At 41.5% G+C, this 92,780-nt stretch carries 81 protein-coding genes and 2 riboswitches (1 of these 83 only partly in view); of the genes, 66 read left to right on the top strand and 15 right to left on the bottom strand.

All coding sequences use genetic code 11. From position 1 onward, the window contains the following. Positions 1-528: 528 nt before the first annotated feature. On the bottom strand, positions 529-2,679 hold the full coding sequence (locus BUQ87_RS01710; protein ID WP_052635821.1) for a bacteriohemerythrin: 2,151 nt from the start codon (positions 2,677-2,679) through the stop codon (positions 529-531). Between the two features lie 178 nt (positions 2,680-2,857). On the opposite strand from BUQ87_RS01710, the gene BUQ87_RS15705 reads away from it, so the two are divergent. Further along, complete coding sequence (locus tag BUQ87_RS15705) at positions 2,858-3,694, top strand: RNA-guided endonuclease TnpB family protein (RefSeq protein WP_330391180.1); 837 nt, start codon at positions 2,858-2,860, stop codon at positions 3,692-3,694. Between the two features lie 216 nt (positions 3,695-3,910). Next, complete coding sequence (locus BUQ87_RS01700; protein WP_052635822.1) at positions 3,911-5,062, top strand: WG repeat-containing protein; 1,152 nt, start codon at positions 3,911-3,913, stop codon at positions 5,060-5,062. Positions 5,063-5,166: 104 nt separating this feature from the next. Here BUQ87_RS01700 and BUQ87_RS01695 read toward each other — a convergent pair whose 3' ends face one another. Next, positions 5,167-5,688 (bottom strand): nucleoside-triphosphatase, encoded by a 522-nt coding sequence (locus BUQ87_RS01695; RefSeq protein ID WP_038260760.1) that lies wholly within the window; start codon positions 5,686-5,688, stop codon positions 5,167-5,169. A 334-nt stretch (positions 5,689-6,022) separates the two neighbouring features. Between BUQ87_RS01695 and BUQ87_RS01690 the strand changes: the two genes are divergently transcribed. Further along, the gene (locus BUQ87_RS01690) at positions 6,023-9,037 is read left to right on the top strand and encodes a diguanylate cyclase domain-containing protein (protein ID WP_038260763.1); all 3,015 of its coding nucleotides are present in this window, start codon (positions 6,023-6,025) and stop codon (positions 9,035-9,037) included. A gap of 173 nt (positions 9,038-9,210) precedes the next feature. On the opposite strand, the gene BUQ87_RS01685 is transcribed toward BUQ87_RS01690, so the two are convergent. Further along, entirely contained in the window at positions 9,211-11,145 is a 1,935-nt protein-coding gene (locus BUQ87_RS01685; RefSeq protein WP_207647162.1) for a GGDEF domain-containing protein, read from the bottom strand. A gap of 69 nt (positions 11,146-11,214) precedes the next feature. Next, complete coding sequence (locus tag BUQ87_RS01680; RefSeq protein ID WP_038260766.1) at positions 11,215-11,625, bottom strand: hypothetical protein; 411 nt, start codon at positions 11,623-11,625, stop codon at positions 11,215-11,217. Positions 11,626-11,938: 313 nt separating this feature from the next. On the opposite strand from BUQ87_RS01680, the gene BUQ87_RS01675 reads away from it, so the two are divergent. The 14 genes from BUQ87_RS01675 (at position 11,939) to BUQ87_RS01610 (ending at position 27,620) form a co-directional block, all read left to right on the top strand. After that, on the top strand, positions 11,939-12,124 hold the full coding sequence (locus BUQ87_RS01675; protein WP_038260770.1) for a hypothetical protein: 186 nt from the start codon (positions 11,939-11,941) through the stop codon (positions 12,122-12,124). Between the two features lie 107 nt (positions 12,125-12,231). After that, a complete protein-coding gene (locus BUQ87_RS01670; RefSeq protein WP_052635824.1) occupies positions 12,232-13,173 on the top strand; it encodes a sigma 54-interacting transcriptional regulator in 942 nt (313 codons plus the stop codon). Positions 13,174-13,206: 33 nt separating this feature from the next. After that, a complete protein-coding gene (locus BUQ87_RS01665; protein WP_038260772.1) occupies positions 13,207-13,542 on the top strand; it encodes a UxaA family hydrolase in 336 nt (111 codons plus the stop codon). 32 nt (positions 13,543-13,574) lie between these two features. Next, complete coding sequence (locus BUQ87_RS01660; RefSeq protein ID WP_038260774.1) at positions 13,575-14,123, top strand: UxaA family hydrolase; 549 nt, start codon at positions 13,575-13,577, stop codon at positions 14,121-14,123. 13 nt (positions 14,124-14,136) lie between these two features. Continuing rightward, positions 14,137-15,948 (top strand): choline/carnitine O-acyltransferase, encoded by a 1,812-nt coding sequence (locus BUQ87_RS01655; protein ID WP_038260776.1) that lies wholly within the window; start codon positions 14,137-14,139, stop codon positions 15,946-15,948. Further along, entirely contained in the window at positions 15,935-16,906 is a 972-nt protein-coding gene (locus tag BUQ87_RS01650; protein ID WP_038261500.1) for a BCCT family transporter, read from the top strand. Before BUQ87_RS01655 ends, BUQ87_RS01650 begins: the two co-directional genes overlap by 14 nt. Positions 16,907-17,160: 254 nt before the next feature. Continuing rightward, positions 17,161-19,014 carry a DUF4153 domain-containing protein gene (locus BUQ87_RS01645; RefSeq protein ID WP_038260778.1) on the top strand — a complete coding sequence of 618 codons (1,854 nt, stop codon included), beginning with the start codon at positions 17,161-17,163 and terminating at the stop codon, positions 19,012-19,014. 227 nt (positions 19,015-19,241) lie between these two features. Then, a complete protein-coding gene (locus BUQ87_RS01640; protein WP_242943755.1) occupies positions 19,242-20,246 on the top strand; it encodes a UbiA family prenyltransferase in 1,005 nt (334 codons plus the stop codon). 9 nt (positions 20,247-20,255) lie between these two features. Beyond that, a complete protein-coding gene (locus BUQ87_RS01635; protein WP_038260779.1) occupies positions 20,256-20,633 on the top strand; it encodes a hypothetical protein in 378 nt (125 codons plus the stop codon). Between the two features lie 258 nt (positions 20,634-20,891). Then, a complete protein-coding gene (gene bioA, locus BUQ87_RS01630; RefSeq protein ID WP_038260783.1) occupies positions 20,892-22,085 on the top strand; it encodes an adenosylmethionine--8-amino-7-oxononanoate transaminase in 1,194 nt (397 codons plus the stop codon). 148 nt (positions 22,086-22,233) lie between these two features. Then, the gene (locus tag BUQ87_RS01625) at positions 22,234-23,151 is read left to right on the top strand and encodes a helix-turn-helix transcriptional regulator (RefSeq protein ID WP_038260786.1); all 918 of its coding nucleotides are present in this window, start codon (positions 22,234-22,236) and stop codon (positions 23,149-23,151) included. A 173-nt stretch (positions 23,152-23,324) separates the two neighbouring features. Continuing rightward, on the top strand, positions 23,325-25,223 hold the full coding sequence (locus tag BUQ87_RS01620) for a sigma-54-dependent Fis family transcriptional regulator (protein ID WP_038260789.1): 1,899 nt from the start codon (positions 23,325-23,327) through the stop codon (positions 25,221-25,223). A 341-nt stretch (positions 25,224-25,564) separates the two neighbouring features. Beyond that, positions 25,565-26,638, top strand: coding sequence for a 2,3-butanediol dehydrogenase (locus BUQ87_RS01615; RefSeq protein ID WP_038260793.1), 1,074 nt, complete (start codon positions 25,565-25,567; stop codon positions 26,636-26,638). Positions 26,639-26,915: 277 nt separating this feature from the next. Then, a complete protein-coding gene (locus BUQ87_RS01610) occupies positions 26,916-27,620 on the top strand; it encodes a DUF6930 domain-containing protein (protein WP_038260796.1) in 705 nt (234 codons plus the stop codon). A gap of 108 nt (positions 27,621-27,728) precedes the next feature. Here the strand turns inward: BUQ87_RS01610 and BUQ87_RS01605 are convergent, their stop codons facing one another. Then, positions 27,729-28,616, bottom strand: a complete 888-nt coding sequence (locus tag BUQ87_RS01605) for a DMT family transporter (protein WP_038260799.1) — start codon at positions 28,614-28,616, stop codon at positions 27,729-27,731. Positions 28,617-28,907: 291 nt separating this feature from the next. Between BUQ87_RS01605 and BUQ87_RS01600 the strand changes: the two genes are divergently transcribed. Genes BUQ87_RS01600 through BUQ87_RS01590 form a run of 4 tightly spaced genes read left to right on the top strand, consistent with a single transcriptional unit; the run spans position 28,908 to position 31,172 of the window. Then, complete coding sequence (locus tag BUQ87_RS01600; protein WP_038260802.1) at positions 28,908-30,551, top strand: S-layer homology domain-containing protein; 1,644 nt, start codon at positions 28,908-28,910, stop codon at positions 30,549-30,551. After that, positions 30,517-30,843, top strand: coding sequence for a hypothetical protein (locus BUQ87_RS01595; RefSeq protein ID WP_143182368.1), 327 nt, complete (start codon positions 30,517-30,519; stop codon positions 30,841-30,843). The genes BUQ87_RS01600 and BUQ87_RS01595 overlap by 35 nt, the downstream gene beginning before the upstream one ends. Before the next feature lie 25 nt (positions 30,844-30,868). Beyond that, entirely contained in the window at positions 30,869-31,003 is a 135-nt protein-coding gene (locus BUQ87_RS15645) for a hypothetical protein (RefSeq protein ID WP_278309026.1), read from the top strand. Further along, positions 30,987-31,172, top strand: a complete 186-nt coding sequence (locus BUQ87_RS01590) for a hypothetical protein (protein ID WP_038260809.1) — start codon at positions 30,987-30,989, stop codon at positions 31,170-31,172. The genes BUQ87_RS15645 and BUQ87_RS01590 overlap by 17 nt, the downstream gene beginning before the upstream one ends. Positions 31,173-31,327: 155 nt before the next feature. Here BUQ87_RS01590 and BUQ87_RS01585 read toward each other — a convergent pair whose 3' ends face one another. After that, entirely contained in the window at positions 31,328-31,675 is a 348-nt protein-coding gene (locus tag BUQ87_RS01585) for a cupin domain-containing protein (protein ID WP_038260811.1), read from the bottom strand. Positions 31,676-32,108: 433 nt separating this feature from the next. On the opposite strand from BUQ87_RS01585, the gene yjeM reads away from it, so the two are divergent. Beyond that, complete coding sequence (yjeM, locus tag BUQ87_RS01580; RefSeq protein ID WP_038261506.1) at positions 32,109-33,620, top strand: glutamate/gamma-aminobutyrate family transporter YjeM; 1,512 nt, start codon at positions 32,109-32,111, stop codon at positions 33,618-33,620. 86 nt (positions 33,621-33,706) lie between these two features. Here yjeM and BUQ87_RS01575 read toward each other — a convergent pair whose 3' ends face one another. Continuing rightward, positions 33,707-34,843 (bottom strand): DEAD/DEAH box helicase, encoded by a 1,137-nt coding sequence (locus BUQ87_RS01575; RefSeq protein ID WP_038260815.1) that lies wholly within the window; start codon positions 34,841-34,843, stop codon positions 33,707-33,709. A gap of 255 nt (positions 34,844-35,098) precedes the next feature. Then, positions 35,099-35,290 (bottom strand): hypothetical protein, encoded by a 192-nt coding sequence (locus BUQ87_RS01570; protein WP_038260818.1) that lies wholly within the window; start codon positions 35,288-35,290, stop codon positions 35,099-35,101. A 196-nt stretch (positions 35,291-35,486) separates the two neighbouring features. Beyond that, positions 35,487-35,571, bottom strand: a riboswitch (cyclic di-GMP riboswitch). A 357-nt stretch (positions 35,572-35,928) separates the two neighbouring features. Between BUQ87_RS01570 and BUQ87_RS15805 the strand changes: the two genes are divergently transcribed. The 3 genes from BUQ87_RS15805 to BUQ87_RS01555 all read left to right on the top strand — a co-directional run bounded on the left by BUQ87_RS15805 (position 35,929) and on the right by BUQ87_RS01555 (position 39,946). Beyond that, positions 35,929-36,108 carry a stalk domain-containing protein gene (locus BUQ87_RS15805; protein WP_074210006.1) on the top strand — a complete coding sequence of 60 codons (180 nt, stop codon included), beginning with the start codon at positions 35,929-35,931 and terminating at the stop codon, positions 36,106-36,108. Next, positions 36,047-37,213 (top strand): HD-GYP domain-containing protein, encoded by a 1,167-nt coding sequence (locus BUQ87_RS01560; protein WP_052635826.1) that lies wholly within the window; start codon positions 36,047-36,049, stop codon positions 37,211-37,213. The genes BUQ87_RS15805 and BUQ87_RS01560 overlap by 62 nt, the downstream gene beginning before the upstream one ends. A 468-nt stretch (positions 37,214-37,681) precedes the next feature. Beyond that, positions 37,682-39,946 carry an EAL domain-containing protein gene (locus BUQ87_RS01555; protein WP_052635827.1) on the top strand — a complete coding sequence of 755 codons (2,265 nt, stop codon included), beginning with the start codon at positions 37,682-37,684 and terminating at the stop codon, positions 39,944-39,946. Positions 39,947-40,011: 65 nt separating this feature from the next. Here the strand turns inward: BUQ87_RS01555 and BUQ87_RS01550 are convergent, their stop codons facing one another. Further along, positions 40,012-41,913 carry an ABC-F family ATP-binding cassette domain-containing protein gene (locus BUQ87_RS01550; protein WP_038260821.1) on the bottom strand — a complete coding sequence of 634 codons (1,902 nt, stop codon included), beginning with the start codon at positions 41,911-41,913 and terminating at the stop codon, positions 40,012-40,014. Between the two features lie 347 nt (positions 41,914-42,260). Here BUQ87_RS01550 and BUQ87_RS01545 point away from each other — a divergent pair, with 347 nt between their 5' ends. After that, positions 42,261-42,698 (top strand): C-GCAxxG-C-C family protein, encoded by a 438-nt coding sequence (locus BUQ87_RS01545; RefSeq protein WP_038260824.1) that lies wholly within the window; start codon positions 42,261-42,263, stop codon positions 42,696-42,698. Positions 42,699-42,799: 101 nt separating this feature from the next. Then, complete coding sequence (locus BUQ87_RS01540; protein ID WP_052635828.1) at positions 42,800-43,867, top strand: sensor domain-containing diguanylate cyclase; 1,068 nt, start codon at positions 42,800-42,802, stop codon at positions 43,865-43,867. A gap of 191 nt (positions 43,868-44,058) precedes the next feature. Here the strand turns inward: BUQ87_RS01540 and abc-f are convergent, their stop codons facing one another. Beyond that, positions 44,059-45,615 carry a ribosomal protection-like ABC-F family protein gene (abc-f, locus tag BUQ87_RS01535; protein WP_038260827.1) on the bottom strand — a complete coding sequence of 519 codons (1,557 nt, stop codon included), beginning with the start codon at positions 45,613-45,615 and terminating at the stop codon, positions 44,059-44,061. A 342-nt stretch (positions 45,616-45,957) separates the two neighbouring features. Between abc-f and BUQ87_RS01530 the strand changes: the two genes are divergently transcribed. The 6 genes from BUQ87_RS01530 (at position 45,958) to BUQ87_RS01505 (ending at position 51,812) form a co-directional block, all read left to right on the top strand. Then, entirely contained in the window at positions 45,958-46,467 is a 510-nt protein-coding gene (locus BUQ87_RS01530) for a flavodoxin family protein (protein WP_038260830.1), read from the top strand. A 113-nt stretch (positions 46,468-46,580) separates the two neighbouring features. Beyond that, positions 46,581-47,012: a hypothetical protein gene (locus BUQ87_RS01525; RefSeq protein WP_038260833.1), complete on the top strand. Its 432-nt coding sequence runs from the start codon at positions 46,581-46,583 to the stop codon at positions 47,010-47,012. 83 nt (positions 47,013-47,095) lie between these two features. Then, positions 47,096-47,902: a metallophosphoesterase gene (locus tag BUQ87_RS01520; RefSeq protein ID WP_038260836.1), complete on the top strand. Its 807-nt coding sequence runs from the start codon at positions 47,096-47,098 to the stop codon at positions 47,900-47,902. Positions 47,903-47,981: 79 nt separating this feature from the next. Continuing rightward, entirely contained in the window at positions 47,982-48,785 is an 804-nt protein-coding gene (locus BUQ87_RS01515) for an alpha/beta fold hydrolase (protein WP_038260838.1), read from the top strand. A gap of 65 nt (positions 48,786-48,850) precedes the next feature. After that, positions 48,851-49,327, top strand: a complete 477-nt coding sequence (locus BUQ87_RS01510) for a GyrI-like domain-containing protein (protein WP_052635829.1) — start codon at positions 48,851-48,853, stop codon at positions 49,325-49,327. Positions 49,328-49,787: 460 nt separating this feature from the next. Further along, positions 49,788-51,812: a methyl-accepting chemotaxis protein gene (locus BUQ87_RS01505; protein WP_038260841.1), complete on the top strand. Its 2,025-nt coding sequence runs from the start codon at positions 49,788-49,790 to the stop codon at positions 51,810-51,812. Positions 51,813-51,975: 163 nt separating this feature from the next. Here BUQ87_RS01505 and BUQ87_RS01500 read toward each other — a convergent pair whose 3' ends face one another. Beyond that, positions 51,976-53,883 carry a sigma-54-dependent Fis family transcriptional regulator gene (locus tag BUQ87_RS01500; protein ID WP_038260843.1) on the bottom strand — a complete coding sequence of 636 codons (1,908 nt, stop codon included), beginning with the start codon at positions 53,881-53,883 and terminating at the stop codon, positions 51,976-51,978. A gap of 583 nt (positions 53,884-54,466) precedes the next feature. On the opposite strand from BUQ87_RS01500, the gene BUQ87_RS01495 reads away from it, so the two are divergent. The 9 genes from BUQ87_RS01495 to pflA all read left to right on the top strand — a co-directional run bounded on the left by BUQ87_RS01495 (position 54,467) and on the right by pflA (position 64,338). Continuing rightward, a complete protein-coding gene (locus tag BUQ87_RS01495; protein WP_038260845.1) occupies positions 54,467-55,660 on the top strand; it encodes an iron-containing alcohol dehydrogenase in 1,194 nt (397 codons plus the stop codon). Positions 55,661-55,994: 334 nt separating this feature from the next. Continuing rightward, a complete protein-coding gene (locus tag BUQ87_RS01490; RefSeq protein ID WP_038260848.1) occupies positions 55,995-56,717 on the top strand; it encodes a hypothetical protein in 723 nt (240 codons plus the stop codon). A 5-nt stretch (positions 56,718-56,722) separates the two neighbouring features. After that, positions 56,723-57,421, top strand: coding sequence for an alpha/beta hydrolase (locus BUQ87_RS01485; protein ID WP_038260851.1), 699 nt, complete (start codon positions 56,723-56,725; stop codon positions 57,419-57,421). A 62-nt stretch (positions 57,422-57,483) separates the two neighbouring features. Then, on the top strand, positions 57,484-58,068 hold the full coding sequence (locus tag BUQ87_RS01480; RefSeq protein WP_038260854.1) for an HD domain-containing protein: 585 nt from the start codon (positions 57,484-57,486) through the stop codon (positions 58,066-58,068). Between the two features lie 49 nt (positions 58,069-58,117). Continuing rightward, on the top strand, positions 58,118-59,239 hold the full coding sequence (locus tag BUQ87_RS01475; RefSeq protein ID WP_038260857.1) for a YecA family protein: 1,122 nt from the start codon (positions 58,118-58,120) through the stop codon (positions 59,237-59,239). A gap of 382 nt (positions 59,240-59,621) precedes the next feature. Further along, the gene (locus tag BUQ87_RS01470; RefSeq protein ID WP_143182367.1) at positions 59,622-60,695 is read left to right on the top strand and encodes an FIST C-terminal domain-containing protein; all 1,074 of its coding nucleotides are present in this window, start codon (positions 59,622-59,624) and stop codon (positions 60,693-60,695) included. Positions 60,696-60,743: 48 nt separating this feature from the next. Beyond that, entirely contained in the window at positions 60,744-60,923 is a 180-nt protein-coding gene (locus BUQ87_RS01465) for a hypothetical protein (RefSeq protein ID WP_038260859.1), read from the top strand. 246 nt (positions 60,924-61,169) lie between these two features. Continuing rightward, positions 61,170-61,255: riboswitch (ZMP/ZTP riboswitch) on the top strand. A gap of 69 nt (positions 61,256-61,324) precedes the next feature. After that, positions 61,325-63,547, top strand: coding sequence for a formate C-acetyltransferase (gene pflB / locus BUQ87_RS01460; protein WP_143182372.1), 2,223 nt, complete (start codon positions 61,325-61,327; stop codon positions 63,545-63,547). A gap of 83 nt (positions 63,548-63,630) precedes the next feature. Next, entirely contained in the window at positions 63,631-64,338 is a 708-nt protein-coding gene (gene pflA / locus BUQ87_RS01455) for a pyruvate formate-lyase-activating protein (RefSeq protein WP_074210004.1), read from the top strand. A gap of 110 nt (positions 64,339-64,448) precedes the next feature. On the opposite strand, the gene BUQ87_RS01450 is transcribed toward pflA, so the two are convergent. Together BUQ87_RS01450 and BUQ87_RS01445 are read right to left on the bottom strand one after the other, a co-directional pair. Beyond that, positions 64,449-64,772, bottom strand: a complete 324-nt coding sequence (locus tag BUQ87_RS01450; RefSeq protein ID WP_038260864.1) for a cupin domain-containing protein — start codon at positions 64,770-64,772, stop codon at positions 64,449-64,451. A 136-nt stretch (positions 64,773-64,908) separates the two neighbouring features. After that, positions 64,909-65,487, bottom strand: a complete 579-nt coding sequence (locus tag BUQ87_RS01445) for a helix-turn-helix domain-containing protein (RefSeq protein ID WP_038260867.1) — start codon at positions 65,485-65,487, stop codon at positions 64,909-64,911. Between the two features lie 221 nt (positions 65,488-65,708). On the opposite strand from BUQ87_RS01445, the gene BUQ87_RS01440 reads away from it, so the two are divergent. From BUQ87_RS01440 to BUQ87_RS01395, 10 genes are all read left to right on the top strand, one after another. Continuing rightward, the gene (locus BUQ87_RS01440) at positions 65,709-66,959 is read left to right on the top strand and encodes an efflux RND transporter periplasmic adaptor subunit (protein WP_038260870.1); all 1,251 of its coding nucleotides are present in this window, start codon (positions 65,709-65,711) and stop codon (positions 66,957-66,959) included. Next, positions 66,946-67,641, top strand: a complete 696-nt coding sequence (locus BUQ87_RS01435) for an ABC transporter ATP-binding protein (protein ID WP_456299550.1) — start codon at positions 66,946-66,948, stop codon at positions 67,639-67,641. Before BUQ87_RS01440 ends, BUQ87_RS01435 begins: the two co-directional genes overlap by 14 nt. Then, on the top strand, positions 67,641-68,873 hold the full coding sequence (locus BUQ87_RS01430; RefSeq protein ID WP_038260875.1) for an ABC transporter permease: 1,233 nt from the start codon (positions 67,641-67,643) through the stop codon (positions 68,871-68,873). Before BUQ87_RS01435 ends, BUQ87_RS01430 begins: the two co-directional genes overlap by 1 nt. Positions 68,874-69,237: 364 nt before the next feature. Next, positions 69,238-71,067 (top strand): aldehyde ferredoxin oxidoreductase family protein, encoded by a 1,830-nt coding sequence (locus BUQ87_RS01425; protein WP_038261523.1) that lies wholly within the window; start codon positions 69,238-69,240, stop codon positions 71,065-71,067. Positions 71,068-71,306: 239 nt separating this feature from the next. Further along, positions 71,307-71,531, top strand: a complete 225-nt coding sequence (locus tag BUQ87_RS01420; protein WP_038260878.1) for a MoaD/ThiS family protein — start codon at positions 71,307-71,309, stop codon at positions 71,529-71,531. An 80-nt stretch (positions 71,532-71,611) separates the two neighbouring features. After that, complete coding sequence (locus BUQ87_RS01415) at positions 71,612-72,295, top strand: HesA/MoeB/ThiF family protein (protein ID WP_330391175.1); 684 nt, start codon at positions 71,612-71,614, stop codon at positions 72,293-72,295. 181 nt (positions 72,296-72,476) lie between these two features. Next, positions 72,477-74,099 (top strand): biosynthetic-type acetolactate synthase large subunit, encoded by a 1,623-nt coding sequence (gene ilvB / locus BUQ87_RS01410; RefSeq protein WP_038260881.1) that lies wholly within the window; start codon positions 72,477-72,479, stop codon positions 74,097-74,099. Positions 74,100-74,111: 12 nt separating this feature from the next. After that, positions 74,112-74,600, top strand: a complete 489-nt coding sequence (ilvN, locus tag BUQ87_RS01405; protein ID WP_038260883.1) for an acetolactate synthase small subunit — start codon at positions 74,112-74,114, stop codon at positions 74,598-74,600. Positions 74,601-74,764: 164 nt separating this feature from the next. Further along, positions 74,765-75,544: a hypothetical protein gene (locus BUQ87_RS01400; RefSeq protein WP_038261529.1), complete on the top strand. Its 780-nt coding sequence runs from the start codon at positions 74,765-74,767 to the stop codon at positions 75,542-75,544. A 176-nt stretch (positions 75,545-75,720) separates the two neighbouring features. Next, positions 75,721-76,608, top strand: coding sequence for a YitT family protein (locus BUQ87_RS01395; protein ID WP_242943754.1), 888 nt, complete (start codon positions 75,721-75,723; stop codon positions 76,606-76,608). Between the two features lie 121 nt (positions 76,609-76,729). On the opposite strand, the gene BUQ87_RS01390 is transcribed toward BUQ87_RS01395, so the two are convergent. Next, positions 76,730-76,987 carry a hypothetical protein gene (locus tag BUQ87_RS01390; RefSeq protein ID WP_159434249.1) on the bottom strand — a complete coding sequence of 86 codons (258 nt, stop codon included), beginning with the start codon at positions 76,985-76,987 and terminating at the stop codon, positions 76,730-76,732. Positions 76,988-76,994: 7 nt separating this feature from the next. Continuing rightward, positions 76,995-78,497, bottom strand: a complete 1,503-nt coding sequence (gene hydG, locus BUQ87_RS01385; RefSeq protein WP_038260888.1) for a [FeFe] hydrogenase H-cluster radical SAM maturase HydG — start codon at positions 78,495-78,497, stop codon at positions 76,995-76,997. Between the two features lie 499 nt (positions 78,498-78,996). On the opposite strand from hydG, the gene BUQ87_RS01380 reads away from it, so the two are divergent. The 14 genes from BUQ87_RS01380 to BUQ87_RS01315 form a co-directional block, all read left to right on the top strand. Continuing rightward, entirely contained in the window at positions 78,997-81,912 is a 2,916-nt protein-coding gene (locus BUQ87_RS01380) for an EAL domain-containing protein (protein ID WP_052635831.1), read from the top strand. A gap of 85 nt (positions 81,913-81,997) precedes the next feature. Continuing rightward, positions 81,998-82,285 (top strand): putative quinol monooxygenase, encoded by a 288-nt coding sequence (locus tag BUQ87_RS01375; RefSeq protein ID WP_038260890.1) that lies wholly within the window; start codon positions 81,998-82,000, stop codon positions 82,283-82,285. A gap of 179 nt (positions 82,286-82,464) precedes the next feature. Beyond that, positions 82,465-83,256, top strand: coding sequence for a hypothetical protein (locus BUQ87_RS01370; protein WP_038260893.1), 792 nt, complete (start codon positions 82,465-82,467; stop codon positions 83,254-83,256). Further along, positions 83,253-84,548 (top strand): B12-binding domain-containing radical SAM protein, encoded by a 1,296-nt coding sequence (locus BUQ87_RS01365; RefSeq protein ID WP_038260895.1) that lies wholly within the window; start codon positions 83,253-83,255, stop codon positions 84,546-84,548. Before BUQ87_RS01370 ends, BUQ87_RS01365 begins: the two co-directional genes overlap by 4 nt. Positions 84,549-84,566: 18 nt before the next feature. Further along, the gene (locus BUQ87_RS01360; protein ID WP_038260898.1) at positions 84,567-85,178 is read left to right on the top strand and encodes a hypothetical protein; all 612 of its coding nucleotides are present in this window, start codon (positions 84,567-84,569) and stop codon (positions 85,176-85,178) included. A gap of 409 nt (positions 85,179-85,587) precedes the next feature. Beyond that, a complete protein-coding gene (locus tag BUQ87_RS01355) occupies positions 85,588-85,788 on the top strand; it encodes a 4Fe-4S binding protein (protein WP_038260901.1) in 201 nt (66 codons plus the stop codon). Between the two features lie 25 nt (positions 85,789-85,813). After that, a complete protein-coding gene (locus BUQ87_RS01350) occupies positions 85,814-86,872 on the top strand; it encodes a 2-ketoisovalerate ferredoxin oxidoreductase (protein WP_038260904.1) in 1,059 nt (352 codons plus the stop codon). Positions 86,873-86,874: 2 nt separating this feature from the next. Beyond that, a complete protein-coding gene (locus BUQ87_RS01345) occupies positions 86,875-87,615 on the top strand; it encodes a thiamine pyrophosphate-dependent enzyme (RefSeq protein WP_038260908.1) in 741 nt (246 codons plus the stop codon). Positions 87,616-87,617: 2 nt separating this feature from the next. Then, a complete protein-coding gene (locus BUQ87_RS01340) occupies positions 87,618-88,154 on the top strand; it encodes a 2-oxoacid:acceptor oxidoreductase family protein (RefSeq protein WP_038260911.1) in 537 nt (178 codons plus the stop codon). Between the two features lie 538 nt (positions 88,155-88,692). After that, positions 88,693-89,754 (top strand): butyrate kinase, encoded by a 1,062-nt coding sequence (gene buk, locus BUQ87_RS01335; protein WP_038260914.1) that lies wholly within the window; start codon positions 88,693-88,695, stop codon positions 89,752-89,754. 66 nt (positions 89,755-89,820) lie between these two features. Further along, entirely contained in the window at positions 89,821-91,107 is a 1,287-nt protein-coding gene (locus BUQ87_RS01330) for an MFS transporter (RefSeq protein ID WP_038260917.1), read from the top strand. Positions 91,108-91,214: 107 nt separating this feature from the next. Beyond that, complete coding sequence (locus BUQ87_RS01325) at positions 91,215-91,532, top strand: hypothetical protein (RefSeq protein WP_038260918.1); 318 nt, start codon at positions 91,215-91,217, stop codon at positions 91,530-91,532. Next, positions 91,510-92,073 (top strand): PDC sensor domain-containing protein, encoded by a 564-nt coding sequence (locus tag BUQ87_RS01320; RefSeq protein ID WP_038260920.1) that lies wholly within the window; start codon positions 91,510-91,512, stop codon positions 92,071-92,073. The genes BUQ87_RS01325 and BUQ87_RS01320 overlap by 23 nt, the downstream gene beginning before the upstream one ends. Positions 92,074-92,077: 4 nt before the next feature. Next, a protein-coding gene (locus tag BUQ87_RS01315; protein WP_159434248.1) for a methyl-accepting chemotaxis protein crosses the window boundary here: on the top strand, positions 92,078-92,780 show its 5' portion. 374 nt of this gene lie beyond the right edge of the window; 703 of the gene's 1,077 nt are visible here — the first part of the coding sequence; it begins with the start codon at positions 92,078-92,080; the stop codon falls past the right edge of the window.

The raw sequence follows: 92,780 nt of genomic DNA, 5'->3' as shown, positions 1-92,780 counted from the left end.
TATTCCTATAACAGAATCAATTTGTCTTGGCCTACCTCTTTTGTCATCGCTATTTTTTTCAATTTTTTCATTAAAATCATTTTTTTCAAGGTATTTAACTACAGTCCTATAGTTATGGCCTGTTAACTTACATATTTCACTTACATTTTTTCATTTAAAAGTGTACAGTTTTTTGATATGCTTAATTCGAGTCATTGTTAACATTCCTTTCTACCCCCTTTTAGATTCGACACCTAAAGGGTAGTATATTTTGTGGATGTTGACAATGACTTTTTCCATTTTTGAATTGTATTTTATTTTTGCAATTGTTTGTATTTTAATTTTACACTATACATGCTGTGGAGCTAGTAAAGAAATAGTTGTTGATTACTTGAATAGATCAAGATATATTTGAATAATAAAAAGTTCTGCCAAATCCAATCTGGCAGAACTTTTTTATTTATTATTACTGTTCAAGTGGGATTTTTCTGTATAATCAATTACGAAGTGCAAAAAATTAATTTTACTTTGCTCTCTTTCGGTTATTTATCATGGATTCATTTCTATGAATACTGCACCATATGAATTCTCCATAAAAGGGAAGAATTCACTATCTTCTGCAAGCATATGTTCCTTTATCACATCGATAGCCAGAAACTGGAAAATTTCTCCGGTAGATGTCGTGTTCGCTTTGAATTTCCGTGATAATTCTTTTCCTTTCAATAGCAGTTCTTCATGCACATTGATGTGGTGTTTGATATCCGGATAATTAATTTCATCAAGGAACTTTTCCTCGTCTTGGAAATGCTGTTTCGTATGATTCAAAAGACTCGAGATGATTGTGGCAATTTTGGGTGTCGGTTGCTCTGTAAGAATTGCTTCAAGGAGTTCATTTGCAATGAAGAACAAGTTCTGATGCTGTTCATCAATGAGTTTATGACCACAATTGAATGATTCTTGCCATATCAGTTTGGCAAAAATGTTTGTAGTTCTTTTAGAATCGCCTAACACTGCAAATTCCACTCGATTTCTACCCGAAGATTTGGACTTATATAACAGATTATCAGCTTGCTCAACGATTTTATACACTTGTTCACTGCTAACCGCATTTGATTCGAAAATAGTATTATAAACGGTCACAACACCAAGGCTCACTGTAACAACATCAGCAACAAGAGACTCTTTATGAGGAATGGCTAGATTGAAAATGCTTTGGCGGATTTTCTCAGCAATCTGAACTGCTCCTTTATTATTTGTCTCTGGTAGAATACAGGCAAATTCTTCACCTCCATAACGTGCAGCTAGATCAGCAGGGCGAAGAATACAGCCAGCAATCACACCAGCAACCTTTTGTAAACATTTGTCGCCATTGACATGGCCATAATTATCATTAAACAACTTAAAATAGTCTAGGTCTAGAAGAATCACTGACAGTGGTTCTTCGGAACGGGAGTGTCGATTATACTCATGTAAAAGTACCTCGTCAAAACGCCTCCGATTAGCAACGCCTGTCAGTCCATCGGTAACACTCAGGATTTCAAATTTTTTCTTTTCTTCTTCCATCTTTTTTCGTTGGTCGATATTTCGGATTACTGCAAGGACATGCCCTTTACCACCGATTGTTGTATTACTTAAACTCACCTCAATCCAGAAGCATTCACCGTTTTTTCGTTGTGCAAACCATTCAAACAACTGTGGCCCTTCTTCAACGGTCTTTTTTACTTTCTTTAATGCTTCTTCTTGGGTGAACTGTTGCCTTCTGGAACTTATATCTCCAATATTGAGCTGCAAAAATTCTTGATTTTCATAACCGAACATTTTCAGTGTTGTCTGGTTAACATCAACAATTTTTCCTGTATTTGCATCATGAATAAAGATTGCTTCACTTGTTGAATTGAAAATCTCTCGATAATTTCTTTCGCTTGCAACTAATTTCATTTCAGCATATTGTTCCTCTGTGATGTCTTTTCCCTCAGAGAGAATATATTCAAGATCTACATTATCATCATGAACAGGTGTGAGAGAAAAAAAAATATATATAATGTCTCCCTTCTTATCCATATGGGTTGTTTCAAAATTAATTGATTTTCCTTTTTTGACTTCTTGAACAGCATCTTTAATCTCAAGTTGCAGTTTCTTAGAATGAGACCAGTGTGGTAATTGCCAGAGGTATTTTCCTGTTAACTCACTTGGTTCACCATCTACCATATCATATGCATTTTTATTCGCGATGATTAATCGGCCATCACGATCAAGTAGCTCAGTTAATTGAAACCGGTGATTTATAATGGCATCAAGCTTCTTTTCTGTTTGAAGCTTATCATTTTCTATCTTTTTTCGTGTGGTAATATCATTCAAAATAACCAATATAGTATGGTGGTTATTCTCTAAAATGACGGAAAGCGAAACTTCAGCAGTAAAAGTTTTTCTGTCAGCTCTCATATAAAGCCATTCAAAATTATGAGAACCTATGTCTATTGCGGTTGCTAATATTTCGTTAGCTTTTTCGTAAGATAAGCGACCATCTGGTTGATACTTCGGGGATAATTCAGATGGGTGTTTATTTATGATGTTTTGTTTGTTTTTGAAATGAAACAGTTTAATTGCTGATGCGTTGCAGTCAACAATTTTATCCTCCACCATAACGAGGATAGGACTAGCAGACTTTTCAAAAAGTTCATGTAAACAGTGTTTTTCCAATTTAATCATCCTCCATAATAATTGTTGGAAATGAATTAGTCATAAAATCAAAACTTTGCTCCTTTTCGGATTAGTCAACCAGTATTTATGAAAAGTGGCCGAGAAGAAATCTTACTCACAAAATAATTACCCTATGGTTCAGTAGTATAAACAGTCGGAGTCGAGTCTAGGCAAGCGTATGTGTAGCATCAGACAGCATAGAATTTTCGATGGCTTGATTAAGTCCTGTACTATATCAAGAACGCCATCTGGAAAATACTTTGTGTCTGTACTGGTCGAAACTGAAACTGAAAAACTCCAGCAAACAGATGTCAAAGTAGGCATAGATGTAGGACTCAAGGAATTTGCGGTGCTATCAGATGGCACAGCATATAAGAATCCGAAGCATCTGAGAAAATCAGAAAAGCGACTTGCCAAGCTCCAGCGAGAACTTTCGCGCAAGCAAAAGGGTAGCAGCAATCGTAACAAAGCCAGACTCAAGGTTGCTAAACTGCATGAGAAGATAGCAAATCAAAGAAACGACTTTCTTCACAAGACAAGTACGAAGATTATTAGCGAAAACCAAGCAATAGTAATCGAGGATTTGAAAGTGAAAAATCTAATGCAAAATCATAAGCTTGCCAAAGCCATCTTTGAAGTATCCTGGAGCATGTTCAGGGCAATGCTAGATTCTGCCCGCTTACGCAAATTAGTAGCCGATACTTATCAAATTGATCCTAAATCTGTTACTGGGTATATGTTGGGCGAATACGGCAGTACTGCTTTCCTTGTTTTGAGTCATGTCAATGTTTCTGGCATTCCATTTATAGAATTAAACAAATATTTCGAAGCAACAGCAGACATTAAGGATTCTGAAGTAGTAAAAACTTCGATTGTTGGTGCCGCCTATAAAGTGTTGAATGGTAAAGGTTGGAACAATGCGGGTGTTTCTCAAGCTGCAATTACAATGGCAAAAGCAGTTCTATTGGATGAAAAGAGTGTCTACCCTGTTTGTGCTACTTTGCGCTGTCAATAACACGATTATCTGCCTTGGTACGGCATATACGGCATAAAAAGGATGTAAGCTTTGTGGGCTATGTCAGGTAGGGCGAGATCATTTTGCCTGCAAAGGAGATAAGGGACAAATATGTTTATCGAACCATTTGAAAAACCGGAAGACTTTTTTAGATTTGTGATATAATGTAAATTGATTTACTATACTCAATGACTTTAGTTAATAGGGGGACTTGAAATGAAAAAAATTAGAATGATTTTATTGATGTGTACGATAATTTTTTCTATAGGAGGCATAGCTTATGCTGATGATGACGCAGCTAAAATAGTTGAAATCACTAGCAATGATTCAATAAACAATGAGAATTCATTATATCTGATTAAGCGCGCTGTTAAATGTGGCTACATAAACAATAAAGGTGAAATTGTCATACAGCCGCAATTCGAAGAAGCATACGATTTTTCAGAGGGATCAGCTATAATATTTGATAAAACTTCCCGTAGGTATGCATATATTGACAACACAGGCAAGCAAATAACGGAATTCAAATTTGCAGACGCGATGGATTTTAGTGACGGGATGGCATTGGTTTCTGTCATGGAGGGCGATCAAAAAAAGTGGGGGTATATTAATAGAAGTGGTGAAATGGTAATAAAGTTAGATAAGCCTTTTGGTGGGTATTTGCATTCGTTTTCAGAAGGGCTGGCTGCAGTACCGGTGTCTGTTGGAGAAGGCAATAAGATGGAAACTAAATATGGATTTATAGATAAACAGGGTAATATGGTCATAGAAGCAAAATATGCTTTTGCCGCCAAATTTACTGAAGGGCTGGCACCTGTTAGAATGGATACATATGGAAAATACAGGTATATAAATAAACAGGGAGAGACTGTTATAGAGGATAAGTTTAACATAGCATATGACTTTTCGGAAGGAATAGCAAAGGTAGCGGTAATGGAGTCAGGCCTATTCAAATATGGGTATATAAATAAACAAGGTGAAACAATAATTGAACCTAAGTACAGCAAGGCAGGAAATTTTAGTGAAGGTGTTGCAATAGTTTCAATGGATGCTTGGGGTGATGATTTATCAATAATTGATAGTACGGGAAAAACTATTGCAAATACAAAATACAAAATATTTGATGATGGACAACATTTTTCAGAAGGACTTTTAGGGGTGTCGTGGCAAGAAAGTTTCGAAACTCCGCCATATATGAAGTATCATGTAGGCTATATAGATAAAAATGGACAATTTAAAATAAAATATACTGATACTAGTACAGTTGGCTTTGGAGATGCAAGGGATTTCAAAGATGGAGTAGCCCTTTTCAATAGTTACTATATAGACAAGCAGGGCAATAAAATAGCAGATTACATTAAATACTAGAGATACAGAGAGCGAAAGATAAAGTGTGTATTTTCCTTGGAACTGGTAGAGCCGATTATCAGTCAAGTAGGTACACACTTTTTTTATGCTAATGATGGCGGAAGCTATTTAATTCCCAATTTAGTTAATACTATGCTTGGGATATCATTTCTATTTTCTAAGTTTAGTTCAATCACCTCGATCTCTTTTGATCTTTTGAATTCATCTATCCAGGGAAAGTTGCGGTAGCATATGCTTCCGATTACTATGGATGGTCTTTTTATGATGATTTTTAGAAGAGTTTTGAACTTTTCCGAATGCATTTCCATAGGTCCAACTTCGTCTATAACAATTACTTTGTCATCATCAATACCACTTTCTATACTGGACAAGCACAACTCTTCAAAAGTTTCTATATCCAAGCCATACTTACCATGCCTCAGCCCGCTTTTTGAATCTGTCGAGGCCAGTATTCCTTCTCTTCCATCTAGCGTTTTAATTTTAAATCCGGCTCTTTTTTGGTTTTTTCTTATTTCTTCCGTATAGAAGCCCTTGCATTTCTCAATGCCAATTTGAGATACTATTTCCTTTATTGCAGTTGTCTTGCCGCTTCCTGGTTTTGCAGTTATGAATATTTTATTTTTCATATATTGTACCCCCTATAATATGCGCAGGTGCAGCCCATGTTTCGCTCAATATGATTTGCAATTGAATTATGTAATATATACAATAACCAATATATTGTGCACCTAAACACAGTTTGGATATGGAAGCTGGAAACAAACAGGCAATTAAAACGGATTAAATAGGTGTGATGGCTGTTTTAAGTGCGTGGGCAAGAATAAAATCTTAAGTGAATTAATATATTATAGTATAATATAAAATATAAGAGAATTAGATTATCGGTTATCATTATTTGGTGATGGACACGGAGTTAATGGTTAAAGTCTTTTGGATTGGATATGGATTAAGGAGAATTTGATGATAAAGAAAATACTTGTAATGCTCATAATTACAGTCATTGTACACGTAGGTGCCCATGCTGATGAAACGGTGAAATTTACCAAGTCGACAAATTTCACGTTTAAATCGCTGACATTGGGAGATGGTTTGTCAAACGGTTCAGTCTATACAATCGGGCAGGACAGTAGAGGCGCAATGTGGCTCGGCACTGACGATAGATTGAACATGTATGACGGGATAGACTTTACAAATTTCGAGAATGATCCAGAAAACATAAATTCAATCGCTTCAAATTCAGCCAGTAATATTTTTATCGACAGTGGGGATAATATCTGGATAGGAACATGGGGCGCTGGTTTGGATAAGTACGACTATGCTCAGAAGCAATTTACCCACTATGCAAATGACCAAAATGACCTGAACTCACTGGGCGACAACAGGGTTCAAACTGTTTTCCAGGATTCGTCTGGAACGGTATGGGCAGGAACCTATGCGGGTGGATTAAACAAGCTGAATGAGGCTGAAGGGACATTTGTCCGCTATATGAACGATCCGCAAGATCCAACCAGCATAAGCAACAACCGTATATGGGGAATATGTGAAGCAGATGATGGAAATCTGGTGATTGCAACAAGTGACGGATTAAACTATTTTGACGTTAAAAACGGCATATTTGAGAGCTATAAAAATAATCCGGAGATGCAGGGCACTATCGCCTCGTCAAGGACGAGAGCTGTGCATAAAGGGGCCGACGGTGAAATTTGGGTCGGAACTGAGAGTGGAGTCAGCCTATTTGACTCTGAGAGCAAGACGTTTCAAAATTTTAAGCCTGAGCTGAGCAGGTCAGGCATGACGAGCAGCGTTGTAAACGTACTTCTCTTAGATGACAAGGGAACGCTGTGGGTTGGCGGAAGCGATGGGTTGCTTGAATTTGATGTGAAAGAAAAGAAATTCGTCAATTATTACCGCCACTCCGAACAGGATGCAGGCAGTCTGGTCAATAATAACGTCAGGGCGCTCTATCAGGACCGATCCGGACTTATTTGGGTGGGCACTCGAGGCGGAGGTGTAAGCATATTCAATCCGGATATTTCGTTTTCACATATAGAAAACAATACGGACAATATAGAAATCGAAACACTTATGATTGATAAATCAGGGAGCCTGTTGATCGGTAAAAGTGACGGATTATTTAAATACACTCCATCAGACGGGCAAACGCAATTGATATTCGACTTGAAACCCAACACTGTATGTGAAGACAGCCAAGGCAATATTTGGGCAGGTTTTACTGATGGGTTGATATATAAATTTGAACACAGTACTTTTACGAGTAAAGAAATAAAAGTGCCATTCGATGACGAGCATGTCTCTGTCATGGGATTATTTGCAGACGGAGATGATCTTTGGGTTGCGACTTACGGAAGCGGCCTGTATCTTATTGATACAAAATCAGAAGATGTTAAAGAGGTTTATGTGAATGATGAAAATAATCAGTCAAGCATAAGTGGAAACGAAATTTGGTCGATTTTTAAAGATTCCAATGGCAGGCTGTGGTTTGGCACACAAAGTGGAGTGAGCTTACTCAATAGGGATGCAAATACGTTCTCTTCATACATTACAAATTTTGTCTATTCCATTCATGAGGACATAGACGGTACAATGTGGCTGGGTTCGAGAGATGGCCTTCATAGCATTGGAATCGATCCGACTTCAGATCTTACGGATGAAACTGTTGAAATCAAAAGATATGATCAAAGTGATGGGCTCCCAAACAATATGGTCTATTGCATACAGGAGGATTACAAAGGAAACCTCTGGGTAAGCACCGAGTATGGAATATCCAAATTTGATAAAACGAATTCAAGTTTTAAGAACTACAGCAAGAAAAACGGACTTAGGTATGAAAAGTTTAAACCTCATGCTTCAGCCAAATCTGCAGATGGTGAAATATTTTTTGGAGGCACTAACGGAATCACCAGCTTTTTTCCTGAAGATATCAAGGAAAGCAAGACCGTGCCAAATGTAATCATCACTAAAATTGAGATTAACGGAAATCCTCTTGAATTCGACCAGTCGATTGATCGGGTAGAGGCAATAAATTTGAATTACAAGGACGTTTTATTTTCGTTCGAATTTGCAGCGCTCGATTTTACGGACATCAGAAGCAATCAGTATGCATACATGCTCGAGGGGTTTGACAGTGACTGGATATATGTGAAAAATAGAAATTACGTCAGTTACACAAGTATTAAACCCGGAGAATACACATTTAGGGTGAAAGCATCCAATAGTGACGGACACTGGAATGAAGAGGGAAAAGAGATCAAGATAATTATTACGCCGCCGTGGTGGAATACTGTGAAAATCAAAGCGACTGGTTCGATTTTTGTGATTATACTGCTTATGGGCAGTTACTATATCAGAGTCACGAGCCTTAAAAGGCGCAATGCAATGCTTGAAAAGAGGGTGGATGAAAGAACAAGGGAACTGGCAGTCCTTAATGAAGAATTGATTAAACGGGCTTCAGTAGACGGCCTGACGCAGTTAACCAATAGAAGATACGGTGATATTCATCTGGAGACGGAATGGAAAAGGGCTCAAAGGGGCCAATTTGAGCTGTCGATTATTTTTATAGATATCGACTACTTCAAGCCTTACAATGACTTTTATGGACACCCTAAAGGTGACGAGTGCTTGAAATTGTTTAGCGCTTTGTTGAGCAAAACGTTAAAGAGACCTTCAGATCGGGCATGCCGCTATGGCGGTGAAGAGTTTTTGCTGATTTTGCCCGATACACCTTTAGAAGGCGCCGTTAAGGTCGCGGAGACCATACAAAAAGAATTAGGGGATCTTGAAATCCCACATGAAATGTCAAAAATAAGTGAATTTGTAACGTGCAGTATGGGCATAGCTTCAATCATTCCTCAGAATGAATTTGGCATGGCGGATTTGGTTAAAAGTGCAGACATTGCACTTTATAAAGCGAAGGAACAAGGGCGGAATCGGATTGTAGTAGGTGATGCAGTATAATCAAACTCACCTTTGGTGATTGGCAGCTTGATATAATATTGTAAATCTGTGCTGGAAACGCAATGCAATCAAAAAAAGCCCTGCAAAATAGCAAACTAAAATGGGCAGTTGCAGAATGACTTAGGTCTAAAATACATTCTGCAACTGCCCAATGATTTGTGAAAATTATCATGTTAACGCAAACGAGGGTTCTCTTCAAGCACACTCATCTTTGGCTCATAATATTTGTGATTGCCTTTTCCTGAATACTTCATATTATACATGGCAATATCCGCTTTTTTCAAAAGGGTGACGTAATCGTTGCCGTCATCTGGTGCCTTGCTGATTCCAATGCTCACACCGATGTTAAATTCATGGTCTTCAATATGGTATGGTCTGCAGACATCATTTTTAACTTGGCTGAGAATGCCTTCCAGCTCATTTTGTGAATGCACGTCTTTGAAGAGTACGGCAAACTCGTCTCCGCCCATGCGGGCCGCGAAGCTTTTATTGTTGAGAGTTCCAGCCAATCTGTGGGCCACCCCAACAAGAAGCTTATCGCCGACGTCATGACCAGCAGTATCGTTTATGTTTTTAAAGCCGTCCAAATCAAGGAATGCCAGATAAAGCGGCTCGTTGCAATCTTTAAGATACGACTCCACCGTCTCTTTGAAATAATGTCGGTTTGGAAGTCCTGTCAGGTGGTCGTGATAAGCCATAAATCGGGCATTGTCCTCGGAACGCCGAAGTTCCGTAATATCATTCCAGAGTATGATCACTTCACTCGGGTTGGATGGCTTATCAAGCGATCTATCATCCACGTGGTCGCATATCCATTCAATCTTGTTTTCGAAGATACGATCACCAAATTTATATTCAAAGCGACTGCTTTGCCCTTTTTGGATATCCCTCAAATGATTGCTGATCAGAGATATATAATCAGATGGCATAAAGTTATCGAGCTGTTTGCCCTGACTGGATTGAGCATCTACGCCGATCAGCTGCAAAGCTTTGCCCTCGCAGTGCCGCACTATGAACCGATTCTCAACGATACTTAGCCTCAACACCACACTTGGCAGTATCTGCACCGTCTGCCTGTAGATTTCAGCCACTTCAAGCCTTTCTTTTTTCAATTGGAGCAGCCTGTTGAATTTTTTATTGTTGTACAGCATTATCAGATAGCCCAGAAGCCAGACTGACATAAGCCCGCATATAGCCGTCAGGACAACACGAATGCGAACTGCATTCTGCTTGTTTTTGTTCAGCGCAAAAACAAGCACTTCATTATCATTCAGCTTTGTGTACCTTTTACACTTTTTTTGATTGTCCATAGTGAATTCCAGTCTCAGTGAATCTTGAACCTCAAGTTCAACTGCTTTGTTGAGATAGTACGTGTCTTCTGCTGAAAAAGAGTTGTATGAGCCATACTCGATTGTAAAGTCCTGTAATTTAGACCGGTTTTCATGTTGAAACCTGTTGTTCCATGCGTCCACATTGATTATTGCGATTTCATCAATGAAATCGGCACCATCTGCAAGCTTCGCGAATACTTTATTTGTGTCATGGTCATTAACCATATTGAATGCCTTTTTATCGTTTATGAAGAGGTTTAGCAAGTATGGCTGTCCAGGCACTTTCAAATATGAGAATATGAATATCCCTTCTTGCTCATACGCCTTCGACCTTGGCCCGATCCAGAAGGACTCCCTTGAAGTCCCTTTATCCAAAGTTACACGGCCGTCGTCAAAAAGTTGCCTGAACGCAGTGTACCAAAATCCCCACTTTTTTGTCGAAAGCCCAACTTCCGCCTTGGAGGTAGACTTTTCGATAATGACATCGTCACCTGTATCTTTGAAGAGTGCAATTCCGGAAATTTGATATTCAGACAAGAGACGATTCAGTTCTTCCGTTGTAATCTCAGAAAAATCCCGTCCGTTGAAAAAAGTGAGGATATCCCTGGAAAAGGCTTCTAGAATCTCGGTCTGATAGGATTCGACAAGAACGTTTACATCCACGGTTCTATTAACTTCATATGTAATGCCTTGCGTCAACTGCTCAATTTGTGACTCCTGTTGATTTGAAATTGTGTTTTCAAGCGCGCTGATTGTTATAAACATTATAAAAACCATCACAATCCCGACAAGAAGTCTAATTGATTGTTCCAATATTGTTCTATTAGACAATGTAACTCACCTCGATTAAAATTGCTTGGCACTAAACTCGATGTTCACCCAATTTGAAATGACAATATTTCTGACTCTAAGTGATTCTACATCATCCAGCTCGAATGTCATATAAAGTATGATGCCAGACTCCCCTTCGAAACGCGGCTTTACAATGAGCATAAGATATACGATATTCTCATCGTCTGGCTGAAACGATTCAACTCTATACTGTGAAAAGTCCTCTTCGAGGAACTTCTCTCTAAAATCCTCTAGTTTTTTCAGCTGCTCAGCTGTAAAGATATCTTCAACCTTCTCTCCGCCAAGCATGTCCTGTACAGCTTCAGATATTCTAACAGAGTTATTTTCAAGTCCGCTGTTAACATGTAGAAAATAACCAGTGATCATTAGCACTGCAAGTATTCCGGCAAATATCTTCATTTTCATTGTAGAACCTCCACGGGCACTGCGTCCTGATTGAATATATAACAATAATATCATCTTTCATACACCTTATACAAATTAGTTTTCCATTTAGTTTTCCATTATTTTTTTCTGGCTATAACATGGGTTGATGAGGAGCGAACAGTCGAGATTTCTATTTCCGCAAAACTAGGGCTGTATCAATGGTGTTCACGGGCCCTGTCTATGGATATGTCATGTCCGCCTTGATAAGCAACAGCACTTGACATTCGCCTTGGGCGAAGGTTTAAGCTGTTTTTGTGAAGCGTATAGAGCATGTAATTCGATGGAGATATATATGGAGAATATCAAAATAAAATTAAGAAAATTGGAACTGAAAGATTTGGAGAGCTATTACGACTTGAATCATCCTTCCAGAGAGTTTCACAAATACAATGGTCCGTACTTTGGAAAAGAAACCGAAAAAGAGCTGGGAATTCGGATTGAGAAGTGGAGAGAATGGCAGAAAAAGCATTGGGCATAAAAGAAGTGTCAAGCTGTATAACATCAGTGAAAACAAGCTGAGATTGCCCTGCCTTGAAAGTGCATTTGTCACATGTGATATAATGCATACAAAGCGAGGTGTTTATTTTGAATGCGGATAACTTTAGGTTTTTGGACTATGAAAAATTGAAGAGAATAGTGGAAAATGCCTACGACGAGATATTTGTGTATGATAATGACTATAAAGTTGTCTATGTAAATAAGGCCTGCGAGAGGCATTATGGAATGAAGGCAAAGGAGCTCATAGGAAACAACTTTTTCGATCTTCTATCAGACGACAAATGGTATCCTTCAGTACTGCCCATTGTATACAAGGAAAAGAAGCAGTTCACCATAGAACAGACCTCATACCTCGGGAAAAAGCTTATAACGACAGCAGTGCCCCTGTTTGACGAAAACGGTGATATTGAGTATGTCGTGATGACCGTATACGATGCATCCTGCGACCTGGTCAATCAGCGCATGCTCATGGAAGAGGAACAGAAAAAGAGGGGCGGCGAAGAGGGAGACCAGAGTAAAAAATCAGATAATGAAAAAGCAGATAGCATAAGCGATATATTTTTCAGCAGCGCCAAAATGGAGAAGGTCATAAAGTTTTCGCAGACCATAGCAAAATTCGACTCTACAGTGCTGATCCACGGGGAATCGGGAACTGGAAAAACTATGCTGGCGAGGTATATCCATGAAAGCAGCGGCCGGAAAAAAGGTTCATTCCTGTCTATAAACTGCTCTGCGATACCGGAGCAGCTGCTGGAATCAGAACTCTTTGGATACGTGGCAGGAGCCTTTACAGGAGCTAAAAAAGGCGGGAAGACAGGACTTATAGAACTTGCATCGTTCTGGAGGCTCAATGTAATAGATATTGAGATACCGGCGCTGAGAGAGCGAGTTGAAGACGACACTAACGAGTCGGAAGTGACTCGCTTTTTTTATGCAAAAATGCAGCAGGTCAAAGCAAATGGCCCACAAACCTTGAAAATAGCGGAAAGTCAAAGTTGGCACGATACTTGCTCTATAGTAAATGTGTAACAGGCCATTACTAGAATATGTGAGGTGTAAAGAGTGAAAAGAGCAATTATCAAGGGCAAAGAAGACAATGTAGCCGTTCTTCTTGAAGATGCAAAGAAAGGTGAGCTGGTAAGTATATATTCACCGGAGCAGAAGTTGGTTCTTGAAACTAAGGCCAAAACGGATGTCCCATACGGCAACAAAATCGCCATAACTATGATTAATAAAAGAGATCAAATTTTAAAAGGGGACTACAAAATAGGCAGCGCGGTTAAGGACATTTCTGTTGGAGAACTGGTGCATGTTCACAATGTAAAGAGCAATACAATCAATTTCCCAAGTTCTATAATTGATGAAATACTAAAAAAAATGAACATTGACGGTATTTAGCACAAAAATTAATTTGACTAGGAGGGAAAAAAGTGTATTTTAAGGGATATAAGAGGTCGAATGGAACTGTAGGCATAAGAAACAAGATGCTCATCATATCAGTCGATGAATGCCTGGAAGGGATTTCAAGGAAAATAGCCGATGAATTTGAAGATGTGATAATAGTGACAAATTACAACACATGTATGCTTGGGGGGAATGAAGAGACTCTGAGCAATTTAATAAACATAGGCTGCAATCCGAATGTGGCAGGGGTGCTTGTAATGGCAATGCACTTTGCAGCGGTTGGCGCACAGCTTATACTCTGGACAAGCGGAGGGGCCGGCTTCAACAACCAGCTGATACCTGTCATAAGGGTCAGCGGAAACGAAAACCTGATCAACGAGGACATAGACATAGATGCAAGCAAAATCATGAGAAATGAGGACACTGTTGAAGATGTGGGCTCAAGGATATTTGACAAGATAATAAAAGTGGCTGGTGGAGAAAAGACAAGCATAGAAGACGTGGGGTATTCGTACTGCACGTTGTATCAGAAGGACACGAGGCTTGAATACTGCATCAAGAAGTGCGAGTTGTAGGGGAGGGAGTAAATTGAACAAAAACATCAAAAACAGCGTGCCCATATTGAACCTGGACAATCTGCCAAAGTACCCGATACCTTCTCTTGAGGAGACATTGGAGAGGTATATCGAGTGGGCTGAAACCCTGGTGGATGAAAAAGAGCACGATGCTGCAAAAAAATCAGTGGAGGATTTTCTAAACTCCAAAAGCTCGAAATTGCTTGAGAAAAAACTGAGGGAGCTGGGGGAAAGGGAAAATGACAGCTGGATATTCGACTACTGGGTGAAATGCCATCTTGACGTGAGAGCGCCGCTGTCGCCGCATACGAACGTACCCATAATATATGAAAATGAGAGATTAAGAGGCTATGAAACCCTAGAAAAAATTGCAATAATAATCCATGCGATAAGCAAGGTATATCTGGACTACAGAAAGGAAGGGGCCAGATCGTATACTCTGAATGGAAAACTATACTCGTCGGACCAGCTGCTGGGGCTGCTGGCGTCCATAAACCACATAAAAGAGGTATCGGACGAGTACTATATAAGTGAAGAGGTATCGGATTTTGTGGTTTTCACGTACAAGAACAGGTTTTTCAATATAAGGACAATCAAGGACGATTCGGTGATTGGCGCCAATGATATATACAGGTCGCTTGAGAAAATCACAAGAAGCACAGGCAGCGCCGCTATCCCGGGTGCAAACTATGTGACCATAGGAACAGACAGGGACAGGGCGGGCGTGGTGCTGGCGGAAATATTGAAGGACGAGGGCAACAGGTCCTCATACGAAGAGATTAAAAACTCGATTTTCATATTCAATTTGGACGGCGTAAATTCAAATTCGATAGTGGAGAATCTGGACAATGCAAGCTACGACCCGGAGCTGGTAAACAGGTGGCATGGAAAGGGCCTTCAGTTCTCATGCTCGTCAAACGGCGTGCTTTCATTCATTGCCGACCACAGCTATGTGGATGGTGGAACTGAGCTTTTGATGGTCGAGAGGGTAAAAAGCGTTATTGACGGGCTGGACATCAAGTTCGAAGATTCCAGTGATAGAGAAACCGAACAAAAAGAAATAGATGAAATCATATTTAATCTGGGCGAGAATGTCAAAGGCGAGCTCAACGGGTTTAAAAGCGGTTTTGACGAGTGCATGAAGTCGTTTGAGACAAGAGTTGTTGAATTTGAAGGCCTGAGCAGAGACATACTGCGTGAAAACGGAGTTCTCTCTGCAGACGGCTTTATGCACATGGCCTTCCAGGCAGCCCAGTATATGACCTTTGGGGAAGTATACAATACTTATATTTCAGTGGATGCAAGAAAGTTTTTCAGAGGCAGGACTGAGTGCAACAGGCCGGTTTCAAAAGAAAGCATAGAGTTTGCAAAGTCGCTTTTCAACAAGGACCTGGCGGACGAAGAGTTTAGAAAGCTTTTAAATGACGGGCTTAATGAGCATCATAGAAGAACAAAGCTTTGCCAAAGCGGAAATGGGGTCAACAGGTATCTATTTGTGCTAGAATCAATATATAAGGACTTTAAAGCAGAGCTGGGCATAAGCGAGGAAATAGAGCTTTTTGGGACAAAGGCCTATCAGGTTATGGGAAACAACAGACTTTCAACAACTTCATTCACCCATGAAAACATGAAGTACCTGTACTTTCCGCCTGTGGTGGAAAATGGATTAGGAATATACTATCTGGTAGACCAGAAGTCGTTTATTATAATTACAGCATTTAATGAGCATAGCGATGACCTTTCAAGGTTCAATGAAAACTTAAAAGAATGTGTTGAAGAGATGCTTAGGAGAATAGCAAAGGAGGATAAAAATGCAAAAGCTTAATAAAAAAGGAGAGAATTCCATCATAGACAAGGGCGTGTTTTGGGGTTCTATGATAGCGCTGCTGTCACTTGCACTGCCGATCATATTCTTTCCGGAGTTCAGTCAGAAAGTGGTAGGCACGCTAAACGACCTCATTATCACAAATCTCGGGTCTGCATATTTATGGTACGGTCTGTTTTGCACAGGGTTTTGCATTTGGGTGGCATATGGCCGATATGGAAAGATAAAACTGGGCGATGAGAAAGAAAAACCCGAGTTTTCAACGTTTTCGTGGGCATCAATGCTGTTTTGCTGCGGTGTCGGCGTGGGCGTGGTCTACTGGGGGATTATAGAGTGGGTATACTACTACACGGCGCCACCGCTGGGAGTGGAAGCTGGAACGTGGCAGGCGGCAGAAATAGCGGCATCATATGGAATTTTCCACTGGGGACCAATAGCATGGTCGATATACTCGGTTACGGCATGCGCCATAGGATATCTGCTTTTTGTCAGGAAAAGTGATGTACTCAAAGCAAGCGAGTCCTGCAGAGGCGTGCTGGGCGACAAGGTGGACGGAGTAATTGGAAGGCTTCTAGATGTATTCTTCATATTTGGCATAGTAGGTGCGGTTGCAACGAGTTTAGGGCTTGGATCTCCACTTATTTCAGCATCTATCGGCTATGTGTTTGGCATTGAAGTCACGCCTGCCATTGACGTGATGGTTTTAATATCCATAACACTGCTGTTTGGAGTCAGCGCATACTCGGGTCTTAAGAAAGGAATTAAGATTTTGAGTGACGTCAATGCAATTGTGGCAATAGGACTGGTGGTATTCGTATTCATAGTTGGAAATACGAGATTTATGCTTGACATGACCACAACGTCAATTGGTTTTGTTGCAAACAACATATTCAGGCTTGCCACGTGGCTAGACCCTGCAGGTGAGTCTATGTTCCCTCAAAGCTGGACGGTATTCTAGGAGGACATAAAATCGGGCAGACTAAATCAAAAGATGATTTTAAAAGAGTTTCCAGAACTTGAAGAAGAAATGGAGGGCGAAATAGAAAGCAGCGCAGTATAGGTGGAGTTTGCAAATAAAAATAGGTAGTGTAGTAGGCCGGCCGGTAAGTTATTTATCAGCCGGCCTTTTTATGTTTATTGACAGGCATTGAGAGGTAAAAATAGAGCATACAAGTTATAATGGAGGATTAGGTTGTTTAGGAGGTGTATGCCATGAACTTTTTTACCAAGGCGATCCCGCAAATATCAAAAGGTGCAGTAAAGGCTTTCAAGACATTCCCTGCTGCGATAGCCAGCGCGCTGGGATTTGCGATCGTGACTATGGTCAGAATACAGCTTGACTGGCCTGAGCAGGAAACATACAATTTCATGTTCAACTGCCTGCATTGGGCTTTCGCGCTGGGCGCTGTTTTCAGCCTGGCTGCGATTACGGCGGTACAAAGCCGCTATGGCGAGACCAGGGCATTCACGACTGCAAACCTTCTCGGCGCCGCGGTCGTGGTTGCGACATTCATCATGCTCTATTTTTTTGGCGGGACCGATCCGGGACTGGACGCATCTCGATTTGCCAGGGTTTCAGGTCTGGCTGCATCCCGTGTTAGCGTTGCAATTCAGGTCAGTTTCATTGCATTTATAATACTGGCCGGCTATCCAAAAGACCAGTCGGACTTCGCCCGATCCCTTTTCATGACTCAAAAGGCTTTCTTCATAGCCTTAATTTATGGCACAGTGCTCATGGGGGGGACCTCAGGAGTCGCAGGCGCTGTTCAAGCGCTGATTTACCGCGACATGAGCTGGAAGGTCTATGCGTATATCGGGACGCTGGTCGGCTTTTTGACATTTACAATTTTTGTTGGCTATTTTCCGGATTTTTGCAAGGGGCGGATTGACCCAAAACGTGAAGTAGCTCAAAAACAGCCACAGTTTGTCGATATTCTATTCGAATACATTATGATTCCAATAGCGCTGGCATTGACTGCAGTTCTGCTGGTCTGGGCGGGCAAAACCGTTGCGAGTGGAATGGAGGCGTCATTCATTAGGCTTTCAAGCATTGCAACAAGTTATGCGATTTGTGGAATATGGCTTCACATCATGGTCACCCACAAGGAGTCGGGACTGACTAAATTCTATCGCAGGATTTATCCGTTTGCCGCGCTGGTGATACTCGCGTTTGAGGCATGGGCCCTGCTGGTCCAGCTGGGCAAGTCAGGTCTCAAAACGACCGAATACTCCTTCATACTGATATGGATCATTGCCGTGGTGGCGGCTATTTTGCTTATAATGCTAAAGGCTAGGGCACATACGGCGATTGCCATACTGGCCTGCGCATTGGCCGTTTTCTCGGTCATGCCGGCAGTCGGCTACCATGCACTGCCGGTAAAATCACAAGTTGACAGACTGGAAAAGCTGCTGGTCAGCCAGGGCATGCTTGAAGGCGATAAGCTGGTTCCCGCAGCCAGCGAACCGGAAAGGGAAGTGCGCGAATCGATTACCGATGCGGTCATTTACCTGGCAGGAGCTGAGGACACGAAGCTGCCGGCTTGGTTTGACAGGCGATTGAGAGAAAGATCGGTATTCAAAGAAAAACTTGGCTTCGAGCAGACCTGGCCTGAGCCCGAATACGACCCTGGACGCGGAGAGTACATGAGGACTCACCTGACGCTGCAGCCAGGGGCGGTCGACATAAGCGATTATAGCTGGGCTGTCAATTTGCAGGAGGAAAAAGGGGCGGACTTTGTCACGATAGAAGGGGACAAGGGCCTATACAGGATCGATTGGATGACTAACTTTCAGACTGGAATACCGACATTGAAGATCGAGCTGGATGATAGCGTGATACTCGAGGAGGATATGAATGCTTATATCGACCAGATTGCCGCAGCGTTCCCGCCAGGCCAGCCAGAAACCATAGAGGCGGCGCTAGATGACATGAGCCTGCAGCTAGAAACCCCAGAAGTAGCTGTTTTGCTCGTGTTCAGCACTATTCAAATTAGCGTTGATCCCCGCCGGGATACTATCAACTATTGGCTCGACTTGAGAGCGCTGTATTTGAAAGAGAAGCCATGATGCCGCAAATGCCGGCACTCGAAAGCTCTATTCGACCCGGATACGAATATTTTCATCAAGAACTGTGGGAAAATTCCATAGTTCTTTTTTCATATATAACGACAAAAAACCATAAAGCGCCATGCTTTATGGTTTTCTTAATTTTATCTGAATTTTGCATGGCTTCTCTTTTTTTATGTTCAGAACAATAGTACACTAGAATTAATTTGAAAAAAGGTGTGATTACAGTGGAAGATTCAATATCACAGCATCAGTTGGTGCGATTTATAAAGGCTTATGTCAAATCCATGTGGCCTTACTACGCTTTTGTTACTGGGATTCCCGGCTGGGTGGGCGTAGCTTTTTATGAACATATAGCAACGGATTTTGGGACTGTTGAAATAATGCCGTCAGTCGAACGAAAATTTGCCACGCTGCTTCTGCTTTTTTTGAGCTGGGGCATTAACCAGATTATAAATGACTTTTTAGGGCGCGCAGAGGATAGAATCAATGCGCCCCATCGTCCCATGGTCTCGGGAGAGCTCCATGTTGGGGGCGCCATGGCACTGTCGGCTGTACTCATTCTGGCGACGGGATTTATAACGTGGTTTTACCTTGAACCTGTTGCCCTTATTCCCCTGATCATCGGCGTATTCCTTAATATACTCTATGAATATGCCAAGGGTCATGGCATATGGGGCAATATCATATTCGGGCTTATGATAAGCATGTGTCCGGTATTTGGCTATCTGGCTTCAGGGCCGGTTCATTCCCCGTATTTCACATCCAGTCGCCTGGCCATTTGGGGGCTAATATGGCTTATAAACAGCCTTATGACCTATTACACTTATTTTAAGGACTACAAGGGGGATAAGCGCGCCGGAAAACGTACGGTAATCGTAAAATATGGCTTGAGAAAAGCCAGGACAATAGGTGTGGCGGGTGCTCTTTTGCCCCTCATTTACTTTGTGTCGGTATACAAGGCAGGCTTCATAGTAGCCGAGGCCAACAGGATATTCATCATACTGGGTATGCTTTCAGTGTTCTTGGAGATTTGGACGGCCGTATTGTACTATGTAAGTCCCGTTGGGAAAAGGACTTACTATTCGCTGGCCACCAATTTCAGGGCATGCATTTGCGCTCAGGCGAGCCTCATAGCCCTTTTCAATACAGAGCTGGCGCTGATACTGTTTATTGTATCTTATGTTTTCGTGGGCTTTTTGTTTGACTTGTACCCCGATGCCAAGGCTTAGGAGGTTTTTATGAAGGTGTTTGAACCAGTTGTTCTGGGCAGGGAAAAACTGCAAAACCGCATAATAAGGTCGGCGACATATGAGGGCATGGCCGATGAAAAGGGCGTGCCCATGCAAAGCTATGTTGATTACTATGAATCTCTGGCTAAGCAGCAGATAGGGGGCATAATAACCATTGCAAAGAGGCCTTTCAAACCCATTTATGAAGACATGCGAAAGGATTTTTACCCGCCGGGGACATGCTGGCTGTGTGAAGCCAACTCCAAAAGGATAGCAGAGATTTATGAAGAGCATGAACTTAAAACATTGCCCCTGCTGCAGAGCTTTCGAAGGAAGTCGCTGACGAGTGGGACAGGGGAGAGGAGACGGAACTATACAGGAAAATAAGGGGAATTTAAAATATATGCGGCAGAATTCCTGCCGCATATATTTTGGGGATGAAAAATGCTTTTGGGAGAGTTGCAGCATCATTTTTTATTTCGGGACATTGTAAACTGAATTATACCGCTGGGTTGACAATTGGAATTTAAAGCTATAATATTGAGTTATCAATAAATTTATAGAGGCTGCAGAATTAATCTGACATAAAATATGGTCCGCCGCAAAGGGTGCTTTTGGATCAACAGCAGCCGTTAGGAGGACGAAATGATCTGGTTTCCGTACACGCAGATGAAGACCATGGCAGAGCCCATTGAAATTACAGGTGCACAGGGCATCTATCTATATACAAAGGACAAAAAACTCATAGACACAACTACGTCATGGTGGAGCGTAATTCACGGCTACAACAATGCTGAAATAAATGATGCGCTTAAAAAACAGGTGGACGAGTTTTCCCACGTCATGCTGGGAGGTCTTGTGCATGAACCTGTAAAGGCGCTTTCCAAAAAGCTAACAGAGATTTTGCCGGGAGATTTGAACCATTGCTTCTATTCGGACTCGGGTAGCGTTGGCGTTGAAGTTGCCCTTAAAATGGCCGTCCAGTATTTCTTCAACCAGGAAAAGCCCCATAAGAATGGATTTGTCGCACTAAAACATTCCTATCACGGGGATACATTCAAGACAATGGCCGTGGGGGACGATGAAGACTACCATCTGGCATTCCCTGAAAAAGAGGGTATATACCACATCTCGCCCGATGCAGATGAGCTGGAGCTACTGCTAAAGGATAGGCATGAAGAGATTGCGGCATTCATAGTGGAGCCTCTGCTTCAGGGCGCCGGAGGCATGCGCATGTACGACGTTTCATTTTTGGAAGATGCTAGAAGGATATGCGACGACTATGACGTACTGCTCATATTCGACGAAGTGGCTACTGGTTTTGGCCGTACGGGAAACATGTTTGTAAGCGACTTGGTTTGCCCTGACATTGTCGTACTTGGGAAGGCGCTTACGGTAGGCTACATAGGCCATGCGGTGACTGTGGCTAGCAACAGGGTGTTTGACGGATTTTATTCAGACAATCCTGAGCATGCATTCATGCACGGCCCGACTTTTATGGGCAATCCCCTGGCCTGCACAGTGGCGCTAAAGTCAATTGAAATATTCGAGCGCGAAGACTACATGTCAAAGATAAAGTGGATAGAGTCGAGGCTAAGGGACATATTCAAGGATTTTTATTCAGACAGGGTAAAAGAGGTGCGAATACTCGGTGCATGCCTTTGCATCGAGGTATATGATTCTGCAGACCTTAGGGGGTTCAAGGAGTTTGCACTGGAACACGGAATACACAGCAGGCCTTTCATAAAATACATGTATGGAATGTTCCCGTATATCATAGGGGAAGAGGAACTTTTGAGGGTTTGCAGTGTCTACAAGAAGTGGTTTGATCAGAAATAATAGATTTACAGTCGGTGCATATTACGGATTTGGAATTACAATCCGGAGAGGCACCGTTTTTTGTATGGGTATATAAATACAATATAAGCAATCAGTGTCAAGAAAAATCACTTCAAAGCCAGTATACTTATATTCAGGAGGTGCGGGCATGGAAAATTTGGAGGCGGTAAAGGCCGTGCAGAGGATGCAGGACTATATAGAAAGCCATCTGGAAAGCAAGATAACTCTAAGCGACCTTGCAAGAGCGGCGGGCTATTCGCAGTGGCACTGTGCGAGGATATTCAAGGCGCTTATGGGCAAAACTCCTTTTGAATATATAAGGGCGCTTCGCCTTTCAAAAGCTGCAATACTTTTAAGGGACGAAAAGCCCAAGATAATAGATGTGGCTTTTGACTTTGTGTTCGATTCGCACGAGGGATTCACAAGGGCATTTTCAAAGCAGTTCGGTATACCGCCGAAAAAATACAGCTGCAACCCGGAGCCCATAGAACTTTTTATGCCTCAGAGGATTCTGGAATATTACAATATGCTGAAAAGGGGAGATATTAAAATGAGCGAAAATACAAATGCTAAAAATACGAGAACGGTATTTGTCCAGGTTGTTCAAAGGCCCAAAAGAAAGATACTGCTAAAGAGGGCGGTAAGTGCAAAGGACTACTTCGAATACTGCAACGAGGTGGGCTGTGACATGTGGGGAATACTTTGCAGCGTAAAGGAGGCCATACACGAGCCTGCTGGGATGTGGCTTCCGAAGGGGCTTATAACGCCTGGGACATCTGAATATGCTCAGGGAGTAGAAGTGCCTGCGGACTATTCGGGAAAGGTACCTGAAGGATTCGACATAATAGAGCTTGAGCCGTGCAAGATGATGGTATTCCAGGGAGAGCCTTTCGAAGATGAGGATTTCATGGACGCCATAGAAGAGCTGAGGGATGTAATCGCAAAATACGATCCGAAGATATACGGATTCGAGTGGGCCGACGACGAGGCTCCAAGATACCAGCTTGAGCCTCAGGGATACAGAGGATATATAGAAGCCAGGCCGGTAAGGGAAATAAACAGATAATTTCATATTTAGACAATAAAATCTAAAGGGCGAATTCCTCGGAAGTTCGCCCTTTGTCTATTTTTATGCAAAACGTAGCCTTAAAAAATGAATTTGAGGGGTGGCGTCCTATTGGTGTATAATTATTCGTATAGAGTGAATATCCCGTGTAAAACTTCATGGAGGTGCACAAGATGGATTACGGCGAAGAATTGTATTATAAAGATGGTGAAATTAAAAAGATTATACTGGATTCATGGAGAAGGTGCGAAGAGTATGGCGTGGACAGGGAACATGGCAGAGGGAAAAGGGCGAGTGAATTTGACATAAAAAATATAAGGGACAGAAATATTCAACTTATAAATGTTGCAATTCCAATAATGAAAAAAATGTATCAGGTGGTCAAGGGTTCAGGATTCAGCGTCATGCTAACGGATGGGAACGGGTACCTGCTTGAGGCCATAGGAGACGAGGAAATAATGAAAAAGGCGCAAGAGCTCAATTTTGTAAAGGGGGCTTTATGGACGGAAGAGGCCGTGGGAACAAATGCCATAGGAACGGCTCTTCAAATTGACCAGCCGCTGCAGACGATAGGAAATGAGCATTACTGTAAAAATCAGCATTCATGGACATGCTCAGCAGCGCCAATACATGATGATGAAGGAAATATAATAGGTTGCATAGACATGTCGGGAGAATGTAAAAAGGCTCATACACATACTTTGGGAATGGTAATAACAGTGGCATACTCTATTGAAAGCCAGATAGAGCTTATAAAGTCAAATAATCTAATAAATGCAACATTCAGCTCGATAAGAGATGGAATGATAATATTTGATGATAACATGAATATAAAAAAGGCGAATGAAAAGGCAGCAGAAATACTTGGGTACTCAAATAGAGATATTATTGGCAAAAGTATGGATGTCATAGCAAATGAAACCGATTTTTTATCAGGCGCAGTGAATGGTGACAAATGCTATGAGAATTTGGATTGTGATTTTCACACAAGCGGGGGCGGCGTGATAAAGTGCAGTGTGAAGTCTGTACCGGTTTTGTTGGCTGACAAAACCATAGGAACAGTTGTGACGTTTAAAAAATCAAGCCATGTCCACAAAATGGCAAACAAGGTGGCAGGTTACAAGGCGGTATACAAATTTTGTGACATAGTGACTCAGGATGAAAAAATGAATAAGATAATAGAGCATGCAAAGAAGGTATCGCTTACAGACTGCAGCGTATTGATAACAGGCCAAAGCGGAACGGGAAAAGAGCTTTTTGCGCAGTCAATACATAATCACAGTAAAAGGGCTGAAGAGCCCTTCATAGCAATCAACTGCGCATCCATTCCGAGGGATCTAATGGAAAGTGAGCTTTTCGGATATGAAAAGGGGGCATTTACCGGAGCAGCCAAGACAGGTCGTCCGGGCAAATTTGAAATTGCAGACGGGGGCACTATATTTTTGGACGAAATCGGAGAAATGCCTCTTGAAATGCAATCGAAGCTTTTGAGATTTCTCGACAACAAAAAGATAAGCAGGATAGGTGGAAGCTATGAAAAAATACTCGACGTCAGAATAATAGCGGCTACAAACAGGGATCTTGTACAGGAGATATCGAAAAAGAATTTCAGGCAGGATCTTTACTACAGGTTGAATGTCATGAACATAAATATTATGAGTCTGGCTGAAAGAATCGAAGATGTGGAACTGCTTGCGAAATATTTTGTGGAAAGGCTCAATATTAGCCAAAACAACAAAAAAATTATTTCCAGCGATTATATTGAAAAGCTCAAAAGCAGAAGTTGGAAAGGCAACGTGCGTGAGCTCCAAAATGCTGTCGCAAGAGTGTATTACCTTTGCGAGGAGGAAATTATAAATGACGGGTATGACTATGAAAAGGCATTACGGCAAAAGGTAGATGAGATAAAAATGGAGCATTCAGGAATTGTCCACATAGAGAGCGTGGAAATGCAAAACATAAAGAATGCTCTGGCAAGATGTGGAGGCAATGTACAAAAGGCTTCAAGTATACTCAAAATGAGCAGGGCGACAATATACAGAAAGATAAAAAAATATGCTATTCAAACTTAATTTAAAGCCGTCTCAAAAATGAGATTTTTTGATTGAATCTCACTTTTGAGACGGCTTTTTTATCATTTTTGAGAAGAATGAATATTTGTTAAATAAGATTCGAAGAAATAGGAGTGCTCATATCGCCTCTCAAAGAATATGCGAATTCGCACAGCAAAATATATTTCACGAAAAAGGTCCAATTGACAGTGGTTACGGAGCATACAAAGGGATTGATTGAAGACATGTTTGAGAAATGAAAAAATACATATTTGATTTTTTTATTTTGGCATGGGAATTGCTTTTATTGATATCGAGATTATTGATAATTAATAATTAAACGACATAAAGGAGGATATGATATGAAAGCGGCATTATGGTATGGGAGAGAGGACGTAAGGGTTGAAGAGGTTGATGAGCCAAAGGTTGTTGAAGGGAGCGTGAAAATCAGGGTCAAATGGTGCGGAATATGCGGTTCAGACCTGCATGAGTACCTTGGAGGGCCAATATTCATACCACAGGATAGTCCACACCCAATAAGCGGAGACAAGGCACCAGTTATACTTGGACATGAATTTTCAGGAGAAGTTGTGGAAGTAGGAAAAGGGGTTTCGGACATTGAGGTTGGAGACAGGGTTGCAGTGGAGCCGATAGTCGCATGTGGAGAATGCGATGCCTGTAAGGAAGGGAAGTATAATCTTTGCAGCAGCCTTGGATTCCACGGACTTTGTGGAGGCGGGGGAGGATTTGCTGAATACACAGTATTTCCAGCCAAATTTGTTCACAGGATTCCAGATTCGCTTTCTTTCGAAAAGGCGGCGCTCATAGAACCAATAGCTGTTGCAATCCATTCTTTGAGGATAGGCAAATTCATGACAGGACAGACTGCCCTTGTTCTTGGAGCAGGACCTATAGGCCTTGCGACCATAGAGGCGCTTAAAGCTGCAGGCGCGAGCCTTGTGGTTGTAATGCAAAGAAAGTCCATAAGGCAGGATTACGCGGTAAGGGCCGGAGCGGATGTCGTGATTGACCCTAATGAGGTGGACGTGGCTAAAGAAGTCAAAAGGCTTACGGGTGGTAACGGCGTGGATGTATCATTCGAGACTACAGGTGCTAAGATAGGATTTGATGCAGGAATAGAAAGCATAAAATACAATGGGACAATGGTTGTTACAAGCATATGGGAAAATGAAATAAATATAAATCCGAATGTACTAGTTTTCACGGAAAAAAATGTCATCGGAACTATTGCATACAGAAATGAGTTTCCTGCAACAATTTCACAAATGAGCGATGAAAGGATAAAAGCGCAGGGATACATAACGAAAAAGATAGTTCTTGATGATATTGTTGAAGAAGGATTTGGAACGCTGACGGGGCCTCAAAAGAAACAGCATGTTAAAATTATAGTAACGCCTCAAAAGGAACTTTTATAATCAGGTGAAATATAAGCAAAGTATGAAGCCCCTGGACTTATTCAATTAAGTTCAGGGGCTTCGTGCAGAAATAATAATGCATGTATAGATTCAAGCATCTATTTTGTGTGAAGCAAGTACTCCTTTTTAGGCCACAAAAAAGAATATTTTTATAAAAATTTCCAATTACATTGGAGTTTCGGGTGCGATGGTGTTATAATTAAGCTTATATCAATTTCGTTTTGGGGTTGGATATATAACAAATTTGAATGTAAAATTATTCGAAAGGAGGAGGAATATGGATTCTAAAAGATGTCTATATGCAAGCATACAAAAAAATGAGGGGATGTTAAGTTATTTTAGCATCAAAAGTAAAAAAAGATACAAAAAATTATCAGAATTATCAGAATCTACAATCAATTCTTTTTGTAATGCAGAAAAATGCAGTGATGACAAAGCCTCCCCTGTTAAAAAGGGCAGGGCTTTCATCGAAAGCGCAGCCTTTAGCGAAAGAGCAGATGATGCGCAGTCAAGGCGCAGTGATTTTATAAATGCTGAAGACAGTGTAAAGGGTTTTTCAATATACAATGATGAACTGAGGCTGAGAAAGCTTAAAAAGATATGCACAAGGACCAAGGAGTCATGGGAGATAGACAGCTTCTACCACAATGCTCCAGTTGCAATGGACAAAGATGGAAAGTCATTTTTTCCAGCTGTAATGCTCATAGCGGATGTGGACTTGGGAATGACCATAGGGGATTCCGCCGTTCATATAATGAACCATGAGGAGGAGTTTTTAAGCTTCATTATGGAATTCATGGGCAAAATGCGTACCATTCCGAAAAGGGTGATTATGAAAGACCAAAAATTGGCCCTATATATGTCGCCGCTTTTAGAGCGTTTGGGAGTAAAGGTGGAGACAAGGGCAAGGCTCAATCTCATTCCGCAGGCGAAACGTGATTATCTTGAGGATTCCAACCAGAGCGGAACTTGGATATTTTAAATACAGGGCCGGCCGGATGATGTAAACAACTTGTTTATATCATCCGGCCGTTTTTTGTTTTTGAAAATATTATGGGGTGCATTTGCATTTATATTTTTGGACAGTATATCAGCTCCTGTCAAGCTGCACAATGAGAACTGAAGCCATCACCAGAGCTATTCCCGCCAGCTTGGCCGGAGAAAGGTCTTCCGAAAAGAACATTAGCGATATGAATACTGACACTACAAGCTCCAGCGTACATATTATTCCAACCCTTGAAGACTCTATGGGCTTTGAAAGCCCCGCCGTATATACCGCATATGCTATGGCGGTCGGGAAAAGGCCCAGGCATGCAAGCAGCACAATGAGCTTTGGGCTCATCCCGGAGGATATCACATCGACTGGATTTGATACGGGTATCAAAAAAAGTGATGTAAAGGCAAACACATACATGTTTGTTGTAAGTGGATTATAGCTGCAAAGGAAAGCCTTTGTCATTATTGTTATCATGGCGTATGAAAATCCTGCGCCAAGTCCCATGAGCACGCCGGACATGTTCAGGCTTAGGGAAGCCAAAGACCCTCCGGTCGCGGTCAAAAAAGCGCCAGAAAGGCAAACGGCTAAGGCTGCGAGCTTTAAAGAGGTCAGCTTTTCCCTGAAAAATATGCTAGACATCAGTATCACGAATGCGGGAGCCGTGTAAAGCAGAACTGCCGCTGTGGCTATGCTCGTCTTTTGGATGGAGCCCATATAAAATATATTGAAGACGGTATGGCAGAAAAGCCCTGTTATCCCGCACATAACAAGTCCCTTTGCATCTATTTTGTACAGGCCTTTGTTTTTTGAAAGTATATATAGGAACAGGAACAAAAATCCGAAGAACATCCTCCAAAATGCAGTTTGAGAAGGAGCCAGCCCCATTGAAAAAATGAGCGTGGTAAAAAGCCCTAGTGTGCCCCAAAACACACTTGCAGAGGCGACCATTAAATATCCTTTTTTTTGATTCGATGCTAACATAAAAACCTCCATGGATCAAAAATAACAGGCATTGACTGTTGTAAAAACCGACAATGCCATAGAATCATTATACAACAACTGTCCGATATGTAATAGGTTGAAAATATGCATTTATGCGGAATTTGAAATTTAATTTTGGTTATGGGGCATTCGGGATTAATCGGTATCATGGGGCGCAAATATGCACATGGGAAATAGCGGTGCTGAACGTTTGGGTTTTGAGTTTAATATGATTGATTAATGGATATACTATTACATAGATGGATAAATTTGCAAAAGGAGGAGAATACTGTGAAAAAGAAAGTGTTATCTTTGGTGGTTGTGTTGATGCTCCTGATGAGCGGTTTTACGTCTTTTGCCATAACAAAGGGTGAAGCCAGGGGGTGGTATTATGGAAATGTGAGTTCATGGGCCAAGGAAGAGCTCATAGATGCAGTGACGAATGGAATTGTCATGGACTCGGCTCTTTTGAATGACTGCAAAAAGAATATAACAAGGCAGGAATTTGCGACTCTGGCTGTCAATTTATACAGGGCAGTCAAGAAGGAGGACCCCGCTCCAGCACCTGCATCAACCTTTAGCGACACTACGGATGTATCTGTAAGGATAGCGTACAATCTAGGGATTATAAATGGCGTTGGAAATGGGAAATTTGCACCGGACAGTTCGGTTACAAGGGAGCAGATGGGAGTTATGATGCTAAATGCAGTGAGTGCGCTTGGAGTGGATTACAACAGGGGAGATGGAACACTTGCAATGACAGATAAGGGGAGCGTTGCCTCCTGGGCTGTAAGGGGAGTTGACTTTGTGTATGAAAACGACTTCATGAAAGGCGACGGCATTAAATTCAACCCTAAAAGCACGACATCTGTGGAGCAGGCAGTTGCAATTGCAAACAGGGTGTATAAAAAGTACGCAAAGCCTGTGGTAGTGATAACAGAAAACAACAACTATGCAAAAGGTTATACGGCTAACATAGAAAGCGACGGTGTGTATGTGACATTCAATAATACAGGAAACAAGGAAGCCGTATTGAAATATGGGGAGGAATTCAACCCGGAGAACGATTCTAGGATGAAAGTTTTTAAAGCAAGCAGTACTTATGTTGCAAACGACTACAGGAAAATTTACTTCATGGACGAAGACGGCAGGATAATATCGTATGACTTCAAGACGAAGGAATACCACAATTACGAAAAGGACTTCGGATTTGCCAACGGATATACTATTGTGGAAAAAGGCAAATACAAGGGATATTACGTTGTAAGGGAAAAAAGCACTAATGGAGACATGATAGCATACGATACAAAATTTAAAGAGGTGGGGCCTGTATATACTATGGATCAGTACAGCGTTGAAGGGTATATAACGGAGGCTTATAAGTTCAATTTCGAAGTGGACGGAGAAAAGTATTACAGAATGGCAAAATACGGTGGCGACTGGGATCAAGAAAAGACTCTCAGAATGAGGCCGGATTCGAGCAGCGATGGTCCAATGGCATTGGTGGCGAACATATTTGACAAACCTATATTATACAATTATTCGGGGATATATGAGGTGACAATGAAGTTCAACAACGAAAATCGCAGCAATGCGGGAATAGTCTTCAATGTTACAAGGGCCAGCGTTGGAAACGACCAGTACACAGGCTACTATGTAGGTATAGATCCTGAAAAAAACACTGTATTGGCAGGATGGACAAATTACAAGTGGAACATACTTAAAGAGGTACAGCTGGATTTTGACGTAAAGAAAGGTAAGAGCTATGACTTGAGAGTGGTAAATGCCGGAGACATGATGAACATATATGTTGATGGGAAAAACTACATGGCCGTCGACAATAGCATGCTGAAAGTGAACGGATACGTAGGAGTGAGAGGATGGAAGGCTGATGTGGACTATGAATCATTCAGTGCAAAAGAGGTGCCTTACTAAGAAGACGGAAAAGTGGGGCCGTTTTAAGGCAATGAAGAAAATAGCAGGACTGCTTCTGGTGTTGGTTCTAATCTTTACAGGCTGCTCGCCGCGGGAGGAAAGTCAACAGTCAGAGAGAAAGACTAAAGTAAAGTCTGAAATGGAAAATGAGCAGGTTCAAAGTGACGGCTCTAAGGCTGTGGAGGATTCTTCAAAAACGAACGAAACACTTCTGCTGAAAGGCAAATTGATAGTTACGGGCACGGAGCTCGGGCATGGAATTCTTTTGGATGAGGAAAGCATTATTGGATGAAACACAGTGTCAGAGGTGTACTTCAATGATTCGGATAGCGTGCTGGATTAAAGTTGAAAATGTCATCATGGCAGATGGCGAAAAAAATCCTACAGACAAGAGCGCAGAGGAATATCCGGACGGATATTATATGGATGTTTTTAATGTCGATGAATTCTGAGTCTCGTAAAACTGACATAATGGACATGGACATATATAAAACCTGCGGGGAGTTCAAAGAAGCTGTAGACAAACTTGTTGAGAGAGGCTATTTCATAGAAATGGGTGAAGAAGATTATTATATCAACAAGACCAAGCAAAACTACACGGATGGCGAGGTGGATCAATAAAATTGAAAAACCGGGAATAGACCCTCTGTAAAAATATCGCAAGATCGCTCTTTAGTATTAAAAACACCAAAACCCGCCTTGATGGCGGGTTTTGCACGTTGTAATGAATAAAACAGGCACTACGCGGCGGCACGTTGCCAAGCATTGTTATGTTACTACTGGTGTCCTTCCTCAGGAACTATGCATATGAATCTGAGTGTTCCCTTTCCTGTGTTTTTGAACTGGTGAAGCTCGTTTGAAGGGACATATGCGTAAGATCCCTCCTCAATCTCGTTTTCCTTGCCGTCGAGGAAAAGCGTGCCCGACCCTTCGAGTATATAGTTGATATGTGGCCAGTCGTGTGTGTGCTTTGGAGTATATCCTCCCGCCTCAAGTTCGAAAATACGCATTACATGCCCTTCCCAGCCTTCATTAGGCGATATGAGAACTTTCATAAGGGCATTTTTGGCCTCGGGGTGCTCTACCTTTTGCGAATTTATTTTCTTTTCATCAGAAACTATCATTTTATACGCCTCCTAATACGGATAATATTTTATTGGTATGGATTAATGCCTCTCTATATCACTATTTATTCTATGTCTACTATTATAATATATTTTGGCCACTTCTATTCGGAAAATTCGAAAGATTTTAAAATATCAATGCTGTTGAAAGAATCCCTGACATGTGAAATAGTTAACCTACAGGTGAGCGCACATGTATGCAAATGCCAAACAAAAAAATAAATTGTAATAAAAATGTAGAATTCACATAGAAATGGTAATTGCCATAATTGGAAATGTACTAAAAATTTAAAAAGATTTTTAAAAACGACAAAAATTCGTTGTTTAAATAACAAAAATACATTATAATAAAAGCCGTATCAAAAAAATTTTATGGATTATTTTTTTGATATTAATTGAAAAGTGGACACTCAAAGAAAGGATTGAAGTACAAATGAGCAAAGAGAATTCTAAAAAGCTTAACTTAGTTTCGTTGATATTGATGATTTTCACATCGGTGTTTGGATTTGCAAACATGCCAAGATCATTTTATTTGATGGGCTATGCTGCGATTCCGTGGTATGTTTTATCTGCAATCACATTTTTTATACCTTTTGCATTCATGATGGCTGAATATGGTGCGGCATTCAAAGATGAAAAGGGCGGCATTTATTCGTGGATGTCAAAATCCGTAAATCCCAAATATGCATTTGTAGGGACATTCATGTGGTATGCATCTTATATTATATGGATGGTTAATGTAGGATCTGCAATATGGGTTGTATTTTCAACTGCGATATTTGGAACAGATACAACTTCGACATGGTCGCTGTTTGGCTTGAAATCCACCCAGACGCTGGGCCTTTTGGGAATTGCATGGATATTGATGGTGACATACGTGTCGTCTAAGGGATTGGATAAGATAAAAAAGATAACTTCTGTAGGCGGCATTGCAGTGACACTGCTTAATATAGTGCTGCTTGTAGGTGCAATAGCAATACTGATAGGAAACGGCGGGGAGCTGGCACAGCCTATTACGGGGGTGGAGTCATTCATAAAGTCGCCTAACATGTCTTACCAAAGCCCTATAGCAGTGCTTGCATTCCTTGTATTTGCTCTATTTGCATATGGAGGTACGGAGGTTGCAGGCGGATTGGTGGACCAGACTGAAAACGCGGAAGTGACATTCCCTAAAGGCATAACTATAGCGGCAGTTGTAATTTCTGCTGGGTATGCAATTGGTATATTCCTTTGCGGAGTGTTTGTGAACTGGTCTGATGTGCTCTCGTCAGAAAACGTGCACATGGGTAATGTGGCGTATATAATGATGAACAACATGGGATACGAACTGGGACAGGCATTTGGACTCGGCGAGGCTGTTTCTGTATCGATAGGGAATTGGGTTGCAAGGTATGTCGGCATATCAATGCTTCTTGCGCTGACAGGGGCATTTTTTACCCTGACATATGCCCCGTTGAAGCAGATAATAGAGGGCACTCCAAAAGAGCTTTGGCCTGGGAAGCTTGGAGAGGTAAATGACGGAATACCTAAAAACGCAATGTGGGTTCAGTGCATGGTGGTTGTCGCCATGATTTTCATGGTTTCATTCGGCGGGGATGCGGCCTCGAAATTTTTCACTAAGCTTGTGCTTATGACTAACGTTGCAATGACTCTTCCATACATGTTCATAGCAGGAGCATTTGCAAAGTTTAAGAAGAATTCAAGCATCAACAAGCCTTTTGAGATTTTCAAGTCGCACAGGAGCGGATTGGTTGCAAGTATAGTGGTTACATTTACAGTTGGATTTGCAAATTTCTTTACGATAATAGATCCAGCGGTAAAGGGAGATATGGAATCTACAATATGGAGCATTGCCGGACCTGCATTTTTCACATGGGTTTCTCTGATTATGTTCAACAGATATGAAAAGAGAGTAGCAAGCCCAAAAGAGAAAAAAGCTGCATAATTCAGCAAATGTAAAAGCCCCAAGGCTAATCTTGGGGCTTTTATGGTTTATGTGGTATTTTCAATAATATCAAAAAGACGTGGATACTACTTTAAATCCATTAACTTGCCATTGTAAATTTCTTTAGGAGCAAAGACTATGCCGTTTAGCTTTTCGATTTTCATTAGAAATGGTATTTCATTTTCGGTAACTATGGAAATTGCAGTACCTTTTTTATTCGCCCTTCCAGTACGTCCGACTCTGTGGATGTACTCGTTTAAGTTTTCAGGAACATCAAGATTTATTACATGTGTAATATCATTGAGATCAAGACCCCTGGCTACTAAATCTGAAGCTACAAGGACATTTGATTTTCCGCTTTTAAAGGAATCGAGAGCCTTTTTCCTATCAGTCTTTGTTGCATTGCCGAATATTCCAACTGTGCTTAGCTGGTGGTAATTGAGCCTGGACACCACTTCTTGGATCAGTTCGTTTTTATTGATAAAAACAATGGTTTTTTTAGGCTTAGCGGCATGAATTAAACTCCTGAGAGAGTTTATCTTGTCTCTTTGGGAAGATATCACACACATATGTTCAATATCACTATTGACCTTTTCGTCGGCAAGATTTATTAATTTAGGGTTTTTCATAAGCTCTGACGCCCTGTCTACGGCAATCTTGTCGATAGAAGCAGAGAAAACCAGTATTTGTCTGTCTCTCAGCGTGGTCTTAATAACATCTTTAACAGTTTGTATGTTGTTGTCGGACAGCAGTTTATCGGCTTCATCTATAACTATGGTTTTTACCTGGTGGGCTTTGATTTTCTTAGATTTGATTAATTCAAGCATTCTGCCCGGCGTGCCGACGATTATATGAGGTTTTGATTTTAAGTTTTCTATTTGTTTTTTAATGTTTACATCGCCTATTATAGTTGTCGATCTGACAGGGTGATTTGAATTTTTAGCAAGATTTTTGACCACGTTGTTTATTTGCACCACAAGTTCATGCGTGGGTGCCAATACTATGGTGTGCAAATCCTTGGAGTTTGCATCAATTTTTTCGAAAGACGGAAGTATATAAGACAGGGTCTTGCCGCTGCCTGTAACCGCCTGTGCGATAATATCCATATTCTCAATAGCAAGAGTTATAGTTTCATTTTGAATTTTTGTAGGATTGGTAATGCCTTCTCTTTGAAGACCTTCAACCAATTTGTCACTTATATTTAAATCTTTGAAATTTTTCATATCATAGTTCTCCTTAATATTTAAGCCATCCAATCATTCTATATCGAAGATATGCATTTGTCAATGGATATGCCTAATATGTACAAATTCTATCTGAAAGTGCGCTAGAGGATTTTTTAATATATGAAATATAAAGCAAACTGGGGCTTTTTTTCCGGTTTACTTTTTGTCTTTGAGATTTTATTTGAATTGCCATTATTTTTTGCTGCTGTTTAGAATGCTGTACTGAACCTACATATATAGAATTTCATATTTTCATATGTTTTTATTTCTTGAGAAAATTTGGAGGATACTCTTAAAAGGAATTGTTTTGGATACAATTGTTCTTTTGTTGAGAGTTTCTATTAAAAGAGCATTTTGAATATCCGATAGATTTATCTTGTTATCTACTACATCTACAACTATATAAGGGCGACTTTCTTCGTTTTGCTCAATAGTTTTGTTCATGTGAGTTTTCCCCTTTCGAATCAATTATTTTTTAACAGCACAGGCTTGTTTTATAAAAAATAAAAAGCCACCGCAAAGCTTGTCTAAAAACGGAAGCCTCGGTGGTATTTTGATAATAAGTCTAATTCACACGTTTAATAAATGTACTAACAGATAAGTTGAAACATTTATTAAACACACGTAAAAAAAACGAAGTATAAGCAACCTGGCAGTCATAGAAAACATCCCTTAGACCCATGGCTTTGCGTCCTTGCCTTTAGGTAAGTTTGCCCATTTTTAAATTGTATTTTTGAACTATATATTTAATATAATGGAGGACTTTATTACTATACTGTCATATTATAACATGAAAACATTTATTTTGTAAAATTTCGTCTGAATTTAACATTTAAAAACACTATTTATGATAGTTGTTTGTGAGTAGTATCTTATTGATATATTGAATATATGTCATTTTTTTATTGCAGAAAATCAAGTGGACAAAAGCATAGGGGATGCCATGGAAATATTCAGAGTGCCGCTTGAGCAGGAGGACATGGATTTATTCCTTCAGGGGACCATAGAAGGGAATCCAGATATGGTTAAATAGTAAAAAAACTGTATATTCCCGATGGAAATGCGTTTATAATGGAAGTATAATGGTCCCGATAAGATTCATATGCGAAGAGCTGGGGGCAGATGTAAAGTGGATTGACAGCACGAGCGAAGTGGAATGTATGCCTGAAGAATATAAAATAGAGATGTGGGGGTGGTGCAATGGACATTTGGTTTTACATAGCGATATCTTTAGCAATGGCACTTGTTGCAGCCCTTATTAAAATAAAAAGGAATAACGGTAAAATAGCAACGCTAATAAAACTCAATGAAACGAGCAAGAAGATAACATCGAGTATAAAGCTCAAGGATCTTATGGGCGAGATAATGGAAATTGCAAAGACTGAGACTAATGCAGAGACCGGTTCAATTTACATTGTCGACGAGGAAAAACAGGAGCTCTGGTTTGAAGTTGCGTTTGGAGAAAAAGGCGTAAAACTCAAGGAAACAAGGCTTGAAATGGGTGAGGGAATAGCCGGTTGGGTGGCAAAGGAAGGAAAGTCCATAAATAGCAGGGATGCGGACAATGACACAAGTTTCAAAAAGGAGATAAGCGAAAAAATAAAATTAAAACAAAAGTCAATGCTTACAATACCCATTAAATTCAAGGAAAAGACACTTGGAGTTCTTCAGGTGATCAATAAAAAGGGAAAAGCCTCATTTGACGACAAGGACGAGGCTTTTTTGGAAGCCATATCGACCTCGGCGGCTATTGCAATAGAAAACGCAAAACTGTATAAAGAGATGAAAAACACATATTTTGAAACCATACACGCCCTGGCGAGTTCGATAGACGCGAAAGATCCTTATACAAGGGGTCATTCCCACAGGGTTACGGAGTACTCCGTAGAAATAGGAAAAGAGATGAACCTTAGAGATGACGAGCTGGAGAGACTTGAGTATATGGCAGTACTTCACGATATAGGAAAGATAGGGATAAGGGATTCCATACTGAATAAGACAGCTCCGCTAAATGACGAGGAGTACGAGGTCATAAAGGATCATCCTCTTATAGGAGCAAAAATACTTGAGTCATCCAAATCATTAAAGATGCTCATAAACGGGGTGAAGTACCACCATGAAAAATATGACGGAACCGGATATGGAGAGGGGCTCAAGGGAAGAGAAATTCCGCTTGGGGCAAGGATAATAGCGGTAGCTGATGCTTATGACGCCATGACTACTGACAGGCCGTACAGGAAGGGTCTGAGTCATGAAATCAGCATGGAGGAAATAAACAAATTCTCAGGAAGGCAGTTTGATCCTGAAATTGTAAGGCACTTTAATGCTATGATGGAAAGAAAGCTGGTAGATAGCCATGTAGGTTAATTTATTCTAAATAGAAAGATCTACAGCTGAATATATTATATATTTTAAGACCGGGCGTAACTGCGGGTCTTTTTTTATAAGGATTATATATGGGTCAGTGGTGGATATTCCACATGGGGGTTTCGATACAAACCCATGTGAGCTTTGGGAGAGTTGCACAGATAACAGGTCTTGTGCTTGTAGTCATTGCTCTTTTTGGGGCATTGTTCCGGGAATCGGAACTTTTCTCAATATGTATTTAATAGGATTCTTTGTAGATGCAATTGATGGAACAGGACTGATAAGAACTTGGAATGGGAAATTGAGCGCAATAATTCAATGAGAAAAATAGGGCTAACTATCGAAAAAGGTAAAAAAATTGCATAAACCGCACGGAATTGATAAACTAATATTGAAAATATAATTTGAGAAAAACCATAGAAATATTTGGACTGATATATGAAGCGCGCATTTTCAGGGGGGGTTTAGTTGATATTACAAAACGAAATTGAATCTGACAAAGACTATGCTATAAGATCAAAAAATAGATGCATGGAATGGGGGATGTTTCCCGATGAAATAAAAAAACCAAAATACATAATGTCAGGGTCAGGTCTTGCGGATAAAAGGAAGGCCTATGGCGAAATTATAGAGGTATACAAGTTTTTTGGCGAAAAGGTAATACAATCACTTGAAGGCATACCGATACTCATAATGATATCGGATGAAAAGGGACACCTGCTTGATGTAATGGGGGATGAGGCCATAAGGTCGAAAATTGTTGGTGATGGAATAAGCCCGGGCTGCAGGATTATTGAAGAGGAAATAGGGACTAATATCATAAGCATGACGCTAAGCGAGGGCAGGCCGGTGCAGCTGATAGGGGATGACCACTTCCACAGCCATCTTGAGTGCTGCTCGTGCTATGGGGTGCCTTTTTGCTGTACTGGCAAGGGAAATTTATCGGGGGCGGTATATATAACTGCCGATGTGAAGTTCCACAACCCATTTTTTATTGTAATGCTTGCAAACCTTGTGGATTCTATAGAAAGAGAACTCATACTCAAAAAACAAAACAAAAAGCTAAATATTATGAACCAGATAATGATTAAAAACACTCAAAATGCAATTGTAGTGACTGATGAAAAGGGAATTGTTTTGGAGTTCAATGAATCCGCACAGACCATATTTGGATATAAAAAAGATAGAATAATAGGCAGAAGCATTTTTAAATCGCCACGAACGGGCCATCTATTCAAGAATGTGCTGCTAAACAAAATGACATATGAAAACATAGAGCTCAAATTCAAAAACTGTGAAGAAAAAATGTATGTCTGCATAGCTGAAATACTGCCTATATATGACGAAGACTCAAAGCTTACAGGGGCATTTGGCCAGTTTAGAAACATCACCCAAAGATATCTGGCTGAGGAAAAGTACAACTATCTGGCATACCATGACGAGCTTACAGGGCTTGCCAACAGAAGGTGCTTCAGTGAAACCCTGACCAGATACATTGAGGGCAAAGATTCAGGAAGAGAAGACATGGCAATAGTTTTTTTGGATCTGGACAGGCTCAAGATGATAAACGATACATTCGGCCATATAAAGGGAGACTTTCTAATACGTGAATCAGCAAACATAATAAGAGAATGCCTTGGTGAGGGCGACCACGCATTTAGAATAGGCGGAGATGAATTCGTACTGCTTTGCTTTGGAATAGAAAACAAGAATCAGGCACAGGAACTGGGTAAAAAAATCATAAAGGCATTCAACAGAACAATTGTAATAGATGACAATGAACTGCACATGACGGCCAGCCTTGGAATCGTTCTTTACGGGGAAAAACAGGTTAGCTTTGAAGACTGCCTTATTTATGCGGACAATGCGCTGTACAAGGCTAAGGCAAATGGTAGGAACGGGTATTTCATTTATGAGTCGACTTTGGAAAAGCTATACAAGGATAAATTGACACTAAAGCTGGATATTGAAAGGGCACTTGAAAGCGAAGAGTTTGTGCTTCACTATCAGCCACAGATTGACATTAAGGATGGAAGAATAGTTGGAGTGGAAACACTAATAAGGTGGCAGCATAAAAAGCGTGGATTGATTTTTCCAAATGACTTCATACCACTGGCAGAGGAGACCGGACTCATATCCCAAATAGGGGAGTGGGTCATAAAAAATGCCTGCCTTCAGCTGAAAAAATGGCGAGATATTAATATCCCCATAATGAAGGTGAGCGTCAACTTATCGGCGCACCAGTTCCTAAAAAATGACCTCGCCCAGATTGTGGAGGGGGTTTTGGCTGAAACGGGACTTGCGCCTGTTCATCTTGAGCTCGAAATAACCGAAAGCATGACGATGGAGGTCAACTACGCTATAAAGACAATAAAGGAGCTCAGCGACTTGGGAGTCAAGATAAGCATTGACGACTTTGGGACGGGATACAGTTCGCTAAACTATCTGAAAAAATTTGAAATAGACTATTTGAAAATAGACAAGTCGTTTGTGAATGACATTGAAACTGACAAGAGCGATGCAAATATGATACATACAATAATCCTGATGGCTCAAAACCTTGGCCTTGAAGTGGTTGCGGAAGGGGTCGAAAACAGGGAGCAGCTGAAATTCCTGGGAAATCACGGTTGTGATTTTGTGCAGGGTTACTATTTCAGCAAGCCTCTGACTGCAGAAGAATTTGAAAGTGAATTTTACAACCTCCAAAAGGATTTTATTGAAAAAGTTGAATGATGGAGAGGCATATAGATAATCAAAAAGGGACAGGTAATCTGTCCCTTTGATATTGGGGGGTTATACTATTCAAGCGATGTCTTCAGCTCTTCGAGGTATTCCTGCCTTTCGAGCTTTTCAAGAAGAAGTATTTCAAGCTCTTCCTTTCTCTCCATAGCGTTTTGAAGCTTTGTAAATTCGGTGGAATACTTTGAAATTTCAATGTCTACCTGTTCTATATTGGATTCGATGTCCTCTATTTCAGAGCCTATGTTATCGTATTCTTGCTGTTCCTTGTATGAAAGCTTGTTTTTTTGCTTTTTTGGTTTTTGGGACTGCTTTTCATCTGTATTTTGCTTTTGATCTCCTGAAACTGAATTTAATAAAGCATCGTTTGCCTTTTCTGAAAAGTCAGAGTAGTTTCCGTGGTGAACCGATACGGCTCCGCAGCCGTCAAATGAAATTATCTTCCTGCATACGCGATCAAGGAAGTACCTGTCGTGAGATACCGTTATCACAGGGCCTGCAAATTCGTCTATATAGTCTTCAAGTACAGTGAGAGTCTCGATATCGAGGTCGTTTGTAGGCTCGTCGAGTATAAGCACATTTGGAGAATCCATGAGAACCTTAAGAAGGTAGAGCCGTCTTCTTTCCCCTCCTGAAAGTCTTGATATGAAAGTCCACTGCATGTCCCCTGTAAACAGGAACCTTTCCATCATCTGTGATGCGCTTATCTTTGTGCCGTCCGCAGTGGTTATATATTCTGCGTGGCTTCTTATATATTCTATCGCTCTCATGCTTGTGTCCATGTCTTCCGACTCCTGTGAAAAATACCCCATGTTGACAGTTGAGCCCACGTCTATAAGTCCGGAGTCGGGTTGGATTTTGCCGGATATCATATTGAGCAGTGTGGATTTTCCCGTTCCGTTGTCCCCTACTATCCCTATCCTGTCGTTCTTTAAAATAGTGTATGTGAAATCCTTTATAAGGGGTGCCTGGGTGAAGGATTTACTTATGCTTTCTATCTCCACGATCTTGCTTCCAAGTCTTGAGTGGGCAACCGATATCTCAACTTTTTCATCATTTATGTCCATCTTGGAATCTTCAAGTGTTTCAAACCTTTGAATTCTCGCCTTTTGTTTTGTAGTTCTCGCCTTTGCGCCGGTTCTTATCCACTCGAGTTCTTTTTTGTAGAGCCTTTCCCTTTTTCTTTCCATTGAAGATTCAAGGTTTTTTCTTTCAGCCTTCTTTTGGATGAACTGTGAATAGCCTCCTGAATACGTGTATATATTCCCGCTGTCAAGTTCAACTGTCTTGTTTACAACCCTGTCAAGGAAGTATCTGTCGTGAGTTATCATAATTAGTGCGCCTTTTCTGTTTTTGAGGTATTCCTCAAGCCATGCTATGGTGTCGCTGTCCATGTGGTTTGTAGGCTCGTCCAGTATTAGGAGGTCGCAAGGGTGTATAAGAACAGTGGAAAGAGCCACCCTTTTTTTCTGACCGCCTGAAAGAGTGCTTATCTTCTGGTCGAAATCAGTTATGCCAAGTTTTGTAAGTATGGTCTTCACCTGGCTTTCAAGTTCCCATACATCGAGCGAGTCCATGTCGGCAGTGAGCTTTAATAGCCTTTTTTGAAGGCTTTCGTCCTCGGGATGTTTGCCCATGTCGGAAAGTATCTTTTCATAGTCCCGTATAAGCTTTATTTCAGGTGAATCGCCCCTGCTGAATATGTGCTCAAGCACTGTAGAGCATTCTTCGAAATCAGGGTTTTGGAAAAGGTATTCAACCCGTACAGATGAAGGTATGTTCACGTTTCCCGAGTCGGCAGGGTCTTTTCCTGAAAGGGACTTTAAGAGGCTGGATTTTCCGGTACCATTTACTCCTATGAGCCCTATTTTATCTTCAGATGCAATTGTAAGAGATATGTCTTTGAATAGAATCTTTTCACCGTAGCTTTTAGATAGGTTTTCAGCTGTTAAAACAATCATTTTATTACCGTCCTTTACATTAACTATGTTAAACCAGCACTTTTCGTGGCGTAAAATGTGTATTTTGCACCTGGAATGCGGACTTTTTCAACAATATTCGTAGGATTATATTGTACCACAAATGAGAGGAATTTACACTTTATGCGGAGTACGGATTAAATGCATTTTGACTGGGACATATAGTATGAGATTGGTGGAGCAAGGCCACGGATATGTTTTAATATGCAAATATATGTGCTAAAATTGTTGTAATTAGGAGTCCTTATGGTGAATGGCAGTGAATAAATTTGCTATTGAAAATATGGGATATAAACTATTTTGTAGTGATGGAATTTGGAGGGGTTAAAATGGACAGAGTAAAGGAAGCAATGGGAATTTTTAACGGGGGATTCAACTGCTGCCAGGCTGTGGTTGCAGCATTTGCACAGGAGCTAGGGCTGGACAGGGAGACGGCACTTAAAATTTCAAGCGGATTTGGGGGTGGAATGAGGAATGCGGAAATATGCGGAGCCGTGAGTGGTGCGGTCATGGCCCTGGGTCTTAAATACGGGCACTTCAATGAAGACGATGCAGATTCAAAGGAGAAAATTGGTGAAAGGGTAAAGGCTTTTAGCTCCACATTCAAGGAAAAGCACGGTTCAATAATTTGTAGGGAGCTTCTCGGATGCGACACCAGCACTGAGGAAGGCAAAGAGTATGCTGCTGAAAATGAACTCAGGGAAAAGGTATGCAATGGACTTATAGAATGTGCAGTAGAACTGCTTGAAGATATGTTGAAAAAATAATTTGTATTTTAACGTTGTAAAATTCGACAAATGCATTGAGTATAGAGTATAATTAAAATTGAATACTATTTTTTCAATTTATCAAAGAGGTGCTGCATTTTATGGGGATTCAAAGAATCTTTAAAAATACATCAGAAATAAACGATCCATACGAATTAAAGCATATAATATGTGAGCTTGAGTCACAAATTTTTGATCTTAGGTACAAAATGGAAGAAGAACATGGAATGTACTGGGTGCTTGAGCAGATACTTCAGCACACAGGGGAACTGACAACTTTGGAAAAACTTTTTGAATCCCTTACAGACATACTTATGGGTGTGTTCGGCGTGAATTCCTGCAAGATATACATAGAAACCGAAGACGGCATGAAATGTTTTGAAAGAGACATTTTAAAGGGAAGCATATTCCACTTTGAAGTAAAGTCGGGCATGGATATGGTAAATATCAAAAGATCCATGAGCGTTCAAAAGGACGAGATTGCTGGATTTTTAGATGTGCTGTCGGGAGAGGATGCCGGCTCTCTTCTAATAACCCCGCTTTTCAACTTCAAGAAAAACACTCAAATAGGATTTATTGCCATGGAGCACAGTGTGGAAAACTATTTTACTGAAAAAGCGGTTGGATTCTTCAACACTGTCGCAATCCAGATTTCTGTTGTCGCGGAAAATGCAATACTATATGAAGAGATAATGGACATTGCAAAAAAAGACACACTTACAAAATGTTACAACAGGAAGTATTATGACGAGACTCTTAAAAAGCTCAGCTCCAAAATATATTCGATGGCCGTTTATGATTTGGATAATTTCAAATATGTAAACGATCATTATGGACATAAAAAAGGTGACGAGGTTCTTGTCAAGATAGCTCAAATGGCGCTCGATGCCGTCAAATCTTATGGTGGAAATGTCATAAGGTATGGGGGAGACGAATTCATAATAATACTCCATGAAGGTATTGAAGTCATGAAAAAAGTAATGGAATTCCTAAGAGTTGAAGTGGAGAAACACTTCAATTTGGTAGGATTGCCAATAACTATAACATCTGGAGTAGCTTCATATCCATTCACGACAGAAGAAGAAAAAGACCTGTTCTTTTACGCTGACATGGCACTTATAGAGGGCAAGAAGATTGAAAAAAACAAGGTTTATATTGCTCAAAAATAGCTTGAATCACAAAGCAATAGGGATAAATACAAAGTGGACTGCTTGACATACAATTTTTAAATGGATGTACTGGCACAAGTGAAAGTTTAAAATCAGAATCAAAAAAGCCAAGGCATATAGAGCTTTAATGCCTTGGCTTTTACATTAGAGTTTAGTTGATTTTGATTTCAATTTGTGAAGCCGTATGCGCTTTATACTATTTTGGTAGTCCAAGATTCGCAGTTCCAAACGTCTGTAACCACATCCCTGTAGAATTCAGGTTCGTGGCATATCAAAAGTAAACTTCCCTTGTATTCTCTTACAGCCTTTTTAAGCTCGTCTTTTGCATCTGCATCAAGGTGGTTTGTAGGCTCGTCAAGCACAAGTACGTTTGTTTCGCTGTTTATGAGCTTGCAAAGTCTTACTTTTGCCTGCTCGCCACCACTCAGCACAAGAACCTTGCTTTCTATGTGTTTTGTCGTAAGTCCGCATTTTGCAAGTGCGGCCCTTATCTCATACTGAGTATACCCCGGGAATTCCTGCCAAACCTCTTCTATACAGGTGTTGTAGTTGGCGCCTTTTATCTCCTGTTCGAAATATCCTATGTGAAGGTAGTCTCCAAGCTCGACTTCCCCTGATATAGGATTTATGTTTCCGAGTATGCTGTTTACAAGAGTGGTTTTACCAAGGCCGTTCGCCCCTACTATGGCTATCTTCTGGCCTCTTTCCATCCTTAGGTTGAGAGGTTTTGAAAGAGGCTCGTCGTATCCTATTACAAGGTCTTTGGTTTCGAATATGAGCTTTCCTGACGTTCTTGCGCTCTTGAAGTTGAACTCAGGCTTTGGTTTTTCCCTTGCCAGCTCTATCCTGTCGATCTTGTCCAGTTTTTTCTTTCTCGACATTGCCATGTTTCTTGTTGAAACTCTTGCTTTGTTTCTTGCGATGAAATCCTCAAGGTCTGATATTTCCTGCTGCTGTTTTTTGTATGCAGCTTCAAGCTGTTGCTTTTTGGCCTCGTACACCTGCATGAACTCGTCGTAGCTTCCGACATATCTGTTGAGCTCCTGGTTTTCCATGTGGTATATGAGGTTTATAACGCTGTTTAGGAAAGGCAAATCGTGCGATATCAGTATGAATGCGTTCTCATAGTTTTGAAGGTATATCTTGAGCCATTCTATGTGCTGCTCGTCGAGGTAGTTTGTAGGCTCGTCCAGCAGAAGTATGTCAGGCTTTTCAAGAAGTAGCTTTGCAAGAAGGATTTTTGTCCTTTGCCCTCCGCTAAGGTCAGATACGTCCTTGTCGAGGCCGACGTCCGAAAGCCCCAACCCTTTTGCAACCTCTTCGACTTTCGAGTCTATTATATAAAAGTCGTTTAGAGTCAGAATGTCTTGTATTGTGCCCATGTCATCCATTAGGACCTCCAGTTCCTCAGGAGAGGCGCTGGCCATTTTATCGCATATTTCGTTCATTTCGTTTTCAAGGTCAAAAAGGTATTTGAAAGCTTCCTTTAGAGCATCTCTTATGCTCGTTCCGCTTTCAAGAGCTGTGTGCTGATCCATATAACCGACTCTTACACGCTTTGACCATTCGATATTGCCATCGTCAGGTTCTATTTTTCCAGTTATTATGTTCATGAATGTGGATTTTCCCTCACCATTTGCACCTATAAGGCCTATGTGCTCGCCCTTTAGCAGCCTGAATGATACGTCGTTGAATATGGCCCTGTCTCCAAAGCCGTGGCTTAGATTTTTTACGTTTAAAATGCTCATTTGCAGCTTCCTTTCAGTAATGTTTATTGTAAGCGGCTCTATTAAGCTTCTGATTACAGACGGCTTACAGGACTGCTTGTCTTCAAGATTTAATTGAAATACATACATAATAAATTATATTACAATTCAGGATCATTTAAAAGGAAAACAGGCATAAATACAATTTAAAATGATTTTTTGAAATTTTTTGAAATTTATCCGATTTAAGTCTTAATATTAGCTTAAATGGATGGACATAATATATAAATTACGCTGTAATAGTGATAAGATGTTTTTCTCATGTAATTATGGATATAAACAATAAGTAAGGCATACAACATTTATTGCACGGGAGGAAATTATATGAAAAAACTTGTAGTATATTATTCACTAAGCGAGAGCACAAGATATATAGCAAACAGCATAGCAGAGGCAACCGGTGCAGACGTAATTAGAATACGGCCTAAAAACGAGATTAAAAGAGAAGGAATAATGAAGTATATACAAGGAGGCAGGCAGGTTTTAAGGGGAGAGGAGCCTGAACTTGAAGACTTTGAAAATGACCTGTCAGGGTACGATATGATATTTGTCGGGACTCCGGTATGGGCTTCAAGCTGTGCACCTGCCATAAAGGCTTTTTTAAGGCATGTGGATTTTAGAGGTCTTGAAGAAGGTAAAATGGCTTTTTTTGCATGCTGCGGCATGAGCAAGGGCAATGCGTTTGAAGATATGAAAAACGCTATAAGTGGTTCTGAAATGGAAATCATAGGAGAAAAGAGCTTCAAGGAGCCGGTGAAGGGAGATGTTAAAAAGGCCAAGGATGCTATGGACTGGGCAATAGAAATTATAAACAGGATTGAGGTATACATGTAGACATCAAGACATCAAGACTTTTCAATGGAGTATCCGCTAAATTATTGATTGAGATCCACAAAACAAAAGAATAAAATGGTTTATAAATTATCGATAAAAAGGGGAACTTGTTAATGAGAAGAAGAAAAAATACTAAATTTTACATATTTTACGGGATTGCTATTGCCGCGTACATAATTGCAGCGGGAGCCATGCTGCCAGGAGAAAAAGAAATGCCAGCTGAAGGGTTCGATTGGGCTGTTGAAAATGCTCCATATCTGATTTGGTTTGCTGGCTTTGGTGGCTTGACTGGATTGATCGGAGTATTCGAACAGAAAAGATACACCGGATATTGGATGTTTGAATGGACCAAATTCACAGTGTTTTTTACAATAGGCCTTATATTGTCTGCTATGCACTTTATGCCATTTTTGAATCTTCAGGTTATAAAGCCGCATATGGAAGCCGCGGCCCCGTATTTTAAAAACAACATAATACTTGTGTTTGGAATGTTTTTGATCGGGTGGGCGCTGCCTTCAAGCATATATAAGGAGAGGCTGAGGTAGAGGCGAAGCAGCGAAAGATTCACTACTAAGCGGGAATTGTATCAATATTAATGACATAAACTAAAAGGCAGGGGTGGATATTCATGTTCAAAAAGATAATGGCATATCTGATGCTGTTTATTATGGTTGTTGCTGCGGATATAGTATTTGACGTGAATTTTCCAAAACTAAACAGGGTGGAGATCGAAAGCGGCAAGATACCAAAGGGAAAGACGCTGAGAATACTACAGATAACGGATATGCATTCAAGCAAAAGGACGGATTTCATACTTGAAAAGCTGCAAGAGGAAGATCCTGATATTATTGCGCTTACAGGGGATATAATAGACGCAAATAGTAATGACATAGCTCACGTATATGAGTTTGTAAAAGGACTTGTCGGCAGCAAAAAGCCTGTATTTTATGTGAGCGGTAACCACGAGTGGAGAAATCCATACAATCCCGATTTTGCAAAGAATATAGAGGGTTTGGGCGTTACGGTGCTTGACAACGGCAAGAAGGTAATTGAAATCGCGGGATTTGAAGTGAACATATGCGGAATAGACGACTTTCAGACAGGGCACAGCGACCTTGAGCCTGCCGTATCAGATATAGATAGGACAAGCTTCACTCTTCTTCTTTCTCATGCACCTCATATAGTGGTGCATAAGGAGGATATGGGGAGCGATCTTATGATCTGCGGACATACCCATGGAGGCCAGGTGAGGTTTCCAGTAATTGGAGGAGTGGTTGCCCCGGGGCAGGGTTTTTTCCCAAAGTACCTGCAGGGATTATATGAAGTTGGCAAAGACACGACGCTTTACATAGACAGCGGATATGGAACCAGCACGCTTCCGCTTAGAATGCTCAACCGGAGCCAGATAACCCTCATAGAGGTAAAGGGAAATTAAATATTTCTTTTTGCGCTGGCGGGGTATTTATTATACAAAATATACAGAAAAAATATAAAAGGTTTACTGGGGGGATTTTATGCCATATTTCGAATACAATGATAAAAAAATCTTCTATGTGGACGAGGGAAAAGGAGATGTAGTGCTGCTTCTTCCCGGAAACACCTCTACATCTGCGGTGCACGGATCTGAAATAGAGTATTTTTCAAGAGACTTCAGGATAATATGCCCGGATTATCTGGGATACGGCAACTCGGACAGAGTAAGTAGCCTCCCTGTGAATTCGTGGTGGGAAAATGCGGTAATGTGCAAGGAGCTGATGAAAAGTATAGGGGTAGCAGGCTATACGGTTATTGGAACCAGCGGGGGTGGAATCACGGCACTTGATCTGGCTATAATTGACCCTGAGAGGGTGAGTTGCGTTGTGGCTGACAGCATAGTAGGCGAATACATTGATAAAGCCCAGATTGAAGCAGAGGTTGAGTCCAGGAAAAATGCCCAAAAGGAGCTCAAGTTTTTTTGGAGCTTTGCAAACGGCGAGGACTGGCAGTTTGTAGTGGACATGGATTCGAAAATGCTGCTTGAGACGGCTGATATTGAAGGAAGCATATTCAATGACAGGCTGGAAGAGATAAAGTGCTGCGTTCTCATAACGGGGAGCTTCCGGGACCGCCTTATAGAAAATATTGCAGACAGGATATGCGCAATGGCAAAAAAAATAGAAAACTGCAAGGTGGTCATGTTTTCAAGGGGAGGGCATCCTCTTATGTGGACTAGAAAGCAGGACTTCAGAAGGGAAGCGACAAATTTCATTCTCTCGTGCAGGTCGCTAAAGGCTGAAAGGTTCAAACTGGAAAAGCAGACTGTCGACACGGACTGCTGAAAGCGCGGGTTTGGAATGAAACGATATATGCCATGGAAGTTCAATTACTTTAAGGAGGGATTTTGATGTCTGATGTGAAGATAGTTGAAGTTAAGCCGCAAAGGGTCATAGGGATGAGAAGAAGAGGATTTTATCCTGATATGGGGGAGATGTTCAAGGAGCTTTTCACATATGTTATGAAAAGTCAAAGTGTGAATATAGCAGCGGCTCCCGTATTCGTATGCCATGAGACTACCGAGAGGGAGTGGAAGGAGGCTATGGAAAAGGGGAATGCGGACATAGAAATATGCATCCCAATATCTGGAGACATTGACGAGACTGACGACTACAAGGTGTATGAGCTTGAAGGCGGAACCATGGCAATGACAATCCATGAAGGGCCTTATGAGGAGTGCACTCCCGCATATGAAAGGCTTTTCAAGTGGATATATGAGAACGGCTACAGCGTAACAGGCTTTACAAGAGAGGTGTATATAAGCGACCCTGCGAAAGTCCCTCCGGAAGAGCTTATAACACAGATATACGCTCCTGTGGGGAAATAGTATGTTTTCCGATTAACAGACTCATGAATAGCATAGGATGTATAAAAGAGTGGTTACAGCCTTGACATAGTACTCAATATAAAGTCAGCCGCGAGAAAATATTTTCTCGCGGCTGACTTTATATTAAAGAGTAGATGACAAGTTGAGTGCTTATTTGCATTTTTTAAGAAGCTTTTCCCATCTCCTGTCTTCCTCGTCCATGCCAGCGAATCTCTAACATGATTCTCGAACATCCTAAAAGGGCTCTGCATATTCATAAGGCCAACATGTGAACTGTTGTAAAATTTCGAATAGAATGTATATTTTGTGATTTCATAATACACCTGAGACGAATGTTTGTAAATATGCGGTGTGAAGCTGGAACAGCAGCTCCATAGGTGATATAATTTAATAATCCCATACTAGTCACAATGAACTATGCTTATTCGAAATTATAATACTATTTTTAGGAGGAATGCAATTGATATTAAAAAAGGGAAGAAAGTCGTCGATAGGGTTTAAGATAACAAGCATTGTACTTATTTTGATATTGGCATCATTTGCGGTTCTTACCACTGTTTCAGTGAGTACTGCTAAAAAAGAGATAGCAAATCAGATGCATGCAGACGGGACTGCTATTGTAAACAGGATAGCTCACCAGATAGAAAGCAGCAGTGCGGGAATAGACGCTCTTGAGTCTGAGGTTGAAGAGAGAATAAGGACAATATCGAATCTTTTGGCTCTCCAGTCTTCATATTCAAGTGAATACATAAGTGAAATAGCCCAAAAAGCTAATGCTGCCGAGATAAACATAATAGGCCAGGACGGGACGATAGTATATTCTAATATTGGCGAAAACATAGGCTGGCAGTTTGAGCCAAAGCACAAGACGTATTCTGTAATTTCAAAAGAGGAAAAGGAAGTTATGGAGGACATAAGGCAAAGCACTGTAGACGGCAAATACTACAAGTATGGAGCGGTTTCGCTTGGAAATGGATACGTTGCCCAGGTAGGAATGTCTGCACAGGACATAAAGGCCAAAGAGGCGCTTTTTGACGCCCAGAGCATAGTCGAAAATGTGGCTGAGGACGAAAATATAGTTTATGCACTTGTCATAAACAAGGATCTTTCCATTTTGGCGCACAGCGACAAGGAGAGAATAGGGCAGCAGGCTACGGATGATGGAAGCAAAACAGCGGCAGCAGGCGGCAAAGAGTATTCGGGGGATTATTTTTATGAAAAACAGGGAGTATGGGTGTATGATGTTCTTGTCCCATTCCACGAGGGAGACGAGCATGTAGGCGCTGTAAATGTAGGGCTTTCGATGGAAAATATGAATAGTGCAATAGAAAGCATAGTGGCAAGGGCTATAATGGTTTCTGCGTTAGTGTTTATTATAGGCGGCCTTTTGGTTGCGTATACAGTCAGCCGTGTTATAAGGCCCCTAAAGGCATTATCTGTTCATGCAGACAGCATAGCAAATGGAGACCTCAGAAACGAGGTGCTTATAAAAAGCGGTGATGAAGTAGGAGCTCTTGCACAGGCGTTTAATGAAATGACGTCATATCTCAAGGGCATTATAGGGGATGTCATGTCAAACAGTATTGAGGTAAGCAGTTCAAGCCAGCAGCTCAATGCTACAGTAGAGGAGATAAGCGCCCAGGCTCAAAGCATAAATGCAAATATAGTAGATATAGACGTTCTTATAAAAAATACAAATGGCCACTGCAGCCAGCTGGGAAAACTTAGCGAGAACATAAACGGTCAGATAACAGGCCTGTCACGCAGGGCCGAGGAAGGGGACAGCACTGTAAGGCAGTTTGTGGAAAGAAGCAGGCAGATAAGGGAGAATGTCCAAAAGTCAAGAAGCATAGCGGACAAGACATACAGGGAGAATAATGAAAAGATTGAGATGGCAATAAGGGAAGGAGAGGTGGTTAAGGAGATAGAGGCCATGGCCGAAGGAATATCCAGTATAGCAGAGCAGACGAACCTACTGGCTCTCAACGCCGCAATAGAAGCTGCAAGGGCCGGGGAGCAGGGGAGAGGTTTTGCAGTTGTAGCGGATGAGGTAAGGATACTGGCAGAACAATCTTCAGCTACTGTCTCAAGCATTCAGGAGACTATAAGGCAGGTTCAAAGCGCATTTTACAACCTTTCTGAAAATGCAAAGAACATAATGGACTTCATGGACGAAAAGGTGGCAAATGATTACGACATGATGGAAAATACGACCATAGAATACATGAATGATGCAAAATTTGTGGGAGATTTGGTTGAGGAGTTCACAATATCAAGCCATAAAATAAAGGAGTCCATAGAGCATATGAGTGCGGCCATAAATTCGGTAACAGAGGGCATAAATATGACAAGCGGAAACTCTGGAGACATTTCAATCAACATAAATGAAATAACAATTGCCATAGAGGAACTGGCAAAATCGGCTGAAAGCCAGGCTGTAATAGCCCAAACACTAAACAGCCTTACTGACGGGTTTGAAATATAAACTGAAAACGGCATGACGAACTAATATCAATGCAAAAGATTCCTTCAGAGCTTATCAAAAAATGTACATTCGGATTTTGGAAAATCAATAGCAAGGCTTCAAAAAATGAGCCTGGAGGATATTTTTGTCCTCTTGGCTCATTTTTGTTTTATGCTTAGATTAATCAAGATATCGAATACTTCTCAATCTTCTTGTACAGCGTGCTCCTGTCTATATTAAGAACCCTTGCGGCCTTGGATATATTGCCGTTGCAGTTTTGTATGCACTGGGCTATGGCGATTTTCTCCCACTCTGAAAGAGAACACATTTTGTATTCGTATTTTTGGCCTGTCTGTGCAGGGGCTTTGCTGCCTGCACTCAGCCTGTAAAAGTCCATGGGGAGCTTTCCGTTAACGACAATGTTTTCAATCCTGTTTTCAAGCTCCCTTACATTACCAGGCCAGTTGTAACTGATTAAAAGCTCATAGTCTTTCTGGCTTATTTTGGGAGACTCTATTCCGAGTCTTTGGGATTTCTTTTCCAAAAAGTGTTCTATGAGAAGCATTATGTCTTCCCTTCTCTGACGGAGCGGAGGCAGGTATATAGGTATTACGCTGAGCCTGTAGTAAAGGTCCTGCCTGAAGTGCTCCTTTTTTATCTCGTCTATGAGATTTTTGTTTGTGGCGGCCATAACCCTTACGTCTATTGGGATTCTCCTTGTTCCACCGACCCTCGTTATGCATTTTTCCTGGAGCACCCTAAGAAGCGTTACCTGCATGTCTATGGGCATTTCGCCTATTTCGTCGAGGAATATGGTGCCGTTGTTTGCAAGCTCAAACTTTCCGGGCATTCCGCCTTTTTTGGCTCCGGTAAAGGCTCCGTCTTCATATCCGAAGAGCTCGCTTTCTATGAGGTTTTTGGGTATTCCACCGCAGTTTATGGCTATGAAGGGTCCGTTTCTCCTTGAGCTGCTGTTGTGTATGGACTGCGCCAGCACCTCCTTGCCGGTGCCGCTTTCACCCTGTATAAGCACTGTAGAGGGCGTGCTGGCTATGGTTTTTGAATAGTCTATTATCTCGTTTATCTGGGGGCTTTTGCCCACTATATCTTCGAAAGTGTAATAGGCGTTTTTGCCCGAGTACTTGTTTACAAGTTCGTATACGTTTTCTATGTCCTTTAGCATTACGACCATTCCGGATATCTTGCCTGAAATCTCCTTTGTTGGATAGGCGTTTAGATTGAACCTTTTCTTTCTGTTGCCGTTAAGGTATACGAATTCTATATTGCTGTAGGCATCATCTTTTTCTATTGATGAAAATATCTCCTTCCAGTTTCCGACTATCCCGTCGACTTTTTTGCCTATTATCCTGTCTTCGCTCAGTGAGAATATCTCGAGACATTTGTTGTTCGCCGATTTCACATACCCCTTGTTGTCAATTGAGAGTATTCCAAAATCGATTGAATTTACAATGGTGTTGTTGTATTGGTGCATCTGAGAGAGCTCCTCTTTTGAACGCCTGACCCTTATCTCGTTTTCTATGGATTCTACGGCTGCAAACACAAGTCCTAGAGTGTGCGGATGAACAAGGTTGTAAACTCCTGTGAGGTTGAGACATCCTATCACACTGCCGCTGGTGCCTCTTATGGGCGACGAGGAGCACGTCCACGTGCGGTATATGTCTATGAAGTGCTCAGTTTCTGCAAGCTGGAAAGGGCACTTTTCATAAAGGCCTGTCCCGATGGAATTGGTGCCGCAGCTTTTTTCACTCATGTCGGTGCCCACGGTCATGCCCATGTCTTTGGCAAGTCTTATTACGTCATCATCCCCGACAATTGAGAGTATGTATCCGTTTTTATCTGCTATATCTATTATGAAGCCCGATCCCTTGAGAAATTTATAGAGAAGCTTCATGAAAGGAAGGGCGACTTTTATGAGCTCGTCGTTTTTTTCCAGTATATTTTGGAGCTTTCTGCCGGTAAGAATGACTGAGGGTCTTTCCATGGTCTTGTCTACCCCCATATCGCGGCATCTTTTATGGGACTTTTCTATTATGGCTTTGAAATCTACATCCGTCAAATTTTCACGTTTCATAATAACACCTCGCTGTAAAACATATTGTAGTAATAATTTAACAATCAATCAAAGAGGTTGTCAATGATTTGTGAAAATATAAATATCACACTGCATTCATAAAAATATACAATATAAATATATATAAAGCCGATGATGAATATGAAAAATATTAAAAAACAATAGCTGTGCATTTGGAAATTTTCTAAAGAAATATACAGGTGCATAATTCGTGAATATATATAAAATACAAAATACAGGCGCATGTAGGAAAAAACCACACCATGTAGGAAAAAACAACATGGATGCCGGCTGAGATTGTAGGAAAAAACCACATGGAGCAAATGTGAAAGCTAAAAATAGTGAAAAAACTATCATTTTATTTTTGGCATGGAAATTTCTTTATGTAAATGCAGATACAAAAATATTTGAAAAGGGGGATGAAATTCCATTTACAGGCAAATGAAAATGCTTTATAAAAAAGTTTATAGCATATAAAATGTGGTAAATATACAATTGGATACCATAAAATGATTATATTGTAATCGCGCTGGTGTTATAATCGAAATTACAAATAAAAATATACTGAATAGGAGTGGTGGAAATGGGTTTACAATGGTTTAGAGTGCCAAAGGACGTAGTCTTCGGAGAAGGATCACTAGCTTACCTAGCAGAGCTTGAAGGAAAAAGAGCAATGCTTGTTACAGGCGGAAGCTCTATGAAGAAGTTTGGATTTTTAGATGAAGCCAAAGCCCTTTTGGAAAAGGGAGGAATGGCAGTTGAAATAATAGATGGAGTAGAGCCAAACCCATCTGTCGATACAGTTGTTTCAGGTGCTGAGGCAATGAGAAGATTCGAGCCTGACTGGATAGTTGCGATAGGAGGAGGATCAGCTCTTGACGCTGCAAAAGTAATGTGGGCGTTTTATGAGCACCCAGAGCTGAAATTCGAAGACATAATAGAGCCTGGAAGCATGCCAAAGCTTAGAAACAAGGCGAGATTCGTTGCCATACCATCAACAAGCGGAACTGCATCTGAAATAACAGCATTCTCAGTTATAACAGATACTAAAAACCACATTAAATATCCTATAGTTTCGTATGAAATGACTCCTGACGTTGCAATACTTGACCCTAAACTTCCGGCAAAAATGCCAGCACATATCACTGCAAACACTGGAATGGACGTTCTTGCACACGCTCTGGAGGCGTATGTTTCTACAAATGCCACAAGCTATACAGACCCTATAGCCCTCAAGGCGATAGATCTTGTATTCAACAAGCTTCCACAGGCCTATTCAAATCCTGACGACATGAAGGCAAGGGATGACATGCACAATGCGTCGACTCTTGCGGGAATGGCATTCACTAACGCATCGCTCGGACTTGTTCACAGCCTTGCACACAAGATAGGCGGGGAGTTTGGGGTTACACACGGACTTGCAAATGCAATACTAATGCCTTATATAGTTCAGTACAATAAAATGGGAACTGACAGATATGCGGACGTGGAAAGAGCTCTTGGCGTTGAAGACCTTTCAGAGGCCATAAAAGACCTTAACAGAAATCTGGGCATTCCGCTTTCATTCAAAGACGTGGATGAAGTTGAAATATCAGAAGCCAAATTCAATGAAGTGCTTGATAGAATGTCCAAGAACGCTTTTGAAGATCCATGCACACTTACAAATCCAAAGGATAGCTGCCCAGAAGACGTTGCAATGATATACAAGGCGGCATTCTATGGAGAGGACATAAAAAGGGAATATTTTGAAGGGAAGACACTGGTTACATCGAAATAATATAGAGATATCAAACAGGTATACCGCTTTCAAAAATCAACTTTTTAAATATGCCGAAGGGCCGCCGCTATTAGCGAAAGGTCCTTTGGCTTTTTATATTGATATGTTAATATATAGTAGAAAAGGCTAAAATATCAATACGATCGAAAAACACCAGAGAGAAGCTTTGTATTTTGAATGAGCTTTTATTTGGATGTTTTGGCAATTCTTAATAAAATAAAAAGAATAAGGAATATACAGGGGGCTTGATATTGACAAATACAATATCAGGCTGGGCGCTGCGGCTTTGAAAGTGCGAACGAAATTTTGAAGTTGACACTGGCAGGAGGAAAGAATGAAAAATAAGGACAATATAAAGGGATGGATTTATGCGTTGCTCATTGGAGCCACGCTGACAGGACGTCTTTCGACAAATAGGAGCTCAATAGTGCTTGCCGACAGGATATTCTATTCATTGGGAATACCGGTGTGGAGTGGCGGTGAAAGCGGGCTGAATTATTCATCTGTTTTTGGATTGGCGCTTCTTTTTATATTTGGCGGAAATCTCAAAAAGTGCTGGAAAAAACAGGGCGGGATTTGCAAAATCATAGCCGAAAACATAATCATTTTTATAATAGTTTTGGCGATTATGCTGCCTAAAGCATATTTTGGGGCAGAAGAGCTTGGAAGGTCTTTTCAAAAGGACGTAAAGGCATTATACTGTGATAAGGACCAAAGTGTGATTACATACGAATTTGACGAAAACAAGGATATGGTGAACCTTAAATGCAACCTGGTCTTTGAGAACAAGGGAAGTGAAGAGGTCAAATTCAACGTGGTAATTGATGGGACTGCCAGTAAAACAGGAGTCTATTACGCAATGACTGAAAATGGACAGGCTGAAATAAGCATTATGCCTAAAGACGAAAGACATTTGGAACTTACATATCCGCAAAGCAATGACTCTGGTGATTTTAGAGGCAGCGGATCCAGCCGGGACTTCAGTTTTTATATAGAAAGCTGCAAAAGCGGCGAAAGGTTGTATTTTAATCTAAGTAGGTCTTTGCGAAGGGATTGATTGTTTTGGAAAAAAATAAAACAGGCTGCCTTTTAGTGCATGGATTTGGAGGAGGGCATTACGAGATAGATGGCATAGTGCCGCATATTGAAAAATCCGGATTCATTGTGAGGCGTGCAAGTCTTGCCGGCCACACGGGGAAAAGGAAAGACCTCAGGAATGGGGGATATGCCCAGTGGATAGAATCGGCCGAAAAAGAGCTCGAAAAGCTTATGGAAGAATGCGAGAATGTGCATGTGATAGGATTCTCAATGGGAGGCCTGATAGGGATAAATCTTGCTCTCAAACACAAGATTTCCTCTATTACAACCATAAACACACCTGTATACTACTGGGACATTGAGCTCATAGTGAAAAATATTACAAATGACATAAAAAAAGGGGAGTATTTGAATATCAAAAGATATGTAAAATCGTCGGGGAAATTTCCGATAAAGGCCCTTTTAAATTTTAAGATTCTGCTCAAAAAGACAAAAAAGCGCATGCCGCTTGTCAAAACCCCTTTTCTTGTGATTCAGTCAGTTGACGACGATACAGTCAGAAAAACCAGCTCAAATTATATATATGACAACATATCATCAAGAGTAAAAAGTCTCGAGTATGTAGAAGGCGGAGGGCACCAGGTATTGCAGAGCGAATACAAGCATGAGGTGGGGACGCTTATAGAGGAGTTTTTACGCCGGGTGGGGGATAAGGTCTCATAGGCTTTGAAGCCAAGGGCTTTTTCAGAATTATAATACAGCGCAACTTGTTTTGGAGGAATGAAATGGAAAGGCTTAAAAAGCAGATAGAATTCATACTTGAGGTGGACAAGCTAAAGAGAATACTGAGGCAGTCCATACTCACAGACGGCAAAGAACGAGAAAACGATGCAGAGCACTCATGGCACATATCGCTTATGGCAATACTCCTTTTGGAGCATTCAAATGAGGAAATAGATGTATTAAGGGTTATAAAGATGCTTCTTATTCACGATATAGTAGAAATTGACGCGGGGGACACATACTGCTATGATAAAGAAGGCCATAATGACAAGAGGGAACGTGAGGAAAAGGCCGCAAAGAGAATTTTTGGCATGCTTCCAAAAGACCAATGCGAGGAGATGATATCGCTTTGGGATGAATTCGAACAGATGGAAACAGCGGAGTCAAAATACGCCGCATCTTTGGACAGGCTTCAGCCGCTTCTCTTGAACTACGCCACAAAGGGAAAATCGTGGAGGGATCACGGTATAGAATCAAAGCAGATTATTGAAAGAAATGCACACATAGATTGCGGCTCCAAAGAGCTTTGGGAGTTTGCAATGAATATGATAGACGAGTGCATAGAAAAAGGATATCTTGAAAAATAAAAAATTAAATTATAAATTAGTATTTTAGACAGCAAAGGATGGTTTTTAAATGAAAGAAAAAGTATTGCTTGACTGCATAAAGGGAGAACCTAAGGGCGGTCTTATTGAATGTTTGATGTCTTGTAAAAAGAAAAAGCTTATTGAAATTGCACAAATGCGTGGAACTAATGTGGCTGTAAGCTGGACAAAGTCAAAAATGAGCGAAAAACTTTCACAGGACATACTTGAAAATTTTAAAGATGACATAGCCGGTCTGGACAAAAATACAGTAGAATTTTTAAGAAGCATGGCTGGAAGGCCTGCAAAGGATATGAGCGACATAAAGTATGAAGAGTACAAGAATTTGGAAAAAAAAGGAAGCGTATTCCTTTACAACCTGAATGGGGACATATATCCTGTGATTCCAAAGGAGCTTTCAACTATGATTGAAGACGCTTTGGCTGGTGAAGTAGTTGAAAATGTAAAAGACGACCAACATATTTCATATACAACAGCACTGGTCAATATATATGGAGCTTGCAGGTTTGACCAATTTGCGAATGTCTGGAACAGCCACAACAGGGAAAAGCTGACTTTGGATGAGGCCAAGACATGTATGGAGACGCATGCAAGCAGCCAAGGCGCCTTCAGGTATGAAGACGGCTGCATAATATCAAACCGTATAAAAGGTGAACAGGAGTATAGCGAGTTTTTGAAGAAAGTGGCAAAACGGCCTTATTATATGCCTACAAAGACGGAAATAAGCTTCTATTCTAAAAATGAATTTGACAAAGAGTCGCTGCATTATAAAAAATTTGAAAGCTTTGTTAAAGCCAGATGTGAAGACCAAAATCATGCGCATTACATAATATCTGGAATATTAGACATGTGCATAGTGGAAAAGTATACTTATGAAGCCGCTGAAATGCTTCTTGAAGAGAACGGGTTCTCTCTTGAAGGGGAAAAGGATGAATTTTCAAAAATCATCACAGACCTTATGAGTAACATGAAAAGATGGGCCCTTCGTGGTGCTATGCCGTCTCAGTTCACTCGTGCAAACGAGGTGCCGTTTTTAGACGTACTGTCAATGAAGCACAAGCAGGCGGTTCAGGGAAAAGTAGGCAGAAACGACCCTTGTCCTTGCGGAAGTAAAGTCAAATACAAAAAATGCTGCGGGAAGGGTAAAGCTTAATATAAAACACGAAGAGCTTAGATATTTCACTTTCATAGTAAGAGCTGTTTCAAAAAAGACTAAAACAAAAGAGCAAAGCAGGCCCATCGTATTTTATGGGATAAACTATTTTGACGGCTTCAATTCGAATATGGCGGCAAAGGCTTGGAAGCGAGAGCAAATTAGATACTTAAAAACATAAAATGTAGAAATAAAAGAAGGGGAGGCAAGTCTTTTAGGCTTGCCTCCTCCTCTTTTATTTTGGAGAGTAATAAATACAAGCTAAACTTTAAGTTTTGTTTAAAATTCACTTAAAACGCTAGACTTTAGATCTTTTGTTATATACCATAGTCTTGAAGAGTATAAACCATCAAGATTGCTTATGATATTGAGGAGGGTTTTTATGTATTTCAAAACATATGAAGGCTTTAAGAATTTTGTTGAATGCAATACATTTTATGATGAAGAACTGATTATATTCGTGGCTGATAAATCATCCTCATATGTAGACGGGCTGATAGGATATCTCAATTCCAAGTCAATCAGATTCATGGGAGGCATATTCCCAAGCCTTTTGGTAGGTGCGCAAAACAAGGCTGAAGGCATTGTAGTCCAAAGGGCAAAGCCTGTACTCACTACAATGGTGCTTCCATTCATGATGAGATGCAATTTGGATGTTAGCATGCTTGAAAACGCTACTGCTGTTGTAATAGCAGATGGGCTTTCTAGCAAGATAAGGGAATTGACTGACACTCTTTATGGAAAACTTGGCAGCGGGGTTAAATATATAGGTGGAGGAGCGGGATTTGCAAATATGGATCACAAGCCGTGTGTATTTGACAGCAAGGGGTTGTATAAAGATGTTTTGATGGTGAGCATTATAGAAGCGGAAACCATATTGGGGGTAAAGCACGGATGGAAGCGCCTTTCAGGTCCATTCTATGTGACAGAGTCCAATGAAAACATACTCTCTGAAATTGACTCGGAAAATGCATTTGAGGTATATAGACATGTGATTGAAGAAAATGAAGACATAGTGCTTTGCAAGGAGGACTTTTTCACGTATGCGAAGGACCATCCTTTTGGAATTTCTCAAGAAGGAGATTCTGATATAGTAAGGGACCCTATCAAATTAAGCGACATGAAAGAAATTGTCTGTGTGGCTGATATTCCAAAGGAAAGTGATATATACATACTGAAGGGGGATGCGGATACGCTTTTGGAATCATCCATAGAGGTATCTCAGGAGTGCGCCTATAATAACCCGCATGAAAAATACAGGGTGCTCCTTTTCAACTGCATTTCCAGATCTATGTTTCTTGAAGAAAGGTTTGAAGAAGAACTATACAACATCCAAAAAAGGATGGAGCCGATTGTGTTTGGTGCTCTATCAATAGGTGAAATTGCATCCACAAACAGCGGTAATTTGGTTATTCACAACAAGTCGATAGTGCTTGGGCTCATGGCGGAAATATAAAAATAATATTGACATTATGCATGAAAAACCCATCGGGAGGGATGCAACATGAAACAGTATGAATACAGGGTTGAACAGCTTCAGATAGAACTCAAAAGCATATTCAAAGCTGCAAAAAGCGGATACAACAGCGGAATTGCCGAGAAGCTCAATGAACTGGGGCGTGAAGGCTGGGAGCTTTCAGGAATTGACGGCAGCTGGTTTTACTTTAAAAGGGAAGTACGATGATAGACTGATGCAGACCACTTGAAGGGGGAACGCGGGTTATATTTACATGACGCTCAACAAAATCCGAACAAAAACAATTATACCATCTTTTAACAGATGCAAACATTCGGAAAATACGAACTATATCACCTATTGTTGACAAAACGTATACAAGATGATAATATGAGTATACATTAAACATCAGCTTGGCGAAAAGCCGCGCTTGATATGGCTGGCAAACGGCTGGACATGTTTTGAACAGAATTTAGAGTTTTATGCGACTGGCGGAAATAGTGGAATCAACCACGTGGAGCATGAAACTGAATATACAGCCGACCGCCTGGGCACTTAGTCCGGGCGGTCTGTATTTTTTTGGACCTCCTGGACATAATAAAAATGTCAAGGAGGTTTTTTATATGGATATGAAGCAGTGGAGAGGATTTAAACCGGGAATATGGGCAGAAGGAATAGACGTTAGGGACTTCATACAGAAAAATTATGAGCCTTACCTAGGGGACGAATCTTTCCTCGAAGATACTACTGAAAAGACGAGTGCACTTTGGAACTATTGCATGGAACTTCTCTCAAAGGAGCTTGAAAATGGAGTTTTGGACGTAGACACAAAGAACGTATCTGGAATAGACGGCTTCGAGGCCGGATATATAGACAGGGACAACGAGGTCATAGTGGGACTTCAAACAGACGCTCCTCTAAAGAGGATGGTAAATCCTTTCGGCGGCATAAGAATGGCCGAAGGAGCCCTTAATGCATACGGATACGAGATGGACCCTGATATGGGGGAGGTTTTCAAAAACTACAGAAAGACTCACAACGACGGGGTTTTTGATGCATATACAGATGAGATGAGAAAAGCTAGAAGCGCAGGACTTCTTACGGGACTTCCGGATGCATATGGAAGGGGAAGGATAATAGGGGACTACAGAAGGCTTGCACTTTATGGAGCGGACTTCCTGATAGAAATGAAAAAGAATGACCTGAAAGATATTGCCTGGGAAATGAGCGAGCAGGTAATAAGGCAGAGGGAAGAAGTGAATGAGCAGATAAGGTCGCTTCAGAAGATAAAAAGCATGGCAATCTCTTATGGATTTGACATATCGCAGCCGGCAAATGATGCGAGGGAGGCTGTCCAATTTGTATATTTTGCATATCTTGCAGGTATAAAGGAAAACAACGGGGCGGCAATGTCTCTTGGAAGGGTGAATACATTCCTTGACATATATATCGAAAGAGATATAAGGGAAAACAATCTTACAGAAAAAGAGGCCCAGGAGCTTATAGACCAGTTCGTAATAAAGCTTAGATTTGCAAGGCATCTTAGGACTCCTGAATACAACGACCTGTTTGCGGGCGATCCAAACTGGATAACCGAGGTCATAGGGGGAATGGGCACAATAGGGAAAACCCTTGTGACTAAAAACTCGTTCAGATTCCTTCACACGCTTACAAATCTTGGACCATCGCCTGAGCCTAACATGACTGTCCTTTGGTCTGAAAGGCTTCCGGAAGGGTTTAAAAAGTACTGCGCGAAAATGTCCATAGAGACAGGGGCTATCCAGTATGAAAACGACGACATAATGAGACCTATATACGGGGACGATTACGGCATCGCGTGCTGCGTATCTGCAATGGATATTGGAAAGCAGATGCAGTTTTTCGGAGCAAGGTGCAACCTTGGAAAGGCTCTGCTTTATGCCATAAATGGAGGGGTCGACGAAAAGAGCGGCAAGCTTGTGGTTGAAGGCGTAGACAGAATTGAAGATGAAGTGCTTGAGTATGAAAAGATTAAAGAAGCATACTTCAAACTTTTGGAATATGTCGCGGGGCTTTATGTAAATACAATGAACATAATACACTATATGCACGACAAGTACGCATACGAGGCGAGTCAGATGGCGCTTCACGATACAGAGGTCGAAAGGCTCATGGCGTTTGGAGTTGCAGGGCTGTCGGTTGCGGCGGATTCACTTAGCGCCATAAAGCACGCGAATGTGAGGCCTGTGAGAAAAGATGGAATAGCTGTGGACTTTGATATAGAAGGGGATTTTCCAAAGTACGGAAACGATGACGACAGGGTCGATTCGATAGCAGTGGAGCTTCTTGAAAAATTCACATCGGAGCTTAAAAAGCACAAGACATACAGGGATGCAAAGCACACACTTTCGGTGCTTACAATAACATCGAATGTAGTATATGGCAAAAAGACGGGATCGACTCCTGACGGAAGAAAGGCGGGAGAGGCGTTCGCCCCGGGAGCGAACCCAATGCACGGAAGGGATGAATCGGGAGCTCTTGCGTCGCTCAACTCTGTTGCCAAGATCCCATACAGGAAGGTATGTGAGGACGGGGTGTCGAACACATTCTCCATAGTTCCAAAGGCACTTGGAAGAGACGAAGTTCAAAGGAAGGACAACCTGGTTTCAATACTTGACGGTTACTTCTGCCAAGGAGCGCACCACCTGAACGTAAATGTCATGAACAGGGAGACTCTTATAGATGCAATGGAGAATCCGGGCAAATACCCTACGCTTACAATAAGAGTTTCGGGATACGCGGTCAATTTCAACAGGCTCACAAGGGAGCAGCAAATGGAGGTCATAAAAAGGACATTCCACGAGTCGATTTAGCGTGACTTGCATTTGAATTCAAGGAGGCTGTGATATAGGGCATTTGGACGTGGTATAAATCCTATTGCTAAGGAGGGGCTTTTGTGAAGGGGAGAATACATTCAATAGAGACTATGGGGCTTGTGGACGGTCCTGGAATAAGGTTTGTGGCGTTTTTCCAAGGATGCGACTTAAGGTGCGCATACTGCCACAACCCGGACACCTGGAGCATGAATGGCGGAAAAGAATGCAGCGCTTTGGAGCTGTTTGAAAAGGTGAAAAGGTTCAAGCCATATTTCGAAAGGTCTGGCGGAGGGGTTACCTGTTCCGGAGGTGAGCCTCTTCTTCAGCCTGAATTTCTAATAGAGTTTTTAAAGCTTTGCAAGAGCGAAGGGATACACACTGCTCTTGACACTGCAGGTTTTGGAAAAGGGGACTACGAAGAGATACTAAGGCACGTCGACCTTGTGATGCTCGATATAAAGCATTCTAATGAAAACGGGTACAAAAGCCTTGCCGGCATGGGGATGGACAGGTTTGACGAGTTTTCAAGGGCTCTTGACGCTTCAAACGCAAATGTTTGGATAAGGCACGTTGTCGTTCCGGGAATAACGGACTCGAAGGAGCACATAAAAAGGGTCAAAACTATTGCCCGCGGATTTAAAAACCTCAAAAAGATAGAGCTTCTGCCTTACCACAAGCTGGGGGTACAAAAATATAAGAGCATGGGCATTGAGTACAGGCTTGAAGGCGTACAGCCAATGTGCGAGAAGAAAGTAAGCGAAATGGAAAGGCTTATAAATGCGGTATAGGGATGCTGTTAGAATATAATAGCTTGCCATATGCAATGCGAAAGGGAACCCTGTTGGGTTCCCTTTTCTTGCGCGTCGATTGGCATTGAATTTTCAAAACGTTCAAAAGTCTACCCTTTGTAATTTGCGGGAGCTGGCGCTTTGACTACAATCAATTCTAAAACTTCATCATGCAAATTGTTGACATTCATTTTTGTGTCGAATGGTATTTGCAATATTTCTCCCTTGCTGTATTCGTGAATCCCCTGATCATCCAGTCTTATTGACAATGTGCCTCGGATGACTGTCATATATACGTTCGAGTTCGAAAAATGTTCTGGTAGTCCCTGATTCTTGTTGAAAACCATATGGATATAATTAATATTCTCATCCATTATAATTTTTTCTACAGCTTTTTCGTCTGTGATGCTATATTTGAATACCTTTTCGATCATAACAACCCCTCGCTTTCATATACTATTGCAATCATTATACTGCTATAATCTGTCGGGGTCGGTAACCTATGATACAAAAAATGAATTTGGATGATGATTTGGCGAAGCGGCACTGTGATTTAACTTAGCTATATTTCTATTTCATCCACAATCCGTGCTGGCTGCAATAGAAATATAGTTTGCCGCCACGCATTTTAGGGAAGCGCACCTCCGCGTTCTGTTCAGGATAAAGCTTGACCAGAAGCACCCTGTCATACATGACATAAGCGACAAATGAAATATAATGAGACTTACTCATTTCGTGCGGTATTGTAATATAGTAGTCGTTTTCGATTTCATCTATTTTCATATTGTGTTCGCCATCCTCAGGCCTTGCAGCCAAGGGTTCAAGTCTTCTGCCACAGCATGAGATTTCGGCCTGTCCAGTGTTGCTTGCTATATTCCCGCAATTTGAACACACATAAAATTTAAATTTTTTCATATTCCCTCCTTCAGTATCATTTGGATTCAAATCTCCAGATAGAATTTTTTCGATATTTACGCCCAGTATTTGAGAAAGAGTGCCAAGCAATGATACGTCCGGGCAGCCTAAACCGCGCTCCCATTTGGAGATTGTTTTGTCACTGATGTTCATGGCATCGGCGATTTCCTTCTGTGTCATATTCTTTTCTTTGCGCAGACTTAAAATCAGTTTTCCAATTTTGTTACAATCCATAGTAATCACCCCCACATATCAAGAGTAACCGCTGACAAGTTAAATTTCAATAAACTTTCAGTAGAGTTGTGCAAAATTAGAATTCTCAGCAAATTTTAATGATAAATAATTTCGGATTTAATCTGGATTTAAGGTTGGTGTAGTAAATTCTATTGTAGACATATGCACAATATATAAGATATTTATTGGTGACAAGTAAAAAATAAACGGAGGGAACATTAGTGAAAAAATTTCTAAAAAACAAGAAGCTGCTTGTGATTTTAGCCGTGGTGGCAGTGGTTGTAGTGTCGGCGCTGTTGTTTATAAAGTCGAAAGGGTCGAACGGTGACATGGAGGTTTCGACTACAAAGGTTCAAATGGGAGACATAACATCGGATGTAATAGTCAGCGGAACAATAAAGTCAAGCGACGAGGTGGAGATCAACTCCGAACTTGAGGCGGCTGTCAAGGAGGTACTTGTCAAGGAAGGGCAGCAGGTTAAAAAAGGGGACGTGCTTGCAAGGCTTGAAACCGACGTTTTGAAAAGCAGGGTTGAAAGCGCCCAGATAGACCTCGACATACAAAGAAGGGAACTTGCTGACAGCATAGACGGGACGGCGGTGTTCAGGCTTGAAAAGGAGTCTCAAAACAAAAAGATTGAAAGCGAGAATGCAAAGAGGGGCTATGACAACGCAAAGGAGCTCCACAAAAATGGAGCTGTAAGTGAAGATGAGCTCAAATCCAAGGAGCAGTCATACATTTCAGCCAACAATGCATATGAGGTTGCAATAAAGGAGTATGAAGACGAAAAAAACGGAAAGAACATGGACATAAAGAGGAACAATGTAAAGCTCAAGGAGATAGACGTAAAACTTGCACAGGATCAGCTTGATGACGCATTTATAAAAAGCCCTATAGACGGAACTATAGTGTACTCTAACTGCAAGGTTGGAATAGACGCTAGGGATCAAAAGCCTATGTTCGTCATACATGACATGGGAAGTCTTCAGGTCCATGCCAGCATAAGCCAGTTTGACATATACAAGGTCAAAATAGGGCAGGAAGTCGCAATAACAGGGGATGCCTTCCCGGAAAGCACACTTAAGGGGAAGGTTTCATACATAGCACCAAGCGCAATGGAAGACAAGAACGGCTCTGGAAAGGGAATACTTGTAAAGGTTGACATGATAGACCCTCCGGCAAACATAAAGACTGGATTTTCAGCTGACATAGACATAGTGACTGAAAAAAGTGAGGGGGTAATAGCGCTTCCATACGAGAGCATACTTCAAAACGGCGATGGCAAAAGCTATGTTTTCAAGGTCAAAAACGGCAGCCTTGAAAAAGTGGATGTGGAGCTTGGAATAGAAGGGGATTTGGCGGCCCAGGTAATATCAGACAAGCTTAATGAGGGTGACATTATAGCGACAAATCCAAATGATGGATTCGAAGACGGAATGAGAGTGGCTGTAAAGGGGAATGGCAATGATTAATATAAAGGGTCTTGAAAAGGTGTATGACACTGGAAAGATAAAGGTAAACGCTCTAAAGGGCGTAGACATACACATAAAGGAAGGCGAGTTTGTAGCCATAATGGGGCCTTCGGGTTCGGGAAAGTCGACTCTCATGAACATACTAGGATGTCTTGACAAGCCTACGGCAGGGGAGTACACTCTTGACGGTACGGGCGTTAGCACGCTTTCAGAAAGCGATCTTGCCCACCTTAGGAACAGGAAGATAGGGTTTGTATTCCAGTCGTTTAACCTCATACCGAGGACCTCTTCTGTAAAAAACGTGGAGCTGCCAATGATATATGCGGGATTCAAGAAGGCACACATGAAAAGCAGGGCGCAGGAGCTTCTCCAGAAGGTGGGCCTTGGAGATAGGATGGACCACCTTCCGAACGAGCTTTCAGGGGGACAGAGGCAGAGGGTTGCGATAGCCAGGTCGCTTGCAAACGACCCGGCAATAATACTTGCAGACGAGCCGACAGGAAACCTTGACACGAAGTCCGGGGACGAGATAATGGAGCTTTTCAAGGAGCTAAACGGCGAGGGAAAGACCATAATACTCGTAACCCATGAAGATGAGATAGCAGACCACTGCAAAAGGGTGATAAGATTCCGTGACGGGCAGATTGTTCAGGATGTTGTTTTGGAAAAGAAGGTGAAGTAATGAACATAATCGAGACTTTTAAGATAGCCATATCCAGCATATGGGCTAACAAGATGAGATCATTCCTGACAATGCTGGGTATAATAATAGGGATAGCGTCAGTTATAACCATAATGGCTCTGGGTCAGGGGAGCAAGCAAAAGATAGGAGACGAGTTTGAAAATTTCGGTGTGAACAGGATATACATAGGGCTCAACTGGAGCAATGAAAAGGTCGACTACTGGAGAGACGGCGTGACAAGCACGGACTTGCAGCTTATAAAGAAGGTTTTCAAGGATGATCTTGTCGCAATAAGCCCGAGTGAGTCGGCAAGAGGCGAAGTAGCCCACAAAAAGGGCAAGGAGAAGGTTGACGTAAAAGCCGTGGGAGATCAGTATGGCAGCATAGAGAAGATAGACATATTCAAGGGAAGGTTTCTGACAAAGGAGGACGTAGCTTCAAGGAGGCCTGTTGCGATAATAGATCAGGAACTTGCAAAGGCTGCATACAAGAGTGTAGATGTGCTTGGCAAAAAGGTCAAGGTCGATACCGGGGACAGGATGCTCAGCTTCACCATAGTGGGGATATACAAAAAGCCTGAATCGGCGTTTGACAAGATAGGCCAGTCTTTCGGCGAGGCGCCTTCCACGACGATTTACTGCCCTATAAGCATACTCACGGATCCATCTGTTGCAAAATACTATGGAGTTGAGGCGGCGGTTGCGGACAAGGACAGGGTCGACGAGGTCAAAGACAGGATAGTTTCATTCATGCACAAGAAAAAGGGCATGGACACATCCGCGGGAGACTTCTACAGGGGGTACAGCGCACAGCAGGAGATGAACCAGCTTGGAAGCGTTCTTGGAATAGTTTCGGGAGTTGTAGGGGCTATAGCGGCGATATCACTTCTTGTCGGGGGCATAGGCATAATGAACATAATGCTTGTCTCGGTTACGGAGAGGACAAGGGAGATAGGGATAAGAAAGGCCATAGGTGCGACTAAAAACAGCATACTCTTCCAGTTTATAGTGGAGTCAATGATAATATCGGGACTTGGGGGAATTATAGGGACTCTGCTTGGAATGCTAATTTCAAAAATAGCAGGCTCGTTCATTGGATTTGAAGGAGTTGTCAGCCTCCCTACCGTAATGGTGGCCGTTTCGTTTTCGTGCGGTGTGGGTATGTTCTTTGGCATATACCCTGCGAATAAGGCGGCCAAGATGGACCCTATAGACGCGTTAAGGTACGAATAGCGCAGAAGCTGTATAGCATGGCTCTGAAATGTAATACCGATACGATATGTAACACTGCTCAAAAATGTAACACTGCAAAAGGAGAGTAGGTGTTATAAAATTGAGCAAAATGCTTGTTTCGACAAAAACTGCATTTAATGAAGGGCTGCAAATAAAAAATTTCATATAGAAACAGTAATTTGAGAAAAAATACAAAAAATTAAAATGCCTGAAAATACTGAAAAACCACGATGTGAAGTCGTGGTTTTTTTATATGCCTTTAATTATTGAATATTTTGAAAAAATCAATAGGGAAAATGCAAAATGGCATGGAAATTGCTCTTCTATAGGGCAGAATCAAAATTCAAAACTGGAGGGATGCATAGTGTATGGATATAAAGGAAAAGTGATGAGAATAGACCTTAGCAGTGAAAAGGTGAGCTTTGAGCCTTTGAACATGGACCACGCCAAGAAGTTCATAGGAGCAAGGGGGCTTGGGGTGAAGACTTTCATTGACGAAGTGGACCCTAATGTGGACGCTTTAAGCGAGGAAAACAAGTTCATAATAGCGGCAGGGGCAATTACTGCAGCTCCAATGCCTACAAGCGGAAGATACATGGTAGTGACAAAATCTCCCCTTACAGGGACAATAGCAATATCGAACTCAGGAGGGCACTGGGGCGCAAAGCTAAAGGAAGCCGGATACGACATGGTTATAATAGAGGGAAGGGCGCAAAGTCCGGTATATGTCAACATAGAAGACGACAAGGTTGAAATAAAGTCTGCTTCCCACATATGGGGAAAGGTTTCATCTGAAACGACTGAAATGCTCAATGAGGAACATCCGGGATCGAAGGTTCTTTGCATAGGACCTGCAGGCGAAAGGCTTTCCGTGATTTCCGCTGTCATGAACGACGTAGACAGGGCTGCAGGCCGTGGTGGAGTAGGCGCCGTTTTGGGGTCCAAGAACCTCAAGGCGATAGTTGTAAAGGGATCAAGCAAGGTCAAGGTTGCAGATGCCGAAAAATCAAAGCAGGTCAACCTTGAAAAGGTGAAAATACTTAGAGACGACCCTGTTGCAGGAAACGGGCTTCCGACATATGGTTCTGCAATACTTGTAAACATAATAAACGAGCACGGAATAAACCCGGTTAAAAACTTCCAGGAGTCCTACGTTGACAGGGCGGACGAGATAAGCGGAGAGACTCTTACTGAAAAATACCTTGTCAGGAAGAATCCATGTTACAGATGCCCTATAGCCTGCGGAAGATGGGTCAAGCTTGAAGACGGAACGGAGTGCGGAGGGCCTGAGTACGAAACCCTCTGGTCGTTTGGCTCTGACTGCGACGTGTATGACCTAAACTCCATAAACGTGGCTAACATGCTGTGCAACGAATACGGACTCGACACGATATCTGCAGGGGCGACAATAGCGGCTGCAATGGAGCTTTACCAGAGGGGATATATAAAGGATGAGGAAATAGAGGCTGACGGACTTTCTCTTAACTGGGGAGATGCCAAGGCGGTAGTAGGCTGGACTGAAAAGATGGGCAAAAGGGAAGGATTTGGAGACAAGCTTGCGGACGGGTCTTACAGGCTTTGTGAATCTTACGGAGCGCCACAGTATTCGATGACAGTCAAGAAGCAGGAGCTTCCGGCTTACGACCCAAGGGGAGTTCAGGGCCACGGCATAACTTACGCCGTAAACAACAGGGGAGGATGCCACATAAAGGGATACATGATAAGCCCTGAAATACTTGGCTACCCTGAAAAGCTCGACAGATTCTCTCTTGAAGGAAAGGCTGGATATGCGAAGGTGTTCCATGACCTTACCGCAGTTATAGACTCCCTTGGGCTTTGCGTGTTCACTACATTTGGACTTGGCGCGCAGGACTATGTGGACATGTACAACGCAGTTTGCGGAACTGAGCACGATGTTGAAAGCCTTCTTCTTGCTGGAGACAGGATATGGACGCTTGAAAAGATATTCAATCTAATGGCTGGAATCGACAGCTCTCAGGACACCCTTCCAAAGAGGCTGCTTGAAGAACCTATCGCCGACGGACCTTCAAAGGGACATGTGCACAAGCTAAGCGAGCTTTTGCCTAAGTACTATGAGGCTAGAGGATGGAGCGAAAAAGGAATACCTACTGACGAGACGCTTGAAAAGCTTGGCCTTGAAGAATATGCAGCAAGAATACATGAATTAGTGTAAATAAGTTTTGACATAAAGTCCCGATCCGCCGCCCAGGCGGATTTCGGGGCTTTATAAATTGGGGTGAAAAAGTCTGGCTGCAACGGCCGTATAATGAAAAACATGTCTGCAATTGGAACTAAGAACAGATTTGAAAACGCTGTTTGTGGTAAAATGGGGGAAAGAGGTATACGGTGAAGCAGCCATTGCAGCAGATAGAGTGTAGTTAGCATAAGAAGATTGGACAGGAGGTGGGATGATTGGACATAGAGGTAAGGCTTTTTGCAACGCTCAGACAGGGCAGGGAGAAAAAGCAGATTATAGAAATTACTGAAGGCACGAGGCTTTCTCAGATAATAGAAGGTTTTGGAATAGACGAGAGGGACATAGCCATACTGCTTGTAAACGGAAGAAACGTGGACTCTGATTTTGAGCCTTCGAATGGAGACGTGGTTGCGATATTTCCTCCTGTGGGCGGGGGCTAATGCAAATTTGAACAGCAGCTGACAACTGCTAATACATCGAGCAGGTATATGCAGCGCATTTGAAACGGAGGCGGTTTGAGGTGGACAGGAGATACGAGAGAAACATGAACATGCTGAGCATTGATGAAAATCAAAGGCTTAAATCATTCAACGTATGCGTTGTGGGCTGCGGAGGGCTTGGAGGATACGTGATAGAAATGCTTTCGAGGCTTGGAATAGGAAGGATTACCGCAGTGGATGGGGATGTTTTTGACGAGACAAACCTGAACAGGCAGCTTCTGAGTGACGAAAGCTCAATAGGCATAAGCAAGGCTACAAAGGCGAAGGAAAGGGTTGAAAAGATCAATTCGAATGTAATTGTAAATCCTATTTCAAGCATGCTGCGAGGCGAGAATGCAAGGAGCATAATAAGCGGACACGACATTGCAATAGACGCTCTGGACAGCATAGAGGCAAGGCTCGAACTTCAAAGGGCGTGCAGCGATGAAAATATTCCGCTTGTCCACGGGGCAATTGCAGGCTGGTACGGCCAGGTCAGCACTATAATGCCAGGCGACAGCACACTTGATTTCATATACGGGCAAAACAGGAGAAATGGACTTGAAAAGACTCTCGGAAACCCCTCGTTCACGCCGGCCAACGTTGCTTCATATCAGGTGTGCGAGGCACTGAAGGTTCTGCTTTCAAGGGGAGAAGTTCTGAGAGGAAAAATACTTTTTATAGACATGCTTACTAATGAGCATGACATAGTTGAATTAGGATAAATATATGAATATGGACATGGAGGCGGCCTGCTGGGCCGTCTGTTTTTGTTGATTAAACACGCTGCCGGAGTTAGCAGCAAGTTGAATTCATTGTGAATTTTTTAAAAATTTTGACAATTGAGATTATTTTTTGTAGAATAGATTTAATTTATCTATTTAGGGGTTCAAGGGGGAGAAAGATATGATAGGAGCAAAAGCTATAATACGATGTCTTGAAGAAGAAGGCGTGAAAACGGTATTTGGATATCCGGGGGGAGCGGTACTGCCGCTTTATGACGAACTCAGAAAATCAGAGATACAACACGTTCTTGTAAGAAACGAGCAGTCGGCGCCTCACTATGCAAGCGGATATGCAAGGTCGAGCGAAAAGGTAGGAGTATGCATAGCAACTTCAGGGCCGGGGGCTACAAACCTTATTACCGGCATAGCAACGGCATATATGGATTCTATTCCAATAGTGATAATAACAGGCCAGGTAAGCAGGAGCCTCATAGGGACAGACGCCTTCCAGGAGGCTGACATAACAGGGGCCACGGAGCCTTTTACAAAGCATAACTATCTGGTAAGAAGCGCAGAGGATATACCCAGGGTAATGAAAGAGGCCTTTTATATAGCCCAAACGGGAAGGCCGGGGCCTGTGCTTGTAGACGTGCCGGTTGACGTTCAAAAGGAAATGCTAAAGTTTGCATATCCTGAGGGAGTGGACATACCGGGATACAAGCCGACATACGAAGGTCACAGGGGACAGATAAAAAGGGCCATCTCGAAGCTTAAGAATGCAAAAAGACCTGTCATATACGCAGGGGGGGGAGTAATATCGAGCCAGGCAAGCGAAGAGCTTACGGCATTTGCGCAGGAGTCAAAAATACCCGTTGTAAATTCACTTATGGGTATAGGAAGTTTTCCACACGATTCTAAATATTATGCGGGAATACTTGGAAGCCACGGCTATGAGTATTCAAACAAGGTCATGTCAAGGGCCGATGTTGTAATGCTTGTGGGAGTAAGGCTTTCGGACAGGGCGACAAAGAGGCTCGAAGACATAAATCCGGACATGGAGCTCATACACATAGACATAGATCCTGCTGAAATAGGAAAGAACATGGAAACCACAATACCGGTGGTTGGAGATGCAAAGAACATACTATCGTGCATGCTTGAAAAGAACATTCAAATAGATACCGAAGAATGGATTGAAGAAATAAAAGAGATGAAGGGAAAATGCGTTTATGGGCAGCAGAAGTGCGAAGTAGAAAAGCTCTCGCCAAAGCACGTCATGAATGTGGTGTCAAAAGAGGCAGACGATTCATGCACTGTTGTAGCAGACGTAGGGCAGAACCAGATATGGGCCGCAAGGAACTATTCAATAAAGGGAAAACGCAAGTACTTCACATCGGGAGGGCTTGGAACTATGGGATACAGCCTTCCTGCATCAGCAGGAATAAAAATGGCGGATAGAGAAAGACAGGTTGTATGCGTAGTCGGAGACGCGGGAATACAGATGTGCCTTGGAGAGCTTGGAACGCTTTCAGAGTATTCTCTCGGAGTAAAGGTGATACTTTTCAACAACAGCAGGCTTGGAATGGTAAGGGAGCTTCAGGACAACGCATATGGGCTGGACAAAAACCACGGCGTGGAGTTTGGGCACAAGGTGGATTTTGTGGCAATAGCCAAAGCATATGGAATAGAGGCCAAGAGGGTAGAGACTAATGAGGAATTTGAGAAAGTCTTTGCGGATACAATAGGAAGCGACAATCCATTTTTGATAGAATGTATTGTAGATCCAGGATTTGCAACAATATAGGGGGAATTGCAAATGAAAAGACATATGATTTCAGTACTTGTGGAAAATAATGCTGGTGTTTTGAGCAGGATAGCGGGACTTTTCAGTAGAAGGAGCTACAATATAGAAAGCCTTTCTGTGGGGCCAACTCAAAAAATCGGAATATCTAGAATGACAATTTCCGTATGTGGGGACGAGCAGATACTCGAGCAGATAAAAAAACAGCTCAACAAGCTCATAGAGGTGATAAAGGTAGTGGAACTCGAGGAAGGGCAGTCCGTATACAGGGAGCTTGTGATGGTAAAAGTGAAGGCTGACAATTCAAACAGATCTTCCATAGTTGAAATATCCAACATATTCAGGGCCAACATAATAGACATATCACAAGGGAGCCTCACTCTTGAAATGACGGGTGACGAGGCTAAGATAAGCGCATTTGGAGAAATGCTCAGCCCATTTGGGATAGTGGAGATCGTAAGAACGGGCGCTGCGGCGCTCCAAAGGGGCTGTGACGGTATATAGATGAAGTGAGCAGGAGCATCGCCTGTGTAAGGTTTTGCATAATACTCATTTCAGTGGTTGTTTATGATTAGAATATAGGGTATATGATAAAGGACTATTCTTTAAGGATAGTTCTTTTTCAATTTGAAAATAATCTGGACAAATACTCATGGGGAGATGGTTTTGTGAAGAACATTATAGAAAGAGAAATAAGGGAATATGCAAGTGAGTATGAAAAAAGGCATGACATATATTCAAGCTGGAAGGTGCCCATAATAGCATACGCAAGTGCAGACGATCCGCTTTTTTTAAAGCTCAGGGAGGTTGCAACTCCCACGCATGCGCTTCCACGGGACTTCATAGAAGATGCTAAGACAGTCATAACGTATTTTCTGCCTTTTGAAGAGTCAGTAGCGAACAGCAATATTGAGGGCAGAGGCAGCTCTATCGAGTGGGGACGCAGCTATATAGAGACAAACAGCCTCATAGGGGAGATCAACGCACATATAAAGGCGGTGATTGAAGAAAGCGGCTACACGTCGATGCTGATTCCGGCTACACATAATTTCAGTGAAAAGACGCTTATGAGCGACTGGTCGCAAAGGCATGTGGCCTACATTGCGGGCCTTGGAAAATTCGGGCTCAACAGGATGCTCATAACCGAAAAGGGGTGCTGCGGCAGGATAGGCAGCATAGTTACAGATTTGGCCATAGAGCCCACAAAAAGAATGCCGGGCGAAAGCTGCCTGTACAAGGAAAACGGAAGCTGCGGAGTATGCGCAACAAGGTGCGTGAATGACGCCCTGTCTCAAGACGAAAGCATATTCGACAGACATAAATGCTATGAGATGTGCCTTTATAATGCAGATAGGCTAAAGGATATAGGATATGCCGATGTATGCGGCAAATGCCTTGTTGGAATGCCGTGTTCGCTCGAAAATCCGGTCTCGAATATTAAAAAGTGATGCCATCTAAGCCTCTGGATATAGTTTGTCCGGAGGTTTTTATATTGTTGGCGCAACTGTAAAATAGCCTGCCAATTAAGCATGAAATTTCACCGCATGTATTGACATATCAAATGTATTCTATATAATGGTCTTGTTGCCTGTTTGAGGCATATACTTTAAAGGAGGATTTGGAATTGACTAACAACAAGGTAGACATAAATAAAATAGGGATTGATGTATTTTTTGTAGGTTTGGGGTCTATGATATTTGCATTCTCAATTGCATCCATACTCAAGCCGAGCGGGCTTATGACGGGGGGGATAACAGGGATATCCATACTGGTAGATAAGATGTTTGGACTCAATTACACATATGTATATTATATCCAGTCACTCTCGATACTTCTCGCGGCATTTATTTTCCTTGGAAAGAAAGAAGCCCTTAAGATAATAACAATGTCATTTGCATTTCCTGCAACACTTATACTTTTTGACAGATACAGTGTTGACTTTGTTCAGGGAGACCTTGTGCTCTCGTCAATATACTACGGAATAATAGGGGGATTTGGATTCGGGCTAATACTCAAAAGAGGTTATTCTGTAGGAGGAACGGACAGTCTTGGAAAGATACTACACAAAAAGCTTTTTCCGTTTACAAGCTTAAGCCAGATAATCCTTGTGGTAGACACGATTATAGTGATAGCTTCGGCATTTGTGTTCGACAGGAACATAGCCCTTTATGCAATACTCACGCAGGTTGTATTCATGAAGGTCGTGGATGCTGTGCTCTTTGGAATAACCCCCAAAATAATGAAAGTCGAAATTATAAGCAATCACTACCAGGAGATTTCAGAATATATACTTACTCAGCTCAAAAGGGGAACCAGCATGACTGAAATAACTGGAGGGTATACAAACCAAAAGAGAATAAAATTGGTATCACTTTGCTCTCCGAGAGATGTAATGCTTGTAAAGGCTTTTATAGCGAAATGTGATCCAAATGCTCTTGTGGACGTGTGTGCGACATCGGCCGTATGGGGCAAGGGCACGGGATTTCAAAACCTTGAAGATCTTGATTATTAAATATAAAACATGTTTGCGTTGCAAAGATATGGTATGAAAACACACATACCATTTGCAGTTGAATTTATAAATGAAAAGCAGAAGTGGCAGGGATTTGCTAATCCCTGCCACTTCTGCTTTTCTATAAAAAAAACTGTTCAAGAGAAGATGCTATCTCACATGATATGTCTGGCGCTGTATTTTGGACGCAAATGCCGAGATTGCTTCGGAGTATGAATTTGGAATAGTTGGATACAAGGTTCTTGCTTCCGTCGATATAAGACCATCTGCTGCCTTTTATGTCGCAGAAGAATATTTCCACTCCATATTTTTCACTGAAAAAGGAAATGCATTTTTTAAATTTTTCTTTGTCGGGTATATTTCCAGGTATTTTATTCATTAGGTCCCTATAGATACAGGTCTCTTTCTCCGTTTGATATCCTTTCATAGTATTCCTCCAGTTTCTCCACGAGATTATGCTGTTTGAAAAATGGAATCTGTCTTACCTCTTCCATTTCCTTTTGGATAAGCTTTTCACCCACCAGTCTAGTCTTTTCAGAGGCGTAGTCTTCAAGATATTCCTTGAATGTGAGTATTGCGTTCAATTTGCAGAACTTGCCCTCCACGCATTCTGTAAGGAGGTTCATTATCTTGTCGCCCGTTCTGCCGCATCTATATCCGGCCGTGCAAAATGACGAAATCATGCCCATGTCGGCGACCTCACCTATCACTTCGTCGAGGCTTCTTGTCTCACCCAGTGTGAATTGCTGAGTGTCGGCAGTCTCTTCTTTTACAGTTTCGCTATAGCCTCCTATGTCAATATTTGTTGAAGCATCAGTTTGTGTGCAGCCAAGCTTTATTACCTCTTTTTTGATGCCTGGCTTTTCCCTTGCAGTTACGATAAGGCCTGTATATGGGACTGAAAGTCTTAGAACTGTGACTATTCTTTTGAATTCCTCATCTGACACTATATATTTGGAGTTTGTGCTAAGATCAGAGCCTATAGCCTCAGTAAGCCTTGGGAACGATATTGTGTGAGGACCTATGCCAAACTGTCTTTCAAGATCCATTGTATGATATAAAAGCCCCATGACTTCGAATTTCCAGTCATACAGTCCGAAAAGCGCTCCTATTGCCAAATCGTCAATTCCGGCGTCCATGGCCCTGTGAAGAGCATAAAGTCTCCATCTGTAGTCAGATTTTGGACCTTCAGGGTGAATCCTTGAATATGTATCCTTGTGGTATGTCTCCTGGAAGACCTGATAAGTACCTATGCCTATTTCAGCAAGTTTTTTGAGGTCTGAAGTCCTCATTGGAGCAGCATTTATGTTGACCCTTCTTATCCGGCCATCCCCATTTCCATTTTTAGATTTTCTCTGTACGCTGTATACCGCCTTTATGCTCTCTGCCATGTAGTCGGCGTCAGACAGAGGATGTTCTCCGTATACAACTATCATCCTCTTGTGACCTTCGTCTATTACGTGCTCTGTTTCCCTTCTTATTTCATCCATTGAAAGAGTTCTTCTTTTTTCTTTGCTGTTGTCTTTTCTAAAGCCGCAGTAGAGACAGCTGTTGACGCAAAGGTTGCTGCAGTAAAGTGGAGCGAAGAACACTATCCTGTTGTCGTAAACCTTCCTCTTGACAGCAAGGGCCGTCTCTTCCATCTCCGTTATAAGGTCGGGGTCTTTCACATTCAAAAGTGCGGCCGTCTCGTCAGGATCCAGCCTTTTTATTGAAAGTGATTTCTTGAGTATTGCCCTTATCCTGTCTGGGCTGGGGCTCTCATTTTCACTGAGCTTTTGGAAGATTTCATCTTCATCTATGAAATCCTTCCCGCCTACTAGGTATTTGTCGATTTCCTCTTGCACTATTACTTGGCTTGCCCATTCTTTTGGATTCATTTTTGACATAAAAAAACCTCCGAATAAAATATTTTCGGAAGGTATTTCTAAAAAGGAAATACGCAAAGCCGGAAAAAGTCCGACATAACGTTAAAAAATTAACCATAAATCCCGGAAAAAACCAAGATTCTGGATGTTAGTTGTAGCTTCCTTTTACTCAGAAATAGCTTCCTTGTAATTAGAAAAAATTCAATTTATTACATAATAGCACCGAATATTATATTATTCAAGAGGCAATTGTATTTATTTTGAATATGAAACTATCTGTCAAATGGACAATATTAACAATTGACCTTAAAATCACATTGATTTGCAGTAAAATAGTATTAAAACATATGCGCCAGGTGATAAAATATATAGTAAAATATGGTGCATGGATTTTTAGGTCGAATGAATGAAAACAAAAAGCAGTAGAGACAAATGCCTTTTCTAAAACAGTCGTTAATGGTACTATTTAAGTATGTGGATGAATAAATAAAAAATATGAGTTAGTAGCAATGGGGGTTTTATGAGCAGAAGAGATTTGAACAGTGAAAATAATGCCGTAAACCGGCTGAAGCTTGTGGTACTGCCTCTTGTAGTGGCATTAATGGCAATAATAAGTGTTGGAGGGGTCACATTTTATACGAGCAAGGGATTTTTGATAGACCAGATGAAAAATGACGGATATAACCTTTCCAAGCAGGTTGCAAGCCGCATTGTGGATAATCATGCATCGCTCGATGCCGCCAACGAGGAACTTGAAAAGAGGATAAGGGTTGCAGCCAACACGGTGATATCAGAAAGGGAAAACTTAAATTCCAAATTCATGAGTGATTTGGCGAAGAGGGTTAATGTGGATGAACTCCATTTGATGGATAAAAATGGGAATACACTGTATTCAACTCTGCAAGGATACATAGGCTGGACGCCGGTTGAAGGGCACCCTCTTTATGACTTCGTGAATGGTCCAGACAAGGAGATAATGGAAGACATAAGGCCGGACGCCAAATATGGAAGGCTCATAAAATACGGAGCGGTAAAAGCTTCCGATGGGGAAATTGTGCAGATCGGAATACTTGCAAAAAATGCCGAAGTCCTTACAAAGAGGTTTAGCTATCAAAATATTGTTGAAAACCTTGCATCTGAAAACGAAATCGTATATGCATCGTTTTTGGATAACGACCTTAAGACTTTAGCGGATTCGGACATTGAAGACATAGGAAAGAGCTATAGCGGTGACAAGGATTTGGACAAGGTCAAAAGAGGCATGGCAATGGCTTCGGAGTGGCATTATGACAGAATAGGCGGCAATGTATTTGAAATGGCTCAGCCTGTTTACGAAAATGAAAAGGTCATAGGGGTTCTAGTGATTGGATTTTCAATGGAGCAGGTATATGCGTCTATATACAAGAACTTTACAATATCAGTAATAATAGCGGCGTTTATGTTTGTGATATTCTTATATGTCCAAAGCGAGTACATAATAAGGCCTGCAAAACTTTTGGATATTTACATAGGAAAAATAGACATGGAAAACAATGTCAAATACAGGCTTCCAATAATAAAAGGTGATACATTTGAAGGTTTGGCATACTCCATAAATGGAATACTTCAAAAAGCCGATACATATTTTCATCAGCTAAGGGAAAATAAGGAGGAACTTACTGCATCAAATGAAGAACTTGCAGGGGCGCTTGAACAGCTTACTGCATCAGATGAAGAGCTAAGGGCACAATATGATGAAATACAGGACTACAACAAAAAGCTTGAGCAGCTCAAGCAAAAATATGAAATTGCCATAGAGGGCACAGACAGCGCAGTTTGGGAAGTGAATCTGGAAGATGACAGGTTTTTTATTTCAGATGAATTCCAAAATATTGCGCAGATAAAAGTATTAGAAGAAGATGATATTTATGAACTGTTTTCAAAGCTTATTGTGGACGAGGACAAGACAGTTTTTATAAATGAGTATTTAAAGTGCAAAAATGGCTTTTCGGATGAAATGCATGGGCGAATGAGAGTTAAAGACAAGTACGGACAAATTAAATGGGTATTTGTGAGAGGAAGGAAAATAAGCGGTTCCAGTGGAGAACCGGACATAATAAGCGGCATAATTATAGATATAACAAGCATAAAGAAAAAGGAAGAGTACATAGAATACCTTGCATATCATGACCATCTGACGGAGCTTCCAAATAGGAGAAGCTTCATGAACAGGCTTAAAGCAGAACTCAAAAGTGGCAAGGACGGGGCGGTTATGCTGCTGGATTTCGACAATTTCAAAGGCATCAATGATACTCTGGGACATGCATACGGAGACATGGTGCTAAAGAAGATATCAAAGCTGCTGAAGAAGATAGCGAGTAAAGACATATTTGTATCAAGGTTTGGTGGAGACGAGTTCTTGATACTCATGTCAGATGAGGACAGCCGCGCCAAAATTGAACAAAAAGTGGAGAATATAGTAAGTGTATTCAATGAAAAATTCTGCATAGATGGAAATGAGATATATATGAATTTCAGCATGGGAATCACAATGTATCCGGATGACGGTGAAGATGCCGAAAAGCTAATAATGAATGCGGACACGGCGATGTACAGGGTGAAGAATTCAGGCAAAAACGGATACAAGTTTTTCCACACGGAAATGACCAAGGAACTCAAGGACAGAATAGAAGTTGAAAAAATACTCAGAAATGCGCTTGACAGCGGAGGCTTCGAGCTTATGTACCAGCCCCAGATAAACGTGAAAACCGGAATTTCAGAAGGCTATGAAGCTCTATTGAGGCTCAAGGAGCACAGGATATCTCCTGCAGTATTCATACCGGTTGCGGAGGAAACGGGTCTTATTACGGAGATTGGCAAATGGGTTACAAGGGAGGCTGTAAGCCAGATGGCCAAGTGGAGGGAAAAGGGCATAGGATATAAAACCGTGGCGATCAACATATCCACAAAGCAGCTGAATGATGAAAAATACATATATGAGCTGGACAAACTGCTTAAGGAGTACAGGGTAGATCCCGAATGCCTTGAGATAGAGATAACAGAAAGCGTGCTTCTTGAAAGGACAGAGGAGACAATAGCCATTTTGAACAAACTCAAGGAGCTGGGAGTCAAAATAGCCCTTGACGATTTTGGAACGGGATATTCATCATTAAGCTATCTGACTTTCATACCGGTGGACAAAATAAAGCTGGACAAGTCGCTTAACGACAAGTTCCTCGCCATAGACACCATAAAGGTCATGGACAGCATAATATCGCTTGCACACAGTCTGAATCTGACTGTTACGGCGGAAGGGATAGAGGATGTGGAGCAGTATAAAAGGCTTAAAGTGGGAAGGTGTGACTATATACAGGGATATCTTTTCAGCAGGCCTGTAACACCTGAAGAGATAGAAAACTTGTATGATAGGAATTTTGTCGCTGAGATAATCGGTTAACTGCGGAGCTGCCCTATTTAAGAAACCATAAATTATGAACTGTGGCAAATGAAGCGGAAATGACTATAAATCGGGGGGAATGGATATGATATATGTTTCTGCAAAATTCTCGGTAAAAGACGAATGCATTGAAGATTTCAGACAAAAAGCCAGGATTCTTGTGGCAGAAAACGGCATGGAAGATGAGAATGTGGCGTGCAATCTTTTTGAGAGCATAGAGCGCAAAAATACATTTACAATAATGGAAGTGTGGAATGACATGGATACATTTGAAATGTACAGGCAGACCGACCGGTATAAAGAACTAGTGTCTGCTTTGAAGTCATATGCATCACAGGATGTAAAAGCTGACATATTTAAAATGGTGATATAGTAGATGCAGATAGCCCGAAAGACATCAATTATTGATGTCTTTCGGGCTATCTGCGTTTGAGTGATTATACTGCAAATTGTGGAATTATGTCTTATATATCGCAGCAGGGGGTATATGGATACTATACATGTGGGAGAAAAATATGAAAAAGTCATAATGAGCATGAAGAGGGCTGACATATGATTAGATTTGAAATGTCAAAGGAGTACATTGGAAGAGGAGCGTCAAAAGGCCTTCAAAGGGGCATATTGGCATATCATGAAGGGGATATGATTGTGGATGAGGGCATGGGCATTGGGGTTTGCGCCCTTCAATCTGGTGGATACACTTATTTTTCGACTATTGGAAAAATCGAAATGGATTCAAATGTTATAAAGGTATCATGTAGAATAGACAGCATGCTCACGAGGAGCATATTCGGGATAAAAAGCAGGCTGGTGACAAGGTTTTTAGAATACCTGACCACAAATATATACATGAAAAGCGAAAAGCTACAAAATTTATTTTTGGCAATTGGAGCCTTTTTAAGGCGGATATTCAACATCCAGACAGGATTTGAAAAGGTAGGGAGCAGGGCAGATGTAAGCGTGGCATATGTCATCGGAGAATACGATGTTCAGGTGAGCATAAACTGCAATTCGCATGTCGAAAATGCCAGAATTTTTGTGATGAACGAGCTTGGAGGGTCAGTATTCAGTAGGGCATTAAACGAAGGTATTATCTGCAGTCCGCCTTCGGGATGGCAAAGATTCAGGGAGGGGGCTCGCCTCTACAGCCCTGAAAGGGGAATATCATTTACAATGTCTGAAAAAAATGTCCCCAAAGGCGTCAAAAGCAGCCTATACTGGGGTAGGGAAGTCGCGAAGGGATACAACTGGGCCGGGTTTGAAAGCATGCTAGCGGCGGAAAATGGAGAGGTAAAGGGCTACGAGTATAAAATAGAATTCAAAAGGGAGGATGATCCATATTGAAAAAGGTTCTCATGATATACCCGTATTTCAGCACAGGAATAAAAAAAGACCAGCTATTTCCGCCCCTTGGTATAGCAATGCTTTCAGGGGTACTAAAGGGCATGGGCATTGAGGTCATGAAGCTTGACTGTACTTTTTTGGACATTGATGAGGCTGTAAAAAGGGCTGCTGAGTTTGACGCCCAAATAACTGGAATATATGTAATGACAACTCTTTCTGAAAATGCCTTGAATATACTCAAAAGGCTCAGGGGAAAAAGGCCAGACAGCATTTATATAGCTGGGGGGCCCCTGCCCACGCTTTACCCGCAGCGATTTGCTGAAAAATTTGACTATGTATTCAGGGGAGAGGCGACGATTGCATTTACGAAGTTTTGCTCGGATTATATGGCCTCTTTTGAAAAGACCGGCTTTATGGAGGCGATGGATCCGGAGGAATATCCCGGCATATTTTCAGGATCAGGACTTGAATCAGAGCCCGTTCACCTTGAAAAAATTGAAATAGACAGCTGTCCCATACCAGACCGATCTGGTTTTGATCATGAGAAATACCAGAAGGTATCATTTGAGAGCACCGGCAGAAAAAGCGCTTCTATAATGATGACATACGGCTGCCCTTTTTCATGCGATTTTTGCTCCAAGCCCATATTTGGAAGCTGTGTGAGATTCAGAAGTCTCGACAGGGTTTTTGAGGAAATTTATGATATAATTTCATATGGATACGATTCACTTTGGATAGCAGATGACCTTTTCACATACGATATGGGATTCCTCAAGATGTTTTGCAAAAGACTTATAAGAGAGGATATTGGCATTTCATGGAGCTGCCTCTCAAGGGTCGACAGCGTCACGGGCGACATTGCAGCGCTAATGAAAATGGCAGGATGCAAAAAGGTATACCTTGGAATAGAGTCTGGAAGCGACGAAGTGCTTAGGCTTATGAACAAGAAGATAACCCCAAAAGACGTGATATCGGGAGTGGATACATTTAAAAACAGCGGGCTTGAATGCTCGGGATTTTTCATAGTGGGATATCCCGGAGAGACTGTTCAGACAATAGAAAAGACATTTGAATTCGCACTTTCTCTAGGGCTTGATGAAATATCATTTAACGTACCATACCCTCTTCCAGGATCAAAGCTTTACGAGAGGGTGTCTGGAATAAGCGATGAGGACTGGACGTTTGAAAACGAGACAAGGTTCTTGTATGAGAGTGAATTTGACGAAAATTGGCTTTCAAAGAGGATAAGGCAGACCATGGAGGAATTTGAAAGGGTTAAAATGACATTGTGATGGAAAGAAGGGTTATGCGTGAATGTGAAAGAGGCAATCAAAAGGGCGGCCGCAATCTTCATGATATTTATTGAAATCACAAGCATAAATATAAGTGAAAAGACCGACTTTGAAAAAGACCATGCAAGGGCGGCTTTGGAGGAGGCCTACAGGCCTTTGGAGGAATTCGTGAGGGAGCTTTCATTTTCAGAATATGAAGCCCTGCTGAAGCTTCCGGACGGAATAAAGTGTGAAGAGGATTTTGTAGAGATGTTTGAAGGGCATATGGACGATAGCAATGCAAGGGGCTTTTATGAAGACCTGTTCGTCGAGAAAAACGGAAAAATATATGTGGACGCCAAGGAGTACATACCTAGCATATACACCGAGGGGAGCAGGGTGAAAAAGGCGTATATAAGAGAAAAGCAAACCATCATGAACAGGCTGCTAAAAAGGGATAGCAAGAAGACTGAAGAGCTTGTAGTGAAGGTGGAGCTACAGACAAGCGGGCCCACAAACAATAGAACCGAGTATTTTGTAAAGGACGACAGCGGAAAGTGGATACTGGACCATGCCAATGGACTAAGCCTGTGTGGGCTTGTAAATGTAAGCGACAACCCCTGGAGTGAAAGCTGGAAACAAGAGAAGTAACGCCATCTGAATACAAGCCGTTTGGAATGGAGGCGAATTGTATTTTTATGCAAAAAGCTATTGTTAAAGATTAATATTATCCTGAATTAAAAAAGACGGAGAAGGGAAAAAACATAATTTTTCCCTTCTCCGTCTTTTTTGCGTAAATGGACGTAAAAATCATATGGTGAATATTTTGAAATAAATATTTTTTAGTTAAACACAGTATTTGCAAATGGTTAGAGTGAAGTGCGGTACAGGTTTATGCAAAAAAATATTGTCTAAATATTGACTATATTCAGTACAGGGTGTAAAATGACTATAAAATAAAAATAGAACATTGTTCCGAAGAACAGAACGAACTGGAGGCGTATCTTCAGGATAATCAAAATCAATGCAAATAATACATATAAGGGATGGAGGTATTGTCATGAAGGTAAAAGTGGAATCAAAAAGATGCAAACAGTGTGAACTTTGCTTTGCTAACTGCCCAAAGGAAGCAATATCATTTTCACAAGAGATCAATGAATTTGGATACCAGTCTGCTGTGATTAACCATGAAAAATGCATAGGCTGTGGAATTTGCTACACTATGTGTCCAGACGGAGTATATGAAGTTTTAGAAAAATAATTATAGACGAGGAGGAAATAAAGATATGGGAGATATGATTAAAGGCAACAACGCCATAGCTGAAGCGGCTGTAAGAGCAGGAGCCAGACTATATGCAGGCTACCCTATAACTCCATCTACAGAAATAATGGAATATCTTTCTTGGCGTATGGAAGAAGTTGGAGGAACGTTTGTACAAGCTGAAAGTGAACTTGCAGGAATAAACATGGTAATAGGCGGAGCGGCATGTGGTGTTAGAAGTTTCACTGCATCTTCTGGACCAGGAATAAGTCTTAAGCAGGAGGGAATCACTCAGCTTTATGACGAGGAGCTTGCAGCTGTTGTAATAAACGTTGTAAGATATGGGAACGGTATAGGAACCCTGTACACAGCTCAGTGCGACTACCTTAGAGAGACAAGAGGAGGAGGTAACGGAGATTACAGACCTATAGTACTTTGTCCTAGCAGCATACAAGAAGCGGTTGATCTAGTTACACTTGCATTTGACCTTGCTGAAAAATACAGAACAGTTGTAACTCTTATGACTGAAGGATCACTTGGACAGATGATGGAGCCTTGCGATATGCCTGATTTCAAAGAGGTTAAAAAACAGTCTTGGGGATTTGACGGAAAGTATTCATACAAGAAAGTCGGCATATTCGACAGGGATTCAATGAAGGAAGCCGTGCTTATGAATGAAAAGCACGATGCGATAAAGGCAAACGAGCAGAGATGGGAAGATGGAAATCTTGAAGATGCAGACTATGTATTCGTATCTTACGGACTTCCAGGAAGATCTACTAAGGGCGCAATAAAACAGCTTAGAGAAGAAGGGTATAAGGTTGGATTCATAAGACCTATAACAGCTTGGCCGTTCCCGGAAAACGCTTTCGAGAAGGTTAACCCGGATGTAAAAGGATTCATAACTGTTGAAGCAAATGCGACTGGACAGATGGTAGAAGACGTTGCGCTTACAGTTAAAAAACAGATGAAAGCGAACGTTCCAGTTTACTGTCTGCCATATGTTTATGGAATACCGGCGGTTAAGGTTATAAAGGCTGATTTCGGCAAGATAGCAGCTGGCGAGATTAAGGAGGTATACTAATTATGGCTAAAGCAATGAAAATTCCAGAAATAGCTGAAAAAACTTCATCTTTCTGCCCGGGTTGCGGACATGGTATCGTTATAAGACTTATAACGGAATGCCTTGAAGAACTTGGACAGGACAAGAACATAATATTCGGATTGGGAGTTGGATGCTCAAGTCTTCTTGGTGGAGTGCTTGAAACAGACAGGCTTCACTGCCTTCACGGCCGTGCGGGAGCGGTTTGCACGGGTATGAAGAGGGTTTCTCCTGACAATGTTGTAATTGCATACCAGGGAGACGGGGATGCATACAGCATAGGACTTGCGGAGACTACAAGTGCTGCATACAGAAATGAAAATTTCACAGTTATTACTGTCAACAATACAAACTACGGAATGACAGGCGGACAGATGAGTAACACTACTATGCCTGGTCAAAAGACTACTACTTCGCCTAAGGGAAGAGACTGCTCTGTGACTGGTAATCCTATAAAGTTCCCTGAACTTGTTGCGGACCAGTTTGATGCTGCGTATGCTGCAAGAGGCGCAGTTAACACTCCTGTAAACATAAAAAAGGTAAAGGGATATATCAAAAACGCACTTGAAGCCCAAATAAACGGCGAAGGATATTCGGTTGTTGAAATACTTTCTCCGTGCCCTACAAACTGGGGAATGACAGCTCTAAAGGCTATGGAAAGAGTTGAAAAAGAGCTTATTCCATACTACCCACTGGGTGAATTTAAAAAGAGGGAGGCAAAATAATCATGAAAGAAATCGTATTTGCAGGATTCGGCGGACAGGGTGTGCTTACATCAGGACTTTTAATTTCACAAATAGCGGTTCACAAAGGCGCTAATGCCACATGGATACCATCATATGGATCTGCCATGAGAGGCGGAACAGCCAACTGTACAGTTAAGTATGGAGACGGAGACATATACAACCCGTCGCAGGAAGAACCTGACGTGCTTCTTGCCATGAACGTGCCTTCTTTCAATAAATTCATAAACATGGTAAAGCCTGGAGGGACTGTAATAGTGAACAGTGACCTTGTAACATGCGACTTGAATGTAAGGGACGATGTGAACATAGTGAAGGTTCCATGTTCAGGCATGGCCAATGAAATAAACCATGCTAAGGGTGCCAACATAATAATGGCGGGCGCAATAGTAAAGGTTACGGGTGACTTTACAGAAAAAGAGGCGATAAATGGAATGAACGACATGTTCAGGAAAAAAGGAAAAGAGAAATTCGAAGAGATAAACACAAAAGCGTTCAAAGCAGGATATAATTTTCTATAAGAATATAAGAAGAAGTATGTCTATATAACTAAACCATAAAAGCTCCTGTCCAGTAAAAACAAAAGATCCGCTTGAAACTGGCAAGGAGCTTTTATGGTTTGAATATGAGTGTACATTATAATGAAAAAAGCATAAAAACACAGGATAAATATGCAGAAAAGGTTGAAAATTCTAATTCTTAAGAAAATAGAAAAAATTATATTGACATTGAAAATATAAAGTTGTAGAATATTATCAAGAAAAATAAGGAACGATGTTCTGAAGAAAGGAACGAATTGATCTATCAAATGCCATTGTAGAGATTCGATTCTGAAAAGTCACCTTTTTTCTAAAATAAATTTCTTGGTATGGAAGTCGGTTTGCGGCAGTACGGTTTTGGAAGTCAGGAAAACATTTTCAAAAGATTAAAAGCCGACAAATGAATTATATTCTATATTTTTGCTAAGAAAATAGAACGTTGTTCCGCTTGGACGAACGAGTGGAAAATTTGAAAACTCAAAACTTAACATATAATTCAAAAGATTTCGAGGAGGATGACATGAGAATACTTGCGATTAACCCGGGAGGCACATCAACAAAGATTGCCGTATACGAAGACAATTTGCTTTTAATGAAAAAATCCATAGTGCATACGGCGCAGGATCTTGAGCCTTTTAAGGCTGTATTTGATGAATATGAATACAGAATGAAACTTGTTACAGATTCTCTTGAAAACGAGGGCATAGACATAAAGTCACTTTCAGCAGTTGTCGGAAGAGGAGGGCTTTTAAAGCCTATACAGGGGGGAACATACAGGGTGAACGATTCCATGATAGACGATGTGAGAAATGCCATAAACGGAGAGCATGCATCGAATCTGGGATGTGTTCTTGCAAAGTCCATAGCAGAAGGTATTGGAGTTCCTTCATTCGTGGTTGACCCGGTTTCAGTAGACGAGTTCCTTCCAGAGTCAAGACTCACAGGAATTAAAGACATAGACAAGGCCAGCTGGCTGCATTCGCTAAACCAAAAGGCCGTGGCAAGGGAGACTGCTGGAAAGATTGGCAAAAGCTACGAAGAGCTTAACTTTGTAGTGGCACATCTCGGATCTGGAATATCCATAGCGGCTCACAGAAAGGGCAATATGATAGACGGAGGAGGCGGAAGGGTTGACGGACCGTTTTCACCTGAAAGAAGCGGAGGTCTTCCGGCATATCCGCTAATAGAGCTTTGCTACTCTGGAAAATACACTAAAAAGGAAATGGTCTCAAAGGTAAGCAGCGTGGGCGGAATGTACGCATATCTTGGAACCAAGGATGTTGCCGATATAGTTGACATGTATAATGCCGGAGACAAAAAGGCGGTTACGGTAATAGATGCATTCGTTCTTCAGACTGTCAAGGAAATAGGAGCATATGCGGCCGCTCTTGATGGAAATGTGGACAGGGTCATAATCACGGGCGGTATAGCATACTCAAACGAAATAGTTGAAATGCTTAAAAAGAAAGTGAGTTTCATAGCTCCAGTTGAAGTTGTTCCGGGAGAAAAGGAGATGGAGGCGCTTATGCTTGGAGCAAAAAGAGTTCTGACTGGACAGGAAGAGGCTATGATTTATCCGTAAGAATTGCCGGGGTTGTTTGAAAATCCGATAGGGTTTACGATAAAAATTTAATTTGGAGGGAAAAGTATGAATAAAAAAACGAAGGTCTTATTGAATCTTTTGGTACTTGGTGCATGCTGGTCAATAGTATATCTTATACCGTTTATCCAGTATGTATTTTATGATCCGTTTCAGGAGATGCTTGGAGCTACGAATGTACAGCTGGGACTGCTTATAACCATATACGGTTTCGGAAACATATACGGAACGGCGATAGGCGGCTGGTTTGCTGACAGATTCAACTACAAGAAGCTTTATGTCGGTTCGGTGGTTGCGAACGGTATATGCGGATTCCTGTTTGTAATGAATCCTACATATTCATTTGCAATGGTAATGTGGGTTGGATTTGCAATATCGAGTCTTCTTATGAACTACCCTGCGCATATCAAGATAGTCAGGAGCCTTGGAGGCGACGAAGAACAGGGAAAAATTTTCGGATTGAACGAGTCGTCAATAGGATTGTGGAACATAATATTCAATGCTATAATGATGTTCCTGTTTGCAAGGTTCCTTGAGGGAACTGGCGGACTTAAGGCGGCGATATTCGGACTGAGCGTGCTTTCATGTCTTCTTGCGATTCCAGCATGGTTTATACTGGACGATCCCACCAAGAAGCCTGTCAATGAAAATGCTAAAAAGAAAGAAGAGCCAAAGGCGAAGATGGGAATAGCCGGCTACCTGATGATACTAAAGAGCCCTGCGACATGGCTTATAGCTTTTTCGATATTCTCAATATATTCTTACCTGACAACAATGACTTATTTCACTCCGTACTTTACGAATGTTCTTGGCGCCAGCGTGGCGTTTGCGGGCTGGGTTGCAATAATAAGGACTTATGTAATGACACTTGTGGGAGCTCCTATAGGAGGAACGCTGGCTGACAAGATAAAATCACCATCGAAGGTTCTGCTTGGAGTAAACCTCTTCGGAATGCTGGCGCTTATAACACTGCTGAACCTTAGCCACGACACACCGGTGTTTGTGCTTATAGCGCTTACTCTTACAATGGCACTTACAGTATTTATGGCAAGAGGATGCTACTACGCGGTAATATCTGAGCTGAATGTTCCAAGGGAGTATACGGCTACTACTATAGGAATCGCGGCGGCGATAGGATTCTCGCCAGACCTGTTCCAGTTCGTGCTTTACGGACACTGGCTCGACACTTACCAGAACACGGGATACACATACATGTTTACGTACCAGATAGCAGTGCTTGCAATAGGAGCCATAGCGGCTACGCTTGTACTCAAAAATAAAAAGAAATTTGCAGCAAAGGATACATTGGAAACAGAAACTAAACTAGACGCATAAGTACTTCATTAATATACCTTCAGTTAAGCAGATTGTTCGCCTGACTGAAGGTATATGCCGTATTTAGGCAAGTTTATATTTTATTTTGTGCTTGGAGCGTGAGAATCATGAAACTGAAGATCAGGCTTATATTTTTGAATTTGGGAATAGTAATGCTGGTGATAGGAGTTGTAATGAGCAGTTTCTTTATAACATCCTATTCAAAAATCAAAAAAGTCAGTCTTGAAAACATAGGCTTGAAAACTGAAACTATTGCAGGGGAAATGCAGGCCGTTTTAGAGGATGCCGAAAACGATGTAAAGGACATTAAAGACATACTCGTAAACATGAAAAAAAGCAGAGGCACCGACAGGGCTGTAGTCATAGAAATGCTCAGGGAGGTTCTTGAGAACAATCCAAACTATGTATACCTGGATAGCATATGAGTCGAATGCATTCGACGGGATGGATGAGCAGTATATAAATGCTCTTGGGGGAAATGATAGCGGCAGGTTCGTGCCGTGCTGGGGTAAAAGCAGCAACAAGCTGATATTTGAGCTCTGCGAGGAGTATGAGGAAAATCCATATTATGTGGTGCCCAAAAGGACAAAAAACAGTTTCCTAACAGACCCGGCCACATACACACTGGACGGCAAGAGTGTTACTACAGTGACCTTTGCAGAGCCCATTATTATTGACAGCGAATTTCTAGGGGTTGCCGGCATAGATATTTCACTGGAGCAATTGACGCTCATAAACTCAAATGTGAAGCTGTTTGAAAACGGATTTGGAAAACTTGTAAACAGCAACGGCATAGTGCTCGCACATCCGGGTGAATACAAACTGGACAAAGTTGATGCGGAACTTGAAGGCGAATCGGGATTGAAGCAGTTGGAAAAGATCAAGATAGGAGAGGTTAAAAGAGATCTGGGCTTTTCAGAAGATCTGGGGCAGGATGCATATAAATTCTATATGCTATGCAGTTAGGTCAATGGCATCTATATCGGATATAGTACACAGATTTTCGGATTATGACCTTACAATTGATGAGAAACACAATATAAACAGGTATATTGGCAAAAAAGACGAGGCAGGGGATATGGCGGATTCTCTTATTAAAATGCAGACGAACTTCAGGGAGCTTATAGGGAATGTATCGGATGCGTCAGACCAGGTTGCGGCATCATCGGAAGAGCTGACTGCGATATCAGATCAATCTGCACTTGGTTCTGAAGAAGTGGCAAAGACAATTGAAGAACTGGCAAGATCGGCAAATATGCAGGCGCGAAATACTGAGACGGGTTCAGAAAAAATTGGAGAACTTGAAAGCGCCATGAAAGAAAACCATGAACTCGTGGAAGGTGTAAGCGGTGCCTCAAAGCGTGTGGCCAATCTTATTGAGGAAGGTATGCTTATTATTGACGGTCTTATGGAAAAGACGGTTCAAAGCCAGGAGGCGGTAAAGGACATATTTGGCATGATAGTAAGAACAAATGAAAGCTCTAAAAAGATAGGAAGTGCAAGCGATGTGATTGCATCTATTGCAGAACAGACAAATCTTTTGGCATTGAATGCAGCAATTGAGGCGGCAAGAGCGGGAAAGAGCGGAAGAGGTTTTGCGGTAGTGGCAGATGAAATAAGAAATCTTGCAGAGCAGTCTACGTGTTCTACAAAGGAGATTGACTCTATAGTAA

This window comes from Peptoclostridium litorale DSM 5388, from assembly GCF_900141635.1.
Taxonomy (GTDB): Bacteria; Bacillota; Clostridia; order Peptostreptococcales; family Peptostreptococcaceae; genus Peptoclostridium; species Peptoclostridium litorale.
The sequence above is the reverse complement of the archived record's forward strand: the minus strand, read 5'-3'. Positions and strand labels throughout refer to the sequence as shown.

Excerpts from the sequence above, each read along its gene's own strand:
- BUQ87_RS01680 (WP_038260766.1), bottom strand. The coding sequence starts at position 11,625 with ATGAAAATGAAGATATTTGCCGGAATACTTGCAGTGCTAATGATCACT.
- BUQ87_RS01465 (WP_038260859.1), top strand. The coding sequence starts at position 60,744 with ATGAAACAGTATGAATACAGGGTTGAACAGCTTCAGATAGAACTCAAA.
- BUQ87_RS01645 (WP_038260778.1), top strand. The coding sequence starts at position 17,161 with ATGAACTTTTTTACCAAGGCGATCCCGCAAATATCAAAAGGTGCAGTA.
- BUQ87_RS01550 (WP_038260821.1), bottom strand. The coding sequence starts at position 41,913 with ATGATTGTTTTAACAGCTGAAAACCTATCTAAAAGCTACGGTGAAAAG.
- BUQ87_RS15805 (WP_074210006.1), top strand. The coding sequence starts at position 35,929 with ATGGTCCCGATAAGATTCATATGCGAAGAGCTGGGGGCAGATGTAAAG.
- BUQ87_RS01480 (WP_038260854.1), top strand. The coding sequence starts at position 57,484 with ATGGAAAGGCTTAAAAAGCAGATAGAATTCATACTTGAGGTGGACAAG.
- BUQ87_RS01435 (WP_456299550.1), top strand. The coding sequence starts at position 66,946 with ATGGCAATGATTAATATAAAGGGTCTTGAAAAGGTGTATGACACTGGA.
- BUQ87_RS01545 (WP_038260824.1), top strand. The coding sequence starts at position 42,261 with ATGGACAGAGTAAAGGAAGCAATGGGAATTTTTAACGGGGGATTCAAC.
- BUQ87_RS01490 (WP_038260848.1), top strand. The coding sequence starts at position 55,995 with ATGAAAAATAAGGACAATATAAAGGGATGGATTTATGCGTTGCTCATT.
- BUQ87_RS01605 (WP_038260799.1), bottom strand. The coding sequence starts at position 28,616 with ATGTTAGCATCGAATCAAAAAAAAGGATATTTAATGGTCGCCTCTGCA.
- BUQ87_RS01515 (WP_038260838.1), top strand. The coding sequence starts at position 47,982 with ATGCCATATTTCGAATACAATGATAAAAAAATCTTCTATGTGGACGAG.
- BUQ87_RS01325 (WP_038260918.1), top strand. The coding sequence starts at position 91,215 with ATGAAACTGAAGATCAGGCTTATATTTTTGAATTTGGGAATAGTAATG.
- BUQ87_RS01520 (WP_038260836.1), top strand. The coding sequence starts at position 47,096 with ATGTTCAAAAAGATAATGGCATATCTGATGCTGTTTATTATGGTTGTT.
- BUQ87_RS01530 (WP_038260830.1), top strand. The coding sequence starts at position 45,958 with ATGAAAAAACTTGTAGTATATTATTCACTAAGCGAGAGCACAAGATAT.
- BUQ87_RS01625 (WP_038260786.1), top strand. The coding sequence starts at position 22,234 with ATGGAAAATTTGGAGGCGGTAAAGGCCGTGCAGAGGATGCAGGACTAT.
- BUQ87_RS01340 (WP_038260911.1), top strand. The coding sequence starts at position 87,618 with ATGAAAGAAATCGTATTTGCAGGATTCGGCGGACAGGGTGTGCTTACA.
- BUQ87_RS01635 (WP_038260779.1), top strand. The coding sequence starts at position 20,256 with ATGAAGGTGTTTGAACCAGTTGTTCTGGGCAGGGAAAAACTGCAAAAC.
- bioA (WP_038260783.1), top strand. The coding sequence starts at position 20,892 with ATGATCTGGTTTCCGTACACGCAGATGAAGACCATGGCAGAGCCCATT.
- BUQ87_RS01470 (WP_143182367.1), top strand. The coding sequence starts at position 59,622 with ATGTATTTCAAAACATATGAAGGCTTTAAGAATTTTGTTGAATGCAAT.
- BUQ87_RS01615 (WP_038260793.1), top strand. The coding sequence starts at position 25,565 with ATGAAAGCGGCATTATGGTATGGGAGAGAGGACGTAAGGGTTGAAGAG.
- BUQ87_RS01525 (WP_038260833.1), top strand. The coding sequence starts at position 46,581 with ATGAGAAGAAGAAAAAATACTAAATTTTACATATTTTACGGGATTGCT.
- BUQ87_RS01320 (WP_038260920.1), top strand. The coding sequence starts at position 91,510 with ATGTATACCTGGATAGCATATGAGTCGAATGCATTCGACGGGATGGAT.
- BUQ87_RS01430 (WP_038260875.1), top strand. The coding sequence starts at position 67,641 with ATGAACATAATCGAGACTTTTAAGATAGCCATATCCAGCATATGGGCT.
- BUQ87_RS01450 (WP_038260864.1), bottom strand. The coding sequence starts at position 64,772 with ATGATCGAAAAGGTATTCAAATATAGCATCACAGACGAAAAAGCTGTA.
- BUQ87_RS01540 (WP_052635828.1), top strand. The coding sequence starts at position 42,800 with ATGGGGATTCAAAGAATCTTTAAAAATACATCAGAAATAAACGATCCA.
- BUQ87_RS01560 (WP_052635826.1), top strand. The coding sequence starts at position 36,047 with ATGGACATTTGGTTTTACATAGCGATATCTTTAGCAATGGCACTTGTT.
- BUQ87_RS01620 (WP_038260789.1), top strand. The coding sequence starts at position 23,325 with ATGGATTACGGCGAAGAATTGTATTATAAAGATGGTGAAATTAAAAAG.
- BUQ87_RS01375 (WP_038260890.1), top strand. The coding sequence starts at position 81,998 with ATGATATATGTTTCTGCAAAATTCTCGGTAAAAGACGAATGCATTGAA.
- BUQ87_RS01690 (WP_038260763.1), top strand. The coding sequence starts at position 6,023 with ATGATAAAGAAAATACTTGTAATGCTCATAATTACAGTCATTGTACAC.
- BUQ87_RS01590 (WP_038260809.1), top strand. The coding sequence starts at position 30,987 with ATGTCGATGAATTCTGAGTCTCGTAAAACTGACATAATGGACATGGAC.
- BUQ87_RS01500 (WP_038260843.1), bottom strand. The coding sequence starts at position 53,883 with ATGAAACGTGAAAATTTGACGGATGTAGATTTCAAAGCCATAATAGAA.
- BUQ87_RS01700 (WP_052635822.1), top strand. The coding sequence starts at position 3,911 with ATGAAAAAAATTAGAATGATTTTATTGATGTGTACGATAATTTTTTCT.
- BUQ87_RS01330 (WP_038260917.1), top strand. The coding sequence starts at position 89,821 with ATGAATAAAAAAACGAAGGTCTTATTGAATCTTTTGGTACTTGGTGCA.
- ilvN (WP_038260883.1), top strand. The coding sequence starts at position 74,112 with ATGAAAAGACATATGATTTCAGTACTTGTGGAAAATAATGCTGGTGTT.
- BUQ87_RS01685 (WP_207647162.1), bottom strand. The coding sequence starts at position 11,145 with ATGGTTTTTATAATGTTTATAACAATCAGCGCGCTTGAAAACACAATT.
- BUQ87_RS01595 (WP_143182368.1), top strand. The coding sequence starts at position 30,517 with ATGAATCATTCAGTGCAAAAGAGGTGCCTTACTAAGAAGACGGAAAAG.
- BUQ87_RS01510 (WP_052635829.1), top strand. The coding sequence starts at position 48,851 with ATGTCTGATGTGAAGATAGTTGAAGTTAAGCCGCAAAGGGTCATAGGG.
- BUQ87_RS01475 (WP_038260857.1), top strand. The coding sequence starts at position 58,118 with ATGAAAGAAAAAGTATTGCTTGACTGCATAAAGGGAGAACCTAAGGGC.
- BUQ87_RS01575 (WP_038260815.1), bottom strand. The coding sequence starts at position 34,843 with ATGAAAAATTTCAAAGATTTAAATATAAGTGACAAATTGGTTGAAGGT.
- hydG (WP_038260888.1), bottom strand. The coding sequence starts at position 78,497 with ATGTCAAAAATGAATCCAAAAGAATGGGCAAGCCAAGTAATAGTGCAA.
- BUQ87_RS01445 (WP_038260867.1), bottom strand. The coding sequence starts at position 65,487 with ATGGATTGTAACAAAATTGGAAAACTGATTTTAAGTCTGCGCAAAGAA.
- BUQ87_RS01495 (WP_038260845.1), top strand. The coding sequence starts at position 54,467 with ATGGGTTTACAATGGTTTAGAGTGCCAAAGGACGTAGTCTTCGGAGAA.
- BUQ87_RS01345 (WP_038260908.1), top strand. The coding sequence starts at position 86,875 with ATGGCTAAAGCAATGAAAATTCCAGAAATAGCTGAAAAAACTTCATCT.
- ilvB (WP_038260881.1), top strand. The coding sequence starts at position 72,477 with ATGATAGGAGCAAAAGCTATAATACGATGTCTTGAAGAAGAAGGCGTG.
- BUQ87_RS01380 (WP_052635831.1), top strand. The coding sequence starts at position 78,997 with ATGAGCAGAAGAGATTTGAACAGTGAAAATAATGCCGTAAACCGGCTG.
- yjeM (WP_038261506.1), top strand. The coding sequence starts at position 32,109 with ATGAGCAAAGAGAATTCTAAAAAGCTTAACTTAGTTTCGTTGATATTG.
- BUQ87_RS01570 (WP_038260818.1), bottom strand. The coding sequence starts at position 35,290 with ATGAACAAAACTATTGAGCAAAACGAAGAAAGTCGCCCTTATATAGTT.
- BUQ87_RS01650 (WP_038261500.1), top strand. The coding sequence starts at position 15,935 with ATGCAAAAGCTTAATAAAAAAGGAGAGAATTCCATCATAGACAAGGGC.
- BUQ87_RS01695 (WP_038260760.1), bottom strand. The coding sequence starts at position 5,688 with ATGAAAAATAAAATATTCATAACTGCAAAACCAGGAAGCGGCAAGACA.
- BUQ87_RS01610 (WP_038260796.1), top strand. The coding sequence starts at position 26,916 with ATGGATTCTAAAAGATGTCTATATGCAAGCATACAAAAAAATGAGGGG.
- BUQ87_RS01675 (WP_038260770.1), top strand. The coding sequence starts at position 11,939 with ATGGAGAATATCAAAATAAAATTAAGAAAATTGGAACTGAAAGATTTG.
- BUQ87_RS15705 (WP_330391180.1), top strand. The coding sequence starts at position 2,858 with ATGTGTAGCATCAGACAGCATAGAATTTTCGATGGCTTGATTAAGTCC.
- BUQ87_RS15645 (WP_278309026.1), top strand. The coding sequence starts at position 30,869 with ATGATTCGGATAGCGTGCTGGATTAAAGTTGAAAATGTCATCATGGCA.
- BUQ87_RS01355 (WP_038260901.1), top strand. The coding sequence starts at position 85,588 with ATGAAGGTAAAAGTGGAATCAAAAAGATGCAAACAGTGTGAACTTTGC.
- pflB (WP_143182372.1), top strand. The coding sequence starts at position 61,325 with ATGAAGCAGTGGAGAGGATTTAAACCGGGAATATGGGCAGAAGGAATA.
- BUQ87_RS01350 (WP_038260904.1), top strand. The coding sequence starts at position 85,814 with ATGGGAGATATGATTAAAGGCAACAACGCCATAGCTGAAGCGGCTGTA.
- BUQ87_RS01390 (WP_159434249.1), bottom strand. The coding sequence starts at position 76,987 with ATGAATAAAATACCTGGAAATATACCCGACAAAGAAAAATTTAAAAAA.
- buk (WP_038260914.1), top strand. The coding sequence starts at position 88,693 with ATGAGAATACTTGCGATTAACCCGGGAGGCACATCAACAAAGATTGCC.
- BUQ87_RS01370 (WP_038260893.1), top strand. The coding sequence starts at position 82,465 with ATGATTAGATTTGAAATGTCAAAGGAGTACATTGGAAGAGGAGCGTCA.
- abc-f (WP_038260827.1), bottom strand. The coding sequence starts at position 45,615 with ATGAGCATTTTAAACGTAAAAAATCTAAGCCACGGCTTTGGAGACAGG.
- BUQ87_RS01585 (WP_038260811.1), bottom strand. The coding sequence starts at position 31,675 with ATGATAGTTTCTGATGAAAAGAAAATAAATTCGCAAAAGGTAGAGCAC.